Source organism: Methylosoma difficile, assembly GCF_054657615.1.
In genome coordinates this window covers 1-115,343 of sequence record NZ_BAAHYJ010000002.1, presented here as the reverse complement: position 1 = coordinate 115,343, position 115,343 = coordinate 1, and the positions used below count along the sequence as shown (strand labels likewise).

Annotated in this window: 102 protein-coding genes (1 of these 102 running past the window's edge); 62 read left to right on the top strand and 40 right to left on the bottom strand. The window is 48.3% G+C overall.

The window, feature by feature from the left end; genetic code table 11:
• The 4 genes in view from opgC to ACYQ1O_RS05980 are tightly spaced (at most 49 nt apart) and all read left to right on the top strand, a layout consistent with a single transcriptional unit that may run on beyond the window.
• Nucleotides 1-456, top strand: the 3' portion of a protein-coding gene (opgC, locus tag ACYQ1O_RS05995) for an OpgC domain-containing protein (RefSeq protein ID WP_459990745.1). The gene continues 753 nt to the left of window position 1, outside the view; 456 of the gene's 1,209 nt are visible here — the last part of the coding sequence; its start codon lies off the left edge, out of view; its stop codon occupies nucleotides 454-456.
• 49 nt (nucleotides 457-505) lie between these two features.
• On the top strand, nucleotides 506-1,030 hold the full coding sequence (locus tag ACYQ1O_RS05990) for a hypothetical protein (protein WP_459990744.1): 525 nt from the start codon (nucleotides 506-508) through the stop codon (nucleotides 1,028-1,030).
• Nucleotides 1,031-1,044: 14 nt separating this feature from the next.
• A complete protein-coding gene (locus tag ACYQ1O_RS05985; RefSeq protein ID WP_459990743.1) occupies nucleotides 1,045-2,613 on the top strand; it encodes a DUF3131 domain-containing protein in 1,569 nt (522 codons plus the stop codon).
• A gap of 15 nt (nucleotides 2,614-2,628) precedes the next feature.
• On the top strand, nucleotides 2,629-4,392 hold the full coding sequence (locus ACYQ1O_RS05980; protein ID WP_459990742.1) for a hypothetical protein: 1,764 nt from the start codon (nucleotides 2,629-2,631) through the stop codon (nucleotides 4,390-4,392).
• Nucleotides 4,393-4,474: 82 nt separating this feature from the next.
• Here ACYQ1O_RS05980 and ACYQ1O_RS05975 read toward each other — a convergent pair whose 3' ends face one another.
• The 5 genes from ACYQ1O_RS05975 to ACYQ1O_RS05955 all read right to left on the bottom strand — a co-directional run bounded on the left by ACYQ1O_RS05975 (nucleotide 4,475) and on the right by ACYQ1O_RS05955 (nucleotide 11,029).
• Nucleotides 4,475-7,615: an efflux RND transporter permease subunit gene (locus ACYQ1O_RS05975; RefSeq protein WP_459990741.1), complete on the bottom strand. Its 3,141-nt coding sequence runs from the start codon at nucleotides 7,613-7,615 to the stop codon at nucleotides 4,475-4,477.
• Between the two features lie 169 nt (nucleotides 7,616-7,784).
• Complete coding sequence (locus ACYQ1O_RS05970) at nucleotides 7,785-7,925, bottom strand: hypothetical protein (protein ID WP_459990740.1); 141 nt, start codon at nucleotides 7,923-7,925, stop codon at nucleotides 7,785-7,787.
• 39 nt (nucleotides 7,926-7,964) lie between these two features.
• A complete protein-coding gene (locus tag ACYQ1O_RS05965; protein ID WP_459990739.1) occupies nucleotides 7,965-8,357 on the bottom strand; it encodes a barstar family protein in 393 nt (130 codons plus the stop codon).
• Nucleotides 8,358-8,477: 120 nt separating this feature from the next.
• A complete protein-coding gene (locus ACYQ1O_RS05960) occupies nucleotides 8,478-9,659 on the bottom strand; it encodes an efflux RND transporter periplasmic adaptor subunit (protein ID WP_459990738.1) in 1,182 nt (393 codons plus the stop codon).
• A complete protein-coding gene (locus ACYQ1O_RS05955; RefSeq protein WP_459990737.1) occupies nucleotides 9,656-11,029 on the bottom strand; it encodes an efflux transporter outer membrane subunit in 1,374 nt (457 codons plus the stop codon). Before ACYQ1O_RS05955 ends, ACYQ1O_RS05960 begins: the two co-directional genes overlap by 4 nt.
• 251 nt (nucleotides 11,030-11,280) lie before the next feature.
• Between ACYQ1O_RS05955 and ACYQ1O_RS05950 the strand changes: the two genes are divergently transcribed.
• Genes ACYQ1O_RS05950 through ACYQ1O_RS05930 form a run of 5 tightly spaced genes read left to right on the top strand, consistent with a single transcriptional unit; the run spans nucleotide 11,281 to nucleotide 17,903 of the window.
• On the top strand, nucleotides 11,281-13,401 hold the full coding sequence (locus ACYQ1O_RS05950) for a two-component system response regulator (protein ID WP_459990736.1): 2,121 nt from the start codon (nucleotides 11,281-11,283) through the stop codon (nucleotides 13,399-13,401).
• Nucleotides 13,402-13,424: 23 nt separating this feature from the next.
• The gene (locus tag ACYQ1O_RS05945) at nucleotides 13,425-15,932 is read left to right on the top strand and encodes an ATP-binding protein (protein ID WP_459990735.1); all 2,508 of its coding nucleotides are present in this window, start codon (nucleotides 13,425-13,427) and stop codon (nucleotides 15,930-15,932) included.
• Between the two features lie 8 nt (nucleotides 15,933-15,940).
• A complete protein-coding gene (birA, locus tag ACYQ1O_RS05940; protein ID WP_459990734.1) occupies nucleotides 15,941-16,936 on the top strand; it encodes a bifunctional biotin--[acetyl-CoA-carboxylase] ligase/biotin operon repressor BirA in 996 nt (331 codons plus the stop codon).
• Nucleotides 16,933-17,661 (top strand): type III pantothenate kinase, encoded by a 729-nt coding sequence (locus tag ACYQ1O_RS05935; RefSeq protein WP_459990733.1) that lies wholly within the window; start codon nucleotides 16,933-16,935, stop codon nucleotides 17,659-17,661. Before birA ends, ACYQ1O_RS05935 begins: the two co-directional genes overlap by 4 nt.
• Nucleotides 17,658-17,903: a hypothetical protein gene (locus ACYQ1O_RS05930; RefSeq protein ID WP_459990732.1), complete on the top strand. Its 246-nt coding sequence runs from the start codon at nucleotides 17,658-17,660 to the stop codon at nucleotides 17,901-17,903. Before ACYQ1O_RS05935 ends, ACYQ1O_RS05930 begins: the two co-directional genes overlap by 4 nt.
• A gap of 61 nt (nucleotides 17,904-17,964) precedes the next feature.
• Here the strand turns inward: ACYQ1O_RS05930 and ACYQ1O_RS05925 are convergent, their stop codons facing one another.
• The 7 genes from ACYQ1O_RS05925 to ACYQ1O_RS05895 form a co-directional block, all read right to left on the bottom strand.
• Nucleotides 17,965-18,720, bottom strand: coding sequence for a proteasome-type protease (locus ACYQ1O_RS05925; RefSeq protein WP_459990731.1), 756 nt, complete (start codon nucleotides 18,718-18,720; stop codon nucleotides 17,965-17,967).
• A gap of 81 nt (nucleotides 18,721-18,801) precedes the next feature.
• Nucleotides 18,802-19,593, bottom strand: a complete 792-nt coding sequence (locus ACYQ1O_RS05920) for a transglutaminase-like domain-containing protein (RefSeq protein ID WP_459990730.1) — start codon at nucleotides 19,591-19,593, stop codon at nucleotides 18,802-18,804.
• A 24-nt stretch (nucleotides 19,594-19,617) separates the two neighbouring features.
• Nucleotides 19,618-20,313, bottom strand: a complete 696-nt coding sequence (locus ACYQ1O_RS05915; protein WP_459990729.1) for a P-loop NTPase family protein — start codon at nucleotides 20,311-20,313, stop codon at nucleotides 19,618-19,620.
• An 88-nt stretch (nucleotides 20,314-20,401) separates the two neighbouring features.
• Nucleotides 20,402-21,292, bottom strand: coding sequence for a transglutaminase family protein (locus tag ACYQ1O_RS05910; protein ID WP_459990728.1), 891 nt, complete (start codon nucleotides 21,290-21,292; stop codon nucleotides 20,402-20,404).
• Entirely contained in the window at nucleotides 21,289-23,874 is a 2,586-nt protein-coding gene (locus ACYQ1O_RS05905) for a circularly permuted type 2 ATP-grasp protein (RefSeq protein ID WP_459990727.1), read from the bottom strand. Before ACYQ1O_RS05905 ends, ACYQ1O_RS05910 begins: the two co-directional genes overlap by 4 nt.
• Nucleotides 23,875-24,053: 179 nt before the next feature.
• Entirely contained in the window at nucleotides 24,054-27,452 is a 3,399-nt protein-coding gene (locus ACYQ1O_RS05900; protein ID WP_459990726.1) for a transglutaminase family protein, read from the bottom strand.
• A 110-nt stretch (nucleotides 27,453-27,562) separates the two neighbouring features.
• On the bottom strand, nucleotides 27,563-28,816 hold the full coding sequence (locus ACYQ1O_RS05895) for a hypothetical protein (protein WP_459990725.1): 1,254 nt from the start codon (nucleotides 28,814-28,816) through the stop codon (nucleotides 27,563-27,565).
• 593 nt (nucleotides 28,817-29,409) lie between these two features.
• On the opposite strand from ACYQ1O_RS05895, the gene ACYQ1O_RS05890 reads away from it, so the two are divergent.
• The 11 genes from ACYQ1O_RS05890 to ACYQ1O_RS05840 all read left to right on the top strand — a co-directional run bounded on the left by ACYQ1O_RS05890 (nucleotide 29,410) and on the right by ACYQ1O_RS05840 (nucleotide 43,832).
• Nucleotides 29,410-30,777 carry a DegQ family serine endoprotease gene (locus ACYQ1O_RS05890; RefSeq protein ID WP_459990724.1) on the top strand — a complete coding sequence of 456 codons (1,368 nt, stop codon included), beginning with the start codon at nucleotides 29,410-29,412 and terminating at the stop codon, nucleotides 30,775-30,777.
• A gap of 75 nt (nucleotides 30,778-30,852) precedes the next feature.
• Entirely contained in the window at nucleotides 30,853-31,374 is a 522-nt protein-coding gene (gene moaB / locus ACYQ1O_RS05885) for a molybdenum cofactor biosynthesis protein B (protein WP_459990723.1), read from the top strand.
• Nucleotides 31,375-31,743, top strand: a complete 369-nt coding sequence (locus ACYQ1O_RS05880; protein WP_459990722.1) for a DUF423 domain-containing protein — start codon at nucleotides 31,375-31,377, stop codon at nucleotides 31,741-31,743.
• 13 nt (nucleotides 31,744-31,756) lie between these two features.
• Complete coding sequence (gene pepN, locus ACYQ1O_RS05875; protein WP_459990721.1) at nucleotides 31,757-34,405, top strand: aminopeptidase N; 2,649 nt, start codon at nucleotides 31,757-31,759, stop codon at nucleotides 34,403-34,405.
• Nucleotides 34,406-35,081: 676 nt separating this feature from the next.
• The gene (locus ACYQ1O_RS05870; protein WP_459990720.1) at nucleotides 35,082-37,532 is read left to right on the top strand and encodes a glycosyltransferase family protein; all 2,451 of its coding nucleotides are present in this window, start codon (nucleotides 35,082-35,084) and stop codon (nucleotides 37,530-37,532) included.
• A gap of 21 nt (nucleotides 37,533-37,553) precedes the next feature.
• Nucleotides 37,554-38,594 carry a glycosyltransferase family 4 protein gene (locus ACYQ1O_RS05865; protein WP_459990719.1) on the top strand — a complete coding sequence of 347 codons (1,041 nt, stop codon included), beginning with the start codon at nucleotides 37,554-37,556 and terminating at the stop codon, nucleotides 38,592-38,594.
• Complete coding sequence (locus tag ACYQ1O_RS05860) at nucleotides 38,591-39,457, top strand: sulfotransferase domain-containing protein (protein ID WP_459990718.1); 867 nt, start codon at nucleotides 38,591-38,593, stop codon at nucleotides 39,455-39,457. The genes ACYQ1O_RS05865 and ACYQ1O_RS05860 overlap by 4 nt, the downstream gene beginning before the upstream one ends.
• 36 nt (nucleotides 39,458-39,493) lie before the next feature.
• Nucleotides 39,494-40,444 (top strand): sulfotransferase domain-containing protein, encoded by a 951-nt coding sequence (locus tag ACYQ1O_RS05855; RefSeq protein ID WP_459990717.1) that lies wholly within the window; start codon nucleotides 39,494-39,496, stop codon nucleotides 40,442-40,444.
• Nucleotides 40,445-40,701: 257 nt separating this feature from the next.
• Nucleotides 40,702-42,753, top strand: a complete 2,052-nt coding sequence (locus tag ACYQ1O_RS05850; protein ID WP_459990716.1) for a hypothetical protein — start codon at nucleotides 40,702-40,704, stop codon at nucleotides 42,751-42,753.
• Nucleotides 42,754-43,079: 326 nt separating this feature from the next.
• Nucleotides 43,080-43,451, top strand: coding sequence for a hypothetical protein (locus ACYQ1O_RS05845; RefSeq protein WP_459990715.1), 372 nt, complete (start codon nucleotides 43,080-43,082; stop codon nucleotides 43,449-43,451).
• Between the two features lie 117 nt (nucleotides 43,452-43,568).
• Complete coding sequence (locus ACYQ1O_RS05840) at nucleotides 43,569-43,832, top strand: HU family DNA-binding protein (protein WP_459990714.1); 264 nt, start codon at nucleotides 43,569-43,571, stop codon at nucleotides 43,830-43,832.
• Nucleotides 43,833-43,946: 114 nt separating this feature from the next.
• Here ACYQ1O_RS05840 and cysS read toward each other — a convergent pair whose 3' ends face one another.
• Nucleotides 43,947-45,320, bottom strand: coding sequence for a cysteine--tRNA ligase (gene cysS / locus ACYQ1O_RS05835; RefSeq protein WP_459990713.1), 1,374 nt, complete (start codon nucleotides 45,318-45,320; stop codon nucleotides 43,947-43,949).
• A gap of 209 nt (nucleotides 45,321-45,529) precedes the next feature.
• Here cysS and ACYQ1O_RS05830 point away from each other — a divergent pair, with 209 nt between their 5' ends.
• From ACYQ1O_RS05830 to ACYQ1O_RS05765, 14 genes are all read left to right on the top strand, one after another.
• A complete protein-coding gene (locus tag ACYQ1O_RS05830; RefSeq protein WP_459990712.1) occupies nucleotides 45,530-46,042 on the top strand; it encodes a peptidylprolyl isomerase in 513 nt (170 codons plus the stop codon).
• Nucleotides 46,043-46,091: 49 nt separating this feature from the next.
• Nucleotides 46,092-46,817 (top strand): UDP-2,3-diacylglucosamine diphosphatase, encoded by a 726-nt coding sequence (gene lpxH, locus ACYQ1O_RS05825; protein ID WP_459990711.1) that lies wholly within the window; start codon nucleotides 46,092-46,094, stop codon nucleotides 46,815-46,817.
• A 226-nt stretch (nucleotides 46,818-47,043) separates the two neighbouring features.
• A complete protein-coding gene (locus ACYQ1O_RS05820) occupies nucleotides 47,044-48,897 on the top strand; it encodes a methanol/ethanol family PQQ-dependent dehydrogenase (RefSeq protein WP_459990710.1) in 1,854 nt (617 codons plus the stop codon).
• Nucleotides 48,898-48,999: 102 nt separating this feature from the next.
• Nucleotides 49,000-49,986, top strand: a complete 987-nt coding sequence (locus ACYQ1O_RS05815; RefSeq protein WP_459990709.1) for an efflux RND transporter periplasmic adaptor subunit — start codon at nucleotides 49,000-49,002, stop codon at nucleotides 49,984-49,986.
• 85 nt (nucleotides 49,987-50,071) lie between these two features.
• Complete coding sequence (polA, locus tag ACYQ1O_RS05810) at nucleotides 50,072-52,810, top strand: DNA polymerase I (RefSeq protein WP_459990708.1); 2,739 nt, start codon at nucleotides 50,072-50,074, stop codon at nucleotides 52,808-52,810.
• A 214-nt stretch (nucleotides 52,811-53,024) separates the two neighbouring features.
• Complete coding sequence (locus tag ACYQ1O_RS05805) at nucleotides 53,025-53,549, top strand: hypothetical protein (protein WP_459990707.1); 525 nt, start codon at nucleotides 53,025-53,027, stop codon at nucleotides 53,547-53,549.
• 418 nt (nucleotides 53,550-53,967) lie between these two features.
• A complete protein-coding gene (locus tag ACYQ1O_RS05800) occupies nucleotides 53,968-54,432 on the top strand; it encodes an REP-associated tyrosine transposase (protein ID WP_459990706.1) in 465 nt (154 codons plus the stop codon).
• A 444-nt stretch (nucleotides 54,433-54,876) separates the two neighbouring features.
• A protein-coding gene (locus ACYQ1O_RS05795; protein ID WP_459990705.1) for an IS3 family transposase occupies nucleotides 54,877-56,045 on the top strand; the annotation gives its coding sequence in 2 pieces (ribosomal slippage) (nucleotides 54,877-55,150 and nucleotides 55,150-56,045; 1,170 coding nt in all).
• Between the two features lie 16 nt (nucleotides 56,046-56,061).
• Nucleotides 56,062-56,481, top strand: coding sequence for an REP-associated tyrosine transposase (locus tag ACYQ1O_RS05790; protein ID WP_459990704.1), 420 nt, complete (start codon nucleotides 56,062-56,064; stop codon nucleotides 56,479-56,481).
• A gap of 219 nt (nucleotides 56,482-56,700) precedes the next feature.
• A complete protein-coding gene (locus ACYQ1O_RS05785) occupies nucleotides 56,701-57,207 on the top strand; it encodes a DUF4275 family protein (RefSeq protein WP_459990703.1) in 507 nt (168 codons plus the stop codon).
• 202 nt (nucleotides 57,208-57,409) lie between these two features.
• Entirely contained in the window at nucleotides 57,410-57,709 is a 300-nt protein-coding gene (locus tag ACYQ1O_RS05780) for a hypothetical protein (protein ID WP_459990702.1), read from the top strand.
• Between the two features lie 84 nt (nucleotides 57,710-57,793).
• Complete coding sequence (locus ACYQ1O_RS05775) at nucleotides 57,794-58,111, top strand: hypothetical protein (RefSeq protein ID WP_459990700.1); 318 nt, start codon at nucleotides 57,794-57,796, stop codon at nucleotides 58,109-58,111.
• Nucleotides 58,112-58,480: 369 nt separating this feature from the next.
• Nucleotides 58,481-58,804: an HvfA family oxazolone/thioamide-modified RiPP metallophore gene (locus tag ACYQ1O_RS05770; RefSeq protein ID WP_459990699.1), complete on the top strand. Its 324-nt coding sequence runs from the start codon at nucleotides 58,481-58,483 to the stop codon at nucleotides 58,802-58,804.
• A gap of 69 nt (nucleotides 58,805-58,873) precedes the next feature.
• A complete protein-coding gene (locus ACYQ1O_RS05765) occupies nucleotides 58,874-59,407 on the top strand; it encodes an HvfX family Cu-binding RiPP maturation protein (protein ID WP_459990698.1) in 534 nt (177 codons plus the stop codon).
• Nucleotides 59,408-59,462: 55 nt separating this feature from the next.
• Here ACYQ1O_RS05765 and ACYQ1O_RS05760 read toward each other — a convergent pair whose 3' ends face one another.
• From ACYQ1O_RS05760 to ACYQ1O_RS05745, 4 genes are all read right to left on the bottom strand, one after another.
• Complete coding sequence (locus ACYQ1O_RS05760) at nucleotides 59,463-59,837, bottom strand: lysozyme inhibitor LprI family protein (protein ID WP_459990697.1); 375 nt, start codon at nucleotides 59,835-59,837, stop codon at nucleotides 59,463-59,465.
• An 18-nt stretch (nucleotides 59,838-59,855) separates the two neighbouring features.
• Nucleotides 59,856-60,110, bottom strand: a complete 255-nt coding sequence (locus ACYQ1O_RS05755; RefSeq protein WP_459990696.1) for a zf-HC2 domain-containing protein — start codon at nucleotides 60,108-60,110, stop codon at nucleotides 59,856-59,858.
• Nucleotides 60,111-60,112: 2 nt separating this feature from the next.
• Nucleotides 60,113-60,685 (bottom strand): sigma-70 family RNA polymerase sigma factor, encoded by a 573-nt coding sequence (locus ACYQ1O_RS05750; RefSeq protein WP_459990695.1) that lies wholly within the window; start codon nucleotides 60,683-60,685, stop codon nucleotides 60,113-60,115.
• A 63-nt stretch (nucleotides 60,686-60,748) separates the two neighbouring features.
• Nucleotides 60,749-61,585 (bottom strand): MOSC domain-containing protein, encoded by an 837-nt coding sequence (locus tag ACYQ1O_RS05745; RefSeq protein WP_459990694.1) that lies wholly within the window; start codon nucleotides 61,583-61,585, stop codon nucleotides 60,749-60,751.
• A gap of 168 nt (nucleotides 61,586-61,753) precedes the next feature.
• Between ACYQ1O_RS05745 and ACYQ1O_RS05740 the strand changes: the two genes are divergently transcribed.
• From ACYQ1O_RS05740 to cobC, 8 genes are all read left to right on the top strand, one after another.
• Complete coding sequence (locus ACYQ1O_RS05740) at nucleotides 61,754-62,410, top strand: DUF1345 domain-containing protein (protein ID WP_459990693.1); 657 nt, start codon at nucleotides 61,754-61,756, stop codon at nucleotides 62,408-62,410.
• Nucleotides 62,411-62,664: 254 nt separating this feature from the next.
• Entirely contained in the window at nucleotides 62,665-63,390 is a 726-nt protein-coding gene (locus ACYQ1O_RS05735) for a phosphoadenosine phosphosulfate reductase domain-containing protein (protein ID WP_459990692.1), read from the top strand.
• Between the two features lie 106 nt (nucleotides 63,391-63,496).
• Nucleotides 63,497-65,227 (top strand): metallophosphoesterase family protein, encoded by a 1,731-nt coding sequence (locus ACYQ1O_RS05730; protein ID WP_459990691.1) that lies wholly within the window; start codon nucleotides 63,497-63,499, stop codon nucleotides 65,225-65,227.
• Nucleotides 65,187-67,760, top strand: a complete 2,574-nt coding sequence (locus tag ACYQ1O_RS05725) for a leucine-rich repeat domain-containing protein (protein ID WP_459991442.1) — start codon at nucleotides 65,187-65,189, stop codon at nucleotides 67,758-67,760. Before ACYQ1O_RS05730 ends, ACYQ1O_RS05725 begins: the two co-directional genes overlap by 41 nt.
• A gap of 114 nt (nucleotides 67,761-67,874) precedes the next feature.
• A complete protein-coding gene (locus tag ACYQ1O_RS05720; RefSeq protein ID WP_459990690.1) occupies nucleotides 67,875-69,062 on the top strand; it encodes an AAA family ATPase in 1,188 nt (395 codons plus the stop codon).
• Between the two features lie 4 nt (nucleotides 69,063-69,066).
• Nucleotides 69,067-69,957 carry a hypothetical protein gene (locus ACYQ1O_RS05715; RefSeq protein WP_459990689.1) on the top strand — a complete coding sequence of 297 codons (891 nt, stop codon included), beginning with the start codon at nucleotides 69,067-69,069 and terminating at the stop codon, nucleotides 69,955-69,957.
• Between the two features lie 15 nt (nucleotides 69,958-69,972).
• Nucleotides 69,973-70,719, top strand: coding sequence for an adenosylcobinamide-GDP ribazoletransferase (gene cobS, locus ACYQ1O_RS05710; RefSeq protein ID WP_459990688.1), 747 nt, complete (start codon nucleotides 69,973-69,975; stop codon nucleotides 70,717-70,719).
• Entirely contained in the window at nucleotides 70,704-71,267 is a 564-nt protein-coding gene (cobC, locus tag ACYQ1O_RS05705) for an alpha-ribazole phosphatase family protein (protein WP_459990687.1), read from the top strand. The genes cobS and cobC overlap by 16 nt, the downstream gene beginning before the upstream one ends.
• A gap of 164 nt (nucleotides 71,268-71,431) precedes the next feature.
• On the opposite strand, the gene ACYQ1O_RS05700 is transcribed toward cobC, so the two are convergent.
• Complete coding sequence (locus ACYQ1O_RS05700) at nucleotides 71,432-72,952, bottom strand: alkaline phosphatase PhoX (protein WP_459990686.1); 1,521 nt, start codon at nucleotides 72,950-72,952, stop codon at nucleotides 71,432-71,434.
• Between the two features lie 203 nt (nucleotides 72,953-73,155).
• Between ACYQ1O_RS05700 and ACYQ1O_RS05695 the strand changes: the two genes are divergently transcribed.
• From ACYQ1O_RS05695 to ACYQ1O_RS05670, 6 genes are all read left to right on the top strand, one after another.
• Entirely contained in the window at nucleotides 73,156-74,790 is a 1,635-nt protein-coding gene (locus ACYQ1O_RS05695) for a hypothetical protein (RefSeq protein ID WP_459990685.1), read from the top strand.
• Nucleotides 74,791-75,051: 261 nt separating this feature from the next.
• Nucleotides 75,052-76,449, top strand: coding sequence for a cobyric acid synthase (locus ACYQ1O_RS05690; protein WP_459990684.1), 1,398 nt, complete (start codon nucleotides 75,052-75,054; stop codon nucleotides 76,447-76,449).
• A 426-nt stretch (nucleotides 76,450-76,875) separates the two neighbouring features.
• A complete protein-coding gene (locus tag ACYQ1O_RS05685) occupies nucleotides 76,876-77,373 on the top strand; it encodes a bifunctional adenosylcobinamide kinase/adenosylcobinamide-phosphate guanylyltransferase (RefSeq protein WP_459990683.1) in 498 nt (165 codons plus the stop codon).
• Nucleotides 77,374-77,637: 264 nt separating this feature from the next.
• The gene (locus ACYQ1O_RS05680; RefSeq protein WP_459990682.1) at nucleotides 77,638-79,110 is read left to right on the top strand and encodes an ATP-binding protein; all 1,473 of its coding nucleotides are present in this window, start codon (nucleotides 77,638-77,640) and stop codon (nucleotides 79,108-79,110) included.
• Nucleotides 79,111-79,119: 9 nt separating this feature from the next.
• Entirely contained in the window at nucleotides 79,120-79,848 is a 729-nt protein-coding gene (locus tag ACYQ1O_RS05675) for a response regulator (RefSeq protein WP_459990681.1), read from the top strand.
• 106 nt (nucleotides 79,849-79,954) lie between these two features.
• Entirely contained in the window at nucleotides 79,955-80,290 is a 336-nt protein-coding gene (locus ACYQ1O_RS05670; protein WP_459990680.1) for a Spy/CpxP family protein refolding chaperone, read from the top strand.
• 66 nt (nucleotides 80,291-80,356) lie between these two features.
• Here ACYQ1O_RS05670 and ACYQ1O_RS05665 read toward each other — a convergent pair whose 3' ends face one another.
• The 6 genes from ACYQ1O_RS05665 to ACYQ1O_RS05640 all read right to left on the bottom strand — a co-directional run bounded on the left by ACYQ1O_RS05665 (nucleotide 80,357) and on the right by ACYQ1O_RS05640 (nucleotide 86,082).
• Complete coding sequence (locus ACYQ1O_RS05665; RefSeq protein WP_459990679.1) at nucleotides 80,357-81,004, bottom strand: glutathione S-transferase; 648 nt, start codon at nucleotides 81,002-81,004, stop codon at nucleotides 80,357-80,359.
• A gap of 109 nt (nucleotides 81,005-81,113) precedes the next feature.
• Entirely contained in the window at nucleotides 81,114-81,953 is an 840-nt protein-coding gene (locus ACYQ1O_RS05660) for an SHOCT domain-containing protein (RefSeq protein ID WP_459990678.1), read from the bottom strand.
• A 150-nt stretch (nucleotides 81,954-82,103) separates the two neighbouring features.
• Nucleotides 82,104-83,432, bottom strand: a complete 1,329-nt coding sequence (locus ACYQ1O_RS05655) for a cytochrome P450 (protein WP_459990677.1) — start codon at nucleotides 83,430-83,432, stop codon at nucleotides 82,104-82,106.
• A gap of 46 nt (nucleotides 83,433-83,478) precedes the next feature.
• Nucleotides 83,479-84,153 (bottom strand): metallophosphoesterase family protein, encoded by a 675-nt coding sequence (locus ACYQ1O_RS05650; RefSeq protein WP_459990676.1) that lies wholly within the window; start codon nucleotides 84,151-84,153, stop codon nucleotides 83,479-83,481.
• Between the two features lie 78 nt (nucleotides 84,154-84,231).
• Nucleotides 84,232-85,137, bottom strand: a complete 906-nt coding sequence (locus ACYQ1O_RS05645) for an NAD(P)-dependent methylenetetrahydromethanopterin dehydrogenase (RefSeq protein ID WP_459990675.1) — start codon at nucleotides 85,135-85,137, stop codon at nucleotides 84,232-84,234.
• A 36-nt stretch (nucleotides 85,138-85,173) separates the two neighbouring features.
• Nucleotides 85,174-86,082, bottom strand: coding sequence for an NAD(P)-dependent methylenetetrahydromethanopterin dehydrogenase (locus ACYQ1O_RS05640; protein ID WP_459990674.1), 909 nt, complete (start codon nucleotides 86,080-86,082; stop codon nucleotides 85,174-85,176).
• 183 nt (nucleotides 86,083-86,265) lie between these two features.
• Between ACYQ1O_RS05640 and ACYQ1O_RS05635 the strand changes: the two genes are divergently transcribed.
• Entirely contained in the window at nucleotides 86,266-86,745 is a 480-nt protein-coding gene (locus ACYQ1O_RS05635) for an FKBP-type peptidyl-prolyl cis-trans isomerase (RefSeq protein ID WP_459990673.1), read from the top strand.
• 48 nt (nucleotides 86,746-86,793) lie between these two features.
• Here the strand turns inward: ACYQ1O_RS05635 and acs are convergent, their stop codons facing one another.
• Genes acs through ACYQ1O_RS05620 form a run of 3 tightly spaced genes read right to left on the bottom strand, consistent with a single transcriptional unit; the run spans nucleotide 86,794 to nucleotide 89,391 of the window.
• On the bottom strand, nucleotides 86,794-88,728 hold the full coding sequence (gene acs / locus ACYQ1O_RS05630) for an acetate--CoA ligase (protein WP_459990672.1): 1,935 nt from the start codon (nucleotides 88,726-88,728) through the stop codon (nucleotides 86,794-86,796).
• Nucleotides 88,729-88,760: 32 nt separating this feature from the next.
• A complete protein-coding gene (locus ACYQ1O_RS05625) occupies nucleotides 88,761-89,048 on the bottom strand; it encodes a hypothetical protein (protein WP_459990671.1) in 288 nt (95 codons plus the stop codon).
• A 25-nt stretch (nucleotides 89,049-89,073) separates the two neighbouring features.
• Complete coding sequence (locus ACYQ1O_RS05620) at nucleotides 89,074-89,391, bottom strand: DUF3301 domain-containing protein (RefSeq protein ID WP_459990670.1); 318 nt, start codon at nucleotides 89,389-89,391, stop codon at nucleotides 89,074-89,076.
• A 135-nt stretch (nucleotides 89,392-89,526) separates the two neighbouring features.
• Between ACYQ1O_RS05620 and ACYQ1O_RS05615 the strand changes: the two genes are divergently transcribed.
• Nucleotides 89,527-90,201, top strand: a complete 675-nt coding sequence (locus ACYQ1O_RS05615; RefSeq protein WP_459990669.1) for an alpha/beta hydrolase — start codon at nucleotides 89,527-89,529, stop codon at nucleotides 90,199-90,201.
• 51 nt (nucleotides 90,202-90,252) lie between these two features.
• Here ACYQ1O_RS05615 and ACYQ1O_RS05610 read toward each other — a convergent pair whose 3' ends face one another.
• Together ACYQ1O_RS05610 and ACYQ1O_RS05605 are read right to left on the bottom strand one after the other, a co-directional pair.
• A complete protein-coding gene (locus ACYQ1O_RS05610; RefSeq protein ID WP_459990668.1) occupies nucleotides 90,253-90,579 on the bottom strand; it encodes a hypothetical protein in 327 nt (108 codons plus the stop codon).
• A 104-nt stretch (nucleotides 90,580-90,683) separates the two neighbouring features.
• Nucleotides 90,684-91,370: a rhomboid family intramembrane serine protease gene (locus tag ACYQ1O_RS05605; protein WP_459990667.1), complete on the bottom strand. Its 687-nt coding sequence runs from the start codon at nucleotides 91,368-91,370 to the stop codon at nucleotides 90,684-90,686.
• A 117-nt stretch (nucleotides 91,371-91,487) separates the two neighbouring features.
• Here ACYQ1O_RS05605 and ACYQ1O_RS05600 point away from each other — a divergent pair, with 117 nt between their 5' ends.
• Both ACYQ1O_RS05600 and ACYQ1O_RS05595 read left to right on the top strand, forming a co-directional pair.
• Entirely contained in the window at nucleotides 91,488-92,822 is a 1,335-nt protein-coding gene (locus tag ACYQ1O_RS05600; RefSeq protein ID WP_459990666.1) for a DEAD/DEAH box helicase, read from the top strand.
• A gap of 23 nt (nucleotides 92,823-92,845) precedes the next feature.
• The gene (locus tag ACYQ1O_RS05595) at nucleotides 92,846-93,073 is read left to right on the top strand and encodes a hypothetical protein (protein ID WP_459990665.1); all 228 of its coding nucleotides are present in this window, start codon (nucleotides 92,846-92,848) and stop codon (nucleotides 93,071-93,073) included.
• Between the two features lie 248 nt (nucleotides 93,074-93,321).
• Here ACYQ1O_RS05595 and ACYQ1O_RS05590 read toward each other — a convergent pair whose 3' ends face one another.
• The 5 genes from ACYQ1O_RS05590 to gap form a co-directional block, all read right to left on the bottom strand.
• Complete coding sequence (locus tag ACYQ1O_RS05590) at nucleotides 93,322-93,498, bottom strand: hypothetical protein (protein ID WP_459990664.1); 177 nt, start codon at nucleotides 93,496-93,498, stop codon at nucleotides 93,322-93,324.
• A gap of 151 nt (nucleotides 93,499-93,649) precedes the next feature.
• Nucleotides 93,650-94,744, bottom strand: coding sequence for a DegT/DnrJ/EryC1/StrS family aminotransferase (locus tag ACYQ1O_RS05585; protein WP_459990663.1), 1,095 nt, complete (start codon nucleotides 94,742-94,744; stop codon nucleotides 93,650-93,652).
• Nucleotides 94,745-94,970: 226 nt separating this feature from the next.
• On the bottom strand, nucleotides 94,971-95,906 hold the full coding sequence (locus ACYQ1O_RS05580) for a Gfo/Idh/MocA family oxidoreductase (RefSeq protein WP_459990662.1): 936 nt from the start codon (nucleotides 95,904-95,906) through the stop codon (nucleotides 94,971-94,973).
• Between the two features lie 232 nt (nucleotides 95,907-96,138).
• On the bottom strand, nucleotides 96,139-97,584 hold the full coding sequence (gene pyk / locus ACYQ1O_RS05575; protein WP_459990661.1) for a pyruvate kinase: 1,446 nt from the start codon (nucleotides 97,582-97,584) through the stop codon (nucleotides 96,139-96,141).
• A gap of 7 nt (nucleotides 97,585-97,591) precedes the next feature.
• On the bottom strand, nucleotides 97,592-98,605 hold the full coding sequence (gene gap, locus ACYQ1O_RS05570; RefSeq protein WP_459990660.1) for a type I glyceraldehyde-3-phosphate dehydrogenase: 1,014 nt from the start codon (nucleotides 98,603-98,605) through the stop codon (nucleotides 97,592-97,594).
• A gap of 476 nt (nucleotides 98,606-99,081) precedes the next feature.
• Between gap and ACYQ1O_RS05565 the strand changes: the two genes are divergently transcribed.
• From ACYQ1O_RS05565 to ACYQ1O_RS05555, 3 genes are all read left to right on the top strand, one after another.
• Nucleotides 99,082-99,324, top strand: a complete 243-nt coding sequence (locus ACYQ1O_RS05565) for a hypothetical protein (RefSeq protein ID WP_459990659.1) — start codon at nucleotides 99,082-99,084, stop codon at nucleotides 99,322-99,324.
• Nucleotides 99,325-99,409: 85 nt separating this feature from the next.
• Nucleotides 99,410-100,891: a lipopolysaccharide biosynthesis protein gene (locus ACYQ1O_RS05560; protein WP_459990658.1), complete on the top strand. Its 1,482-nt coding sequence runs from the start codon at nucleotides 99,410-99,412 to the stop codon at nucleotides 100,889-100,891.
• A 49-nt stretch (nucleotides 100,892-100,940) separates the two neighbouring features.
• On the top strand, nucleotides 100,941-101,993 hold the full coding sequence (locus ACYQ1O_RS05555; RefSeq protein ID WP_459990657.1) for an AI-2E family transporter: 1,053 nt from the start codon (nucleotides 100,941-100,943) through the stop codon (nucleotides 101,991-101,993).
• Nucleotides 101,994-102,349: 356 nt separating this feature from the next.
• On the opposite strand, the gene ACYQ1O_RS05550 is transcribed toward ACYQ1O_RS05555, so the two are convergent.
• Complete coding sequence (locus ACYQ1O_RS05550; protein ID WP_459990656.1) at nucleotides 102,350-103,426, bottom strand: PA0069 family radical SAM protein; 1,077 nt, start codon at nucleotides 103,424-103,426, stop codon at nucleotides 102,350-102,352.
• A gap of 159 nt (nucleotides 103,427-103,585) precedes the next feature.
• On the opposite strand from ACYQ1O_RS05550, the gene dmeF reads away from it, so the two are divergent.
• From dmeF to ACYQ1O_RS05535, 3 genes are all read left to right on the top strand, one after another.
• On the top strand, nucleotides 103,586-104,572 hold the full coding sequence (gene dmeF / locus ACYQ1O_RS05545) for a CDF family Co(II)/Ni(II) efflux transporter DmeF (protein WP_459990655.1): 987 nt from the start codon (nucleotides 103,586-103,588) through the stop codon (nucleotides 104,570-104,572).
• Nucleotides 104,565-105,608 (top strand): NAD(P)-dependent alcohol dehydrogenase, encoded by a 1,044-nt coding sequence (locus ACYQ1O_RS05540; RefSeq protein ID WP_459990654.1) that lies wholly within the window; start codon nucleotides 104,565-104,567, stop codon nucleotides 105,606-105,608. Before dmeF ends, ACYQ1O_RS05540 begins: the two co-directional genes overlap by 8 nt.
• Nucleotides 105,609-105,737: 129 nt before the next feature.
• The gene (locus tag ACYQ1O_RS05535; RefSeq protein ID WP_459990653.1) at nucleotides 105,738-106,043 is read left to right on the top strand and encodes a DUF3144 domain-containing protein; all 306 of its coding nucleotides are present in this window, start codon (nucleotides 105,738-105,740) and stop codon (nucleotides 106,041-106,043) included.
• Between the two features lie 717 nt (nucleotides 106,044-106,760).
• Here ACYQ1O_RS05535 and parC read toward each other — a convergent pair.
• The 3 genes from parC to parE form a co-directional block, all read right to left on the bottom strand.
• The gene (gene parC, locus ACYQ1O_RS05530) at nucleotides 106,761-109,007 is read right to left on the bottom strand and encodes a DNA topoisomerase IV subunit A (protein WP_459990652.1); all 2,247 of its coding nucleotides are present in this window, start codon (nucleotides 109,005-109,007) and stop codon (nucleotides 106,761-106,763) included.
• A complete protein-coding gene (locus ACYQ1O_RS05525) occupies nucleotides 109,007-109,507 on the bottom strand; it encodes an acyl-CoA thioesterase (protein WP_459990651.1) in 501 nt (166 codons plus the stop codon). The genes parC and ACYQ1O_RS05525 overlap by 1 nt, the downstream gene beginning before the upstream one ends.
• 67 nt (nucleotides 109,508-109,574) lie before the next feature.
• Entirely contained in the window at nucleotides 109,575-111,467 is a 1,893-nt protein-coding gene (parE, locus tag ACYQ1O_RS05520) for a DNA topoisomerase IV subunit B (protein ID WP_459990650.1), read from the bottom strand.
• 206 nt (nucleotides 111,468-111,673) lie between these two features.
• Between parE and ACYQ1O_RS05515 the strand changes: the two genes are divergently transcribed.
• The 4 genes from ACYQ1O_RS05515 to ACYQ1O_RS05500 are packed head-to-tail and all read left to right on the top strand — an operon-like array spanning nucleotide 111,674 to nucleotide 114,733.
• A complete protein-coding gene (locus tag ACYQ1O_RS05515; protein ID WP_459990649.1) occupies nucleotides 111,674-111,817 on the top strand; it encodes a hypothetical protein in 144 nt (47 codons plus the stop codon).
• A gap of 9 nt (nucleotides 111,818-111,826) precedes the next feature.
• Nucleotides 111,827-112,423 (top strand): cupredoxin domain-containing protein, encoded by a 597-nt coding sequence (locus ACYQ1O_RS05510; RefSeq protein ID WP_459990648.1) that lies wholly within the window; start codon nucleotides 111,827-111,829, stop codon nucleotides 112,421-112,423.
• Nucleotides 112,420-114,045, top strand: a complete 1,626-nt coding sequence (locus ACYQ1O_RS05505) for a b(o/a)3-type cytochrome-c oxidase subunit 1 (protein WP_459990647.1) — start codon at nucleotides 112,420-112,422, stop codon at nucleotides 114,043-114,045. The genes ACYQ1O_RS05510 and ACYQ1O_RS05505 overlap by 4 nt, the downstream gene beginning before the upstream one ends.
• Nucleotide 114,046: 1 nt before the next feature.
• On the top strand, nucleotides 114,047-114,733 hold the full coding sequence (locus ACYQ1O_RS05500; protein ID WP_459990646.1) for a c-type cytochrome: 687 nt from the start codon (nucleotides 114,047-114,049) through the stop codon (nucleotides 114,731-114,733).
• 100 nt (nucleotides 114,734-114,833) lie between these two features.
• Here ACYQ1O_RS05500 and ACYQ1O_RS05495 read toward each other — a convergent pair whose 3' ends face one another.
• Nucleotides 114,834-115,058: a hypothetical protein gene (locus tag ACYQ1O_RS05495; protein ID WP_459990645.1), complete on the bottom strand. Its 225-nt coding sequence runs from the start codon at nucleotides 115,056-115,058 to the stop codon at nucleotides 114,834-114,836.
• 19 nt (nucleotides 115,059-115,077) lie between these two features.
• On the bottom strand, nucleotides 115,078-115,343 hold a 266-nt coding region (locus ACYQ1O_RS05490), incomplete at its 5' end, for an InlB B-repeat-containing protein (protein WP_459990644.1).

Genomic DNA, 115,343 nt, shown 5'->3' with positions numbered 1-115,343 from the left:
AGCCTTGGCAAAAAACTCATTTATGCGTCGATAGGCTTGTCTTTGGCATTCATTGTCTTTACCTTGAACCATCCGATAAAAGATTTTGCCGAATGGGCGAAGCTTTCCTTCATCCCACCCAACCAATTCGAGCATCTGTATTTTAATTATTTCCAAAAATACAAATTGGGTGTGGGGCGGTTGCTCAACATCATCGTACTGTACATCAGTATTTACAGCTTGCTGACGGTTTATTGGCAGCCCTTGCAACGGGTCTTCGGATGGTTTTTGATTCCGCTGGGGCAAGCGTCTTTGTATGTGTTTTTTATCCATATTTTTTTATTGCTGGCAGTCAGTAACACGCCTTTTCCTGCCTACCATAATTTCTGGATCAATACCGCCATCCATACGGTGGTTTTGGCAACGGTTTGGATCATGGTCAAACAAGAATTTTTATTTAAGTGGATTCCTCGCTAACATCGGGCAAATGGAAGTTAACCGCTAACCCAAACAAAAGGCTCATTTTATGACCAGACTGTATCGAATCATGTGGGTGACAACCCTGGTATTGGCGGCAGACGCTGTCATTAGCCTGGAAAGGCATCTGCCTGCGATCTTACGCAGCACAACGGAATCGCAACAGGTATTGACGCCACTACAAGCCCAACTGGATAAACAACAAAAAACATTGGACGCCTTGCAAGCCGAGTTGACGGCTTTCCATAAGGAAGTCAATGAACGCATCGCCAAAGAAGAAAAGCAAAAGCTCGCAATAAAATCCGTGCAGGCGGCTTTGGCAAAAATAGACGAGGCCGAAGCCTTACGTAAAGCCGGTGATTTGTTTAAAGCACATACCACGTTGCTCAGCACCAAAGAACTTTTATGGAAAGCCGGTGATTTTTTTACTTCGGAACAAGCGCGTTTTCGTGGTTTGATGACACCTATCGATGCAGTCTTAGGAGCTTGGAAAAACGGCAACGGCAGCGTTGATGTGTCAAAAATCACCGTCATCCTCAAACCGCTGCTAGACTCAATCTCGCATGATAACTAAGCGCAGGCTCTCCCATGGCAAATAATCCCAATTCCGAACAAGACTCGCCATCGTCAACTGGCAAAAAGTTAGATGCTTATATCAAAAACCGTTACGCCACCTACAAAGGTGGCATGGCCTTGCTATTAAAACGGCGTTGGTTTTCGACAGCACTCACCTTACTGGCAGGCTTATTATTGGCGTTGCTGATTATTTTTGCTTCTGCACCGTCTAAGCAAACCATCGCCTACCAATCACCAAGCACTCAAACCAATGCTACAACCACCTTGTTGGCGTGTCCGGTCTATCAAAACCCGGCAAAAGCCTGTTTGGGCGCAGGCAACCCCTTGTGCGAACAAGATATGGATAAAGCACGGATTGCTTGGAAATACTTCGAAAACAATTACCAGAAAAAAACCGGGCTGGTCAATGCCGCCGACCGTTACCCGTCTACCACCATGTGGGATACTGGCTCGACCTTGGCCGCCACCATCGCGGCTTTCGACCTGGGCTTAATTAACCAAAAAGAATTCGATGATCGCGTGGTCATCATGCTGGGTACTTTGTCGGAAATAAAGCTGTTCAATAACGAAGCCCCCAACAAAGTGTACAACACCGAAAACGGCGACATGGTGAACTACAAAAACCAAGTCTCTGAAGAAGGCATCGGCGTTTCCACACTGGACTTGGCACGTCTCAGCTCATGGTTGAACATATTGGCCTGCACCCATCCTAAACATGCTTTAGCGGCGCGTAACGTCATTACCCGTTGGAAATTTTGCAACCTGATAAAAGATGGGCAAATGAATGGCTTGGCGCGTGATCCTGTCACTAAAAAAGTCATCATCTTGCAAGAAGGGCGTTTGGGTTACGAGCAATATGCGGGAAAAATGTTCCAGCAGTTTGGCTTTGACCAAAGCATTTCCGCTACCTACAAAAACCAATTCGCCACCAGCATCAATATTTACGATGTGCCGATTGCTTACGATATGCGCGACCCGCGCAAACTCGGCGCTTACAATTATGTCGTCACTGAATCGTATGTAATGGATGTGTTCGAACACGGCTTCGACGAGGAAAATACCCAACTCACCAACAATATTTTTGAAGTGCAAAAACGCCGCTGGCAACGCACCGGACAAGTGACCGCCGTTTCTGAAGATAACGTCGACCGCAAACCGTCATTCGTTTACAACACCATTTTTGCTGCCGGATCACCTTGGAACACTATTACCGACACCGGATTGGATATGGACAAGCTGAAAAGTGTCTCCACTAAAGCGGCCTTATCAATGGCTTTGTTGTATCCGCAAGATGAATACAGCGCGGTACTGGAAGACACTATTAGCAGCGCTTACGACCCAGAACGCGGTTGGTATTCGGGCATTTATGAAAAAGGCTTGGGCTATAACGACATTATTACCAGCAACACCAACGGCGTCATTCTGTCTGCCATGTTGTTTAAAAAATACGGCTCGCTAAACCGGCTTTGCCGCAACTGCAACCAAGGTCTGACTTTCCCTAAAGAAGTCTTGGAAGACCCTGCCAACAAAGATAAATGCCTGCCAGGCTCCAACACCTGCACCAAGCAATGTAAGCCATAAACGACAGTTAAACTTATGGAGAGGGGGAAAAGGCATGGGGTTCTTGGGTTAACAGTTGCGTTCGCCATTGCCGCCGGAACTTGCCAAGCCGACACCCAGCAATCAGCCTTGCTGACATTGGCGCAAAAATTGGAATGTGTACAAACCGAGCAAGAAGCGGCTGTTTTACTTAAGGAACTGACAGCCTTATCATCCCAACCCTTTGGCATTCCCAGCGAAAATCTAAAAGCCGAACAACATGCGTTACTGTATGCAGCATCGGTCGATATTCTCCTGCAAGTGCTTTACAACACCCTACAACGCTACCCGAGCTTACAGGAAGCGGCGGAAATCCCTGTTTTGCAATGGAACTATTGTCAAATGCTGGTGAATGGCAAAATCCATGACCTCATCCTTGATAGTGACGGACATGTCTCCCAATTAGAAGCAATAGACCCGTTTCCGCTCAAAAAACACGGGTTTGGTATTTGGGGATTTTTAAGTACCGACCCACACAACCGCTATATTCCAAAAACGCTACAAGACACTGCCATTTGGCCGCGTCTACAAGAAGAGCTGGTATTTAGGCTTTACCAGCAACAATGTTTTCCCCATCCTGACACCGGTAAATTGTACGAAGAGGACAACCGTTCAGGACTGCCCGCGTATGGCGAACTGCAAACACGCGACGAAGCAACGCCCTCCAGCCATCCTTACCCTTACCAATGGCAAGCAAAATGCCAACCAGATCAGCAAGCCAATCAAAGCCTGTCCAAAATTACCCGTGCGGAACAGACCGCCCGACTGAGTAAGGCCAAAAATCCCAGTGTGCCAACAAGACAGGCCGCCAAACCATCCTCAGCAAAAACAAATCTTAGTGGTATTGGCAGCGGCGGAAAAAAGCCGGCATCCGTAGCAAACCCCATCATTCTGCCAGCACCACCCTTACCTTCTTACAACCAACAAATCGCGCAAGCCCAAATACCTTCTACGCCAATCCCACCCAAAACCAGCAAGCCAGCATCGAAACCTAAGCCAGCCAAGGCAACCAAACCGGCAAAAATCACGCTTTTAAAAATTGCCTTGGATACTTACGAGCCGCCACCCAAGCAAGAAGCCGAAACAGTCTCGCCCGGCTTGGGTTCCGCCAATGCCAATGCTTCCGCCCCCCTGCCTTTACCTAGCAAAAATGGCTACGGTTTGGCGGGCAACTTTTATCATCGTGCCAAATTAACGGGGGCAATGGCGGTCGGTGGCAATATCAGCTGGCAACCGTTTTCACACTTTTCGGTACGTGGCGGTGCCAATTACGGTTACTACCCTGGCGATGGACAGTTTAGTTATGCGTGGGGAATTGGCTATGATGATTGGCATCCAGGTACCTTCTCATTACAGCTGAACAACTGGGGGCCTATCCTTCCTAAGGATGGCTTAGGCTTTGATAAAGCCAGCCTTAACTTAGGTTATAAATTTGTTGCCGACTTTTTAAAACCCTATCATCTCAACGGTTCGGCGGCAGTCACGCTCCCTATTAAAGGCGATCCTTCCATCTCCACCACTTGGGTTTGGTCGCCAGTAGAGCATTGGTTTATCCGCGCAGGTTTGCAAAAAAACCTGCTCAGCAGCGACGGTTTAAACTGGTCTTATGGTTTTGGATATGCCGACTCGCGTCCCTTTAAGTTCTCACTGACCTATGACAATTGGGGCGTCAACCCCATTATCGGCGGCGATAGCAAAAGCAATCTGTTTAACTTTCAGGAAAATGGCGCGATCACCTTGTCTTGGAGCTGGGTTTATTAATCGTCACCAAAATTTGCACATAGTATGATTAGGGTACTGTGTGCAAATTTTGGTGATGATTAATAATCCAATCAATAAGTTATTAAGCCCTGCGCATCTGCCAACGCTTAAACGCTTGACGGACATCATCCGCCACCACATACAAAGACGGAATCAGCACCAGTGTAATCAAGGTGGCGAAAATGCTGCCAAAGCCGATGGAAATTGCCATCGGGATCAGCGTTTTAGCTTGGCGCGAGGTTTCCATAATCATCGGCCCCAAGCCGCCAAAGGTAGTTAGCGTAGTGAGAACAATTTGCCGGAAACGCTGGGTGACAGCTGCGTGGATGATTTCTATTGCCGGTTTGTCGCTGGTGGCGCGCAGATAAATGGCGTGGTCGATCAAGATCAGCGCGTCATTCACCACCACGCCCGCCAAGGCGACAATGCCGAACAAGCTTAAGATGCTTAAATCGTAACCCATAATGAAATGCCCGATCACCGCGCCAATCACGCTAAACGGAATACTGACCATGACAATCAGCGGCAAGCTGTAACTTTTGAAAGGGATCGCCAGCAAGCCGTAAATCACCACCAAGGCCAGCAAGAAACTGCTGCCAAGCGTCGCCACACTTTTGCTCATATCGGCTTGACGGCCTTCAAAACTGTAATTCAGCCCTGGGTATTTCGCCGCCAAACGCGGCAGCGCATCCATTTCCAAATCGTTGCGGATGTCGCCCGCCTTGCTGCGCGGTGTGCTGTCGGCTTTGACCTGCACATTGCGCCGACCGTTACGGCGGTTGATTTCGGTATCGGCGTGGCTGCGGCTGATTTGCACGACTTCGCGCAGCGGGATTTCTTTGCCGGTCGGCGTCCAAATCAGCAAATCTTCGATATTATCTTCGGAAACCCGCTCTTCAGGCGGCAAACGCACCAGCACTTTCAATTCATTACGTCCGCGTTGTTGGCGCAACACTTCCGCGCCATAAAAGGCATTCCGCACTTGCCGCGCCACGCTTTGCGCCGTCAAGCCCAAGCTTTTGCCTTCCGGCAGCACGGTAAAATCCAATTGCTGCTTGCCCAAGCTGAAACCGTTATCAACATCTTTAACCATCGTGTACGAACGTAAAACATCCGCCAGTTCATTACTGGCCTGTTGCAAGGTTTGTAAATTGCGATGGTTCAATTCAACGGTGATCGCCGACCCCGAACCCGGGCCACCGGAATCGGATTCAAAAGTCAGCGAATCCACACCGACCACTTCGCCGGTGGCGTCACGCCAGCGGTTGGTAAATTCGTCGGTACTCATAATATCTTGGCGCACATCGGGCGGTGCCAGATACACACGCACTTCCGCCAAATGGCTGCCTTTTTTGGCAATTTCGGCAAAAATGCCTTTCACCAACTGATCACCCTCAGGCACAGCGGCTTGCACCGTGCGCGCCGCGCCCACCAAACGTTCAACCACGGCTTTGGTTTTGGCGATGGGCGTACCGTAAGGCAAGGTAACAGTGACATTGGCATAATCGGCTTCGGTTTTGGGGAACAACGTCATGCCCATGCGCCCGCTGATGAGATAGGAATACACACACATCAACAGCACCACCGCAGCAACAATGGTCAGATAACGGTGCTTAAGCACGTTATTGAGAAAACCGCCGTAACTGTGCCGCACCCAATGCACAAAGGCGCGGCTAAAGCGTTGCTGGTGTGTGTATACCCACAAATACACACCACGGCGTTCGACATCTTCCTGCAGATGCCCCAAATGGTTGGGCAAAATCAGCAAGCTTTCCACCAAGGACATTGCGAACACGCTGATAATCACCAGCGGAATTGCGTAAAAAATCTTGCCGATTTCGCCCGGCATAAACAATAGCGGTACAAAAGTGGCGATATTGATAAGGATACTGAAGGTCACCGGCGCAACCATCTCTTGCGCGCCTTTAATCGCAGCTTGCATAGGTGACATGCCTTGCTGGCGGTAATGGTAGACGTTCTCGCCAATGACGATGGCATCATCCACGACAATGCCCAACGCGATAATAAAGGCAAACAGCGACACCATGTTGATGGTCGCCCCCAGCATTGGCAAAATCAAGAACGAGCCAAAAAAGGCAATGGGAATACCCACCATCACCCACAAAGCCAAGCGGATTTCCAAGAAAATCGCCAGCATCACAATGACCAGCACCAAGCCTTGCAAACTGTCGTTCAGCAAAAAATCCAGACGCAATTGGTAATCGACCGAGCCGTCATAACGGATTTCCGCGTTGATGCCTTTAGGCAATTCCGGCTGCACGCGGGCAATCTGACGCTTCACGGCATCGGACACGCCAATCGGGGTTTGTTCGCCCACCCGATACACCTGCACCATTACCGCCGGTTGCCCGTTGTAAGTGGCGTGGTAATCGGTATCGTCATAACTATCGTCAAGGGTGGCGATGTCGCCCAACAGCACTTGGCTGCCATTGCTGGTGGTGATGATGGGCAGACGCGCAAATTGCTGACCGAAATCTTTGCGCTCTTTCATGCGGATGAGGATTTCACCGGTACTGGTCTTGACGCTGCCGCCCGGCAAGTCGAGGCTGGCGGCATTGATGCGCAGGGCAATGTCGTTCAGCGACAGTTTGTAGCGGCGCAGATTTTCTTGCGGCACATGAATGCTGATTTGCTGCGGTCGCACCCCTGCCAGCTCGACACGGGTCACGTCTTTATCTTGCAAAAGCTGGTCGCGGAATTGCTCCGCCAATTCTTGCAGCACCTTATCGGACACTTGCCCGTACAACACCATCGACACCACCAAACGCTTCAGCGCCATGATGGTCACTTTGGGTTGCTCGGCATCCTCAGGAAAGGTGCTGATACGGTTGACTTCGCTTTGGATGTCTTGCGCCAATTGCTGAATATCACTGCCGCTGACCACATCAACCAACACCTGGCCCTGGTTTTCTTTAGCAACGCTGTTGACCTCTTCAATACCATCCAAGCCGCTGATGGCGTTTTCTATCGGCAACAGCACACCGCTTTCAATTTCCGCAGGACTGGCACCGGGGTAAACCGTGGCAATGCTGATTTTGTCCAGCGAGTAATCGGGCATCACCTCTTGGCGGATGCGCGTGGCAAAGAGCAGACCGCCTAAAATGCACAGCAGCATCAATAAATTGGCCGCCACCGAATGGCGCGCCATCCAGCTGATAATGCCGCGTTTGGCGGAAGGGCTGAGTTTTTCTTCACTATTCACTGACTTAACACAACCCTTTCTGCGGTTTGCAAAACATATTGATGATTAATATAGATAATTTATTGGAAAATAATATTTACGTAGACGGGTAGGTTGGGTTAACAGCTTTACCGTTAACCCAACACCTCGAAGCCCTTGATGTTGGGTTGCGAAAAGCATGCAACCCAACCTACGATACTCGTACCCTACCCGGCTCGATGAAATAAATGCCGAACAATGCCCAGGAGCCATCTTGGTCAATCGCCGCCAAGGGGATTTCGCCCATCCAGACGCTTAATTCAATGGTGTTAGCCGCCACATGGGATTTCAAATTCGGCGCAATGCCCGTTGGTTATTGCGCCTTACGGTCTTACATCACAAACACTAAATGGAATGGTATTCGGTTTTCCGTCCAATACTCAGCTGCCGCTAACCAGCTAGTCACGAAACGCCCCAGCACATATGAACTTTGAGACCAGCCTTTAGCACCATTTCGCAGAACCAACAAATAACCACCCGATGGCAACCACCATTCCATATCAGTCAGACAATCGTTAAGAGCATCCCAGTTATTTCCAAAATAGTCTGGAAACTTCATGGCGGTTGCAACAACAGCAAACAACTCTAGGTTTGTCCTTACATCCGCTACCGATCCCTCCATTACTTCCAATCCTAGAGAGGCCAGACCAGTCGCGTTAACTTCCTCAGGAAGAACAAAGTGAATTGAAACTGCTGACGCTTTTTTTAAATCGATCAGACGCATCGTTATTACCTCCTCTTCGGATCAATCTGAGTCGAGTAGGTTGGGTTAACAGCTTTATCGTTAACCCAACACATCGAAGCCCTTGATGTTGGGTTGCAAACAACCCAACCTACGCCTGCCTCAATCATGTGCGGCTGCCGTCCGTAACGCCATGCCCTGCACCGGTGCGGACAAGTCGCTGATGATGACTTTAGCACCTTCAGGCAATTGGGCTTTGCTGAGGTAGATGTTGCCGTGGTCGTGCCAAAGGGGTTGGATGGGATGGATGTCCAAGGTTTGTTCGGGAGTGAGCAGCCATAAATATTGCCCGTCATGGACAATCGCATCGGGCAGTTCAATGGCGTCTTTTAGCACAGTACCCGGAATATCGACGCGCACATAAGTGCCCAGCATCAGTGGTGGCAACTTTTTATTGGCGGCTTTCAACACCAGCGGATCATCGATTTCGATAATCAATTTTGCCATGCGGCCTTCGGGTTCCAGTTCCGCTTGCAGGCGTTTGACCACACCATCGCGGTAGACATCTTTGCCCCAACCGGTTTCGTAGCTGATTTTAACGGGCGAGCCTTGCTGGCTGTTGATGCCAGGAATTTTAATCCAGCGCAATTTATCAACCGGCACGGATACATTCACCCAAAACGTGTCGGTACCCACCAATTTAGCCAACGGCGTACCGGTTGAAAACGCCGACATCCACGCGCCAAGGTTGGCGTTGCGGGTGGTGATGATGGCATTGAAAGGCGCGACCGGTTTGGTGCGTTCCAAATTCAGATGGGCTTGTTTAAGCGACGCTTCGGCAGCAGCAACCGCCGCTTGGGCGGCTTGCAGATGCGGTTTGCGCAGCACCAAATCCTGCTCTTGGGCTTTCAGGTCTTGGCCTAGCAGCTGAAACTCGCGCCGTACAATGGCTTGCTGGCCTTGTTCCACTTGCAAGTTGTAGCGCGCTTTGGCAAGGTCATTTTCGCTTTGCTTAATCGCCAATAGAAAATCGGTCGGGTCTAACTCGACCAGTTGTTCGCCTTCTTTCAGCAAGCCACCTTCAATAAAATTGGCGCCGATGCCAATTACCATCCCGCTAATGCGGGGCGTTAAATTGACGCTTTGCGAAGCAATAACGTTGCCCATAACCTCAATGGTGGTTTGGAAGTCTGCCGCTTTGGGTTGCAACACGTCCACCAACGGCAAGACCGCTTTGACAGGCGCACGTTCGGCACGGGGTTTGTGGCTTAGCCAATAGGCGGACACCGCGCCCGCCACGAGAATTATCAGCAATGCTGGCAGCAGTTTTAAAAGGTTCTTCATGCAGGATTTTGGTTGATCGGAAAGCCGCCCGATAAGGCGCGGTAGAGGGCAATTCGGTAGTCAAGCAGCTGCCGTTCGGCAGTAATCAGGCTGCGTTCCAAGCTTTGCTGGCTCAGCAAAGCCGATAGCCAGCGCAAATAATCGCTTGCGCCGTTGACATATCGCATATTGATTCGTTCACTGGCGAGTTTGGCGAACTCAACTTGCTTGCCTAGGTTCACCACCAGCAACTGTTGTTGGCGTTCTTGTACCAAGGCGTTTTCGACTTCCTGGACGGCGGTCAATAAAGTGTTGGCGTACAGATTCATGGCTTCGGCGGCAACAGCTTCATTGCGCTGGACTTCTGCAACCCGAAAACCACCATCAACCAAAGGCGTCAGCAAATTTCCGGCAATCGTTCCCAACCAATTGTTGAACAATGGCTGCAAATCCGTGCCATTGGTAGACACGCCAGCCGACAAACTCAGCTTGGGCAAGCGCTCGGCAATCGCAGAGGCAATCCGCTGGTCGGCAGCTTGCACTTGCAGAGTGGCTTTGCGGACATCCGGGCGGCGTTGCATCAAGTCGGCACTTAAGCCGGTGGCTGGTAACGCCGGCAAAGCAGGGAATTGTAAGGCTTCGGCAAATTCAATCGTGCCGGGGGCAACACCCAGCAAAACAGCCAGCTGGTTTTCCAAAACCTTAAGATTGGCAACCACCGTCAAGCGGCTACCTTTGACCGATTCCAACAATTGCTTTTGCTGGAAGACATCGGCAGCGGTGGCTTGTCCGCCCGCAAAACGAGCAGCCAACGATTTGACGTTGTTGTCGTTGACTTGAATTTGCCGATCCAACAAAGCCAATTGCTGGCGTTGTTCGATAATCTGAAACCAAGTGCTGCTAATGCTGGCGGTGATGGCAATGGCGGCGCTGGTGACATCTTGTTGCGAAGCTTGTGCATCCAGCGCAGCTGCATTGCGGGCGCTACGGATACGCCCCCATAAATCGAGTTCATAACTGGCTACCCAGCCGATGCTGGCATTATTGCCGCTGGGTTCGGTCAAGGTTTGGCTGTCGCTTTGCGAGGCGCTCAGCTGCGGCACCAAGCCAGACCCGCTTTTTTTGGCAATCGCCCGTGCCTGCTCCAGCCGGTTGAACGCTGCCAACAAAGAAAAATTGTGCGCCAACGCCTGTTCGCACAAATGGTTTAAGGCATCGTCGTGAAAGGCTTGCCACCATTTTTCAGCAACCACCACTGTGCCGGAAGCGGAAAAATGGGCTGGCACGACAACAGGGTTTGCAATAGGGGTGATCTGTGTGGAACACGCCAGCAAACTGCCGGCGACACTAAAGACAACGGAGGTAATGATCTTGGAAATAACACGAACCATGTGTGGCCTACTCAATTATGCGCTTGCAAAAACAGCTTCGGCTATATCCTTTGGTGGTTAGGGTTTAGGGCAACATTAACCGATGCACCCGCTTTCGCGGAACAACAACGGTAACGGTAAAGCTTGAATGAAATATACATGACAAGCCCAATGCCGACAAACAATAAATCCCTGCACCAATGGATAAAAAAGCTATATTTAGGTATTATCATTTTGTATAAAAGTTCACAATTTTATCGCTTAGAAGGATCATGACAGCCGAGTCATTGCTGGTGCTTGTTATTGATGACGACCAAACTCTGCATTTATGGGCAGAACGGCAATTGTCGTCAGATGGATTTAAGCTAATCTCCGCCTTTAACGGCCAGGAAGGCGTCGACGCGTTCAAAATCCATTTGCCCAGCATTGTATTGGTCGACATCGACATGCCCGATATGGACGGCTTCACCACCTGCTCAACCATCCGCAGCCTACCGGAAGGCAAAAGCATCCCCATTTTAATGGTCACCGGCAATGAAGATGCCGATAAAATTGCCTCATCCTACGAAGCCGGCGCCACCGATTTTGTTGTCAAACCCGTCAACTGGAAAGTACTGATCCACCGACTGCATTATATGGTGAAGGCCAACAGCGTCCTTAACCAATTAAAGCTCAGCCAAGCCCGCTTAAGCAAAGCCCAGCAAATGGCCAAGCTCGGCAATTGGGAATGGAACATGCACACCAACAGTTTGTATTGGTCGGATGAAGTCTTCGATATTTTCAAGCTTGAAGCCCATGACAACCACCCCGACTTGCTGACCTTTTTGGGCATGATCCACCCGGATGACCGGCAATTGGTCGAACAAGGCTTTGACTCAGCCATCAAGAAAAGACAAAACGTCAGCATTGAATACCGAATCATCACGGAACACAAGCGGCTCAGTTTCGTTGAACAACAAATTGAAATTGTCGTTAATCCGCAAGGCCAATTGACGGGGCTGACCGGTACTTTGCAAGATATTACCGACCGCAAACAGCACGAAAACCAAGTCCGCCAACTGGCCTATTACGACACTATCACCAACCTGCCAAACCGCAGCTATTTTTTGGAGCTGCTGGGTAAAACGCTTGAATCAGCCAGTCTTAAACAAAAGCAATTTGCCCTGCTTTTTTTGGACATGGACGGCTTTAAAAGCATCAATGATTGCTATGGACACAGCTTTGGCGACGCCTTCTTGCAAGCCTTTGCCAAACGCCTGACCGACGGCCTGCGCCGTGCCGATGTCAGCTCGCGCTATGTGCTGAATGTCACCTACGATGCCGAAGTGGCACGCTTGGGCGGTGATGAGTTTACCATTCTGCTCAATGACATCAACAAACCTGAAGATGCTGCAACCGTCACTGAAAACATCCAAAAATGGTTGCAAGAACCCTTTTTGGTCAATGGACAGTATATCTTTAGCGGTGCCAGTATCGGCATTGCCCTTTATCCGCGAGATGGCGAAAGCGCCAGCAGCTTACTTAAAAACGCTGACGTGGCAATGTATCACGCCAAAAAATCAGGCAAAGGCCATTACCAATTTTTCCATGAGTCCATGATTTCCAAAGCCCAGCTGCGGCAAACCATGGAAAATCTCATGCACAAAGCCGTCACCAATAATGAACTAAGCCTTTATTACGAACCGCTCATCAAAGCCAACAGCGGCGAAATCATCGGCATTGAAGCATTATTGCGTTGGGAAAACGCCGAATTGGGCTTTTTGCGTCCCGATAGTTTTATTCCCTTAGCCGAAGAAAACGGTCTGATCGTAAAATTTGGCGAATGGGTCATCCGTCAAGCATGTTTGCAATTGCAAGCGTTTGAGCAAGAAGGCTTAGGCCATCTGACCATCGCCGTCAACGTCAGCGCCCTGCAATTCAGCCATGCTGAGTTTATCCCCATGCTGGAAGGCATTTTTGCCGAATATACACCCTCCCCCGGACGTTTGGTGTTTGAATTGACCGAAAGCACCATTATGAGCCAAAGCGTCAAAATGATGGCGACTTTACTGGCGTTAAAAAACCTAGGTATCAAATTGTCTTTGGATGATTTTGGCACCGGCTATTCGTCATTAAGCTATTTAAAACAATTCCCTTTAGATAGCCTAAAAATCGACAAATCGTTTGTCCGCGAATTGCCCGGTAAAACCGAAGATATTGCTATCGTCAACGCCATTTTGGCCTTAGCGCATACCCTCAATCTTGAAGTGATTGCCGAAGGCGTAGAAACCGAAGCGCAACGGCAATTTTTTGAAATCAACGGCTGCCAAACCCTGCAAGGCTATTTTTTCGCCAAACCCATGAGTATGGAAGATTTTTACCGTTTCTGGCACAACCATTCTTCCAGATTGTGATTACCAGCTTCCGTGATGCCCCCATGCGTAGCAAGCTGATCGCCGTGATCAGCATCACCACGCTATTGACCTTAGTTTTTTTCGCTTCCGCCATCTCAGTCAACGAATACATTGTCCGCAAACAACAAGTCCAGCAAGACCTCGCCTCTCTGGGCGACATGGTGGCTTGGAACAGCAGCAGCACCCTGACTTTCTTAGACAGGCAAGCCGCCGTAGAAGCTTTGGAAATTTTAAGGACACAAAACACGGTTGACAGCGCCACGCTTTATGATGCCAACGGCAATGTTTTTGCCCAATACCATGCCCAAAGCCAAAACAAAGAAACCCAACGCCCGTTGCCTGGGCAGTTGGTTATTGAAGCCATTACCGTCAGCGACAATAACCTTATCCACCCATCCAATTGGCTGGAATACAAACTCAACAAAACCTTCCAAGAAATTTTAGGCTTTTACTCCAATACGCCGATTAACGGCAACTTTTACCAAAAAATCTATTTTGACAACAATGGCAACATGCACTTGTTGCGTCCAGTATTTAACGGTCAGGAATGGATTGGCTGCCTGCACATCAGTGAAAACTTAAGCCGGCTGGAGTCTTTCCTTAACAATTTCTATCTGATTGTTAAGCTGATTGTCCTGTTTACATTGTTGATGATCTTTTACGTATCGTACCGTCTACAAAAAATCTTCACCCTGCCCTTGCTAGGGCTGATGCGCGCCATGCAGACCGTCGCCAGCGAAAAAAACTTCTCGGCACGCGTTCCCATCATCAGCCAAGACGAAATCGGGCAGCTGGTTGATGTCTACAACGACATGTTGGCGGAAATTCAAGTTCGCGACCAAGAGCTGGACAAACAGCGCGAAAACCTGGAATGGCAAGTCCAGCAACGTACCGCCGAATTGACTTCAACCAATATTGAACTGAACCATGCCGTTACCGATGCCTTGACCGCCAAGGAAGAAGCCGAAGCCGCCAACCGCGCCAAATCGCTATTTTTGGCGAATATGAGCCACGAAATCAGAACTCCGATGAACGCGGTCTTAGGGATGGCGGAATATTTGGCGGACAGCGAACTGAACAGAGACCAACGTCAATCCTTGGACATTGTGAGGCAATCTGCCGCTTTATTACTGAGCGTCATTAATGACGTGCTGGATTTTTCCAAAATAGAATCGGGCAAACTTAGCTTGGATATCCATCCGTTCAGTTACCAAGAATTGGTCAAAGACAGTTTTGAATTATTAGCCTCTCAAGCCAAGCTTAAAGGGTTGGCATATCGGCTCGATGTTGAAGAAAGCGAATTGCTGTTATCGGGCGACCACATCCGCCTAAGCCAAATTTTAGTTAACTTACTGAGCAACGCCGTTAAGTTTACCGAACGCGGCGAAGTGGTTTTAACAGCTTCCCAGCAAAACTTAAGTAAAAAAAGGGTACGTTTGTATTTTGAAATTACCGATACCGGCATCGGCATCAGCAAAGAAAAACAAGCCGCCATTTTTGACTCCTTCTCGCAAGCCGACAATTCGATGACCCGTGCCTTTGGCGGTACTGGATTGGGCCTTGCCATCGCCAAGCAACTGGTCAGGCTGATGCAAGGTGAAATCGGCATCAAAAGCCAGCCCGGCAAAGGTTCAACGTTTTGGTTTTGGATAGATCTGGAACAATGCGACAGCAAACCACCCAAGGTCACCCTATTGCCTAATTGCCGATTTAGGGCGCAAATCTTAGTCGCCGAAGATTTCCCCGCCAACCAAGTGCTTGCCAAACGTTTTCTGGAAGGTTTTGGCTGTGAAGTGGATATTGCCAACAATGGTCAAGAAGCCATTGATGCCCTAAAACACAAAGCTTACGACTTGGTGTTCATGGATTGCCAAATGCCCGTGCTGGACGGCTATTCCGCCACCCGGCAAATCCGCTACTTTGAAGCCGATCTGCAAGTCAAAGACAAAACGCCGATTGTCGCCCTAACCGCCCATGCGCTGGTCGGTGACAAAGCCAAGTGCTTAGCCAGCGGCATGGATGATTGGGTTCCCAAACCTTTTACGCGCCAAGACATTAATCAAGTTTTGCAAAAATGGTTGCCGGAACACTTAATTATCACGCCGCTGCAAATTTCCGAAGCCCATCAATCCATGCCGGCGCATGAAGCGTATTCTTTCAGCATTCCAGCAATTGACATCAACTTTATTAAACAAAACTTCAATTTGGACAACCCTGAAGACCTGCAATTTATCGCGCGCTTAAAAGACCTGTTCCAAGCCAACGCTGAACAAACCCTGCACAGCCTGCACGAAGCCATTAAAATCAACGATGCTGAAAACATACGTAAATTGGCACACGGTTTAAAATCGATCAGCGGCAATGTCGGCGCAACCCAGTTGTCGGGTATTTGTAAAGTCATCGAAGAAGCCGGTAAAACTCAACAGTTACAAAACATCGAAGCACAACTGCTGGCGCTGGAAAGTGAATATGGCAAAGCCGTACAAAGTTTACAGGCTATTTGCGACCAACATTCCAGCAGCACAATCTAGCCTTGACTATGTCCATTTCTGAAAAACCACATCCCCTTTTAAGCTTATTGGCAGACGGCAATTTCCACTCCGGCAGCGAGCTTGCCGAGCAACTGGGCATCAGCCGTTCAGCCGTCTGGAAACAAATGGCGCTCTTGGAAGAGCTGGGCTTGCCATACGCTGCGGTGCGTGGCAAAGGTTATAAGCTGGATCGGCTCCTAGAATTTTTAGATGCCGAACTCATCCGCCCTGCCCTTAAACCTGACAACCAAGATCTGTTGCAAAACTTAACCATTTTCCAGCACATCCATTCGACCAACAGCTATTTGGCAGACATAGGCCAGCAATCGCCCGCCAGCGGTTGGGCGTGTTTTGCCGAACAACAAACCGCCGGCAAAGGTCGGCGCGGCAGGCAATGGGTTTCGCCTTTTGGCAGCAACATTTACTTATCCGTTTTATGGCGCTATGAACTGATCGGCCCGGCAGGCTTGTCGGGCTTAAGCTTGGCGGTAGGTGTGGCGGTGATCCGGGCATTAAAACAATGTGGTGTTGATGGCGTCGGCTTAAAATGGCCCAATGATTTAATCTGCCAAGGCAAAAAACTCGGTGGCATTTTGATTGAAGTCTCCGGCGAAAGCGCCGGTCCTTGCACAGCGGTGATTGGCCTTGGCTTAAATGTATTTTTAGCGCCCGCAGAAGCAGCGGTTATCGGGCAAGCATGGACAGACTTGGCGCAATTGTCCGCACACGTATCACGCAACCAATTGGCGGCGTGCTTATTGGATGAACTATTGCCAGTCATCGCCCATTTTGAAAACACCGGCCTGGATGCCTATTTGGCAGAATGGCGCAGCTACGATTGCCTTAAAGGCCAGTCCGCCCAATTATTTATTGGTAACCAACAATGGGCAGGCGAAGTCTTAGGCATCGACGACAATGGCTTGTTGTTATTCAAAAAAAGCGACGGCAGCCAGCAGGCTTATGCTTCTGGGGAAGTCAGTTTCAGCAGTGGAAATGTGGCATGAATTTGCTGATTGATATGGGCAATAGCCGCATCAAATGGGCTTACGAGCAACAGGGCAAATTAACCCGACAAGAGGCGTTAAGCAACGCACATCTTAACGAAGATGCGCTGATACAATGCTGGCAAACACTGCCAGCCCCCCAACAAGTTGCCATTGCCAGCGTTTCTTCACCGCAAGGTTTAGCCAGCGTACTGACCGTTGCCAAAATGCTTTGGCCTGCCAGCCAACTATCGTTCGCACAGGCACAAGCCCAAGGGTTTGGTGTTAAAAGCGGCTACTTACAACCCGAAAAACTCGGTGTCGACCGTTGGTTAGCACTCATCGCGGCAAGGCAAGGCAAGCAGGCCACCTGTGTGGTCGATTGCGGCACTGCCATCACAGTCGATTTGTTGGATGGCGAAGGCCAGCATCTGGGTGGGCTGATCTGCCCTGGCTTAACATTAATGAAACAAGCGTTAGCGGCTGGCACACAAGCACTGGGTTTTTATCAACAGGACTTTGCCTTACAACCCGCCCAATTTACCGAGGCGGCTATCGACAGCGGCACAGCATTTGCCGCCATCGGCTTAATAGAGGCGATCTTGGCAAGGCAATCTGGCAACTTTCATTTATTGCTAACCGGCGGTGATGCCGAACGAATTGCCGAAGGTTTACAAATTGACTATCAAATCGATGCCGACTTGGTTTTACGCGGACTCGCCCTGACTTTAAAAGGCCAAGAATGAAAGCGCTGTGCTTGCTGTTAATAACCGCCAATATCGGCTTTTTTATGTGGGAGCTAAACAACGGCAACGGGCGACCTAAAGCACTCAAACCTACCATTGAGATGGCTGGCGGCGAACCGATATTGCTGGTACGGGAAAAGGCAAGCAAGCGCACCATCAACACGATGCCCCCCCCCAAACCCATTACAATAGCACCCAGTTACCCCTATTTAAGCTTACCTACCACCAAACTTGACCCCTGAAAACAAAAAAGGGATGTCCCAGAAACAGGACATCCCTTTTGTTAATCAGCAGCCATTAAAATTAAAGATGTACTCTAATCGTACGCACCGTATCTTTGTTTAAGCTGGGCAAAGCGGCAATCGCTTCACGCAATTTACCTTCCCAACTACGGCGCAACTGCACCATGTAATCGTCGTCGTCATCAAAGCAGTAGTAATTTTCAAGACTAAAGCTGTCTTTGTGGTAAATCAGCATTTCTACTGGCGGCCCTACGCTGGCGTTACTGCGGATGGTGGAATCCATCGATACCAAACAGCAACGTGCTGCTTCATCGATAGACGTACCCAGCTTTAAGAAGCGGTCCAAAATGGGTTTGCCGTATTTGCTTTCGCCAATTTGCAAAAAGGGGGTATTGGCTGAACTGGTAATGCTGTTGCCCTCGGCATAAACCATGTATGCACCGTGCGGCTCATCACCGATTTGACCGGCAATAATAAACGTAGCGGACGGATTAAAAGCCGATTGACCTTTAGTGTTGACGTGTTGCTTTTGTTTTTCAACACTGATGTGGCCCAAATAGTCAGCCGCTTCGGACAAGCATTCGACGGTATTGAGATTGACCGGCGCATTTTTGATTTTATCGCGGTGCAATTGTTCCAACACGGCTTGGGTGGTCGCCAAATTACCTGCACACATCAAAATGATTTTACGGTCAGCCGTTGTCTCAAACGGATGCATCTTGCCGTGTGTGCTAACGTTATCAATGCCGGCATTGGTTCTGGAGTCAGAAACCAAGATAAGGCCTTCGTCAATAGAAGCTGCAATACAGTAAGTCATGGATTAGTTAAATATTTTACAAAAACGTCAGCCATTTTATCCTAGCTGCCAACTCTTATCCACCAATACACGGATGATTTGCTAATAGTTATCCAATAACTCAACCTTTACGTCCATCTTATTCAAAATGCAACCATAGCCAAATTGATGGAATACCGAGACATCCGCCGCATCGCGACCAAAAGCCACCACCACGCGACCACCTTGCAAGCTGTATTGGGTGGGGTCGAAGGTATACCAACGCCCACCGACATAGGCCTCAAACCAAGCGTGCAAATCCATGGGCTGCAAATCTTGCAAATAGCCCACGGCAATCCGCGCCGGAATGCTGATGCTACGGCATAAGGCAATGCCTAAATGCGCCAAATCGCGGCAAACACCGTAGCCTCTGCTATGGATTTCGGTAGCTGACAATGGAAAATCGCTTGAACCCGGCACATATTGCACGTTAAAGCGTATCCACTCGGCAATGCGGCTGACTTGATCGTAACCCGGCATGGCATCGGCAATAATATCCAAAGCCAATTCACTAAAACGGTCAGATTCGCAATAACGGCTGGGCAACAAAAACGGCAAGACATCGGCGGGCAAGTATTGGATTTCCACAAACATGGCACCCGGAGCAGCTTCGGCAAAACCATCCGTAATCACCTCCGCCGAACTATGTACCAAAAAATTACCTTTGGGCGCGACCAAGCGCTGGCAGGAGTTGCCATAGCTGTCGGTACTTTCCAGCACCGGAACAGCAGGCTTGATGACATAGGTTTCGCGGATAATCCACTGGCGAATGCCACGATAAGGGCGCAACATGAAAATCAACGCACTTTCGTCGTCGATAAAGAAACGTAAATTACAACTGACTCTAAATTTCATCGTTTGCCGGTTGCTGACAGAATTTTACACACCCACCATTGCCAGTTCTTCATAAGCGTGCTTCAGCCACATTTTTACACGTTGCCGTTCCAGCAAGCCTAAAGCGTTAGGATTGCCGATGTCTTTATTTTTTGCCGCCCAAAAACTGGCGCTGTTGCCGTCAATTTTAGTCATCACCGGGGTATGCAGACGTTTAAGTTTCATAACTTTAGCGTTCAAATCCAAAGCCCGTTCCTTAACGCCCGAAAACTCCAAGATTTTAAAATCGTCATCGCGCAATTGGTTTTGCACCAGCACATAATCCAAGCGTGACCCAAATTGATCGAGCAATTTGGCAAGCAAGTCCACGCAATCTTTGCCAGAATCCATCACATTCCAATAACACAAACCGATGCCCATTTCCTGTGCCAACTCCAATACGCCGGAATCCTCTATCCATTTCGCCAATGGATGATGGGTTTGTGCCGCCAAATCAACCAAAATGCGTTTGTCAGGATTTTCCACTGCCGTTTCAATAATGGTGTCGAGACTTTCATAATTGTCGATCACCGTGGGGGAGGCAAAATCATTATAAAAACGCAGCAAGTTGCCATGCGAACGATCCGTGTCAAAACCAATAAAAGGGATGTCGTGGTCTATCATGTATTGTGCCAGCAGGCGCGCCAATACCGACTTGCCTACGCCGCCCTTTTCGCCGCCAATAAAATGTACCGTTGTCATGAGTTTTCCTTTAAACAGAAGTTTGTTAGCCAAAGAAGATGTTAAGCCCACCGAAGTGGGGTTGCCTTTTAGCCCCAAAGCAGGCTTGTTATTCCAGTCGTAAGACATCGACTGATACCGATAAAGCATGTTGACCGCCACCAAAGGCAATACCTTTTAACGGCGTGACGTCGGCAAAATCGCGACCCCACGCCAAGGTAATGTGTTGGTCTAAAGGTAGTTTATTATTGGTTGGGTCAAATTCCAGCCAACCGCTGTCTGGAATATAAACCGCAAACCAAGCATGGGAAGCATCAGCCCCCACCAAACGCGGCTTACCGGGTGCGGGTAAGGTTTCGATATAACCGCTGATGTAACGCGCCGCCAGTCCAAAGCTACGCAAGCATCCAATTGCCAAATGGGCAAAATCTTGGCAAACACCGCGCCGGTGCGCCAAGACATCGGACAAAGGCGTGGCAATGGTGGTAAATGCCGGATCATACGTAAAATCGCTATGGATGCGCTGCATTAAATCTTGCACCACTTCAACCAGTGGACGATTGGGGACAAATGAAGCCTGTGCATAATCCGCCAATTCCACTTCCGCTGAAATCATCGGCGAGTCCAACAAATATTGGCGTGCCTCCAAAATTTCTTCAGGATTGTCTTGCAAAGAAGCATTTTGTAGCCACTCGCGCGCCTCCTCCCACGTGATTGGATTTTGCAAGCTGGCGTCATGGGATTTAGGCATGACCGACACATCACTAATCACCGAAACCACCAGGCGCTTGTGGGCTTGCTGTATAGCAAAATAAGCGACGCGGTTGCCAAAAAAATCAACGCGTTCTTTAATGTCCATGGGCGTTGGCTTAATCTCAAAACGGCTGCTTTCGCAATGCTGCCGCCAGAATTCACGCGGCTGCAAACGCGCTTCGTTTTGGCACAGGCCAACCGCTTGGCTGTAACTATATACCGTGGTGTGGGTGATGCGGTATTTCATAGCTCATCCTCAACCGGCGTGTTCGCCATCATCAGCTGCGACGTTTGCGAATGGCTAAAAAACGCTTCGGCGATCACATCGGCAAGCCGCCACAAATCATCGGTCAAGTCAGCCAACAACGTATCCAAGCCTTCATAAACGCCACAATCATCGGAACATTGCAATAAATCGGCAATTAGGCTTAAGCGTACATCCGTATAAGACTTTAATATCAAGCGTTCTTCTTGGCTCAACTGACTACCACGGTCTCTAGGAAAGGCGCTGATATGTGCCGACAATTGGGCAAGCTGGTAGGCAATCGAACGGGGATGGGTTTCATCCAACAAAAGCAAGGCCAAAACCATTGGCAATTGGATGCTGGAGCGGTAACGGCGCAGATAAATGCTTAAGCTATCGGTAGAAATTAATACCGATTCCAGCAATTGGATCATTAAGGCATCATCATGACGCAGCACCAGCGTTGCCCGCAGCAAGGCGATCAATACCAAAGCCCGTTCCAAACGGCGTCCGCTATCGAGCATTAACCAACCGGCTTCGCGGGTCAGGCTTTCGGTGATTAAGCCGCTGAATGCGACAATCCCGGTAATCAGTTCGTCCAAATGGCTTTGCAATTGTTCGGCACTGACCTCGGCGGCTATGACTTTTTGCTCCCAACGACGGTGAATACTATCAACGCTGCGCCAAGTATCTTGCGACCACAAATCGCGAATACTAAATGCCGACTGGAAGAATCCGTTGATATTTGCCGTTAGGGATCCCATGCGGTGGCTATCTTTTGCCAACGACAGCAACTCCGGCTGCGGCGCTTTTAATAGCTGCTCGTCTCCACCCACAAAACCTGGGTAAGTGCCGGTCACATGCGTGAGGGTCTTCAGCAACATCGCTAAACAATCGGCATCGAGTTCTTCTTTAAACTCAGAGACATCACGTAATTTCAGCAATATGGTACGCAATAAACGCGTTCCTGCTTCAGCGCGTTCCAAATAACGCCCGACCCAAAATAAATTATCCGCCGCACGGCTGGTCAGCGGTTCGACCACCACATCAGCCACCGGATTACGGTTGGATTGCGTCCAAATAATGGCAGGTTTATCCAGTTCCGGCGATTGCCCCAAAATCCAAGTATCTTTGCTGATGCCACCGGCTTGGTTGGAAACAACAAAATCGCCTTTGTCTTTGGCGATACGGGTCAGGCCGCCGGGCATGACCAAATAATCTTCACCATTGGCAACCACAAAATTACGTAATACCGAGTTGCGGTGTTCAATTTGTTTGTCGATAAAAGCGGGGGCAGTAGAAAAGCTGACTTGCTCTTGTCCGACAAACAAATGCGGCTTGGCTTTAATAAAACTGCGCAAAGCGGCTTTTTCTTCATTACACAAACTGTTACCGAAGATAACCCCGTGGCCTTTGCGGTTGACTTGCTTGATGACCAGATGCTCTAGGTTTTGCAGAACAAAGTCACGTTCCCTCGCCTGCCCGCACCACCAAGTGGCAACTGAATGGAGGATCAGTTCTTGGCCTAAAAAATGTTGCGCCAAGCGCGGCAAAAACGCCAACAAACCAGGATTTTCCAAGACACTGCTGCCTAAAGGGTTGGCAATGGCGACATTGCCTCGGCGCACCGCTTCCAAAAGACCCGCCACGCCTAAGCGCGAATTGCTTTTCAATTCCAATGGATCGCAATACGAATCGTCCAAGCGCCGTAAAATGACATCAACTGGCTGCAAGCCTTCTAAGGACTTTAACAATACGCGCCCATCGCGCACCGTCAAATCATCGCCCTGCACTAAGGTAAATCCCAGATACGAGGCCAAGTAAGCATGTTCAAAATAGGTTTCGTTAAAAGGTCCTGGCGTCAGCACCACAATACGTGGGTTGTCTTTGTTTTGCGGGGCAATGCTGGCAAGGCCTTTACTGAAGGTTTTAAAAAAACCGGAGAGGCGGCGCACCCGTGTTTCGCGGAAAATTTCCGGCAGGACGCGGGTAATGGCAGTGCGGTTTTCGAGCGCATAACCAAAACCAGAGGGTGCTTGGGTGCGGTCATCTAAAATCCACATTTGCCCGTCGGGGCCACGCGCCAAGTTGGCGGAATAAATGGTGAGATGGCGTTTGAGGTTTTGCAATGTGCCGACACAAGGGTGCAAGAAACCTTCGTGTCCGAATACCAGTTCAGCAGGCAGCAAGCCTTTTTTCAGCAGTGTCTGCGGACCGTAAATGTCTTTTAAAATCAGGTCGAGCAAAATGGCGCGTTGCTTTAGCCCAGCTTCTATCCTGCACCATTCTTCGCTCCCAATCAGTAACGGTACGGGGTCTAGTCGCCATGAACGCGTCAGTTTTTCTGAATCGCCGTAGACATTATAAGTGACACCGTTTTCGCGCAATAAACGTTGCGCCTCACGACGGCGGCGTTCCAACTCATCGCTACCCATCGCTTCCAGCGATTTGATAAAACGTTCCCAATACGGCAACACCTTATGCTCGGTGGCATACATTTCATCGTAAGTACCGAGTTGGGTGGCATAGAATTGTGTGCCAATATCGCTGGCGGCATTCTCAGGGGTTGACGCTAATTGATCCATAAGCAGCCATTTATGATTTTAAAGTGTTAAGGCACATACTTATTATATACGTCAGAAGCTAAAGAAGGACTGCTATAGAAATGCTAACCACACCACTGAAAGAACTGACAACAGGAGGCGCATCGCCCGCGTAGATCACGCAAACAATGCGCCTGTGCTTTCATACCATCAACCAACGATCAACGATTTTTACGTCGTAAATCTAAGGTAAATGGAAACTCCAAATCAATTTCTTCGGCGGGCGGCGCCATCGGCCTTGGCGCGTATTCGCTCACATTAAAGCGATTCATAAATGGCTTTTCTGAGGCCTCATCATAAGTACCGGATAGCGGTGGCCTGATGACCGCACCCGGTGTATGCCCATAATCCCAGAAGCGGGTAATGCGGCGGGCTTCGGCTTCAAAACTATTGACTGGGAAGCTGTCATAACTGCGCCCACCCGGATGGGCGACATGATAAGTACAACCACCAATCGCATGACCGTTCCAAGTGTCGATCACATCAAACACCAGCGGCACATGCGGGCTAATGGTCGGATGCAAAGCTGAGGGTGGTTGCCAAGCACGGTAACGCACACCCGCCGTATATTCGCCTTTGCGTCCGGTATTGCGCAGCGGCAAACGACGTCCGTTACAAGTCAACACATAGCGGCCTTCGGTAAAGCCCGTCACTTTTACTTGCAGACGTTCAACCGAGGAATCAACATACCGCGCCGTACCCGTGCTGCTTACTTCTTCACCTAACACATGCCAAGGCTCAATCGCAAAACGCAGCTCCAATTCCATGTCGTCGATCATGGTGGTGCCATAACGCGGGAAGCGGAATTCGATAAATGGCTCCAGCCACTCCAGTTCAAATTCATAACCCGCACGCTGCAAGTCTTTGACGATACTTTTCATATCTTCGCGGACGTAATGCGGCAACATAAAGCGGTCATGCAATTCCGTACCCCAACGCACCAATTCCTGCTTGTAAGGCTTGCGCCAGAACCACGCGATTAAGGAACGCAACAACAGCATTTGCACCAAAGACATCCGCGCGTGGGGCGGCATTTCGAAAGCGCGTAATTCCAAAATACCTAAACGTCCGGTTGAGCTATCGGGCGAATAAAGCTTGTCGATACAAAATTCGGAACGATGGGTATTGCCCGTAATGTCGGTCAGCAAATGCCGTAACAAACGGTCAACCAACCACGGCGCAGGCACTTCGCCTTCGGGCATTTGTTGGAAGGCGATTTCCAACTCGTACAGTTTTTCGTCACGACCTTCATCAACACGCGGTGCTTGGCTGGTCGGGCCGATAAACATACCGGAGAACAGATAAGACAAGCCCGGATGATGCTGCCAATAGGTCACTAAACTGCGCAGTAAATCAGGGCGGCGCAATAATGGACTATCGGTCGGCGTTGCCGCACCCATCGTGATGTGGTTACCACCGCCGGTACCGGTATGGCGACCATCGATCATAAATTTTTCAGTACCCAAGCGCACTTGGAACGCTTGTTCATACAAGATGTTGGTTTTTTCAACCAATTCTTTCCAGTCTTTAGACGGATGGATGTTGACTTCAATGACGCCAGGGTCAGGCGTAACCATCAAGCGTTCTATCCGGTAATCACGCGGCGGCTCGTAACCTTCGATAACCACGGGCAGAGACAACTTTTCAGCCGTGGCTTCAATCGCGGCAATCAAGTCCAGATAATGTTCCAGCAACGACAAAGGCGGCATGAAGATATGCAAGCGACCATCACGCGGTTCAATACACATTGCAGTATGCGGCACTTCAACATGAATGGTGGGAGCATCACCGACTTCTTGCTCAACAATTTCAGGATGTTCGTTCAGCTTTGGGTCAAAATGGCTGTAACGGCGACAGACTTGACCGTAATAATCGCCCAGTTCCGGCAAATCTTTAAACAAGCTTTGCGGTTCTTGGGTGTCGCGTTTGTCAGGGGCAACCCATGGCAAACTGTTCAGCGGCATCCGCATACCCATTGGCGAATTGCCCGGGATCAGGAACATATTGCCACGGCGGAAATCCCACGGGCCACTTTGCCAAGTCTGCGCGTACCAATTCCATTTCAGCGGCAAGGCAAAACCGACCGGAATACCCAAATCGGCATCCAATACTTTGGTAATTGTCTTACGTTCAATCGAATCTTTCAGATCGTATTTCAGCGGATTGACATTGGTCGGCAAATTGCCTTCTTGCCACAAATAATAAAAATTGTCTTCAAAGGCCGCCGAAATATAGCGATGCGGTACGCCCAAATGTTGGGTCAATGCACGGGTGAAACGCTCGGCATCTAAAGCCGTGTGTTTGTAATCTTTGTTGATGTCGGCAAGCAATTCGGGATTACGCCACATTGGCACTTCGTCTTTACGCCAGAAAATGCCGTATTGCCAGCGCGGAATCGGTTCGCCCGGATACCATTTGCCTTGTCCGTAATGCAGCAACGCGCCTTTCGCGAACACGTCGCGCAGGCGTTTGGTCAATTCCTGTGCGCGTTCGCGTTTATGCAAGCCATCGGCTTGGGTGTTCCATTCCGCACCTTCCATGTCATCTACAGAAACAAAAGTCGGCTCACCACCCATCGTCAGACGTACATCGTCAGCAGCCAATTGGCGATCCACTTTTTCGCCCAAGGCGTTGATGTAATGCCATTGTTCGTCGGTGTAAGGTTTGGTGACGCGAGGGTCTTCATGCAAGCGTTCAACACTGTTGCTGAACTCAAACTCGACTTCACATTTGTCAGTTGCACCCGTGACCGGCGCGGCACTGGCAGGGTTGGGTGTACACGCCAACGGGATATGACCTTCGCCTGCCAACAAACCGGATGTTGGATCAAGGCCAATCCAACCAGCGCCCGGCACATACACTTCAGTCCACGCATGCAAATCGGTGAAATCGGCTTCTGGGCCTGAGGGACCATCGAGGGATTTAATGTCAGCAGTCAACTGAATCAAGTAACCAGAAACAAAGCGCGCTGCCAGCCCCATGTGGCGTAAAATCATCACTAACAGCCATGCCGAATCACGGCACGAACCACTCAGCTTAGTGAGCGTTTCTTCGCAGGTTTGGATACCCACTTCCATGCGGATGTTGTAACTAATGTCGAGATAAACCTTGCGGTTAACATCCACTAAAAAGTCGTTGATATTTCGTTTGGTGAGATCGAATTCCTTCACCCATTTCGTCAACAGCGGACCTTTTTCCGTGACTTCCAAATAAGGCTGCAATTCTTTCAGCAATTGCTCTTCATATTTGAAAGGGAATTTTTCGGCATATTCTTCAACGAAAAAATCGAAGGGGTTGATGACCGTCATATCGGCGATCACTTCCACTTCCACACTCAAATGTCGGGTCTTGTTAGGGAACACCACCCGCGCCAAAATATTACCGAACGGGTCTTGCTGCCAATTGATGAAGTGGTCTTTCGGCTCGATATTTAAAGTGTAACCTTTGATGGGCGTACGGCTGTGTACCGCAGGACGCAAACGAAACACGTGCGGCGACAAGGAGACTGCGCGGTCAAAAAGGTATTTGGTTTTGTGGTTGATGGCCACTCGAATAGTCATAATTTTGCTTCCTATAGCCTGTTGAACTGGACGCTGTTGCCAGCGTTGACAATAACTTAGTTAACCAAGGTTGCCACCTACGCCCCCACCGGGGGAGCAACCTTTGCAAATCAATAATCTTGGCGGCCACCTTCAATTTGCATCGCCATCAACGCCTCTTCAATGCCCGCTGCATGCGTCAATTCGGCGACATTGTCGGCATGAAAATAGCCATGAAAACCACTAAACCTTTGCACATATTCAATAATTAGCGACGAATGTTCAGATGCGCTGGAAAAAATTTGTTTTAAGCCTTCTATCTTAGAACCGATGATGTCCAGCAAAAAACTTTTACCTTCTTCACGAATGGCATCAACCACATAGTCGATATTTTCAACGCCATGTTGATTGCCATCTTTAACCGCCAGTGCCAAATGATGCAGCCTTGGCCCGTAGTTTCGCACATAGTTCTCGGTGGGCGATGGAAATATCTTGAAGTGGTTGACGAAATACGGCGTGTTATTGGCAGTGAACACTTTCGCGGGGCTGCGCAATTCGTCTGGAAAATGGATGCTTTTGGTGACATTGGTCGAAGAGTTTTGGTCGACAATATCAAAAGAACCCCAATAGTAATAACTGGATAGCGACAACCACTCCAAAATAGCGACTTCGCGGTTTTGGCTATAAATGCGTGTCGCCAGATGATCGACCGGCAAAATCAAATCAGCAATGCCCAATTGCTGCTGACGAAGTTTGGCCTGCTGGCAAACTTCGTAGGCACCGGGATGGATACTGCTGACACCCAAATCATAACGCCTGTCTTCCCCTGCCGCGCGTTGGCAATAGGCAACGATGTTATGGGTGTATGGCGAAGGCTTGGTGATTGCCAAATTGCCGGGCAATTCCAATTTGCTCATTTCCTCCGGCGCGAAAAAGCTGATGTCACGCGCCTGCTGGATTTTGACCACTTCCGGCAAATCGGTCACCCGCAAAATTTCGCCGATGTAGCGGCTGTGCGGCTTGTTGGAGCCAATGGGATAAACTTCATTAAGGCTGCGGAAGATACCACGGATGCCGTCATGCTTGACTTCGCGCACGATCAAGTCGGGACTTTGCCCATCAACCCGCAATACATGCGTCCAATGCGACTCGCTTTCCAAGGTTTCCAGATATTGGTAAGGCGACATCAGGCACAGCTCGCCAATGTATTCGATGGCATTACCGGGTTCCACCGTCAGCATCATCGCGTCGATCTCTTGGATCATATCGCTTAAACCCAACTCGTCGCGTTCCTCCAGCAATTTACCCAAATATTCGTTAAAAAACGCTGAGTTTGATATACCGCCATGGGCAGCGAAAGCTAATGATTTTGAAACAGTCTTCATAAAAGTTGCTCGAGAAGGTATCCCCTACCCGAAAGCAATATTGATACCAACATATAAAATACTCCAATAAAAAAATAAGCACTTGTTATGCATCGGCTTATCAAACCAGTGACATCCATCCAATGTACCGCCATAACAAAACCTACCGCTCGAATAATTACAACGCACATAATTGGTGCATTTTTGCACAAAATAACACACAACCAAGCCGTCCAAAAATGCAGCTGTTAATTCCATTTTGCAACAAATTGCAGCTTGCAAAGGTAACAGCATCCCGACAAAGCCCTAAAACGAACCAATAACAAAAAACTAATAGATTGATTTAAAGAATAAAACAAAATAAAAAACACAAAAAAACAATAATTGGCATTAAATATGCTTTAAATATATTGCATATTATTGTTTCTCCTTCCTCGTCATACCACCTGCTTTCTTATAAGCACTAACGCGTTAACCATTCTCAAGTTAACGCGTTTTTTTGCCTAAAATCTGCATAACAAGTAAAAATCCTGTAGGTTTCTTGCCCTTGTAATAAACATTTTGTAACCCATATTGTCTACCAGCCGTGTTTAACAACTCCTGGAAAGCCGATAATGAAGAATCTATTTGTAAAACGCCTGCTAGCGACAGCCTTTTTGCCGGTATTTTTAAGCCTACCCCACTACGCCACCGCTTTAGGATTACCTTCTTTTACCGAAAGCCAGCCCCTGCCGTCTTTAGCGCCCATGCTGGAGCGCAGCATGCCGGCGGTGGTCAACATATCCACCACAACCATTACCAACGTACAAACCCCACTGTTGCAAGACCCGTTTTTCAGGCAATTCTATAACCAGCCTCAACAACGCCAGCAACAACAGCAACAGCACAATAGCTTGGGTTCAGGGGTGATTATCGACAGCAACGAAGGTTTGGTGCTGACCAACAACCACGTCATCGACAAAGCCGATAAGATCATGGTGACACTGACCGACGGCCGGCAATTGAATGCCCAATTGATCGGCACCGATCCTGAGGCCGATGTCGCGCTGATCCAAGTACCCGCCGACAACCTGACTGCACTGCCCATTGCCGATTCCAGCCAGCTTAAAGTGGGCGATTTCGTCGTCGCCATTGGCAACCCATTTGGCTTGGGGCAAACCGTCACCTCCGGCATTGTCAGTGCGCTAGGCCGTTCCGGATTAGGCATTGAAGGCTACGAAGACTTTATCCAAACCGATGCGTCCATCAACCCCGGCAATTCCGGCGGCGCCTTAGTCAATCTGCGTGGCGAACTGATTGGCATGAACACCGCCATTCTAGCCCCTAGCGGCGGTAATGTCGGCATTGGTTTTGCCATTCCTACCAACATGGCGATGACCATTAAAGAATCTTTGCTAAAACATGGCGAAATACGCCGTGGCTTGCTGGGCGTGGTCACACAAGATTTAACGCCCGATTTGGTGAACGCCTTTAACTTGGAAAACAAGCACGGAGCCGTCATCAGCAGCATTGAAAGCAACTCGCCTGCCGCCAAAGCGGGGTTGGAGCCTGGCGACATTATCGTGTCCGCCAATGACAAACCGGTGAAAACCAGCCATGACATCCGCAATATCATTGGTCTGATGCAAGTAGGCGATAACGTTAAAATCGGCTATTTCCACGGTAATGACAAAAAAGAAGTGATCGCCACCATCGCCAAACCGGAGCGCCCGCAACTGGTCGGTGATAAACTGCACCGCAGCTTGACCGGCACAATGCTCAGCACGTCCGCCAAAAACCAAGTGGAAGGTGTGCTGATCGAAAAAATCGACATGTCATCTTACGCTTGGCGTGTGGGTTTGCGCCCTGGTGACGTGATCGTGTCAGCCAACCGTTACCGTGTCCATGACATCAACGAATTGCGCCAAGTGGTCAACCCCAAAGGCGGTTTGCTGATTAACATCCAGCGCGGACAAGATGCGTTTTTTGTCATGCTGAAGTAAGCTTGCCCGCATCAGTACCCACAGGCTTTGCTACCCTAAGCAAAGCCTGTTTTTTTTCACCAGCCTAGCCCCGCCATGAACCCAGAAAAACATTTCATTCCGTTGAATATCGCCGTCTTGGTGGTTTCAGATACCCGTACCGAGGCCGATGACGTTTCCGGCAAAACCTTGTTGGAGCGCGCCATTGAGGGCGGGCATAGCGTGGTCTCGAAAAAAATTGTCCCCGACAACATTTACCAAATCCGCGCGGTGGTCTCGGACTGGATTGCTGACGACGCCGTCAATGTCATCATCAGCACTGGCGGCACTGGCGTAACCGGACGTGACGGCACGCCGGAAGCCATCGCGCCGTTATTGGACAAAACTCTCGATGGCTTTGGCGAAACTTTCCGCCTACTTTCTTACCAAGACATCAAATCCTCCACCATCCAATCACGCGCGCTGGCTGGCGTTGCCAATGGCACTTATGTGTTCTGCCTGCCCGGTTCGTCAGGCGCATGCCGCACAGCTTGGGATTTAATCATTAAAGATCAGCTTGATTACCGCACCAAACCTTGTAATCTGGCGCAACTGATCCCGCGTCTACTGGAAAAATAAATGCACAAATTCTTAAGCTTCGGCGCTGCCGCTGCTGGCCTTGCGGTCGGCTTCGGGGCATTTGGCACGCACGGCCTCAAAGCGGTATTAAGCGCGGAAATGCTCGCCGTTTGGCAAACCGCCGTGACTTACCAAATGTGGCACGCACTGGCCTTGATACTGGTGGCGCTACTACTGCAAAACCGTAACGACAAACTGTTGCATCGGGCCGGCTGGCTGTTTATTGCCGGCATTGCCCTATTTTCCGGTAGTTTATACGGGCTTGCCCTTTCCAATCTGAAATGGCTGGGTATGATTACCCCTATCGGCGGCGTTTGCTTTTTGGCGGCGTGGTCACTCATCACTTTTTCTAGTTTAAAAAAACACTAAACAGGTCAACATCATGTCAGTTGCAAACCCCAACACCATTTACCTTAAAGACTACACCGTACCACCGTACCTGATCCATGATGTCGATTTAAACTTTAATCTCGACGAAGAAAACACCCGCGTCATCGCGCGCCTGACCTTAAGCCGCAACCCCGCCAGCAACAGCAAGGACAATGCGCTGGTATTAAATGGCGAAAACCTCAGCTTAATCCGCGTGGTGTTAAATGAAGAACACGAACTGTCCAGCAGCGATTACCAAGTCTCTGCCGACAGCCTGACTGTGTTCAATGTGCCGCAACAACGCAGCTTCACCTTAACCATCGAAAACCTTATCAACCCCAAAGCCAACACTGCTTTGGAAGGTTTGTACCTGTCCAACGGCATGCTTTGCACCCAATGCGAAGCCGAAGGTTTCCGTAAAATCACTTATTTCCTTGACCGCCCCGATGTCATGTCGCGCTTTACCACCACCTTAACGGGCGACAAAGATAAATATCCGGTACTGCTCTCCAACGGCAACAAAATCGCCCACGGCGATTTGCCCAACAACAGGCATTGGGTCACCTGGCAAGACCCGTTCAACAAACCGTGCTACCTGTTTGCCTTAGTAGCGGGGCAACTGGACTGCTTGGAAGATAGCTTTATCACCCAATCCGGTCGCCCCATCAGCTTGCAGATTTTTGTGGAAGCGCACGACTTGGACAAATGCGGTCACGCCATGCAATCATTAAAAAATTCCATGCGTTGGGATGAAGAAGTATACGGACGCGAATACGATTTGGATTTGTACATGATCGTCGCTGTCGGACATTTCAATATGGGCGCGATGGAAAACAAAGGCCTGAACATATTCAATACCAAGTTCGTACTAGCGCGTCCTGACACCGCCACCGACGCCGATTATGAACACATCGAAGGCGTTATCGCCCACGAATATTTCCACAACTGGACCGGCAACCGCATCACTTGCCGCGATTGGTTCCAGCTGAGTTTAAAAGAAGGTTTTACGGTATTCCGCGATCAGGAATTTACCGGTGACCGCACCTCCAAAGCCGTCAAGCGCATCGAAGATGTCAACATGCTGCGCACCCGCCAATTCGCCGAGGACGCAGGCCCCTTGGCGCATCCGGTGCGGCCCGATGCCTACATTGAAATTAACAACTTCTACACCGTCACCGTTTATGAAAAAGGCGCGGAAGTGGTGCGGATGATCCGCACCTTGGTCGGCAACGAAGGCTTCCGCAAAGGCAGCGATTTGTATTTTGACCGCCATGATGGTCAAGCCGTAACGTGCGAAGATTTTGTCAACGCCATGGAAACCGCCAACGGCATCGACTTAAGCCAATTCCGCCGCTGGTATTCGCAAGCCGGAACACCGGTTTTAACCGTCAAGCACACGTACGATGCCGAACAAAAAACACTGACCCTCACCATCCGCCAACATTGCCCGCCAACACCGGGGCAAGCCAGCAAAGAACCTTTGCATATTCCTGTCAATGTTGGCTTGTTGTACCCCGACGGCTCGGCGGCACCTTGCCAATTGGCTGGCTCGGAAGCGCGCCCTGAAGTGACCTTGCACGTCACCGAAGCCGAGCAAGATTTTGTTTTTGAAAATTTAACCGCACAGCCCGTGGTCTCGCTATTGAGAGGTTTCTCAGCACCGGTCAAATTGGTCATGCCACACAGTTTGGAAGAGCTGGCTTTTTTGCTCAGCCACGATAGCGACACCTTCAACCGCTGGGAAGCAGGCCAGCAATTGGCAGCACAAGTCATTTTGAGTTTGGTCAGTGATTACCAACAAAACCGCCCGCTCGTGTTGCCCGGCATTTTAGTGGATGCGATAGCGCAAGTGTTGGCGCAAGACTGGCAAGACTTGTCGTATTTCGCTTTGTTACTAGGCTTGCCTTCGGAAACTTACTTGGCAGAAATGATGGAAGTGGTCGATGTCGAAGCCATCCACAAAGCACGCGAATTCGTCATCACCGGCCTTGCCAAAAAACTGGAAAACCCGCTGCGGTCACTGTATACGCAAAACCATCGCGACGAATCAGGGCAGTTTGATGCGGGCGCAATAGGCCGACGCCGTATCAAAAATATCTGCCTGAGTTATTTGGGCAGACTGAACGACATAGAGTCGCAACAATGGGCCAAGCAACAATTAAACAGCGCCAAAAATATGACCGACCAATTGGCAGCACTGGCGGTCATCGTCAATAACCAGCATCCGTTTAAACAAGGCTGCCTGACCGCGTTTTACCAGCAATGGGAAAATGAAGCCTTGGTGATCGACAAGTGGTTTGCCCTGCAAGCCAGCAGCCCCTCGCCTGATGCCTTCGCCACCGTCAAAACGCTTTTGGCGCATCCAGCATTCTCGCTGACTACGCCCAATCGCGTACGCTCATTGATCGGTGCATTTAGCCAAGGTAACCCTTTGCATTTCCATGCTGCTGACGGACAAGGCTACGCTTTTCTTGCTGAGCAAATCATTGCCCTGAACACGCTCAACCCGCAAGTTGCTTCGCGCATGGTGAGCGCCTTAACAAGCTGGCGACGTCACGACACTAACCGGCAACTATTGATGAAAAAACAACTGGAACGGATTATGGCAACGGAAAATATTTCTAAAGATGTTTATGAAGTCGCCAGTAAAAGCTTGGTGTAACCCAACCACTTTTAACAAAAACTAATCCCTATCAAAGAGCATCCCTTAGGGCGGCAATACCAAAAAAAACAAATAAATGCCTACCGTTGCCGCCTAAGAAGATGCTTAAACAACAATAAAACTCATTGATTTTATTACATAAATAGTAGAATTAAGGACTTTGGCTATCAGCAAGAAATTGACAATCCTTAATAATTCCGTGCTATTATCCAACCCAAGTTCACAAGTAGTTCCGGCTTAACATTCCGGTTTCTTTTTAAGAAATAGTACGTCGCCCGTAAATGGGCTTAGAACTTCAATATTGTCATATTAGTGTGATTTAATCAGAAGCTTGTACAACAAAACCCATTATGCAAATAAGCCATTTTGTCGCAACCTAATGCCGACAAGACATCGCTAAGTCAGCCAGATAAAAACGGGCATCTGCCCACCCCTAGCTCTGCAAACAAAACGATTAATCCAAACTTAGGCTCCCTTTTATAGTTTTTTGTGCGCCAAGTTTGATTTTATTTGCTTACACATCAATTTTTTTTTATAGAATTAAATATCCTACATTTAAGCTAATTGGCAAAACCATGCTTTGGAACAACGCATTTCAAAAGCGCCAGACAAAAGTTTCCATCCTAAAATTTTCATTTTCTTCAAGTCATCTAGTTGTTAAGGAATTTAAGTAGCAATGGCAAGTTCAAAGTCCCCACTACCCAAACCAACCCCTCCAAGTTCAAGCGGCCAAGAATCTAATGGCGAAGAAAATCTGGACATGCAGTTTTATAAAACATTCTATGCTGATCTAAAAAAACTGGATGATGAAGGCTTAATAGCACACTGGCTTAGCCTAGGCAAAACAGAAAAACGCTTCCCTAATTTCTCGGAATTATTATTAAGCAAAAAAATTGACCCAATGGATGCCGAGAATGTTGACGTTGATGTTGACTTTTATACGTTCTACTATCCAAATCTTGCCAAGTCGGGAATTAACAACAAATACAAAGCCAAATTGCATTACCTGCAAAACGGCAAAAGGGAGGGAAGATTCCCCAACCTATTAGAACTACTAAAAAGCAACAATACCCATTTAATTGAATTTATTGACACGTTTGTTGATTATGATTTTTATGCCAGCGAATACGATGACCTAGTTTCTGCCAACATCAAAAATCATATCCAAGCGAAAGTCCACTATCTAATCTATGGTCGCCAAGAAGACAGATTGCCGAACCTAAAAGCTTGGATGGATAAAAAACTCTTCCCGAGCAACCTTATTCCCATTGATTTTAGCTTTAGCACCATTCTCGATTTGAACAAAGAAAATGGTGTTGAAATTAAATTAAAAACCTTCCAAGAATTGCTATCTGGGCGTTCAGCTTACCCCGTAAAAATAAGCCCGTCAGCTTCCGTTAACGCCAATTTCTACTTCGAAATGGCCAAACACTATCTGACCAACCATCACCGGGAACCCGCTAAAAATTTACTAAAAACTAGCTTGGCATTTGAAAAGCGTGGTGAGTTTTTAGAACTGCTCGGCAACATCTATTTAGAAGAAAACGACCACGAAACTGCTTCATCACATTATGAAGAAGCAATTGAAATAGAAGGTATCAGCAAATGGCTATTCACAAACTTGGCCAATTGCAAAAAGATGCTCTCGAAACCTAGACAAGCCATTGAAACATTAGTTACCGGTATTGAACGCAATCCAGAGTTTAGCTTTGCCTATGACCGGCTAGAAGAATTCGTCCATGAATACTGGTTAAAACAGCAAGGTGGCATGGAGGCTTTCGGCGTTGTTAATGACAGGCACGCGTTGACCATAAAAACCAATGATGTCGCATCGTTTATCTACAAAACATATTTACGGGTCTATGGCGTTGTAAAAGTTCCAGAATTTGTTGGAAGCTGTAATTTGGACCGCGTATTAATTGTCGGCGATTTCCATATCAAACAGTGCGTCCGATACCGTATCGACCAAAAAATAGAGCAATTGGAAGCCGCAGGCAAAACAGTGACAGCCATTTCATGGACTGATCTGGAACGCGAACAAAACGCCCTCGCCATGCATGACGTGGTTATTTTTTATCGTGTGTCGGCACAACCACAAGTCATTAAAGCCATTGCGCAAGTGAACGCTACCGGCAAATTGTCTATCTACGAGATCGACGATCTGCTGTTCGAAAACATTTATCCGCCACCAATAGAAACTTACGGCGGGTATGTCGACATGAATACCTACATCGGCTTAACCAAAGGCATGGCCTTATTTAATGCCGCCGCCCGTTTATGCCGAATTGGCTTGGCATCAACCGAATTGCTCGCGGAAAAACTGCAGCCTCTCGTGTTTGGCAAAAAATGTCTTGTCCACCGCAACGGCTTGGACAAACTCAATACCTTCAAACAACCTAAGTTATCGCAAAAACCAGTCGTCAATATTTTCTATGGCAGCGGCACGATGGCACATAACAGTGACTTCAGCGATTTAGTCCTGCCTTCTATCACCCAAATATTGATGGAATTTGAATCGGTTCGCCTAGTCGTTGCAGGCTACCTGAACTTACCCAGTGAGTTTTTGGCTAAGTTTGGCAACCGTATCAGACAAATTCCTATGATTACCAATATGCAAGCCTATTGGTCTCTGCTCGAACAAGCTGATATCAATTTAGCTGTCTTGCACGACGACGTCATCAATGGTTGTAAAAGCGAATTAAAATGGTTTGAGGCGTCAACGCTTGGCATCCCCACTGTTATGAGCACCACTGCCAACTACCGCGATGTTATTAATAATGGTGTTGATGGGTTGATTGCCACCACCCCAGAAGATTGGTATAACCATCTGAAAACATTAGTAGAAAGCCCCGAAAAAAGGTTTGCTATGGCTCAAAAGGCGCAAGATCGGGCAATGTCTGATTACAGTGTCAAAACGCTATCAAACAACATCAAAAAAGTACTGGAAGACGCCTATAAACATTCACAACCTGCAACGCCTGCAAAACGCAAAAAGATTGCCTTAGTTAATGTGTTCTTCCCGCCGCAATCACACGGCGGAGCGACCCGCGTCATTGCAGATAACTTTGATTTATTGTTACGTGACTACGGCAATAAATTCGAGCTTTGTGTCTTTACGACCGATTAAGAATGCAAAGCGCCATACCAAATGTCAATTTACAGCCACCAAGGCGTTAGGGTTTACCGGTCAACTATTTTGTGGCGGGAAAATATGGATTGGCATCCAAAAGATGACAAAATTTTGGACATCTTCAATGAGTTTTTAGAAGTCGAAAAACCAGACTTAGTCCACTTCCATTGCGTACAGCGCTTAACGGCATCTTCGGTTGAGGCTACCCGTAAAGCAAAAATCCCCTACATCATCACATTGCATGACGCTTGGTGGATTTCCGACTACCAATTCTTGGTTGACCAAGAAGGTAAAATATACCCAGAAGGCCACCCAGACCCTTACGAAGAACATGCTTTGCCTAACAACGTCAGCATGATCGAATCGATTGAGAGGTCATTGTATTTAAAAGGTTTGCTACGGGATGCCGAAGCTGCCTTATCCGTTTCTGAATGTTTTGCCGAAATTTACCGTAAAAATGAAATCCCATTAGTGGACGTCAATAAAAATGGTATTTCTGAAAGCGTACAATGGCGTCCAAAAGACACCTCTTATGCAGAAAAAGTGGTTTGCGCACATATTGGCGGCATGGCAGAGCATAAAGGCTACTTCCTGTTACAAGACACCATCATGCAACTGCAACCTAAAAACATCGAAATGCTGGTCGTTGACCACTCAAAATCGCCCGGCGATGTAGTAAAAGCGTTCTGGGGGAAAGTGCCAGTCACATTCATTGGCCCCATCAAACAAAATAAAGTCGTCGATTTATACAATAAAATAGACGTACTTTGTGCCCCCTCCAAATGGCCGGAAAGTTATGGCTTGGTGACTAGAGAAGCCAGTGCATGTGGCTGCTGGGTTGTCACCAGCAACAAAGGTGGCATTGGTGAGGACGTCATAGAAGGAGAATCGGGGTTTGTCTTAGAACCCAACCTGCCTTCACTGGTCGCCTGTTTGGGTAAAATTGACAATGATCCCAAGACATATAAAGACCTTGCCAAAGCGAAAAAGCCTCGACTTGCCTCCGAACAAGTCAAAGAGCTCACGAAATTTTATGCAAACAAAGGACAGAAGAAATGACACAATTTGTAATCGGAATAGGCTCACAAAGAGCCGGATCAACCTTATTACATAGAATTTTAGAGGAATGCACCACCATTTACATGAATCCTGTCAAAGAACTGCATTACTTTGACACGCTTTACAAAGTGCGTAGCGAACAAACTTTACGTACTTTTTCGCTGCGCCAGCTTGAACGCGAAATATCAAATATTTCAGCAGCTACTGACTTTTCATTTATCGATAAACGCTATAAGAATTTTTTACGGACCAATATGTTATTGGCTGTAAAAAAGGTTAACACGATTGATTACATAGATCTTTTTAGACCCTGCGTGATAGACCATAACATTTTGGGCGAAATTACGCCTGAATATATGGTTCTACCAGAAAAAGGCATTAACAAAATGCGTGAAACCGTCGGAAAAGATACAAAGATAATTTTATTGGCAAGAAACCCGGTAAAACGTTTTATTTCAGCATTTAAACTCATGATGATTAATCTGCCGGGTGCTGACATGAGCCAATTTGAAAGCAATCTTCTGTCTATATTAAAAGATGAAAACGAATGGCTCGATATACAAGATTTATTTAACGACTATGAGCTGTCATTAAGCAAATTCCAAAAACATTTTTCGAACGTATTATTTTTAAGCTACGACGATTTATTTGGAAATGTTGAAAAAACCGCCGATAGTTTGTCAGATTTTCTGGGTATATCCGTATCGCTACCGCAATACTATAAACTTATAAATACAAAAGTGAATGCTTTGGACGAAACAAAAGACCTCAGCAGAGAAACTGTAGCTCTATTAGAAAACCGTTATTCGAAACAACAAGCCTATCTTGACAAGGTTTTTGGCGATGGCGGATGCTCTAAATAGCTAACATTTATAAATTCTGAATACTTCTTAAAACTTATGACTACTCCTAAACTAGAAAAACTTCTTGTCTGCGTCGGCGCACAAAAAGCCGGGACAAGTTGGCTACATTCAGTATTAAGTGAAGACAATCGCCTTGCAAAATGCCCTTTTGTCAAAGAAATCCACTATTTTGATTATATTTACAACAATCTTAATCATATAAACAGTTGGCGCGCCTCAAATATCGTTAAACTGTGCAAAAGCCAAGACGTAATCACGACATTTATGTTTGAAGCTTGGTTTTCGGGGAAACGTGAAAGTACATTCATAGACTTCTGCATCCAACATGACATATCACCCATGTTAGCAAGAAGATTCACCTTATTAATGGGTGATCTTAATGATGAATGGTATACCGAATTGCTGAGTTTGCGTAAAAACCAGCTGTGTTCTATAGACATCACACCAGACTATGCGGTCATCGGTTCTGAAGGTTTTAGCCATATGGCAAATATAGCCAATGAAACGTACCTTCTTTTTATTTTAAGGAACCCCGTAGAACGCGCGTGGTCTGGATTACTACAAGGCAAAAAAAGAACCCCTGGAGGGGTTGAAGGCTTTTTTGATAAATACGGCAATAATATCGACCTGTTATTTGAACGTTGCACTGAGCAACTTGACGTAAAAAAGAGAAATAACTATCTAAAATCGCTACAAGATATTCATGAAGCAGGCCTAAAGGACAAATTGCTCATCAAATTCTACGACGACATTAAAGAAGACCCCGCCAAGTTGATCGGCGATATTTATGCGTTTATCGATGTTCCTGCACCCGACATGGAAATTTTTTCAAACACATTGGGCGCAAGAGTTTACGAAACCAAAAAAGCACCTATGCCTGAAGAGCTTGAATTAAGGCTAAAAGCTCATTTTAAAGAGATGGTAGCAACCATTAATGGCAAATTTATTAACGTACCGAATGCATGGCTGGAATATTTCGAACTTTAGCCAAAAGTATTTATTGTTACTAAATACAATATTAATTTAAACAACTAGGAATTCTTTTACCGTAACACCATAAACCTCTTACAAAAAACTCGGTTGTAGATGTATAAGTATGCCAGTGAATACGCCCTATAAGCGAGTTTCTTACATGATGACTTATTGCTAAGCGTTTATCATTATTAAATAACCTAACCGACAACCCAAAGGCTCGTCGCATTTTAACCTAAGCCGAAATAAAATAGCCTGATGAGCCAATTAAAATGCCAAAACTTCAATTAGCGCGCTACGTTTTTCCGTTTATTGGACTATTAATGCCCATCAATGGAAAAACCGTTTTAGCCGCACCTCCAAAGACTCCAGAAACCTTCCCAGCGGCGATGACTTTTCGTGCCTTTGATAACACAAAATACGGCAGCATAGCGTTTGAACAACGACTAGAAAATCAAGCACCCTTTTCTTTTATCCATGCTCCAGGCAATGAAAAAAAAGCCAAAGCGGTACACGATAGATGGCCCGATAAAATCGTGACTGTTCAAGATGCTTATGGCGGCATTAATGAACATGATTTTTCCGAAGTATGGCCTGGGCATTTGCTTTACAAACAAGGCACGCTGCTCAGCCAAAACATATCCCCAGAAGATACTGTCTTCACCGTAACGGCCCCCAATCTTATCGCCAATAACCAACAAATAATAAAACGCACTAACAAAAGCTTTCCGTATGCATTGGTTATTTACGCGCTGAACCCATCCGGAAAACCAGACTGGTCAAAAGCTGAACACGTTGCTCTCACAGGTATGGACGGCAATAAAATCAGGGTAGAGCGAGGCCAATGGAACAGCCGCCGCCTAGCCTTTAAAGCCGGACAAACCGTTGTTGCCGCACACATGATGTTCTGGACACAACAATGGCAACTCAACTTCAGCCTACACTGCCCCCGTGGTGGTCCGCAAAACCTAACGGCAGCCGAATGGTTTGCCCAAAAAGCAGCCCAAAAAGTCATCAATTCAAAAGCAGATGGGGTAGAGTTTGATGTCGCGCGCTGGACATGGGGCTTTCCTTTAGCCAATCCTATGGATGTCAATAACGATTTGATAGCGGATTATGGCTATATTGATGGAGTAAACAGTTTTGGACTGGGCGGACAAGTTTTTTTCCGTGAATTACGAAAACAACTTGGAACTGAAAAAATCATCCAAGCTGACAGCAACGACGCACAAACAGGTATGCGCGGCTGGCAATTTTTAAATGGCGTGCAAATGGAATCTTTCCCTGCCGCTAATGACTTCAACCGTTTCTCACAAGCATTCGGTCATTTGCGTTTATGGGTTGAAAACGCCGGCATGGCCCCACATCTAAGCTACCCCTTTACAAAAACCCCAACAACCCTATTCGCCAACGACCATACCGGCAACAGTGGGAATGCCGATTACCGCTTCCGAATAGGCTTGGCATCAGCATGCCTATTAGGAATGCCACACCCTTTTGCAAACCTAAAAGACATCGGTTTTGATCCAGCCAATGCCAAACATGGCGGCGGGCGCAACGAAGAGTTTGGAGTCTTTAAATGGGACGAATACCATGGTGGTAACTTACAAAATTGGCATTGGCTAGGCCGCCCGATAGAAAACGAACAACAGCATTTGAGCGATTTAGACAAAACGGACTTGCTGTCCGAACAAGATTGGCAATGGTCTAACCAAGAAGGCTTTAAGGCCGAATTCAGTCAGAACAAAACGCTACATTCCGCCAAGGTCACCTACATTCCAGACAATATATTGCCCGAAAAAAGATTTTTTGGAACCCTACTTTCAACCCAAAACGGGGTTAAAAACTTAACACCAGGGCAAGAGTACACACTAGAATTCGATGCCCGTGGCGATGACACTTGGCAGTATGCAGGACAAGTTTTTGAAAAAGTACCCCGCATGTTGACCATTAGCGGCGCCGAACCATCGGGCAAAAACCAACACCCTCTGTCGGTATTAGTTGATTCAAGACCAAGGCATTACCGCGTAAGCTTTGTTGCCGATGGCTCACCTGCCGCTAAATTTGGTATCTCAGAGCAAATCGGAAGCACGGAAATAAGCAACATCAAACTTTATAAAGGCAGTGCGGAGAGATGGTCACGCGAGTTTGAAAACGGCATGGTGCTACTCAACATGACCAAAAACCCTTGGATATTCAAGTTAAAAAAAGACACCTTTCAACATCTAAAAGGTGATCAAAATATCAATATAAACAATGGCAAACCCATTGAAGATGAAGTCATTGTCCCCGCCCAGGATGCTGTTTTTCTGGCAAAACACTAATATTTCACAAACAGGCTTTGCATTTTCAGCCCCCCTTTATTTCCAAATCAAACCCTTTCAAATCTTTCAAATAACGTCCGAAAAAAATTAAACTCCTGTAAAAACAAGCCCCATTTTGGCATCGGCAACCATAAAGCCGGACGGCAGCTGCATTCCCCTCCCATAGCAAACTAAGCACCGCCTTTCCTTAAACGAATAAAGCATGCTTGCCAAAAAACCCAACACTACTACAACTCGCTATTGGCTAGACATAAGATTTGAAAAAGTTAATCTTTGCTTTTTATTAAAAAATAAGGCAATATATTGCCCGAAAACAAGGAAAAATTATGCATTTTCGTATTAGAAAAAATGTCATCCAACTCATACGAGTAACGTATGACAAAAGCAAAAAAAAAGGCAGCAATGCCATTATTGGAACCGTGCCATTGGCGGAAACCACGCTTTCGGAAGATTTGCAAAAACTGCTTAGCCAAGACGAAATTGCCGCTTACGAAAGCTGGGTACGCAAGCACAATCGGCTCGATATATTAAGGGCGGAGTTTGCGGCATTAACGTTAGCTGAAAATTTGGCAACCGCAGAAAAATGGTTTGAACGTGAAGGCAACTCAAACCCCATTGCCAAAACGACTGCCACCGAAATTGTCCAACAATGGCATTCCATGAGAAAAATATTTGTAAAAATGGGACTACTTGACTAATTGCCCGTATTCAAGAGCATTCTTCAATTTACCGAAGAACGATGAAAAACCGCAAAGACAACAAGCGTAAAAACCAGAAACCAAAAACCACCAGCAATACCAACCAAAGGACACAAAATGAAACCTATCGAAATCGTAGAACTTATCAAAGCCGAAAACCCAGAATTGCTTGGCAAAATGACCGACAAAAAAGCAGCAAGCATTGTTCGCGCAACATTGGCACAACTGAAACAGCAAATTAATGAAGTTGAAGAAGGCCCGTTAAAAGTGGGTGGCTTTGGAAGATTCCAAGTTCGTAACAAAGAAAAAGAGAAAGACGGCGAAATGGTTAAAATCAAAACAGTAACCTTTATTGCCAGCAAACCCAAAGCTGCCGAGTAATCCCTCTCTTTTAAAAAGCCATATCAAACAGGTAGTGCCGATTTTCTTAATCCAACACTACCTGTTCCCACCCTCAAAAAAAGAAGCTTCCGCCAACGCTTGGCAGCTTTACTGCTAGACCTCACGCCGCCAAGTGGTTGTACCATTTGGCGCATCCTCCAAAATAATGCCTTGCGCTTTCAATTCATCGCGGATTTGATCTGCCAACGCCCAATTCTTCGCTTTTTTAGCATCAATACGCGCTTGGATTTGTTGACTGATGGCTTCATCGGCATCACCTTGCAGGAAACTATCGGCATCTGTTTGCAAAATACCTAGCAAACCGCCCAGCTTGCGCAAAGTTGCCGCCAGTCCGGCGCATTTTTCGGTTTCATTGGCTTGTTTGGCGGTATTCAGTTCACGCGCCAAATCAAACAGCACGGATAAGGCGACGGGGGTGTTGAAATCGTCGTCCATCGCTTGTTCGAAGCGGCTTAAATAATCGGCATTCATCGGCGCATCATCTGTTTCCAATCCACGCAACGCTGTGTACAAGCGTGTCAATGCCACACCAGCTTCATTCAATTGTTCGTCCGAATAATTAAGCGGGCTGCGGTAATGGCTTAATAAAATAAAAAAGCGGATGACTTCCGGTTTGTATATTTTCAGCACTTCGCGCACGGTGAAAAAATTACCCAAGGATTTGGACATTTTTTCTTCGTTGACGCGGACAAAGCCGTTATGCATCCAGACGTTTACAAACTTTTCACCCGTCGCGCCTTCGGATTGGGCGATTTCATTTTCATGGTGCGGGAATTGCAAATCCATACCGCCACCGTGGATGTCGAAATGATTGCCCAAACAGCAAGTGGACATCGCCGAACATTCGATATGCCAGCCAGGACGACCCAAGCCCCAAGGTGATTGCCAGGCCGGTTCATCGGGTTTTGCCATTTTCCACAAGACAAAATCCAACGGGTCTTGTTTGGCGTGGTCAATATCGACGCGCTCACCAGCTTGCAGGTCTTCCAAATTTTTACCGGACAATTGCCCGTAATTGGCAAATTTGCTGACCGAATAAAATACGTCACCATTGCCGCCTACATAAGCCAAACCATTACCAATTAAGGTTTCGATCATGGCAATAATGTCGGGGATGGATTGCGTGGCTTTGGGTTCGTGGTCAGGCGGCAGCACCGACAAGGCGCGCTCGTCTTCGTGCATGGCATCGATAAAACGCTCGGTTAAGGCGGTAAATTCTTCGCCGTTTTCATTAGCACGATGGATAATTTTGTCGTCAATATCGGTGATATTGCGGACGTAGGTCAGCGCATAGCCGGAATGGCGCAAATAACGCGCCACCGTGTCAAACACGACCATGACGCGGGCGTGTCCGATATGGCAATAATCATAAACCGTCATGCCGCAGACATACATGCCGACTTGTCCCGCTACGCGTGGCTGGAACGGTTCTTTTTTGCGGGTCAGGGTGTTATAAATTTTCAACATAAAGGCAATAATCGAAAGGGCTGTCGTTAAACCGCACAGGGATAGCGGCAAATGGCAGCCAATTTACCAAGCGTATACTTCTCTTTCAAGCTAAAAACACCTAAAATCTTGGGTCTTTCATTAAAGTGCAAGGATCATTTATGCGCGCTCCCATTTTGGGCCTGCTGCTCGTCTTTACATCAACCCTCTCTTTTGCAACGGAAAACAAAATGTCACAAACAAACACACAAGTTAAATTGACCACCACATTAGGCACAATCGTCATCCAATTGGATACCGAAAAAGCGCCTGTGTCATCGGCAAACTTCTTAACTTATGTCAACGAAGGCTTTTATAACGGTACGATTTTCCATCGCATCATCCCAGGCTTTATGGCGCAAGGCGGCGGCTTTGATAACAGCTTTAAACAAAAAGCCACCCACACCACCATTAAAAACGAAGCGGATAACGGTTTGACCAACAAACGCGGCACTATCGCAATGGCGCGCACATCGGATCCGCACTCCGCCACCGCACAATTCTTTATCAACTACAAAGACAACGGCTTTTTAAACTTTACCAGCCCAAGCGGCAACGGCTGGGGCTATGCTGTATTTGGTGAAGTGGTTGAAGGCATGGATGTAGTTGATGCCATGGCCAAAGAACCCACCGGCAACCGTGGCGGCCACCAAGACGTACCCAAAACGGACATCGTGATCGAAAAAGCCGAAGTCGTCGAGTAAGCTCCTCTAAGGCGTGCAGCCACTGCGCGCCTTTTATCCCCTATCCTTTATGAATCAAGACATCCTGTTCATTTCCGATTTACACTTGTCGCTGGACAAGCCCGACATCACCCGCCGCTTCCTTAATTTTCTGCAAACCCGCGCCACACAGGCCAAAGCCGTCTACATTTTGGGCGATTTGTTCGATGCTTGGGTTGGCGATGACGATTTCACGCCACCGAACGGAAAAATCCGCAAGCAGCTAAAAAAGTTGACCGGCGCCGGTATTTTTGTCGGCCTGCAATTGGGCAATCGAGATTTCTTATTAGGCCAACGCTTTTGCCAAGCAACGGGAGTAACGCTTTTGGATGATGAGGTGGTTATCGATCTGTTTGGCACGCCCACCTTGCTGATGCACGGCGATTTGCTCTGTACCGATGACCTGCCCTACCAAGCATTTCGGGAAAAATCCCATACGCCGGCGTGGCAAGCAGACGTTTTGTCGAAACCGCTGCTGGTCCGGCTATTGTTTGCACGCTGGTACCGGCTAAGAAGCTTTTTCCATAAACGCAACAAAAGCCAAGACATTATGGACGTCAACCCGCAAACCGTCGTTGCCACGATGCAAAAACACCAGGTACTACGCTTGATTCATGGGCACACGCATCGCCCGAATGTCCACGACATCAAGATAGGCCCGCAAGACGCGCAACGGTTTGTACTGGCAGCGTGGCGCAAAGAGGCCGGAGAAATTCTATGCTGGTCTGCTGACGGGTATAAAATTGAGGTTATTTAGCAGCTTAACAAATCGACCCGAACAGGCAAAAGGGCTGCAAACAGATTCAGCTTGGATTAACACTTATTAAATATTGACATTTTAGGCAAAATCATTAAATCTAGGCACTTGGCATGAAAAATTCCTGTATACGAGGAATGTTAAAAATCAGCCAAAAAACTAATATTAGTCTAAAAAACATAAATCAGTATTTTGTTAAACGACAAAGTACCAGGAGAAAAAAAATATGAAGAAGCCTTTACAAAGTTGGTTGCTTGCTTCTAGTGTAGCTGCTTTATTGGCCGCGCCAGCAATTTCAACCGCTAACAGTGGTGTTGAAAAATTAACCCAAAACCCAGCAAACTGGGCAACTTGGGGCGGTAACTACGCAGGTACCCGTTACAGCGAATTGAAAGAAATCAACGCCAGCAACGTAAAAACCCTGCAACCAGCTTGGTCTTTCTCCACTGGTGTATTGCGTGGTCATGAAGGCGGCCCATTGGTTGTTGACGATGTACTTTATATCCACACACCATTCCCTAACACTGTTTACGCTATCGATCAAAGCACCCAATCTGTTATCTGGGAATTCACTCCACAACAAGACGCTGACGTAACCATCCCTGTGATGTGCTGCGACACCGTTAACCGTGGTTTGGCTTACGGCGACGGCAAAATCTTCGTACAACAATCCAACACCGTATTGACAGCTTTAGATGCTAAAACTGGCAAACGCGTATGGAGCGTACAAAACGGCGACCCAAAATTGGGTATGACCAATACTAACGCCCCTTTAGTTGTTAAAGACAAAGTCTTAACCGGTATTTCCGGTGGTGAGTTTGGTGTTCGCGGCTTCTTGGCTGCTTACGACATCAAAACCGGCAAATTGGCTTGGAAAGGCTATAGCATCGGTCCAGATAAAGACACTTTAATCGACCCTAAAAAAACCACTACTTGGGAAGACGGTAAAGTCACTCCAGTTGGCGCAAATTCTTCTACCAGCACTTGGGAAGGCGACCAATGGAAAATCGGTGGCGGTACAACTTGGGGCTGGTACAGCTACGACCCTAAATTGAACTTGGTTTACTACGGATCAGGCAACCCATCGACTTGGAACCCAGTACAACGTCCTGGCGACAACAAATGGTCTATGTCATTGTGGGCACGTGATGCTGACACAGGCGCCGTAAAATGGGTTTACCAAATGACTCCACACGATGAGTGGGATTTTGACGGTATCAACGAAACCGTTTTGGTTGACCAAGAAGTAAAAGGCAAAATGCACAAAACTATCGTGCATTTCGACCGTAACGGCTTTGGCTACACTTTGGACCGTGAAAATGGCGAATTGTTAGTTGCTGAAAAATTCGACAAATCTGTTAACTGGGCAACTCACGTTGACATGAAAACAGGCCGTCCACAAGTCGTATCTAAATACAGTACTGAACAAAACGGTGAAGACGTCAACACCACTGGCGCTTGCCCAGCGGCGTTAGGTTCTAAAAACCAACAACCTGTTTCTTACTCTCCACAAACTGGCTTGTTCTATATCTCAGGCAACCACCTGTGTATGGACTACGAACCATTCGAAGTGTCTTACACTGCTGGTCAACCTTACGTAGGTGCTACGCTGAGCATGATGCCAGCCGGTGCTGACGCAATAACAGGCAAACCAGACGACACTACCAACTTGGGCCAATTCACTGCGTATGACGCTAAAACAGGCAAAATTGCTTGGTCAAACAAAGAGCAATTCTCAGTTTGGTCGGGTTCTGTTGCTACTGCCGGCGGCGTTGTATTCTACGGCACACTGGAAGGCTACTTGAAAGCAGTTGATGCAAAAACCGGCAAAGAATTGTACAAATTCAAAACCCCATCAGGCATCATCGGCAACGTCAATACTTGGTCTTACAACGGCAAACAATATGTTGGCGTATTGTCAGGTATTGGTGGCTGGGCAGGTATCGGTATCGCGGCTGGTTTGGACGACGGTACAGATGCATCTGGTTCAGAAGGTCTGGGTGCCGTTGGTGCATACAGAAGCTTGAACTCTTACACCAAATTGGGCGGTACTTTAACCGTATTCGCTCTGCCTAACTAATCACAACTGATTAATTAAGCTTTGGTCAAAAAGCCCCGGTTGAGCATTCAACCGGGGCTTTTTTTTGGCAAGCATTTGCAGTTAACAAACGCATCATCGACTATGAAACTTCCACTGACCCTTTTATTGCTAATCTGTGGACTCAACCACCCCACACAAGCCGACACCGACGAGCAAACACCGTCAACACCCGAAAACCAAGCGGTTACCATCAACAGCGCAGCACAACAACTCTCCGGCATCACCACCCTCACCTTAAAAGCCACCCAGCATCAGCAGGAAGTGAATGGTTATGGCAAAGCCATCAGCCTGCAACCCTTGCTGAATTTACGTAACCGTTACCGTAGCGCACTAGCTGCGGCAAATTTCGCCAATGCCCACCTGAAACAAGCCGAACAATTCCTTAACCGGCAACAAGAACTCTACAAAAACGGCATATCCGCACAACGGCAGCTACAAGACCAACAATTACAATGGCAAAATGCCCATGCCGAAAGCATTACCGCCAGCCAGCAAATGCAAGCCATCAAAGAAGAAGCCCTTATCGGCTGGGGCAAGGTTTTGACCGAGTGGGCGTTAGCCGATACATCAGCACACTTGGATGACTTCATTACAGGTAAACGCAGCCTGCTGCAAATCAGCTTGCCCGCCAACACCTTGCTGAACAATGACCCCACCACCATCGCCATTGGCGTAACCGGTGAACGCAACCAAGCGCAAACCGCCACGCTCATTGCCAAAGCCCCGCAAAGCCTGGGCAACGAACAAGGCAACAACTATTTTTACCAAACGAATGGCGATAACATCCGCATCGGCATGAAAATCAGCGCCTGGCTACCCACGGCACAGTATCAGACCGGCGTTGTCATTCCCCAATCATCCTTAGTGTGGTCGCAATCACAAGCCTTGGTCTATATCAAAAACGACCAACAACAATTTAGCCCGCGACCTATCAACCAATATACCGCCAGCAAAGACGGCTATTTTGTCAGCGACAACCTGGCTGCGGACGAGGAAATCGTCGTCACCGGCGCACAAATGCTTTTGTCCGCCCAGCAAAAACAAGCGCCAACAGGCGATGACGACTAAAACCTAAGCAAATCCCGACAAGCAATTGCCACTCAAATTGCCAAAAATGCTACCCTAGCCTTTTCCCTTTTTTAGCTGACCGACTATGCCCCAAGACACCACTAAACGCCTCATCCTGGTTGATGGCTCATCGTTCCTGTTCCGCGCCTACCACGCCATTCCGCCACTGACCGGCCCCAGCGGCATTCCCACCAACGCCATTCACGGTGTGACCAACATGCTGCGGAAACTGATTGCCGATTACCACAGCGATTACATCACCGTGGTGTTCGACGCGCCGGGCAAAACCTTCCGCAACGACTTATACGACCAATACAAAGCCAACCGTCCACCGATGCCAGATGATTTGCGCGTGCAAATCGAGCCGTTGCACCACATCATCCGCGCCATGGGTTTGCCGTTGATTATCGAAAAAGGCATCGAAGCCGACGACGTGCTGGGCATCTTGGCCTGCCACGCGGTTGAGCTGGGTTACAGTGTCATCATCTCCACAGGCGATAAGGACATGGCGCAATTGGTCAACGAGCAGATCATCCTAGAAAACACCATGACCAACACCCGCCTAGACGTGCAAGGCGTGATCGACAAATTCGGTGTCAGGCCGGATCAGATCATTGACTACTTGGCCCTGATTGGCGATACCGTTGATAACATCCCCGGCGTACCCAAAGTCGGCCCGAAAACCGCTGCGAAATGGTTGGAAGAGTATCAAACCCTAGAAAACCTCATCGCCCATGCCGATGACATCAAAGGCAAAATTGGCGAAAACCTCCGCAACAGCTTGCCGCAACTGCCGCTCTCCAAACAACTGACCACTATCCGTTGCGATTTAGCATTGTCGTACCACATGGACGATCTAAAACAACAACCGATGGACAAGCCGGAGCTGAAACATCTGCTCAGCGATTTAGGTTTTTCCTCGTGGATCAAACAACTCGACAGCACACCTGCCTACAACCCGAAACCCGTACCCGCTCAAGCCGACTTGCTCGACGAACCCGAACAACCGGAAACCCTCGTCAGCGATTACCAAACCATCCTCACCGAAGCACACTTCAACGACTGGCTGGATAAACTGTCACACGCCGACTTGTTCGCTTTTGATACCGAAACCACCAGCCTCGACTACAGCAAAGCCCGCATCGTCGGCGTATCGTTTGCGGTAACACCGGGCGAAGCCGCCTACCTGCCCTTGGCGCACGACTACCCCGGCGCACCCGACCAGCTCGACCGCGACCAGTGCCTAGAAAAATTGCGCCCGCTGTTGGAAAACCCCGCCCAAGCCAAACTAGGGCAAAATCTGAAATACGACAGCCATGTCCTCGCCAACCACGGCATTGCCCTGCGCGGCATCGCCCAAGATACCATGCTGGAATCCTATGTGGTCAACAGCACTGGCAGGCACAACATGGACGATCTGGCGAAAAAATATTTAGGCGTTGACACCATCCACTACGAAGACGTGGCGGGCAAAGGCGCGAAACAAATCGGCTTTTCCGAAGTGTCCATCGAACAAGCCACACCTTACGCCGCCGAAGATGCCGACATCACCTTGCGCCTGCATCAGGTTTTGCACAGCCAACTGCAACAACAACCACGTTTGCTAAGCCTATACACCGACATGGAAATGCCGCTGCTCAGCGTCTTGGCGCGCATTGAACGCAACGGCGTATTGATCGACACCGACATGCTCGCCCAACAAAGCCTCGAACTCGCCAGCCAATTGATTAGCATCGAACAACACGCCCACCACTTGGCGGGGCGGGTGTTTAACCTTGGCTCGCCCAAGCAAATCCAAGAAATTCTCTACGACGAACAAAAACTGCCGATACTGAAAAAAACCCCCAAAGGCCAGCCGTCCACCGACGAATCGGTGCTGCAAGAATTGGCACTGGATTACCCTTTGCCCAAGCAGATTTTGGAATACCGCAGCTTAAGCAAACTGAAATCCACCTACATCGACAAACTGCCGCAGCAGGTCGATAACCAAACCGGACGCGTGCATACCTCGTACCACCAAGCCGTTGCCGCCACCGGACGCTTGTCGTCATCCGACCCCAACCTGCAAAACATCCCCATCCGCAGTGAAGAAGGCCGCAAAATCCGCCAAGCCTTTATCGCGCCTGCGGGCTATAAAATCGTCGCCGCCGACTATTCGCAAATTGAACTGCGCATCATGGCGCATCTATCCGCCGATGCTGGCTTGCTGAAAGCCTTTTCCGACGGTGAAGACGTGCATCGCGCCACCGCCGCCGAAGTGTTTGGCGTTGCCCCCGACCAAGTCACCAACGACTTGCGCCGCTCCGCCAAAGCCATCAACTTCGGGCTGATTTACGGCATGTCCTCGTTCGGCCTCGCCGGACAACTCGGCATCACCCGCAGCCAAGCGCAAGCCTACATCGACCTGTATTTCGCCCGTTATCCCGGCGTAAAAAACTACATGGACACCATCCGCGTCCTCGCCCGCGAACAAGGCTATGTCGAAACCCTGTTCGGTCGCCGCCTGTACCTGCCGGAAATCAACGCCCGCAACGCCGCCCTGCGCCAATACGCCGAACGCACCGCCATCAACGCCCCCATGCAAGGCACCGCCGCCGACATCATCAAACGCGCCATGATCGCCACCGACCATTGGCTACAAACCGACCAACCCCACGCCAAAATGATTATGCAAGTGCATGACGAACTGGTGTTTGAAATTGCCGAGGACTGTTTGGAGGAGTGTATTGCTAAGATACGCGGGCTAATGTGCGCTGCGGCAGAATTGGCTGTGCCGTTGGTGGTTGATGTGGGAGTTGGCGGGAATTGGGATGAGGCGCATTGAGTTTTTGGGGTTTTTGATTGACTTGTTAGTATGGGGAGTTTTGGTTTGTATAAAACAGGCTAATATAATTATTGATTGTGTCGAATTATTTTGCTATTTTCTTGATTCGAAAACTAGCGGAATAAGTTATACACCGATTTTTGAATTTTCATACGCATCTTAAGGTGTCTCTTTAACGTTAGGCAATAATAGCAATCTTTTTCTATAAAAAATAATGCTCTTAACCAAATCAATTAAAAAAAATATCGTTCTGTATTTGTTAGTGGTAACTTCAGGGTCAGCATTTGCCATCACTGAACAAAAGCACGGTGTTCGTTATCTTGAATTCATTCAGAAACCATGTGCGGAATTAAGTAAATTATTGGGTGATATTAATCTAACAACAGATTTTGATGCTAACGGTAATATCTTGCCTGATGATAATTCCTTTCGGCAGTGTTTCATTTCTTCAATCGACCTAAATGAAGATGGTATTGATGAAATTATTCTTAATTTCGTTCATGGCTGTGGTTCTCATGGCTGTCTTATTAGCGTCCTTCAGAAAAGTAAAAACTTTGGTTTTCATAACATCATTGATGGAGATTCAAGCGGAATTATATCTAACAGCAATATTCAAATTTCTTGTAACAAATCGGAAGGCTACCATGATTTACTTTTCTACGATGCAAACAAAAAATCACGTTCGATTTGGCAATGGAACGGTAAATCATATGAGTATTCCAAATCAATTAGAAAATAGGAGAAAAAAATATGTCAAAAACATATCAAAATTTGTTAGATGCCATTGGAGATAGGGAGTCCGCTGGAAGAGGTGGCTACCAAGATCAAAACAGTTATGGATTCATAGGAAGATACCAGTTCGGTGAATCTGTTCTTAAAGATATAGGGTTTTATATAGAAAATACAAACCCAAACTATAATAATAATGATTGGTCTGGATCATGGACTACAGCATCAGGAGTCAGCAGTAAAGCTCGTAGGGTGTATAAGCGAAGCGTCATACACCACATCGGGATTACCAACCAATCACTGCAAACGGATTTACCGCTCCCCGTTATTCATTCCTGCCATAAATTGACCCTACATGGCGCGTTATCTATTCACAATTCGGTGTATGGCGCTTCGCTTATACACCCTACTTTGTTCTTTGGGGATTTATGTCTAACTATGTCCGCTACCGCGTTCCGGGTGGATGTTATTTTTTCACTGTTAATTTGCTGGATCGAAAAAAACATCTGTTAACTGAACACATCGACCTATTGCGCGATTCCTTCCGCACGGTTAAACAACAACGCCCCTTTCATATTGATGCCATTGTGGTATTGCCCGAACATTTACATTGCATATTGACTTTACCTGAAGGCGATGATGATTTTTCAGGCCGTTGGCGGGCGATTAAAAAAACCTTTTCCAAGCAATTGCCGATTACTGAGCATCGTTCTGATGTGCGTCTAAAACGTCATGAGCGCGGAATCTGGCAACGCCGTTTTTGGGAACATGCCCTGCGCGATGAATTGGATTATGCCAGACATGTTGATTACATCCATTACAATCCCGTAAAGCATGGTTGGGTGGAACGGGCAGCCGATTGGCAATATTCCAGCTTTCACCGCTTCGTTTAGCGGGGCATTTATCCGCCGGACTGGGGGTTATCTATTGATTTGGATTATGATTTTGATAAATCCTAGTGCGTAGGGTGTATAAGCGAAGCGCCATACACCGCATCGAAATCACCAATCACGGCAAACGGATTTACCACTCCTCTTCATTCATTCCTGCCATGAATTGACCCTACATGGCGTGTTGTCTATTCACAACTTGGTGTATGGCGCTTCGCTTATACACCCTACTTTGTTCTTTGAGGATTTATGTCTAACTATGTCCGCTACCGCGTTCCGGGTGGATGTTATTTTTTCACTGTTAATTTGCTGGATCGAAAAAAACATCTGTTAACTGAACACATCGACCTATTGCGCGATTCCTTCCGCACGGTTAAATATGATACTCCCCATATTTTAGACCAGCAGTTAAGATAGAAAGCCTTACCCAAAAAGGCAAACTAAACTATGGCCAATGTACGCAAGAACCACACAATGGAATTTAAAACCCAAGTGGCCGTCGAGGCGATCCGCCAACAAAAAACGGTTAACGAACTGACCAGCGAATACGGTGTCCACGCGACCCAGATCAACCTCTGGAAAAAGCAGGCGTTGGCGGTGATCCCGGAAGCCTTCAGCGGGAAAAAGGAAAAGGCACGGGACAATCAGCAACAGGACATTGACGAGCTGCACCGCCAGATAGGCCAGCTCATCGCCGAACGGGACTGGCTCAAAAAAAAGTCCTCGGCCAGCCATTAGCGACAAGGCAACTAGGGATTGACCCGCAAGACCCACAGTTCAGTGTTCGGCAACAATGCGGCCTGCTGGGGCTGAACCGTTCATCCCTGTACTACCAGCCTGCGGGTGAAAGCGAGGAAAACCTAGCCCTGATGCGGCTTCTGGACGAACAATACACGCGGACACCCTGTTATGGGGTATTGAAAATGGTGGCGCATTTGCGCAACCTGGGGCATGAGGTGAACGCCAAGCGGGTCAGGCGTTTGCTGCGGAAGATGGGGCTGGAGGCGGTGTACCAGAAACCCAACACCAGCCAGCGGAATCCGGAACATCAGGTCTACCCCTACCTGTTGCGCGGGCTGGTGATTGACCGTTGCGACCAAGTGTGGAGCACCGACATCACCTATATCCGGCTGGCATCAGGCTTTGTCTACCTGATGGCGGTGATTGACTGGTACAGCCGATACATTCTGGGCTGGGCGTTGAGCACCACCTTGGATGCGGATTTCTGCATTGAAGCCATCGGCACTATAACCGAACGCCAGCAATGCGAAATCTTCAACACCGACCAGGGTTCGCAGTTCACCACGCCCCGCTTTACCCAGCCGCTGCTGGACAAAGGCATCAAAATCAGTATGGACGGGCGTGGCCGGGCATTGGACAATATTTTTGTTGAGCGGTTGTGGCGCACAGTCAAGTATGAGCATGTGTACTTGCAGGATAGGCACACCGTCCAGGAAACCTGGCTAGGATTGAAGGATTTCTTTCATTTCTACAACCATCATCGTCTACACCAATCGTTGGGCTATCGGACACCCGCCGACGTGTATTTAGGGAAGTGTTATGAGAAGGATGAAACAACCCATTTTTATCAACCGGCTTCTATCTTAATTTTATGAGATTTTGGTCTAGACAATGGGGAGTACCTTAAAACAACAACGCCCCTTTCATATTGATGCCATTGTGGTATTGCCCGAACATTTACATTGCATATTGACTTTACCTGAAGGCGATGATGATTTTTCAGGCCGTTGGCGGGCGATTAAAAAAACCTTTTCCAAGCAATTGCCGATTACTGAGCATCGTTCTGATGTGCGTCTAAATCGTCATGAGCGCGGAATCTGGCAACGCCGTTTTTGGGAACATGCCCTGCGCGATGAATTGGATTATGCCAGACATGTTGATTACATCCATTACAATCCCGTAAAGCATGGTTGGGTGGAACGGGCAGCCGATTGGCAATATTCCAGCTTTCACAGCTTCGTTGAGCGGGGCATTTATCCGCCGGACTGGGCTGTATCTACTGATTTAGCTTATGATTTTGATAAATCCTAGTGCGTAGGGTGTATAAGCGAAGCGTCATACACCACATCGGAATTGCCAATCACTGCAAACGGATTTACCGATCCCCGTCATTCATTCCTGCCATAAATTGATCCTACATGGAGTGTTGTCTATTCGCAATTCGGTGTATGGCGCTTCGCTTATACACCCTACTTTTCATCGTTCCCACGCTCCAGCGTGGTAACGCATCTAGCAACGCTCCTGCGTTGCATGAAAATTTTTAATTACGTTAGGCGGCAGATTGTGACTCGCAAAAAAATACTCACTGTTACTCCAGGAAATGTGGTTCGGCTGTTCTCCGAAGAAGAATCTGCACAGTTGGTAAATCTTTGGATATCGACGTTTGGCAAAGATCACAAGGGACTGAAGGATGAGCAATTCCTCTGGCACATTTTCAGTTACAACCACTACCCAAGTACTGAGGGAGACGAGGCGCTCAAGCAATACAGTGCACAGTTCGGAACTGAGTTCATCGTTCTGTCGAACGATCGCAAGATAGCATTCCTCACCGACCAACTGCCTGACTCGACTTCTCTGTACGACTACTATGTATTTCCACCAAATTTTGCATGGACCATGGCATTCACTCATGAAGCTGGCTGGCTTGGCCCGTACTTTGCCCGTCACCCTGATCCTAATGCGTTGGACAGAGCCAATGAGGTAGCTGTTGGCAAAGCCATGGAAGCAGAGTTGGCGCGCAAGAATGGCTGGGCATAGCTCGTAGGTTTTCATCACTCCCACGCTCCGGTGTGGGAACGATATAATTTTCAAGTGTTTACGATAAATAAAATCACCAAAAGGTACGCAATGCGTACCCTACAACACTTCAATTTATTGCTCGTAAGTTAGGGTTCATATTCACACCAACCTGCAAAATCAGACTAAAATTTTGTTGGAGCTACCACACTCAGGAACACCAATGGCCTCACCCGCAGAAAAAGAAGAATACACACGACTTCTTCGCTATCTTGAATACACATTGCACGAACTCCCTGCCGGTGTCCTTTATGATGCCAATGCTGCAAATGAAAAGAAATGTGCAGAGCTGATGAAAGACACTTATCGGCTAGAAGCGCTTGCCGTAGCGATAGGGGTTGATTTATCTGAGTTTATCGCCACTTGCCGTTGGCACTACGAACGATACCCGCATTATCTGGGGCGGCAAAAGCATTTTGGCTGTTACGCCAACTACATGGAAAAGCACCATGCCCCCCGTTAAGGAACAACGTCATAAACCATTCTATCCCGCTGTTCAAAACGCGATCGGATAGCCCTTTACCATCACCTTAAACGGAGAGGACACATGGCATTCGATTTGACAGTGGGCAAGCCCAGCAAAACCAAAGGTACATCTGAAACGGTGGGCTGTATTGACTACAATGAATTGCCAGCACTTTCGGGGCTGCTTGAACACACCAATTCCTTCTTCTTGCATCGGGTGTCAAACTTGTTTGTAGACCAGGCGTTCTCCGAGGAAGAAGTGGCCCAAGCGCTCACCCATCTGCTGCCTTTGCTGACCCAACCACTCAAAGCCGACGAGCGTGCCTTGCTGCACAAACTCATCGCGGCGCTCTCCTACGCACAAGAAAAGCAGCTTGGTCTTTACGGGGTTGCGGACTGATACTAGCGGCGTCTGATTTTTGGAAGCAAAAATAAAGTTAGCCGGAACTCCCCAACAATCAATGAACCTACCAACCTTACCCTGCCCGTTCAACCGATAAATCAGACAGAATAATCCGCATAAAAACTTGCTTGCAGCACGGTAACCAACGGCTTTGCGCCGAATTTGAAATCCCATACGACACATTACCCTAATGCAATTGCGCCATACGCGATTAAGTTTCAATTGGGCAGCAAAAAAATAATCAAAAAAAATTTCAAACACGTTGTAAGAAATCCGCTTTTGCTGCGACTCATCATACAGGAAGGCGATTTAACCAAAACGCTGCTCCTAAACCTTATTTTTTAAATTATTTTTGAGATCAAAACCATGAACAAAAAATCTTTGACATTCACTATTGGCAGCATTTTCGCAACCGCTTTAACCACTGCCAGCATTGCCCATGCCGACAGCAATCCCTTTGGTATGAAAGAAATCAGCCAAGCGACGGTGGTTGCCGAAGCCGATAAAGCCAAAGAAGGCAAATGTGGTGAAGGTAAATGCGGTGCGGAAAAAGCCAAAGCCGCCACCGAAAAAGCAGCCGAAGGCAAATGCGGCGCGAAAGGCGAAGAAAAAATGAAAGAAGCCAGTTGTGGTGCCAGCAAAGGCGCGGATAAAATGAAAGAAGGCAGCTGCGGCGGCGACAAAAAATAAGCCGCCGATAAACTTGCAAGCCCATGCTTCCGGGCTTAAGTCCGGAAGCTTTCATTTTAAGGAGAAAAGATGTCCGATGCCCAATGCGCTTGCGTCATTTCGCAAGTTAAAAAATTAACCGCACAAACCGAAACGTGGTTTAACCAACAAACCGGCGGCTATGCGCCCATCTTCTTAAGGATTTTGCTGGCTTACGAATTTGGCGAAGCGGGCTACGAAAAGCTGGTCGGCGACAATTGGTTTTCCGGTTTGGCCTTCCCAATTCCGTTTAACCTGTTATCCGCCGATGTAAACTGGCAATTGGCAATGTGCTTTGAAATTATCGGCCCCATTGCCTTGGTGCTAGGCTTGGCAACCCGTTTTTTCAGCGTTGTGCTGATGTTGCTGACCGTTATAGCCATTGCCGTCGTACACTGGCCTGCCGAATGGCATAGCTTGGCGGAATTATGGCAAGGCTACGCCATTACCGACAAAGGCTTTGGCAACTACAAATTGCCCTTGATGTATTTGCTGATGTTGGCCTCGCTGTTCTGCAGCGGTGCGGGAAGTTTGAGCTTGGATGCGTGGTGGGTGAAGCGTGGTCAGGAAAACTGTGGCGTATAAAAGGAAGCCAGCATTAACCCCCAACGACAAGACAAGTTTTACACAGTTTATCGCTTTATTTTTTCCATTGTTTCAGCTGTTCAATGCGGGCTTTTGTAGAAGTTGCACGGCAACTTTCAAATAACAAAGGCCACATTGAACCACCCTCGGCTTCTTCATTGGCTTCTTTCTTACAGTTGGGATCACGTTCTTTTAGCCAAGCGCGTTGTTCTTCCAAAAGAACCCCCTGTTTTTGTCGCGTTAAAGAATGCTTCAACCCTTTATAGACCCGATTTAATTCCGCATCCTCAGTTTCAAAGTCTTGCATGGCACAAATGTTCATTTGGGTTTGGGTTCCAGAATAGTCACACGCATCATGGTTTTGTGACCAAGCAGAATAACTGGCAAGCATGGATACCACCATAGCCGCTAGAGAAAAACGAAATTCCACAGTTTTGATTCCTAATTTTTATTGGTCATCCACCTGCTTAACCTTTGCCAATTGTTCTTTAATACGTTGCTTAACGTTGTCGGGCAATTTTGCTGCGGGGTTTTGTTGGTCGATTTGCAATAAAGCTTGTTGCATAAAAGACAGGTGTTGGCGGTAGCGACGGCAACCTTGGCATATGAACAAATGCAGTTGCATTTGCAGGCGCGTCAGCCTGGGCAGGGGGGATTCGAGGCTGGCGGAAAGCAGCTCGGTCATGTTTTTACAATGGGGCATGGTCAATCCTTATCAAACCAGTGGACTTCCAGACATTGTCTGAGTTTAAAGCGCGTCCGTGACAAAGCGACGTTCAGCTGGTTAGTCGTTTCCATTGCCAAAAGCTTACAACATTCTTCGGCGGCAAGGCCGTCAACCGCTCTGAGCATAAACAAATCTGACATCGCTTTGGGCAGACGCGCCAAGCAGCGGTGGAAGACTTGCCAAAATTGGTTGTCGGAAAAGGCGCTGTCCGGCGTTCCCCAACTGATGAGCTTGATTTTCCAATGCCCGTGGTCATCAAAAGCATGTGCCATCAGTGCATCGTCATCGGCGAATTCGTCTAAAGAATCCGATTCGCGATAATTTTTGCGGTAGTGGTCGATGATTTTGTGTTTCATGATGCCAATCAACCAAGTGCGTTCGGAAGATTGACCGGTAAATTTGTCAAACGCTTGCCAAGCTGCCAAGAGCGTTTCTTGCACCATGTCTTCGGCAAGCTCTTCTGAATGCAAGCGGTTAAGGGCAAAGCGGTACATGGCATCGCCGTGTTCGTCTAGCCAAGTTGAAGGGTCGGATACGAAAGCATTTGCCATGGGGTTTGCCTGGATAATGAACAGATAAAGGAGTACACAAGGCGTGTACTCCCAAACATCAGCTTATTCGATAATAATTTCGGCACCGCGACGGATAACGCCCGGAGTCAGCACTTTGGCGTAAACGCCAATACTGGGCAGGGCTTTACCGGCAAAAGGAACCAGCACTTTATTGTGCATGATGCCGTTTTTAAAGATGGCAGGGTCGTTCGGCAAGTCGCCTTGCGCCAAGGTTGGCATCACGCAACGTGGGCATGGGTCGGTGATTTGCAGACGCACATCGCCGATACGGATGGTTTTGCCCACCCAGTCGTTTTCAACAAAACCGCTTTGGCCTTGGGTATCGACAACAATGTTGGGGCGGAAACGGCGCATTTCAAAACGGCCTTCGGGGTACAACGACTGCAGTTTTTCGATGGAACTGGTGGTGATGATGTGCAAGGCCGCGTAATCAAAGAAAGTGCCGGAAGGCGCGTCGCCTGCAATGGCTTCGTTGCTGATTTCGTTGCTGTCGCCTTCGTATTCGGGCCAGTATTGTTCCAGATTGGGTTTTTCCGGCGCCAAATTTTTTAAACTGACTGAACGCGCCAAAGCAGCGGATAAAACTTCATTAATATTGGCATCATCACTACGGACAACCGTGCCATCCGCCAAGGTGATCCAAACCGGCGGCAAACTGCCGGCTTGAGGCGCTTCACAAAACGCCGCGCGGTATGCAAAAAAATCAGGCCATTTTTTGGGATTTTTGGCACTGACAACATTGCCGTTTTCATTGTCGATACAAGCGAAAACGCGGTCACCCAAAACACCGTTAATGGTGATTTCAGAGGCGTTAAGTTCTTCGCCCATCATGGATTTTACGGGGTAACGCCAAAGGGTGGCGATGGTAGAGTCGGTCACGGACAATCTCCTGGTAGTTATTATTGTGGTTTGTTACACCGCCCGATTTTAGACGCTGCCTGCTGGGTTTACAATCAGGCGATGGACATTAAGCGCCATCCTGCTGAATTTAAACGTATCCGGCAATGGCTATGCTAAGCTAATCACCCCGTTTGACAGCACCCATTTATGCCCAATCTTTTCAATTTTTTCCAAAACCATCCCCATCCGCGCTTATTGAGCGCCTTAGTATTGGCTTTTGTATCAGCCTTTTGGCTGCCCGATACTTGGCGAATGACGACCAAAATCTTGGTTGTTTGGAACTGCATGGTTTGGTCGTATTTATTCTTAATGGCTTGGCTGATGCTGCGCGCCGATCCGGCACGAGTCATCAAAATTGCCAATCAAGAAGATGAACACGGCGCAACCATCGTGGCGTTGTTTTCTACCGCAACCGTTGCCAGCCTAGTCGCCATTGCCTTCGAACTATCCAGCTCGGCTTTGGCAGGCCCAGACAAAACCCTGCACTATTTATTGACCATCGCCACTATTTTTGGCTCATGGCTGTTCATTGGCGTGCTGTTTACCTTCCACTACTCGCGCCTGTACTACGCGTCGCCCAAATCTCAACGGGCGTTGAAATTTCCTGATGGCGAACAACAACCCGATTATTGGGATTTCCTCTATTTTGCCTTCACCATCGCCGTTGCCGCCCAAACAGCCGACATCTCGGTCATGAACCGCAACTTGCGCAAAATGGTGCTGGCGCAGTCGATGCTAAGCTTCTTGTTCAACGCCGCCATCATTGGCTTATCCATCAACGTCACCGCCAGCTTGATCCACTGACGCACCATTTGGAAAACTATTTCCAAGCACAGAGCTAAACCGTCGTTTTTTTTGAATGGCATGGCTTTGTTTGTTGGGGCTGGGGAAGCAGGCAGCAACTAGAGCCAAAAAAGATATAATTTTTCGTAAGTTATGAACAGAACGCCACCAATATCCAATTGGACGTTTCAAATCATAGTTTTAACGACTAAACTAACTCAGATATTAATTTATTAAATAGAAATAGCACTTCGCTACCAATCAAAGAAAACCTTATGCCGCTTAGCCAATTAGCCACCGCCAGCAAACAACTATCACAAGTTGAAATATCCAAAGAATTATTGCTGAGCAATTACTTAGCAGATAACCGCCCTTGGGTAGTGGCCTATTCCGGTGGTAAAGACTCCACATTAGTTCTGCAATTGGTTTATGAATTAATCAATTCACTCTCGCCAGAACAGCGTAAACCTGTTTATGTGCTTGCTTCAGACACGCGCGTTGAAGCACCAAATGTTGAAGACTATCTGTCGCGCCGCATTACCGAAATCAGTGCCCACGCGTTAGCCAATGGTTTACCGATACATGCCGAATTGGCGCAACCCACCATGGAACAAAGTTTTTGGGTAAACCTGATTGGCAAAGGATATCCACCGCCGACGCGCTGGTTTCGCTGGTGTACCTCCAAGATGAAAATCAAACCCATGCAAACCGCTATCGAAAATGTCATCAAACAGTACGGTAGCGTCATTTTGCTCTTGGGTACACGCATGGGCGAAAGTATTCAACGCTCACAAACCATGAGCAAACGCGAATTGAGCAGCCGAAAATTGAATCCGCACACGGAAATGGCAAACGCCTTGGTGATGTCACCTATTGCTGACTGGAGCAGTGATGAAGTATGGGAATACCTTTTCACCAACAACCCACCACCTTGGGGTGGCAGCCATGATTTTATGCTCAACTTGTATCGGCAAGTGAATGTCCGGTGGCAATCGATTTGAACACGACCTCATGTGGCATAATCATCTCGGCGACTATGCCATACCTTTTTATATCTAATATTATTGATTGAAAGACAGTTTTCTCTGATAGCGACAATGGATTCCTATGTCCCGAACAATCACTTGGCTCCACCTCTCCGATTTCCACGCTCGCAAACGCGATAACTGGGATGCCCGTCAGATTACCGATGCTCTTGTTCGTGATCTAAAACTCATGCAGAAAGACCATGGCCTTCGTCCAGATTTCATTTTCTTTACGGGCGATTTAGCTTATGGAGCTGTTAATGGCGAGAGTTTGACTGACCAATATCAATTGGTTCGTAATTTCTTAGAGGCTGTTCGAAAAGCATTTGATCCAGAAATTCCTATTCGTGATATGTATCTGGTTCCTGGAAATCATGATATAGATCGCGGCGAAATTACTCCAGATCAAACGTCATGGCTCAGACATCCTGACCGCCAACTTCCCGAAATTCTTGAAGCAATGCGGGATGAGAAAAAGCAATGGCGAACCTGGATGGAAAGATTACTCAGCTACCGTAACTTTCTTCACAGTTACGGACTTCTTCATCTTACTCCAGAAGATTCTCGGCTTATCTGGGCAGACTCCCGCGAAATACATGGTATTCGAATTGGGATTGCAGGGTTAAATTCCGCTTGGTCTTGTGCTGATAAGGAAGATAAAGCAAAACTCTGGTTGGGAGCTGAATGGCAGATTGCAGAAGTACAAAAACGCATGGGGCCGGTAGATTTTTCGTTAATCCTTATCCATCATCCGGGCAATTGGTTTACAGCGCATGAAGATCCTTCAGTCATGCGTCGATTAAAACAAGAGTTCCAGGTTGTATTACATGGTCATGAACATCAAGAATGGGTAGAACCAAATTATGATGGAAAGTTGGTTATATCAGCAGGTGCCTGCTACGAATGTTCATGGATGCAAAATGGTTATAGCTTTGGGTTTGTTGACCTTAATAACCAACACGGGGGAATTTATCTACGCCAATGGGATTCCGTTGGTCGTGGATGGGTGCCGCGAAATATTGCGGGTAAAACTAAAGATGGTTACTGGCATCTAAAGAATCTGCCTTGGCTCCAGTTTCCAAACAGCATAAACACAGAAAACTTACTTGAGCCAACCATTACTGGGAATCACACCCTACCCATACAAGAGTCGGTAGAAGCACACTACACCCAACAATATTGTGAATTTGTCATCAAAGAATATGACGTGTTGGAGCTTTTTGGTTGCGACATTCCTCGTGAGCTTAAAAGCCACCAGCTTTCCGTTGCTTATGTGTCACTGAATCTTGCCGCTGAAGATGAGAATCGGTCTTCGGATAATCGTCCACAATTGAAGCGCCAACAAGAATCGACGTTTAGTCAAATGGAATTAGAGGGTAAAGAACTGCAAAAAATCTCAAAGGTTATTGATGACTCTAGTGGCTCGCTTGAAATTATTCTTGACAAAATTTCAGTAGAAACAGGACGTCTTCTGATCAGCAGGGAGTCGCTATTTTTGCGAAAGATTGCTTCGGCCTCCGTGCCGGTCAATCAGCAAAAATCACGCGACCGCTCTTGCCTTCGGCTGCCCCAGCCGTCCTGCTTCTCTCGTCTGCCTACCCAACAAGGGGATAGGCGACATCGTTACCGCAATGACTCGACGCGATTTCGGACAGCCTGCATTTTCACTACGCAAAAAACGCTTCGTGAAAACACAAGCACTATCGCTTCTGGGGACTACTCGACTCCTGTCTCGCAGCGATGGCCCGGCTGGTGCAGGAAAAAGCACACTAATGCGTTGGTGCGCCATACAAGCCGCACAATATATTCTTGACAACCCTTTAGCCCAACTACAGCCATTTGCAGCACCCAATGCACCCTTTGGCCTCGCTTCTATAAATTTATCAGACAGCTCCAGTTCCTCTTGTAATGCAGGTAATTGGCGGAAAAAAATTCCGTTTCTAATTCGCTTACGTGATTGTCCGAATGGAAAGCTACCGGCAGCAAATCAGCTATCAAGCTTTCTAGCCAAACATTTGCCTTCTGCACCAAGCAACTGGGTGACAAATATTCTAGGCTCTGGGCAAGCATTGGTTTTGTTTGATGGGGTGGATGAAATTCACCGCGACAAACGTCGTCAGTTGTCAGCAGAAATCGGCGAATTGATACGCACTTATCCAGATTGTACTTATGTGGTTACGACACGGCCAGGAGCTGTTGAATCTGGTTGGCTATCCAGGTTGAGTTTTACTGAAGCCCGTGTGGAGCCTATGAGTCGTCAAGATCGGGAGGAATTTATCGACAAGTGGTATCGATCCGCTGCTTTAGAATTGAAGCAACGGCCACGATTCGGGGAAGACCTATTACAAACAGCAACCAAACTAAAAGAAGAATTGGTAGAACAACCAGAGCTTGGTTTGTTGGCTACTAACCCATTACTTTGTGCAATGATTTGCGCCCTGTACCGGGAAAGGCAGGAAAAATTGCCCGAAACCCCAGCGGAATTATCAGAAGCACTCTGCCACATGTTATTACACCGTCGAGAACGTGAAACAGTCGGATTAGAAGATAAACACTTCTTGCCTAGTTGGCGGGCTTTGCAATATTCGCAAAAAAAAGGATTACTAGCTGAACTTGCTTGGCGCATGGTCAGTAAAGGTAGTTCTTCCATCGAAAGTAGTGATGCGAAAGTGCTAGTTGCTAAAACGCTGCACTCGATTCCTGGACGTGCCCCAGAAGAAGCGGATGATGTCGTACAAGCATTAGTCGAAAGGAGCGGTATGCTGAGGCCTGCCGGGATTGATCGTATCGATTTTATCCACAATACCCTCAAAGAATATTTGGCAGCGGGTTGTGTGGTAGAAAACGGTGATTGGAATGTCTTGACTAAAAATGCGGATGATTCTGCTTGGCAGCCTGTTATTTTATTTGCCCTAGCTTTAGCACCCGAAGCATTCAGTTCAGGATTAGTTAGAGAGTTGCTGGATCGCTTGGAAACAATTAAAAATCCAGGCAATAAAACCAGCGCTCTAACAAAATCGGAGCGTAAAGCTTTGGCTACTATCAAAGCCCGCCAATTTTTTCTGGTTCGTTGCCGATCAGCGGCAAAACGCTTGGCCGCTGATTTATCGGAAATCATTGACGATTACTTTTTAGATTTGTTGCCACCTTCCTCTATGAACGACGCCGAAGCACTTGCTCAACTTGGTCCCCGAATTTTGAATTATGCTTCATCGACTTTGGAAAATGGTGTTTGGTGGGCGAATCAAAATAGCTATATGGCTATTCGCTGCTTGCGCTTGCTGCGTCTTGTTGGCGGACAGAAAGCCAAAGCTGCTTTACAGATAATTTATAATCTTCCTTCGACTTCGACACAGCTTAGTAACGAATGGGTCCTTGCTTGTAATGAGTTGAGTTCTGACAAGATTCTAAAATGGCCTTTTCTTGGAACTGACGTTTATCTGTCATCTCACAGGATCACTGGCTTAAGTCCATTGGGGGAGTTAACAAATCTGAGAAAACTTTTCTTGAATAGAACTCGTGTGACTTCTCTAAATCCACTGATTAAAATGACTTCTCTTGAAAGACTAAGCATATGGGACTCATCAGTTAACGATCTAACGCCTTTGGCCGAGTTAACGACTCTCAAAAGCTTGGGAATCTTTTTGACTAATGTGAGCGATCTCAGTCCACTATCCGAGCTAAAACAAATAATAAATCTTGATTGTAGTCTAACTAAAGTGTGTGAGTTATCCCCGATTGGCAGCCTGATAAACCTTGAATATTTAGAGTTGGATAGGACTTTGGTTAAGGATATTGGGCCATTGAAGGGATTGATTAAACTCAAGCTGCTTAACTTAAATAAAACTCAAGTAGTTGATTTAGAACCATTAGAAAATCTGTGTACCCTACAAGCTCTTTACTTGGCAAGCACCAAAATTACCAATCTCAAACCAATAATTAGTATGGATTCGCTCAAATCCTTAATATTAGCCAATAATGTTGATATGGAGGATTTTTCTGATTTGGCAAAGTTAAGTTCGCTGCAATATCTTGATTTATCCGGTACGAAAATTACCGATTTAACACCATTATCTAATTTAAGTTCTTTAAGGTCTCTCAATTTACAGCACGTTTTAATTAATGATCTTGCTCCACTTGCAGGCCTACAGTCACTAGAAGAACTACATCTTTTTCAGATAAACGTGACAGACCTCAGTCCATTAATTGAAATAAAGTCACTCAAGATACTTAATTTAGGAAAGACAGGAGTACTGGATCGTGACTTGGAAGCTTTTAAAACCTTAAGACCTGATATACGGACAAAGTCAATTTCCTATCCGAGTTCGTTAGGTAGATATAGCTAAATTTATGCTGCGATAAATAGTTGGATATGCTGAGGGCCTTGTATTCCGATAGCAGCCGGTTGTTTGGTACCCCAATATTGCCCACTATAACTTTGTAAATCTCAGGAGCATGCAATGGATAACCTTTTTATCTATGAATTCAAACCGCTGTTTTTAACGCTGGATAAAATCGCATTTTTTCAGAACATTTATTCCGTCGATTTCACTGATGACAATAATCGCCCCAGCAATTTTTTTATGATAGCGTCGCCCAATGGCTTGGGTAAAACCACCGCCTTGGAAATTTTTTCATCACTGATGGCGTTGTTGGATAAGAAAACCATCGACAGCTATGGGCATGAAGATTTAGATAAACGCTATGGACGGGCGCAATTGGATTTTTGGGTTAGGTTACATTGGCAAGGCCGTAATATCAGTATCGTATTGTCGGTGTTGGCGGGAACTATAGGCGCGGAAACTTTTTTGAACCCTTGGTCGCCGGAACAACTGGAAACCTATAATGCTGTAAGTTGGCATCAAGCCGGATTCCGCAGCCCTGTTTTAGGCCGTTATGAAAACATTGCACGTAGGGACGATGACTTGCTGCAAGATTTGCTGGCAACCATCCGTGTTGCGGCGGACACGTCGCCAGAAGATAGTTTTTTACAACCCTCTTTCCATTTACCTACGGTGCTGTATTTTTCGGCTTATCGGGACATTCCATATCCGAACAATGATAACCATGATTGCATCCCGCATTCAAATACAGGTATTAGTGAACGCAGCATTTCCACACCTAACCACTGGAATTATCTGCCTTTACATGCTTTTGAAGCCCACAGTGCTTATTGGAAAAACTCCTTAGATAACTTGTTGGTATGGCTCAAATGGCTGGAAAATGGTTCTTTTGAAAAAGCTCAAGAATTGATAAACGAACAATTGTTTGTGGAAACGCCCAAATTATTAAAAGGCGTGCGTAAAAATCCGCCAGAAGCCATTATTGATACTGGCAATGACCAAACCCATCGGCTGGATAGATTAAGTAGCGGCGAAAAAAGTCTGGCTTATTTATTCTTGCGTATCGGTGCCCACGCTACCCGCAACACCATCATTTTAATTGATGAAATGGACATTCATTTACATATCCGCTGGCAACATCGCCTGTATAACGCGCTTGAGCAAATGGTTAAAGACAACCCAGGATTTACCATCATGATGACGACCCATTCTTTGGAAATATTACAACGGTTTACGGCAACAATGCCCCAAGAGCGAGAAGGTATTTATATGGCAGGTGAATTGATTGAAACGGATTTGAGTTAAGGTTATGGCGAGTTTTAAACAAGCAAAATCACCCGTAGATGCAAAATATGATCGTCGCACCAGAGTGTTTTTGGAATCCGCTGAAGATGTGCGGATATTTAACGACCATTGGTTTAGCAATAAGCAAGATAAGTTGAAATTTGTCAGTGCCGAAGGCGATAAGTCTGGCGGCGGTGGCTGTCGGGTGGTGATCGCCAAAGTGGAAGAAGAAGCCAGTCAAAATATTAAGGTTCATGGCATTGTTGATAGGGATGTGCTGTTATCGGATGCTGATGCGTCGAATAACGACTTATTTTGGGAAACAGACGATGCCATTTTTCATGCCGCCAAACCTTATGGCGACAATATTCACGTCTTGCGCCGTTGGGAATTAGAAAATTATCTGTTAAAACCACACGCGTTTGCTGAGGAAGTCGCCAGGAGAATCGCCCGATCACCTGCTCCTCCGGTTTCTGCTGACATGTTTTTAGAGCAAGCTGAGGATATTATTCAGGTGACTGCATTAACGACCTATTCCGTTTCTAAAGGCAAATCATCACCAAAACCAGCGTTTGGAACGAACATCCCTTCCGGTTCAGATTTGTCACAAGAAATTGATAAATTCCTGAAAACTCAATTTCCAAGCCAAGCCAGCGACATTTCGGTACACATAGAAAAAATTAAAACTTTCGCGAGAGATGGTGTCGATTTTGAAGAAAAATGGGATAGTCTGTCGCGTATTTTGGACGGTAAAAAGAGCTTGGTTAGGCTATGTAAACATCTTTCTAATTATTCAGGGCTAAATAGCATCAGTCATTGGGAAGAAATGCGAGGTTGCCTTGCAAACATTATTGCCTCAAAGAAAAAAATAGACGTTGAACTATTAGAGCTTATTGACAAAATCTCAGTGTCTTAAATGTTCCCAAGCTCGATGTATCATTTAAAACTTCTCCAACTCGCCCTCAGCTTCTACACCCGCCTCCCCACACCCCAAAACCTCGACTACCAAAAACTCCCGCAAGCCAGCACTTACCTGCCCTTGGCTGGCTGGCTGGTTGGCGGCGGTTGCGCGTTGGTGTTTTATCTGGCGGCGTTGTTGTGGTCGCCGTTTACAGCGGCGATACTCGCCACCATCGCGGGCATTTTCATCACGGGCGCGTTCCACGAAGACGGTTTTGCCGATGTCTGCGACGGCTTCGGTGGCGGTTGGGGTAAATCGCGGATTTTGGAGATTATGAAAGACTCGCGCGTGGGTGCGTATGGCGCGATTGGCATTGGTTTGTTGCTGCTTTTAAAAATCAGTGTGTTGGCGGATTTGCCGATTGCCGCCACGCCGTTGGCGTTATTGGCGGGGCATAGCGTCAGCCGTTTGCCGCCGTTGCTGTTGATGTGGCGATACGATTACGCGCGGCTAGAAGACAGCAAAGGCGCGGCGGCGGTGTTTAAACCCAGCGCGAAAGATTTGGCGTTTGCGGCGACTTGCGCGGTATTGCCGATGTTGCTGTTGCCTGCCGTTTGTTGGTGGGCGATAGCACCTGTGTTGTTGGTCAACTTAGGCTTAGGCCAGTATTTTCATCGCCATATCGGCGGTTACACGGGCGATTGTTTGGGCGCAAGCCAGCAAGTCGCGGAAGTGGTGTTTTATTTGGGCGTGGCGGGATTATGGACATTTATCTGATCCGCCACAGCAAAACCGTCGCCACACCGGGCTTGTGTTACGGTCGCACCGACATTGCCCTCGATGATAATTTTGCCGACGAACTGACGAAAATTCGCACCAAACTGCCAGAACTGCACGCCGATTGCCGCGTGTTTTCCAGCCCGTTAAACCGTTGCACCCAACTTGCCGAACAGCTCAGCGAACGCGTCGAAACCGACGACCGCTTGTTGGAAATCAATTTCGGTGACTGGGAAAATATCCCGTTCGATGCGCTGGATAGCGACGCGCTGCACCATTGGACAGACAACTTCGTCACCAGCCGCGCGCCCAATGGCGAAAGCTTTACCGATTTGTTTCTGCGTGCTGGCGAATTTTGGCAGGATTTAGTCCAGCAAGACGCACCACAAGCGTTGGTCATTACCCATGCTGGAACGATTCGGGCGTTGCTGGCGCACATCCTCAAGCTGCCGCTCGCCAACGCCTTCCAATTCCGCGTGGCCTTAAGTTCGGTGCATAAACTGCACTACACGCCTGATTACACTTACATCGATTATTTAAATCACTGAGGTTTCTTATTTGTCCACGAAAAACCGAAAAGCTTAAGTCTGTTGACAATTAAGCCAAGGAAATGAAGGGGAAGCCGGGGCAGAATGCCTAAAAAAAACCCCGTACAGCCTTGCACTGCACGGGGTCGGTGTAGCTTTGCTAACGTTGCGTTAACGATGGGGGATTACTTGGTTGCGCGTAACGCGTTGATGAAAGATTTTGGGTTGCCGCTGCAAACGCCAGTTTTGATGTATTGCTTCAATTCGTCTTTATTACAGACAGGTGGCACAACATTAGTCAGGTCAAATTGCCATACTGCATCGCCGAAACCGTTTGGCACCGAGGTCAAGCTGGTGCTGGTTGGATGCTGTACAGAAATCACGAACTGGGTTGGTCTGATTGGGTTGAAGATCATACCGGTGGCTTCTGAACCGTTGACTTGCAAGCTCAAGAAGTGATCCAACGACTCGGCCACGCCGTCGTTGTTGGTGTCACGGACGAACCAAACGTCACCGCCGACGTTGCCACTGTTAGGGGAATCTTCGATGATGTAAATATTGCCCAAGGCATCTTGCGCCAAATTGTCAGGCGAGTTCATCACGCCAGTAGTGGCAGGGTAGCCCAAGTTTTTTGGGGTGGCGGCTTCAGTGGCGAACTCGCCAACTTTGACTTGGCTGTCGCTCAACACTTCAAACGAATAGATGATGTTTTCAGAAGTCATGGCAATGTAGAAGACTTCGTTGCCGTTGGCCAAGGTGGCCACTTCCATGTCTTCAGGGCGACCATAAGGCGTGCCACCGACTTCATCAGCTGCGGCGCGGCCACCTAGTGAAGCAGAACCGGCGCTGCCGTTTTCAAATGGCGAGGCACTGGTCAACGGATTGCCGTCAACATCGGTCAAAGCTATCCAAGTCGCCATGCCAGTGCGTGGTTGACCAACGTTGCTGGCATCGTTGTAGTTGGCGGCAGGGTTGCCGGCAAAGGCATCTACTTTCAACACGAAAGTCTGGCCTTTGGTGTAGTCGCCAGGGGTGGCCATAACGAATTTATAGATGGAGCCGGAGTTCCATTCGTCAATGTAGTAAATGGTGTTGTTGAATTTTTCGCTGAAGTTGATGCCTTCGTGTGAAACGTTGGCAATGCTGTTCAATTCACGAATGTTGATATTCTCAGGGTCAGCCAGCGGGTTCAACACCTCAATGACACGGCCTTGGCCTGACCATTCTTCGGCAACGATGACTGTGTTGTTGGGAGTCCAGCGGGCAGGGTCAAACGCGCCGTAATCATTGGCCCAGTTGCCGCTCGCACCTTGTTGGTCACCGGCAAACAACACCTGAGTGTTGCCGTTTAACATATTGTAGCGAGTCAGACCAGCACCGAATGGTGTCTCATGTGGCAGGAACAAAAAACGACCGTTTGGACTGAATGCGCTCATGTCGATCATAGAAGCAGATGTACCGGTGCCAGGAACGCGGACGATCGATTTGTTAACATCGGCTTCAACAGATGAAAGGCTCAACAAGTTTTCTGAAGCGATACCCGCCGGCGCTTGCCAAGGTGATTTCAATTCGTTGATGTGGTTGCCAACGGAAGCCACAGCTGCAGATTGGGTCAATGGGTTGAAGAACAGGTCAGTGCCGGCACTGGCTGCTTGTGACAAAACGGCTGCAACGGCTGCAGCCAATATTTTGCTGGTCATTTTCATTTGGTTATTTCCCTTGTGATAATAATTTGAATTTAACTAAAAGCAAAACCTCCGCAGTCAGCAACTGGGCGGTCTTTAAAATTATCAATTGCCAACGTTAAAATTTAACGACAAGAATTGGCTTGTTCATCAAATGGTCATGGCGACACGTTAAAATCGCCATCGCAAATGAGATTGATTTTTATTTAAAAAGGATTCGAATTATGTTAAAATGCCGCTATTTTTTAGTTTTTGGCTTTTTGGCCTATGGGGCGGCCGGTGCCGAAGAAGCCAAACCGCCGCTTTACCAGCAAGTGCTGGACGGGTTGCGCGACAAACCATTTGTGTTGCCGGCCATGCCGTACGATGTCCACCCCGTACACACTGTCTACAATCCCGAAGCAATCATCCCGCCGCAGTGCTACACCCGCACCGAGCAAAAACACAACCCTTGCTATGCCTGCCACCAGGAAACCATCCCGGGCCGTGAAAACGCCATGAACGACGGCATCCAGCAGCGCGCATACTTGTTCAGCGAAGTGGGTGTGACCAACCATTGGCAAAACCTGTTTGAAGACCGCAGCGCCCGCGTGGCGGCGATCAGCGACGCCGCCATCTTGGCGTGGGTGGCGCAGGACAACTACTCGGAACTGGCACCGCGCCTTAAGGGCGTGAAATTTCAAGGCTGGATACCCGATTTGCAAAACTTGCAACAAGGCCGCGCCGCCTTCGACGAACACGGCTTTGCCAAGGACGGCAGCCACTGGGTAGCCTTCAACTACAAGCCGCTGCCCAGCACCTTCTGGCCCACCAACGGCTCGACCGACGACGTGATGATCCGCCTGGCAGAACCATTCCGCACCGATGCCAAAGGCCAGTATTCGGCTGACATTTATAAGGCCAACCTAGCGATTGTCGAAGCCAAAATCAAAAACCTCGACGCCATCAGCACATTGCCGATTGATGAGAACGCCGTGGGCATTGATCTCGACGGCGATGGCAAGCTAGGAGCCATTGACCACATCACTGTGCTCGACCACTACGTCGGCGCCGCGCAAAAGGAGTTCATCGACACCTTCATGTACCCGAAAGACACGGAATTCTTGCACACCGTGCGTTATTTGGCGGTCGATGATGGAGGCGGAATCATGCCTTCCACGCGCATGAAGGAAGTCCGCTATATGCGTAAATGGCAGGTCTACAGCAAGACCATGTACCGCCGCTATTACGAAGAAGAGTCTTTCGAGAAGGATGCCGGTGCCTTACCCCGTTACACCGATTTGGGCCAGCATGGGCTGGACAACGGCACCGGTTGGTCGGTGCAGGGCTTCATCGAGGACAAAAATGGTCGCCTACGCGCCAGTACCTTCGAGGAAAACATGTTCTGCATGGGCTGCCACGCCTCCATCGGTTCGACCATCGACCAAACCTTCGGCTTCCCCCGCAAAGTGGACGGCGCCAAGGGCTGGGGCTACATCAACCTGAAAGGCATGGTCGACGCCCCCAATTACGGTGAGCTGAAAGGCGAAATACTCACCTATCTGGAGCGGGTCGGCGGCGGTGACGAATTCCGTAACAATGGGGAAATGTTGCAGCGCTGGTTCAAGGCAGACGGAGCGGTTGACCACGAAAAAGTCAAGCAGGCCAAGGACGTGTACACACTGGTGACACCTTCCAAAGAACGCGCCCTGCTGCTCGACAAGGCGTATAAAAGCATCGTTGAAGACCAAGACTTTATTTTTGGACGTGATGCCACCGTCACCCCGGTGCGTAATGTTTACGACAAAATAGACCCGAAGACCGCACCGACCTTGCCCGATGACAAAACTTACCGTTGGGACATCCGCCTGAAATGGTGAGGCGGACTTCTGCATCATTTTGTTTAGGTTTGACCCTGTCGTGCCCACGCTCCGCATCACCGCCATTAAATAGATAATCATCAATGGGATAGGCCAGTAGTAGCAGAATTGTTCCGTTCGCTCTCTTACAATCAAGCTATCCTTTTGATGAGTCATACAAATTTTTAAATTAAGGCTGTGGTGTTCCAGCGTGGGCACTACAATTCCTGTCTTTTCGTGCCGTTCGTGGACAATATCCATGTAGCCAACCCCAACCAATCAATGAAATCACTCGCCGTTTTTGGCACCAGCTCCGATGCGGGCAAAACCACTATCACCATGGCTTTGTGCCGGATTTTTGCTGACCGTGGCATCAAAGTCGCGCCGTTTAAGGCACAAAATTGCTCGAACAATTCTGCCGTTACCCAAGAAAATCTGGAAATCTCCCGCGCCCAATGTCTGCAAGCCGAAGCGGCGCGGGTTGAACCTAGCGTGTTATTTAATCCGGTGTTGCTGAAAGGCCACGGCGGCAACGGTGTGCAAGTTATCGTTAATGGCAAAGTCTATCAAAACCAATCGGTTGCTGAATATTACGACCATATCGGTAACTTGGAAAACGCGGTCAGCTCGGCGTTTACCCAGTTGCAGCGCGATTACGATTTGGTGATTGCTGAAGGCGCAGGTTCGCCTGTCGAACTCAATCTGCTGGATAAAGATTTATCCAACACCTTCATCGCCAAAACCTTTAACACCCAAAACATTCTGGTCGCCGATATTGAACGCGGTGGCGTGTTTGCGTCGATTTACGGCACGTTGGCGCTGATGGATCCGGTCATGCGCGGCAATTTGGTCGGCGTAATCGTCAACAAATTCCGTGGCGACCGCCGCTTTTTTGCCGATGGCGAAACCATCATCCGCGAACGCTTTGGCGTCCCCGTGCTGGGCGTGATTCCCTACCAGCCGCTGAACATCGACATGGAAGACTCGCAATCGCTGGGCAATTACCAACAACGTTTGGGCGCGGTGAAAATCCGCATTGCCGTCATCGCCTACCCTGGCCTAAGCAATTACAACGACTTGGACGTGCTAATGGCAGACGAAGAAATCGAAGTGGTGCTGGTGCAAGCCTTCCGCCCGCTGGACGATTTCGACACGGTGCTATTGCCCGGCAGCAAAACCGTCATCCGCGATTTGCATTGGCTGAAAGCGCAAGGTTTGTTTGCTGCTTTGCAACAATTTAAGAAACCAATTTTTGGCCTGTGCGGCGGTTATCAGCTGCTCTGCGAAACCCTGCACGACCCCGATGCCTTGGAATATCACCAAGCCAGCACAGCAACAGGCTTGTGCTTAATTGCCGATAACGTCAGCTACCAAAACCCGAAAATCTTGGCGCGTGGCACGTATCCGCTGTTTGGCTACTCGGCAATTCAAGGCTATGAAATCCATTGCGGACGCATGGCAAACTACCCGCTGTACTACCAACAAGGCCGCATTGCTGGCACGCATGTGCATGGCGTGTTTGATGATGACGCGTTCCGAGGAGATTATTTTCGGGCGATTAATCCGGCGTATGGTGGTTATCAATATGGCGAATATCGCAATGCGGAGATTCAGGGGTTTGCTGATATGGTGAGGGAAAATTTGGATATGGAGAGGATTTTGCGGGCTGTATTAATTTAATCGTAATACATTGGGGCTGATGTTACGCAGTAACGTAATGTGTTCCCGTTTGCCGCGTCGAGCACCGCAGTATTTATCGGGATTAGCCCGAAGCACCCAAGGGCATAAAGGGTGCGGCATGGATGCCGCACGGGGGCAGATTACCCACAGGGCATAAAGGGCAGGAAGGCCCTTTTGCCATCCCCCAGACAAATGCGAGGAGCGCAAGACATGAGCGGCAACCGGGCCGCCTTTTCTTTGGATACTTTCTTTTGGCGGCGCAAAAGAAAGTAGCTCGCCTTCGGGTGCGAGAACCCGATTAGAAAAACTGTCGCGGTAGCGACACATCATTGTTTATTAGCAATCCTTAGCAATCATCTGCGTAACATCTGATTGGAGTACAAATCATGTTTTGTACTCCACACCAGAAAAATTAGGAACTTCATCATGAAAACCCTCTTTATCGGCGGCGTAAAAAGCGGCAAATCGCGTTTAGCTGAAGCCTATATCTTGCAGCATTATCCCAATCAAAAACCGATTTATCTGGCGACCACCGAATGGTTGGATGACGAAATGCGCCAACGCATTGCCATACACCAAGCGCGGCGGCAAGAACAATTTATCACCGTTGAAGAACCTGTAAATTTATTGGCAGCCATCCAAAACGCCGACTGCCCTGTGCTGATTGAATGTGTAACGATGTGGCTGAACAACCAGCTTTATCACGGCAAAACCGAAGCGGAAATCTTAGCCGAGCTGGAAGCAGTGTTGCAGTGGTCTGGCGATGTGGTGCTGGTGCATAACGAAGTGGGCTTTGGCATTATTCCTGATAATGCTTTGGCGCGGCAGTTTGTGGATTTGTCCGGTAAGGCGGCGCAGTTGATGGGGCAGTATTGTGACCGGGTGTATTTTTGCAGTGCGGGCTTGATGTTAGCGATGAAATAATGATGCCCTTTTAGGATGTGCTGAACGAAGGGAAGCGCATCTTAATTGTTCACGTTGATGGGCTTCCTGTCGTCAGCCCATCCTACGAATAATCAGCAGCATCAATATATTGGAATGAAAAAACATGTTTTTCACTCCCAAAAGCCTAGCGCCGCGCTACCAGTTACTGGCATTTCCACACTCAAGCTCCCAAGGTTTTATCTAAAAATTGCATATTTCTTACACAATTGTTCCCCATAATGTCTTAAACCACGGAGAAAGCTTGTGTTCAAATCCATACGGGTCAAGTTATTTTTGACGTTGCTGCTGGCGGCTTTGCTGGTGGTGACAGGCATGTATGGCTTTATGCGCTTTTCGTTTGAACGGGGCTTTATGGCGTTTGTGGAATCGCGCCAAGAAAAACATCTGGAACGAATTGTTAGCGCCTTAACAGAGTATTACGATGCCCACGGCACTTGGCAAAGCCTCGCTGACGACAAGCAAAAATGGCTGGAAATCATCTGGCAACAAGAAGGCCACAAACACCCACCACCGCCTTGGCTGCACGAAACCTTAAGCAACAAAGACACCCGCTGGCCGCCGGATCTATTAGACAAGCAACCCAAGCACCCCGCACATCATCCAGATAACGACTTCAAACCCCGCTTAATCCCCTTTGAAATGCGCGTAATGTTGTTGGCTGCCGATAAAAGTCTGGTGTTTGGTCGCAGCGAATTGGTCAGTGAATTGACCTTGCACCCTATCCGCAGCGCCGGAACGATTGTCGGCTATGTGGGCGTATTGCCCGGCAAACCCTTCAATCAATTGGGTGACATCCAGTTCATGGAAAAACAAGGTCGCGAGCTGATCGGCATTGCCTTGTTAATGGTTTTGTTTTCGGCGGGTTTGGCGTTGTTGATTGCCTATATTTTGGGCAGGCCGCTCAAACGTATTACCGCCGCGTCCAAGGCTTTAGCCATTGGCTGTTACGACACGCGCCTGCCGGTGGATAGCCATGACGAACTGGGGCAATTGTCGCATGACTTTAATGCCTTGGCGGCGGCATTGGCGCAAGCCGAACAGACACGGCGGCGTTGGGTTGCCGATATTTCCCATGAATTGCGCACGCCGCTGGCGGTCTTGCGTGGCGAATTGGAGGCGTTACAAGACGGTGTGCGCCCGCTGACGCCAATGGCGGTCGATTCTTTGTACAGTGACGTGATGCGCCTGACGCGCCTTACAGAAGATTTATACCAATTGTCGTTAACCGACCAAGGTACTTTGAGTTACCGCAAAAGCCCTCTCGACCCGGTGCTGGTTTTACAACAAGACTTGGCAGCGTTAGCGGACGAATTCCGCCGCAAAGCTTTGACGGTAACACTCGACAACGCACTTGGCAAAACCATTTTAGTGTACGCCGACGCCGACCGCTTATCGCAACTGTTCCGAAATTTGCTCACCAACACGCTGCGCTACACCGACAACGGCGGTGAGTTGCAAATCACTATCAGCAAAAGCAAAGAACACCTCTTAATGGTATTTTCTGACAGTGCACCTAGCGTTGCCGATGCTGCCTTGCCCCAACTGTTTGACCGCTTCTTCCGCGCCGACCATTCTCGCAACCGCAACTCCGGCGGTGCGGGTTTAGGCTTGGCGATTTGCCACAATATTGTCGAAGCCCATAACGGCAGCATCACCGCCAGCCATTCGAACTTGGGTGGCCTGACCATGACTCTCTCGTTCCCCATTTCTTCCTGATTCTTGGTTATGAAAGCAGAAAAACACATTTTGATCGTCGAAGACGAAGAAAAATTAGCGTATGTGCTGGAAGATTATCTCCATGCCGCCAATTTCACCACGCACTGGCTGGCGGATGGCGCAAAAGTGACCGATTGGTTTAATACCCATCCGGTCGATTTGATTTTGTTGGATTTGATGTTGCCGAATGTGGATGGCTTGGAAATTGCCAAAACGATCCGTAAAACCAGCAAGGTACCCATCATTATGATAACCGCACGCATTGAGGAAATTGACCGGCTGCTGGGTTTGGAATTAGGCGCGGACGATTACATTTGCAAACCTTTCAGCCCACGTGAAGTGGTCGCCCGCATCAAAGCCGTCTTGCGCCGCACCTACAACGAAGACGTGGACGCGCAAACGCCGACAACTTTATCTGCGCCCTTGCTCTTGGACGGACACAGCTTTTGTATATCGGCGAATGGGCGGCAAATAATGCTCACCCACGTTGAATTTCAGCTTTTTCAGGTTTTGTACCAACAGCCCAACCGGATTTTTTCGCGCGTGCAATTGATTGACAAAATCTACCAAGACCACCGCATTGTTTCGGACCGCACGGTCGATAGCCACATCAAAAAACTGCGCAAAAAATTGGCGGGCTTGTTGCCAGAAATTGAGTTGATCCATTCGGTGTACGGCGCAGGCTACCGCTATGCCCCGCAAGCCAAAAGCGCAGAAACCGCTTTGCAAGATTCATAATGTTTGCACAATGCCGCCGTAATGCTTACCCATTCGGTGTTTATAGTATTCTTCAAGAAAGGCGATACGCGTTTCTTTATCCCTCTTAACTTAACAAGGAAACACCATGAAAAAGATCGTTATCAGTTTGTTATTGGCGGCGTGTTTGCCATTGGTTGGATTTGCCGGTGCAGCACCCGATGGTCAACCACCCGAAGGCGCACCTGATTTTAAAAAGCATCATGCCCATAAAATGGAAATGATGGTGAAGGAATTAGGCTTGTCGGCAGAACAAAAAACCAAAGTCGATGGCATTTTTGAAGACCAAAAAACCAAATTTAAAGCGATACACGAAGAAACCAAAAACCGCTTAAAAACGGTGCTGACACCTGAACAATTGAAAAAGTTTGAAGCCATGCGCCCGCCGCACGACAAAATGCCGGAACCACCCAAACCTGAATAAAGCCGCCTAAATCCCCTTTGCTTCTGGCGAACAAGACTTAACTTGTCCGCCAGAACGCCCCTCCCCTTAAGCAAATCCCCTCATCGCCGCCATACCTTCTACCCAAGCTGGGTATTTGTCCATAACGGCTGCAAACAACGCCGAATCCAACCATTTTTGTAGCCACTGCTGTACGGCGGGATAATCCGCCGCCGCAAACCATTGCTCATCAACGGCGGCAAATTGGCGGATGAAGGGGAAGATTGCCGCATCGGCTAATGTGCAGTGGTCGCCCAATAACCAAGGCGTAACCTGCAAACGGCTTTCGAGTTCTGCCAAAAAAAATTCACCTTGGCGGCGGTAATGGTCTGCGGAGTATTCGGGATGGCGGTCGGCGTATTTGTAGCGGTCTAAATAGTATTTAAAATCGCCGTCGTTCCAAGTGATTAAGGTTTTGGCGCTCTGAATATCCGCCAACCAGTGGGCAGGGTCGTGTTGCGCTAAGGCCCAGTGCATGATGTCGAGGCTTTCTTCCAATACCTTGCCGTCGGGCAACTGCAACACAGGGACAGTGGCTTTAGGGGAAAGGTCGCGCAGGGCTTGGGGTTTGTTTTTTAATTCAATTTCGCGGATTTCGACGCTGATGCCTGCATAGGCGAGCGCCAATCTGGCCCGCATCGCATAAGGGCAGCGGCGGAAGGTGTAGAGGATGGGGAGCTTGGGGAGCTTGTTCATGCGTTGGCTGGTCGTGCAAAGCCAAGTTTCTGGCGATTGTTTTGAGTGTTTGGATTGGATCGGTTTTGCGGAATCCAAAACTTTGGACTCCGCAGTTGTTTTCTGAAATTTACAAGCGGCTTAACAATTCTGCTTTTTTGCTGCTGTATTCGGCATCGGTCAGTAAACCTTGATTCCACAGCACCGCCAATTTTTCTATCGCGGTAAAAATATCGCCACTTGGGCTGCTGGTGTTATGGGTTGATACGGTGGGCTGGAACGCCGGTGGTATTGGCTTTTGAACAGGCACATTATCAACCGAAATAACCGGTAAATTGCTGACATCAACCACGCCGTATTGGCTGGTAAAAGTAATGGAACCGCCCACCGATTGTTGCTGCGAAAAGCCGCCAATGTGGTGATCAAGCGTGTCATACAAGGTGACATGACCATTGGCATCAATCGCCAAACGGTTAATGGTGGCAAAATAGGCGTAACGGACATTGTTTTGCGCGCCCGTACTATTCGGGAATTGCAAGCCCGCAGGCCACCAATTGCCGGAACTGCCTGCGGGTGGCGGAACAAACAAACTGACCGGCGCGTTGCCGCTGACGCCATTTTGTTGCTGCTGATTGCCACTAAAATGGGCCTGTTGTTGCGAACCTTGGTTTTGCGATTGGAAACTGCCGGTTTGGATGAGATTGGGCTGGCTGGCAATCAAGTTGGAAAGTTCTTGGCACAAACCGCCCACGGAATTTTTCAAGCCGTTGTTAAACATATCGCCCAGCATAATCATGCCGCCGCGCATCCATTGCCCAGAACCACCGAATTCGGGGTGGCTGAATTGTGCCATTGAACCGTTGCCATTAATAACGGATTGCAACATGCTACATACCGCATCAAAACTAAAGTGGTAACGTTGGGCAATGTTGTTGATTGTTTGCTGGCCTTCGGGCGTAAACTGCATCATGGTAAAACCTACTAAGAATATTAAATAACAGACGACGGCATGTATCAGCCCAATCGCCTGAACGAATCACCTAGACAGTTTACCCGATTAGAAGATTTAACGCTTTGATTATTTTAAAAAAACAGCAAGCTCTCGTGTTTTTGACTGTCTTTATCGGGCTAGAATTTGCAGGGTCAAATCGCTTTGCGGGCGCAATGTGATGCGGCATTCGTGACCCACTTTTTCGCCTTTGGGCAACTGCAATCGGAACTGGCTGGACAAAGCCGACAGACAGATCGCTGTCACCGAGCCGCCAAAAAACTGCGCCAGCGGCTCGCGCGCGCCGGCGTTGAACGGCAAATAACTAAAGGCCAGAATGGCAGGCGCATTGGGCAAAAACCGCTCCGGCATGAAATGGTCGGGATTTTGCCAATACAGTTTATGCCGGTGCAACAACCAAGGCACAACCAGCATGATGGAACCGGTGGGGATGTCACGCTTGCCAATTTTGTCATCCACTTTAGCTTCCCTTAACAAGATGGGCATGGGCGGATACAAGCGCAAGGTTTCTTTGATGATGGCATGGCTAAAAGGCAGATTGTCGGCATCGGTCACACGGGCAGATGGGTCTGCCATTAAGCTTGCGGCTTCCTGATACAGTTTTTGTTCCGTTTCGGTACACTGCGAAACCAGATACCACGCCCAAGATAGGGTGTTGGCGATGATTTCATAAGCTGCCATAAACAACAGGATCAGTTCATTGCGGATTTGTCCGGCACTTAAGGTTTCGCCTTGGCGGGCAAGCAACAAAGCCATTATGCAGGAAGGGTCGCTGTTGTTACGGCCTTCGGCAAGCAACACATCCAACAGGCGGTGGATACGTTGGGCGGATTGTTGGACTTTACTGGCACCAAAACTAGGCAACCAATTGGCAACGCCTAAAAAGGAAACGATGCCCATTTGTTCGATGGCGGCTTGGTATGCAGAAAAACTTTCGACCAATTCGTTGACCTGTTTGTCGGTGATGCCTTTGCCAAATAAGCAACGGCTGATAATGCCCGCACCCAGCTGGCGCATTTCAGGCAGCACCTTTATTTTTGCCCCTGGTTTTAATGCCGACCATTGCTGTATTTGGGCTTGGGTAGCGGCATAGACAATATCGTCAAAATACTGTGCCTGTTGCGGGTCTAACCATAAGCTTTGCCAAATTGAGCCATCGCAAACATTGATGCCCTCACCCAATAATGGCTCCAACGCCTTACGCAGTAAGGTGCTTTTGGCTTCGTATTTGGCACTTTGGGTGTCCAGGACATGCTTGACCCTTTCCGGACTGTTGGCGATAAACACCCAAAGGTTAATGATTTTAGTGGAGCTAAATTGCTGTGAAAAAATGGTTTCAGGCCAGATTGACAACAAATCCCGACGGGCATATTTAACGGTATCAAGCGGCCCTAAATCTTTAGCAGGCCGGTGCGGATAAGGAGGAATGAAGTTTGCCATAGGGTTTAGAGGAGCCTTTAATGGAAAGTTTGGCTAGATGGGGCCATTAAGAACAAAGATTGCCTAGCAAGTCAGAAACAGCATGATTGGCAACGCCATGAACCTTGATATTGTGTTTGATGATGCGGCTGTAATTTTCATGGAGATGCCCATGGAACAACTGCTTGACGCCCATAGCCACTGCCAATTCGGTGATTGCCTGAAACCCGTGCCGATGCGAACCCGGTGCTTCGTGGGTCACTAAAATATCGGCGTTCAGGGCTTTGAGTTGCTGAAATTCATCAGGCCAGATGGCGGACAAATACTTTAAGGTCATCCCCCCGTTTTTTAAGCCTTGCGGTTGGTTGACCAAAAAATGCTGCTTGTCTGTCCATTTGGGTTCTTTGGGCGGATACCAAACCCTACCCAGAAAAATGCCTCCTAAACCGGCAATTTTTAATCCGGCAATTTCGGTCACTTTTAAATGCAAACTATTGTCTTTGAAGGCCGACTGGAACAAGTTGCGGTGCTTGCAGGGTGATTGGAAATCGTGGTTGCCAGCAATCCACCAAATTTGCGTCATTTCGGCAATTTCGCCCAGATAATCCTCAAGCGGTTTATCCAAGTCGTAATCACCTAATAAGATGACGGCCTCAGGTTGGTGTTTATGGACGGCATTAATGAGGGGCTGGAAATTACCATGAGGGTCGCCCGCAAATAAAATTCTGTCATGTCGAGTCATTGTTTGGCTGTGTGTAATTATTTTTGCCTCATGACAGTGGAAAACCTGAAAACAGGTTTTCCTTCTTATCTGCTGGTTTTAAACGATGCTTCTAGCTTGCGTAAAGGCTTGCCTGAAATCTAAATACAAAGGCGTTTCAGTTGTTAACATCAAAGCCAACATGTTGTTTTGCAATTGATATTTGACATTACCGACCGCCAAGGCACCGACGCCGACCGCATTTTCGCATTGGCTGGCATAAATTAAAGGCTGGCCCAAATCGTTGCGTTTAATGCCTTCAATGCCCATTGGTGGCACAGCGTTGACATCGCCAGCCACTTTTAACTGCTTGGCTGCCGCCAATACTTTCGCGCTGAGCACTTGGATACCGGCTTTGGCCGTACAGAAAACAATATCGGCATCGGCAAGCAATTGGGCTTTTTCGTCATCGTTGCTGCCCACCGCACCTTTTAATGTGCAAGCAAAACGGCGGTTGTAGGCATTGGCGACATCTTGCGCGGTATCGGCTGACAAATGGTCAACCAACGCGGTGTCTGCACCCGCCAAAGAGGCAATGACACCGGTAGCAATGCCCACCGGCCCCGTTCCGCCAAACACCAAGGCTTTACAGTCTTTCAGTTCTTTCCCATGCACCGTTTGCAATTGCTTTTCCACACAGGCGACCAGCGCAGCAGCCGTCGTGAAAGCACCACTGGGGTCTGCAAATACCGACACTTCGAACGGTGGCACCATGGCTTGGCGGCTGGCATCCAGCATATCCATCGCCAAACCTAAATCGCGACCGCCAATAAAAATGCCCGTACGCTTAACACCCGCAGGGCCACGGGAGAAAATGGCATCTTGGGTCAGGCCGTTGACTTTATCCAATTTGACATTGCTATAAGGCATCAATACGTCAAAGCCCGCATCCAATGCCATGTTGACATCAAATGGACTGTTATGGGGCATCGGGTCAAACATATGCAAGATACTGCGTTTCTCCATTTGGAAACCTCAAGTTAGGCGGAAAATTAAAGATGCTTAAGCATTAGCCTTAACATACTCTCTAGCCACTTCGAACGCATGTTCAAAATGCAGGTATTCGGGTTTTTCAGCCGTAATCATTCTTTTCAGCAACATGTTTTGCGCTTGGTATTTCACGTTGCCAATCGCCAATGCGCCAATACCCACTGCACCGCTGATCGAACCTTCAATTGGCGTGCCGTTGTGGAAAGCATCGACACCGGCGATACCGGCAGGTGGTACCGCATTCACATCAGCAGCCACTTTTAATTGGGGTGCTGAGGCAATCAATTCCGCGCTAAGCAATTCAATACCTGCTGCGCCGGTAGCAAAAACCACGTCAGCTGTTTTAATGTATTCAGCTTTGTCGGCATCGGCGCCGGCGGTGACGGTAATTTTGCCATCGCCAAATTCGTTGCTGCACAAATCGGCAATCAGCTGGGCTTTTTCCAATTGTCTGCCGATAATACGCACATTAGCGCCCGCTTGGGCTGCGATAACCGCCGCCGCTTGGCCTACAGGGCCTGTACCGCCCAATGCCAAAATATTTTTACCTTCCAAAGTGGTGTTAAATTTTGCTGCCAATTCACGTTCAACCGCAGCAACCATGCCGGCGGCAGTAGTAAATGCACCGCTAGGATCAGCAAACACGGACACTTCAAACGGTGGCACCATTGAGCGTTTGGCCATTTTCAGCATGTCCATGGCTTGTTTGGTATCACGTCCACCAATGAAGATGCCCGTCCGTTTTAAATTTTTAACGCTACGGGAAAAAATCGCGTCTTGCACCAAGCCTTGCACTTCGCTGGCTTCAACATTGGTGTAAGCCAACGCAGAAACCCAACCGGCGTCCAATGCCATGTTGACATCAAACGGGCTTAAGTTTTTGGCAGTGGTCAGCATGTGTAAAATGAATTGTTTTTCCATGATTGCTCCTTATTAGTGTTATCGGGCAAGTATAAAAGAATTCAACTGAGATTAATACCGTCCAACCCAAGCCAAGGCTCGCATTTATAAAACTTTAATGGTCGCATCGAGCTATTTTTACGGACAAATCAATGCTAAAGATTTATGATAAGCAATTTATTAATTTAACCAGAAGGTTTTTAAATGCAAGTTGCTGACAATACGGCTGTTTCCATCCACTACACGCTTACCAACGATGACGGCGACGTTATTGACAGCTCAATCGGTGGTGCTGCATTGGTTTATTTACAAGGTGCCGGCAATATCATTTCCGGTTTAGAAAAAGCCTTGCATGGCAAAACCGCTGGCGAAAAACTGAACGTCCGTATTGATGCGGAAGACGCTTACGGCGAATTTATGGAAGAACGCGTACAGGTGATCCCGCGCGCCATGTTTGAAGGCATTGACACCGTTGAAGTGGGCATGCAATTCCATGCCGATGTCAGCGACGGCCCAGGCGTTGTCACCGTAATTGGCGTTGAAGGCGACGACATCACTATCGACGGCAACCACCCGTTAGCGGGCATGGCGTTAACTTTCGATGTCGAAATCGTCGATGTCAGACCTGCCACGAAAGATGAAATGGCGCACGGACACGTCCATGGCGAAGGCTGCCATCATTAATTAAAACGGAAACTCGTTTGCCAAGGATGGCGGATTTTTCCCTAAAAACTACCGGTTTTTCCGGTTAGCAATAATATCCTTCACCACCGACGGGTCTGCCAAGGTGGAAATATCCCCTAAATTTTCCAACTCATTTGCCGCCACTTTGCGCAAAATACGCCGCATAATTTTACCGGAGCGGGTCTTGGGTAAAGCAGGCGCCCACTGGATCACATCAACGCCCGCGATAGCGCCAATTTCTTGCCTGACTAACACGACCAACTCTTTTTTCATTGTCTCGCTAGGTTCAAAACCTGCGCACAACGTCACATAAGCATAAATGCCCTGCCCTTTGATGGCGTGCGGATAACCCACCACTGCCGATTCGGCAACCGCTTCATGCAAATCCAAGGCGGCCTCAATTTCCGCTGTCCCCAATCGGTGGCCTGAGACGTTAATCACATCGTCAATGCGCCCTGTAATCCAATAATAGCCATCGGCATCGCGACGTGCGCCATCGCCCGCCATGTAATAACCCGGATAGCTTTTAAAATAAGTGTCGATAAAGCGCGGATGATCGCCATAAACTGTACGGGCTTGCCCAGGCCACGGATGGCTGAAAACCAAAATGCCTTCAGCCTCACCTTCAAGGCGGTTGCCTTGGTTATCGATGATGTGGGGTTGCACGCCAAAGAATGGCAAGCTTGCCGAACCCGGCTTCAAATCGGTCGCACCTGGCAAGGGGGTAATCAAGATACCGCCCGTTTCGGTTTGCCACCACGTATCGACAACCGGACAACGGCCTTTGCCGACGCGGTGGTAATACCACTCCCACGCTTCCGAATTGATGGGTTCGCCGACGCTGCCCAATATCCTTAAACTGTTGCGCACGCTGCTGTCGAGGTAATGGTTGCCTTGCGCCATCAATGCACGGATGGCGGTGGGCGCCGTATAAAAAATATTGACCTGATGCTTATCAATCACTTGCCAGAACCGGTCTGCCGACGGATAGGTCGGCACGCCTTCAAACATCAAGGTAGTGGCACCATTGCATAGCGGCCCGTAAACCACATAGGAATGACCGGTAATCCAACCGACATCGGCGGTACACCAATAAACATCGCCGTCGTGGTAATCAAACACATATTTGTGTGTCATTGCCGCATAGAGCAGATAACCGCCGGTGGTGTGCAAGACCCCCTTAGGTTTGCCGGTTGAGCCGGAGGTGTAGAGAATAAACAGCGGGTCTTCGGCTGCCATCGCTTCCGGCTCACATTCGGCAGCGGCTTGCGCCATCGCCTCGTGATACCAAACATCGCGGGGTTCATGCCAATCAACGGGATTGCCGCTGTGCCTGACCACCACTACTTTTGCCAGCTTCGGACAATGCTTGGCAGCGTTGTCGACCGTGTGTTTTATAGGGATGCTTTTACCGCCGCGAAAGCCTTCGTCGGCACAAACCAAAAAACGGCAATCGGCATCCAATAAGCGGTCTTTTAAAGACTCTGCCGAAAAGCCGCCAAATACAATCGAATGAACCGCGCCTATGCGCGTACAGGCAAGCATGGCAACTGCCGCTTCGACAAGCATCGGCAAGTAAATACAAACACGGTCGCCTTTTTTAACGCCCAAATCTTTTAGCACATTAGCAAATTTACAGACTTGTGCGTGCAATTGCCGGTAAGTAAGGCGCCTATCGTTGTCAGGTTCGTCACCTTCCCAAATAATTGCCGTTTGCTCGCCACGTTCTGGCAAGTGCCGGTCTAAGCAATTGACGCTGACATTCAGCTTGCCGCCTTCAAACCAACGGATATGGGCTTGTTGGTAATCAAATTCCAAAACTTGCTGCCAAGGCTGCATCCACATTAAGAACTGCTCGGCCTGCTCCGCCCAGAATTGTTCCGGTTGTTCGATGGATTGCTGATAAAGACAGCGGTATTGCTCGGCGTTTATGTGCGCATGGGCAGCCACTTCGGGTTTGACAGGATAGACGGTCTGGGACATAAGCAGATTGATCTTTACGGTGGGTTGACGGGCTACAACACGCTGAGGACCAGCGCGAACACAAAGGCAAAAATGACATATAAGGCAAACTTGGCCTGTGGCGTTAAGCTTTCTTTAAACGCATGCCATTCTGCCGACAGCCCTTTTTTAATGCTGCCAGAAGACAAGATGCGCTTAAGCCGTCCTTGGAAGGTTTGCAATTCTTCTTCAGTGGCTTCCTGGTCGATCAGCTCCAGCACTTTCGAATAAAAACCGCCGCATTCGGGGCAGCGCATTTCATTATTGGCATTGACAAAGCCGCAAGATGGGCAAGTAGGCATAATGGCTCCTGATGTCTGATGGTAGTCAATCGGTATTGATGCGGTAAGGTTCCATGTAGATGGAATCAACACGCGCCCCCAACATGGTAATGCGTCCGTTATAGCGGTCATCGCCGGTTGAGGTAAATTCAAAACTGTAGTCGCGTCTCAGCTGCCTTTTGCCGTTTCTGCCGCGTTTAAAAGAAAAGCATTTGAAAGCAATGTAATCATCCAGCATCAGCACTTGCATGGCATGGCAATGGTCGCGGGTTGCCTTTATGGCAATTTCTTTAATTTTTTCAGCTTTGTTCCAATGGATTGCCGCCAAAAAAATGACTAACGTTAACAGTAAAGGAATAGACATCGCTTGCACAGAAAAAAGGTGAATTTGAGTATTGTACCTATATTTACAACAATTCCTTACTTGTCAAAACAGTTCCGGCATTGCATAGTAACTGCAAACCCAATTCACCCAAATACCCAGCCCTTGGAATCCGCAATGCAAACGGCATTAACGACTGTAGAAATACCACCACGCTCAACCCATCTTTATTCGGTCATCTGGCTGCACGGGCTAGGTGCCGATGGTCATGATTTTGAAGGCATCGTCAGTGAGCTGAACCTGCAGGCGGCTGACAACATCCAGTTTATTTTTCCCAATGCGCCTATCCAGCCCGTCACCATTAACGGCGGCATGGAAATGCGCTCTTGGTACGATATTATTGAATTACACCAAGACGGTCCGGTTGATTTACCGGGCATTGAGCAATCTTGCCAAGCCATTGGCAAACTCATCCAGCGGGAGATGGACAAAGGCATTGCCTCGGAAAATATTTTGCTGGCAGGTTTTTCACAGGGCGGGATGATCGCCTTGCATACAGGCTTATGCTTTCCAAAGCGTTTAGCAGGCATTTTGGCGTTATCGACTTATTTGCCGACCTTAAAGCAAGTGGCAAAAACAGGCAGCGAAGCCAACCAATCCTTACCCATTTTAATGGCACACGGAATTTTAGATGCGGTTATTGCCATTGAGGTTGCCAAAAACGCCTACCACGGACTTACCGGTTTAGGTTATAGCGTGCAATGGCACGATTATTTGATGGGTCACTCGGTATGCGTTGAAGAACTGGAACATATCTCCGCCTTTATCAACGGCATTTTTAAGCAGGCATAAAAAAAGGCGTATCGTCGGATACGCCTTTTTTAACTAAATAAGTATGGGCAATTAAGCTTTTAGCGATTCTGCAATGGCATTGAAAGCTTCTACTTTTGTTTTGCCAGTTTTTACCAATTCAACACCGGTCTCAACCACCATTTTGCACAAATCGGGTGTTTTGTAGACCATCATGCACAAATACCCCACCACAGGGATGGCAACTAAAGCACCGATAAAACCATGCAAGCCAACGAAGCCCATCAGTTTTATCAATAAGGCAATGGCATCCAAAGGCAACAACACCATCGCACCGAAATAGGCGATTACCATAAAAGTGAAAAGTACAAAGACAACAAACTGGAGCAGCCTTACCAACGCAACGTTAACTTTTTTCATATTATTTTAATGTCCTGAATAACTGAGGTAGCTTTTTGTGGATATTTTTGTAGAAAGCCCCACTTTTTGAAGCGCAGATTATACCTGAAAGCCTTTAAAAAACTTTAATTTTCTGCTGGGTTTTTGCGCAGAAAAAACGGATATAAACCCGATCCGGCAATAAATCCCCCAAGATGCGCCCACCACGCCACGCTAGCCATACCCGACTCAAACAACAAGGCTGTCGTGGCGTTATGCAATTGGAACAACACCCACAAACCCAAGAATGCGATAGCCGGCACATGGATCACAATCGGCAAAAACAGGATCGGCACCCAAACGATCACCCGCGCTAACGGATAAAGGAAAAAATACGCCGCCAACACACCGGCAATGGCACCCGAAGCCCCCACCACCGGAATGGTCAAGGTGGGATCAAAGCGCCACTGCAAAAAAGTGGCTATTGACCCGCACAACAAATAAAAAACCAAAAACCGCAGCCTGCCCATGCGGTCTTCGACGTTATCGGCAAAAATCCACAAAAACCACATATTGGTGATTAAATGCAGCCACGTGCTATGCAAAAACAAATTGCTGAAAAATGAAAAATAATAGTCAAACGGCAAGCCCTGCAAACCTTTCCAACCGTTGGAATAGCGTATGGGGATCATGCCGTACAATTGGATCAACCGGTTGCTTTCTTCTTGGGGCATAAAATACATCACCACAAAGACCAGCACACAAACCGCTATAATTGACCACGTGACAATCGGTTTTGAATTGCAGGGGGCTGTATCTCTAATGGGTATCATAGTCCTACCTTTGTTACTTTTAGGGTTTACACGAGTTAATCATAGCTGGGTTTGCAAACAGTTTATAATAAACGCCATCATCCCTTACCATTATCTGCAAGACGCTCTTAAATATTCATGCCTACCACTTCAAACGAAAACCCCATTAGCTTTGCCGACCTTTTACTGGCTGACGAACTGCTCAAAGCCATCAGCCAAATGGGGTTTAACCAACCTACGCCGGTACAAGAACAAGCCATCCCTGCCGTCATCGCCGGTAAAGATTTATTGGTCAGCGCCGAAACCGGCAGCGGCAAAACCGCCGCCTTTGTATTGCCCGCCCTGCAATTTTTGCTGGACCACCCAACCAGCCTTTTCGGCACACGGGTATTGATCCTAACCCCAACACGCGAATTGGCCAGCCAGATTTTGGGCCAATGCCACGCTTTGGCTGAATTCACCGACATCAAAGCCAGCTTAGTCATCGGCGGTGAAGATTTTAAACAACAAAAAAGCAGCATCCGCCGCAATGTCGAAATATTGATCGCCACGCCCGGACGTTTACTGGAATTGCTTGAACAAGAATCCCCCGATTTTCTGCATTTGCAAATGCTGATTTTGGATGAAGCAGACCGCATGTTGGACATGGGTTTTAGCGATGCCGTCATGAGCATAGCCAGCCATTGCAACCCAAAACGCCAAACCTTGTTGTTTTCCGCCACCTTAACGCATTATGGCGTGATAAAAATGGCGGACAAACTCTTAAACAACCATCAAACCATTGCTTTAAATAGCCTGCATGATGGTCACAGCAACATTCAGCAATCGCTGATGCTTGCAGATGATTTCGAACACAAACAAAAGCTGCTTGCGTGGTTGCTGCAGAATGAAGATTACGAAAAAGCCTTAGTATTCACCAACACCCGCATAAAAACAGAAGAACTGGAAAATCCTTTGCGTGCATTAGGGCTGCGCGTCGCAGTGTTGCATGGTGAAATGGAGCAAAGGGACCGCAAACGCACGATGGGCTTGCTGCACAATGGCACGGTTGCCATCATCGTCGCCACCGACTTGGCGGCACGGGGTTTGGACGTAAAAGGCATCAACTTGGTCATCAATTTTGACGTGCCCAGAAACGGTATCGACTATATACACCGCATAGGCCGTACAGGGCGCGCCGACGCGACCGGACAAGCCATTACATTGGTCAACCACAGCGAATGGAACGTGATTTCAGGCATCCAACGCTTCTTAAAACAACAATTTGCCACCCGCTTAATCAAGGAATTGGCAGGCAGCTACAAAGGCCCCAAAAAAGTGAAAGCATCTGGCAAAGCCGCCGGTGTTAAAAGCAAGGTCGAGCCGAAAAAAGCACCGGTAAAAAAAGTTAAAATTCGCGAACGCGACAGGAAAAACATTGGCAAACGCAGAACACCGGTAAGCAAAACTTCATCAGAACCGAGTTCAGACTGACCTCTTTTGGCTTACACCCTTGTTTGGGCATTAACAAATCTGCAGCTTACCCAGCGTTTTTCGGGGCATGGTTATCCACAGTTTCTGTGGATAAAGCTGTTGATTGTGATCTTGAAAAGCAGGTGGGTTCTAGGCTTTGCTTAGAATGGCTAAAAATTACCCTGAAAGAAATCAAGGTTATATTTATTTGTCATTTGTATATCAACAACCTGCAATCAGCAATTGGATTGGCATTCAATGAAATGGGATAAACGACCTAACCATCTAATTAAAAAGATAAATTTTAATTGACGGCGATAATTGCCAGAAAGGCCAGACCCAATGGATAAACAGCTAAAAACGTAATCGCCATCAATAATGGCTAGTTTGAAAAAGCGGGAAATACGCGGCTAAACAACGCCGGTAAATTGTGGATATGTCTAAAATGAAAAACGTCCAAGGCGAATGCTTTGCCTTGGACGTTTTTAGTTGGATGGCTTAAAAGCCCAGTGGAAAACTGTTATTGTTCGCATGCTACATGACCGTCATCATCCTGTTTACGGTTCATGTTGACATTGCTGGCAATCGCAGCTGTCGCAAATAAAGTTGAAGAAATGATGAACTCACCGGAAATGAAGCCGAATAGCCCCAGTAAAAATACTGCGCCGGTTAAAATGTCTTTGTAATAGTTGTTCATGGTTGAATCCTTATAAATAAATTTAATGGTGTAGCTCAAACTACGGTTAAACTATACATAAGGTTTTATTGATTAACAATAATCATAAAAATAGACTTATTGTTTCTTAATAATACTCAAAAAATTCATGAACTATTAAGCCACTAAACAATCACGCAACAACTTGTGCAATAACCGCAACAATCTCCTTAACCGACTCCTCTTTCAGGAACGGGCAAATCGGCAATGAAAAACATTGCGACGCAACCGATTCCGTCGCAGGCAACGTCAAACCGGCGCATTCTTCCTTAAAAGCATTTTGTTGGTGGAGCGGCACGGGGTAATACACCGCACAAGCAATTTGTTTAGCTTGCAAGGCTTGCATGATGTCGTCGCGACGTTCTGACAACAAGGTATATTGATGGTAGACATGCACGCCCAAACCATCTTCAAACGGTGTGGCAATCGGCAAATCAGCCATCAGCTCAGAATACCAATGCGCAACGCGGCGGCGGCCTTCATTATATTGGTGAATCCGCTTTAGCTTCGCACGCAAAATAACCGCCTGCATTTCATCCAAACGGCTGTTATAACCAATGATGTCGTGATAATAACGGATATTCGAACCATGATTTCTCAATTGCTTAAGCATGGCTGCGGTCTCATCAGAATCCGTCACGACCAAGCCGCCATCGCCAAATGCCCCCAAGTTTTTGCTAGGGAAAAAACTGAAACCTGCGGAATGACCAATTGACCCAGTCTGCTTACCGTTGACGCTCGCACCGAACGACTGGCAGCAGTCTTCTATCAATTTCAGGTTATGTTCCTTGCAAAGGGCGGCAATGCTGTCCATATCGGCAGGTTGCCCAAACAAATGCACCGGCATAACCGCTTTCGTTTTCGGTGTAATGGCTTTAACAATGGCCTCGGGTGAAATATTGAAACTGCGCGGATCAATATCGACAAACACCGGCACAGCACCCACATATTTAATGGCTTCGGCGGTGGCAATAAACGTAAACGGCGTGGTGATAACCTCATCACCCGCACCAATGCCTTCGGCAATCAGAGCCAAATGCAACGCATCGGTACCCGAAGCCACGCCAAAGGCGTGCTTAACACCCAAATACGCAGCGCATTCCTGCTCAAACGCCTGTACGTTCGGCCCTAAAATAAATGAGCAATTTTCAATTGTTTGCGCCAAGCCCTGTTCCACTTCATCTTTAATTTCAGCGTATTGGGCTTTCAGGTTTACCATTGGGATCATGTATTTTCCTTGTTTACAGGGTTTTGAGGAGTGTTATTAATTTGTGGTTGGTAGATGTAGGGCAAGAAAACTGATGCCCAATAAGCATTTCGCTATTTGTCACTTAGCCCATTAATACCTTTTGAAATCACCCAACGGCTCAATGGCATCATCGGGAATCGCTTACTTTTTTCGGTGATGATAAAAATCAAGGTGATGTTGTTTTTCAAAGATGGCATCAAAAAACTCACTTGTCGCCCAACAACTCCGTAATCCGAATCGCCGTCGCCAACGCCCTGCGACCCGCTTCACCAGACACCAAGGGCTTATTGCCCGTCTGGATACAATCGACAAAATGCTGGATTTCCGCCAACAAGGCATCGCCGCTTTCAAACACCGATTCTTCGGTTTCTATCTCAGGAATGCCTGGGAACATTTCTTTGCTGCCAGTGCGGTGTTTGGTGAGGGTTTTGTTTTGGAAATCGACGGCAATGTAAGAGCTGGGGCGGAACAGGCGCATTTTGCGCTCTAGCTTCATGCTGATGCGACTGGCGGTCACGTTGGCGACACAACCATTTTTGAACAACAAACGCGCATTGGCGATGTCCGTGCCTTGCGTCAATACCGCTGTGCCGCTAGCGTCGATGCGTTCCACTTCGGAATCGACCAAAGCCAAAATGATGTCGATGTCGTGGATCATCAAATCCAACACCACGCTGACATCGTTGGCGCGGGGGTTAAACGGCGATAAACGGTGCGATTCAATGAATAGCGGTTTTTCGTCTTTATCCAAACCCAGCACCGCCGGATTAAAACGTTCCAAATGCCCGACTTGCAACAGCACATGATTGGCACTGGCGATGGCGATCAATTCGTCGGCTTCAGCAACTGTCACGGTAATGGGTTTTTCCACCAACACATGGCTGCCCGCTTCAAGAAACGCTTTTGCCACTTGATGATGCAAGGTGGTGGGGACGACGATACTGACGGCATCGACAGTACCCAATAGGCTTTGGTAATCGGTTAAAGCTTGTGCGCCGTATTGGTCAGCAACGGCTTGGGCGGCGGCTAAATTAATATCGACCACAGCTACCAGTTCGCAATCCGGCAATCCGGCGTATTTTTGGGCGTGGAATTTGCCAAGATAACCGGTGCCGATGACAGCGCATTTTAATTTTTTCATGAATAATCAGATAACTTGAGGAGTGACCGTATAAAAGGGGAAAAGCGTGGAGGGTTATTGTAATCGATTGGCCAGCAGACATAAAACCCAGCAACAGCTAGGTTTATTCACTTGCTTTAAATGAAGGCAGTGTCCAGTCGCTTATAAACAAAAAAGCCCCTAAGTTGACTAACAAAGGGGCTTTTTTGACGGATTCAGGCTTGTGTTTGCACAAACCCGAACAGTGTACCTGCTAAGGTGTCAGTCCTTGTCCAACTACGATGACTTTAAGGGCGTTGGTGCCGCCTTTAATGCCTGTCAAATCGCCTTTGGTGATGATGAACTTATCACCGTCTTTGGCAAGATTCCATTTTCTTAACTGCTTAACGATGTCACGGTTGACTTCAGCATGGTCTTTTTCGATATTTTTAAATTCAATCGGGAAAACACCACGGTATAAAGTCACCCTGCCCAACGCTTCTTCTTCGCCGGTAAAAGCAAAAATCGGAATTGCAGAACTGATTCTGGACATCCATAAAGCCGTTGAACCCGATTCTGTCAGCGTCACAATACCTTTAATTTTGGTATGGTTAGCCATATACATAGCAGACATCGCAATGGCTTCGTCAACACGATCAAACTGATGGTCGACACGATGGTCTGAAGTACGAACCGCAGACTGTTTTTCGGCTTCAATACAAATGCGGTGCATAGCTTCAACGGTTTTGATCGGATATTTGCCCGAAGCCGTTTCTGCCGACAACATAATCACATCAGTACCGTCATAAACCGCGTTGGCAACGTCACAAACTTCCGCACGGGTTGGAATCGGGTTTTCAATCATCGATTCCATCATTTGTGTGGCGGTAATTGCCACACGGTTTAATTCGCGCGTACGTTTAATGAGTTTTTTCTGCACAGCCGGCAAGTTGGCATCACCAATTTCCACACCCAAATCGCCGCGCGCAACCATCACGGCATCCGATGCCAGAATGATTTCGTCCATGACAGGGTCAACAATGGCTTCAGCACGTTCCACTTTAGAAACAATACCGGCATGGCAACCTTCTGCTTGCAACAAACGACGGGCTTCATGCAAATCTTCTGCGCAACGCGGGAAAGAAACCGCCACATAATCGCATTTGATTTTGCCGATAGTGATGATGTCTTCTTTGTCTTTTTCCGTCAAAGCGGCAGCCGAAAGGCCGCCGCCCAACAAGTTGATGCCTTTGTTGTTCGATAACGCGCCACCCACCGCAACAGTACAGTTAACACGCATGTTTTCAACGTTAACCACATCCAAAACAATACGGCCGTCGTCCAACAACAAACGGCTGCCTGGCTTTACTTCTAAGGCCAGAGGCTCATAAGTGATGCCGACTTGGGTATTGTCGCCTGCTAAAGGATCAAAATTGATGTCCAGCGCAAAAGCTTGGCCTTCTTCCAAAATAACTTTGGTATCCTTAAAGCGGGCGATACGGATTTTAGGGCCTTGCAAATCCGCCAGGATACCAACGCGACGACCGGTTTTTTTGCTTAACTCACGGACGGCGTTGGCTCTGGCGATGTGGTCTTCAGCAGAACCATGAGAGAAGTTCAAGCGTACAACATCAATTCCTGCCTCAAACAATCCCTCAAGCACACCAGGTTGATCTGAAGCAGGACCTAATGTGGCTAAAATTTTGGTTCTTCTTAACATGACGGGATTACTCGGCGTTAACTAAAGCGATTGACGTGTCCAACATACGGTTTGAGAAGCCCCACTCGTTGTCATACCAAGACAAGACTTTGACGAAGTTGCCGTCGAGAACTTTTGTCAATGGCGCTTCGTAGATAGAAGACGCTGGATTGTGGTTGTAGTCAGAAGACACTAATGGTTTTTCGTTGATTTCCAAAATGCCTTTTAATGGGCCAGCCGCAGCGGCTTTCAAGATTTCATCAATCTCTGCTTTGCTGGTGCTTCTTGCGGCAGTGAACGTCAAATCGACAACCGATACGTTAATGGTCGGTACGCGCATGGCGAAACCGTCCAACTTGCCTGACAATTCTGGCAATACCAAACCAACCGCTGCCGCAGCGCCGGTTTTGGTTGGGATCATTGATTGGGTGGCAGAACGTGCACGGCGTAAGTCGCTGTGGTAAACGTCGGTCAACACTTGGTCGTTAGTGTAAGAATGGATGGTGGTCATCAAACCATGAACCACGCCAATGGCATCGTGCAAAGGTTTGACCAAAGGCGCCAAACAGTTGGTGGTGCAAGAAGCGTTAGAGATAACGGTGTCAGTTGATTTTAAGGTGAGGTGGTTGACACCGTAAACGATGGTCGCATCAACATCATCGCCGCCTGGTGCAGAAATGATGACTTTTTTAGCGCCTGCACCAATGTGGGCAGAAGCTTTGGCTTTGCTGGTGAAGAAACCGGTACATTCAAAGACAACGTCAACATCCAAATCGCCCCAAGGCAATTTTGATGGGTCGCGTTCTGAAAAAACTTTGATGCTGTCGCCGTTGATTACGATGCAATCATCATCAACTGCCACTTCAAAAGGAAATTTGCCATGCACGGTGTCGTATTGTGTTAAGTGTGCGTTGGTGTTCGCATCACCTAAGTCATTGATTGCAACGATTTGGATTTCGTTAGTACGACCTGCTTCGTACAAGGCGCGGACGATGTTACGCCCGATACGGCCATAACCATTGATTGCAACTTTAATTGGCATAGAGATTCTCCAGTTTGACGAGTGGTAAAATGATTAGAAAGGGCTGATGCAATAGCCATAAAGCCTGCGACTATACCAAAATAGTGGGCATTTAGTCTATCCAACTTAACTGTAAACGCTGCCTTGTTGTTTTTTAAGGACAAAGCGAGCCAAAAACCATGCAAGTTTTAAACCTTTATAGTTTTCAGGGAAAACCGGCAGGCGTTTTTCGCCTAACACCGCACAAATTGGGCAATTTAACGCTATTGGCGGGGCGAAACTTGGCATCACAGTTGATGCCGACGCATCAAATTTGTTCATTTTTTATTGGAACGGCGTTGCTTTGCACTGGTTTTGCCCAAACCAACATTTTCATCGGCTAGCCTTTACATTCTGTAGCCACCCTCGCAAAACTGCTAGACTATAAGGCCGTTAAATACGCATTGCCGCTTTAGGTAGGCGTTAACCTGTTATCCTGTTTTTTGTACAAATTCCGCATGGCTATTGACGACCACAATCTCAGAAGACAAATTGCATGGGCTTGTTTTGAGCCTCATCTCACCGAAACCCAGCTGATTGGTGCCATTGACCTTTTGGAAAACCACTTCAAAGGCGACAGCATCAGCCACATCATCCACTATGTTTCTGCCGTTTGTGCAGAATTTGGCATTGATGACACAACCCGCAAGGCGCTTTACAACCAATTTCACCAAATGTTGTTCGATCATCAGCGCCAATAAGCAACAACCCGCTTGATAGGCTCGCCCTGTAAGCGCTTCATGTATAATCCCGCCCCACAACAGTGGACACTTGGGCAATCCGGACATGGGCATTATCAGCAAACTTGCGTCACAAACCGCCATTTACGGGCTAAGCAGCATCTTTGGACGGTTTATTAATTACCTGTTGGTGCCACTTTATACCTATCATTTTTCGGCGGCTGAATACGGCGTAGTATCGGAGTTTTACGCGTATGCCGGATTTTTGTCGGTATTTTTACTGCTGGGTTTTGAAACTGGCTACTTCCGTTTTCGCGATAAAGACTGCAAAGGCCCTGATACTAGCTATTCCACCGCCTTGATTTTTGTGCTGCTGCTCAACCTGCTGTTTTTGGCAGGCATTGTTGCCGTCAACCCGCAATTGTCCGCAGCGCTCCATTACCCGCAACACCCCGAATACGCGCTCTGGTTTACTGTGATCTTAACGCTCGATGCCATCGCCGCCATTCCCTTCGCCCGTTTGCGGGCAGAAAACCGCGCATTCCGCTTTGCCGGCATTAAGCTTGCCGAAATTCTTATCACCGTTTTGCTCAGCCTGCTGTTTATCGTGGTTTGCCCAAAATTGTCCGTCCCGCAACCACAAAGCTGGCAAGAACAGGCTGCCGCCTGGTTTTATCAACCGGCGGTTGGTGTCGGCTATATTTTCATTGCCAACCTTATTGCCAGCAGCATTAAGTTTTTATTGCTGATCCCGCAACTGATGGGCATCGTTTGGGGTTTCGACCGCCATTTATTTACCAGAATGTTCAGTTATTCTTGGCCGATGGCTGTCATCGGCTTTGCCGGCATTATCAATGAAATGCTCGACCGCGCACTGCTCAAACACCTGTTGCCGGGTGATCCGCAGACCAATTTGGCTCAGCTTGGCATCTATAGCGCCTGTTACAAGCTGTCCATTTTAATGTCTTTGTTCATCCAAGCTTTCCGCTACGCCGCCGAACCCTTTTTCTTTGCCTATGCCGACAAATCCGACGCTAAACGGGTTTATGCCTTGGTGTTGCGCTATTTTGTCATTTTCTGCGTGTTCATCTTTTTGTTGGTGACGCTGTACCTAGATTACTTCAAGTATTTTTTGGGCGAAAACTTCCGCAGCGGCTTGCCAGTGGTACCCATTTTGCTGTTTGCCAACTTATTTTTGGGGATTTATGTCAACTTATCGGTTTGGTACAAACTCACCGACCGCACCTCTATGGGGGCATGGGTTTCGATAGCGGGCGCGGTGTTGACGGTTGCGCTGAATATTTGGTGGATTCCGCAATGGGGTTATGTTGGCTCGGCGTGGGCCACGTTGGTCTGTTATGCGTTCATGGCTTTGTTGTCGTATTGCCTTGGGCAAATTTATTACCCCGTGGCTTACGATATAAGGCGGATTGTCGGCTATATTGCCTGGGGGGTCACGTTGTATGGCCTACACCTACAAGCGCAGGCAGCGGGTTCGGCACCGGTTTTGGTCAATGCCAGCGGCTTAATGCTGGCCTATCTTTTAAGTGTTTGGTTATTTGAGGGACGACGAAAACTAAAAAATTAACACGCGTCATTTCTGCTATTTTTTGCAACCTATAACGATAACGACAACGATGACAAAAAATCCTGAAGACAAAGCGCGGCTAATTGGCGGCTTAATCCTATTTTTATTGGGCAGCTGGATTCTGCACAGTTTCTTCCCGTTGCTGGCTTGGGTGGTCATCCTCGCCATCACCACCTGGCCTCTCTACCAGATGCTGCTCGTCAGAATGAAAGAGCAACACGGTAAGATGACCTTCAGCGCTTTGCTGATGACCTTACTCATCGCCACCATTATCATCACGCCATTGGGTTATGGTCTCAGCCGCTTTAGCCAAGATGCCCAAGCCTTGGGGCAAGTGCTTAACCAAGCGCAAAACACGGGCATACCCGCACCCGTTTGGTTGGAAACGGTTCCGGCTGTCGGTGGTTGGTTAAAAGAAAGCTGGCTAAATGCCCTAGGCAGCCCCGATGCCGCCAAAGAATCCCTGCATTGGCTGGGAACCGGCAGCGCCATCGGCTACACCAAAAACTTTGCCGGTGAACTGCTACACCATATATTTACCTTCTTAATCATATTGTTGGTCTTACCATTTGTATACCAACACGGTGATTCATTAAGCAAACAGATATTAGCCAGCTGCAAAAAACTATTCGGCGAAGTCGGCTCCCGCTATGCCAGCCATGCCGCCTCGGCGGTGCGCGCCACCGTGAACGGCATGTTGCTGATTGGTATCGCCAAAGGCTTGTTGTTGGGCTTTGCCTATGCGGCGGCGGGCTTAAGCCACCCTGCCCTGCTCGGCGCGTTGACCGGCACCTTTGCGCTGATTCCGTTCGCCGCCAAAATTATCTTTGGTGGCTGTTCGCTGGTGCTGATTGCACAAGGCCATATTGCCGAAGCCATCGGCCTGTTCACCTACGGCATGGTCTTTACGCTGATTGCCGACAATTACGTGCGCCCTTGGTTAATCGGCAACGCCGTCAAGCTTCCGTTTATTTGGACATTGCTGGGCATTTTTGGCGGTATGGAAGCCATTGGCTTATTAGGACTGTTTTTAGGCCCGACTATTTTGGCGGTACTGATGTCGATTTGGCGGGATTGGATTCGCGATATTGATAAGGTTTAGGTAACTAATGTTACGCAGTCACTTTTTCATGATAAGTCGCTATCGCGACGGTTTTTTTGATCGGGTTCTCGCACCCGAAGGCGAAATACTTTCTTTTGCTCCGCAAGCCACAAGGATGTGGCGAATGCCGAAAATGCAGGAGCATTTTTCGGTCAAAAGAAAGTATTCAAAGAAAAGGCGGCCCGGTCGCCGCTTTTGTCTTGCGCTCCTCGCATTTGTCGGGGGGAGGCAGAATGGGCTTCCTGCCCATCTGCCCCCGTACGGCATCCATGCCGTACCCCTTCGGGCTATTCCCGACAAATACTGCGGTGCTCGACGCGGCAAACGGGAGAAAATACGTTACTGCGTAACGTCAGTTAAGTAAAAAAATCAAAACCCATTTGCCCGCCTGCTTCAGGCTTGCGGAACAAGTCCGTCCTTGGCGCAGGCAAGCCAGTGTCCAATTGCAGGCGTTTGGCAATCAACCGAAAACGTTGGGCGATCAGATCGGCGTAGTTACCCGTGCCGGTCATGCGTTGTGAATACGCGGGGTTATAAACTTTACCGCCGCGCGCTTCTTTGACCAGATTTAGCACATGCTGAGCTTTCAGCGGGTAATGTTGGTTCAGCCATTCTTCAAACAAATCGGCCACTTCCAAAGGCAAGCGTAAGAAAATGTACTCGGCACTTTGTGCGCCCGCCAAGTGGGCAGCTTTGGCAATCGCTTCCAACTCATAATCGTTTAAGGCCGGGATGACCGGCGCAATCAGCACGCCCGCCGGAATACCTGCCGCCCGCAGCGCCGCCAAGGCCTGCAAACGCCGTTGCGGGGCGGCGGCACGTGGCTCTAAAGTGCGCGCCAATTGCCGGTCCAGTGTGGTGATGGACAGATAAACCGACACCAATCCTTGTTGCGCCATGGCGGAAAGCAGATCAATATCACGCTCAACCAAGGCTGATTTGGTGACAATGCTGACCGGATGGCGGGTTTCCGCCAACACTTCCAGAATTGACCGCATGATTTTGTGCTGGCGCTCCAGCGGTTGGTAAGGATCGGTATTGGTTCCTAACGCCAAGGTCGCGCATTGGTAACTGCGTTTGCCCAATTCTTGGCGCAACAACTGCGCCGCATTGGGTTTGACTAAAATGCGGCTTTCAAAATCCAAGCCTGGCGACAAGCCCAAATAAGCATGGCTAGGCCGCGCGAAACAGTAAATGCAGCCATGTTCGCAACCACGATAGGGATTGATGGAGCGGTCAAACGGCACATCGGGCGAATCGTTGTAAGTTATCACCGATTTGCTGCTATCAACCAACACTTCTGTTTTCAACGGAGGCAATTCGGCATCCAAACTGCCCCAACCGTCGTCGATGGCAACGCTGTCTTGTTTTTCGAAACGGCCTGCAGTATTGCTGATACTGCCCCGACCTTTATAAACGAGGGGTTTGTCCATTGCTTAAAGCCTCTGGTGACATGGCGCGTACGCCCAAACAACACATTGTAGATAGCCATTTTAATATTTTGGCTTATACACTTCATTCAGGAAAAATAGCTGCCAAACGGTCAGCAGATACTTTACGATACAGGGTAATCATCAGCAGGAGCATCCGCCATGCACGCGCAAGCCATGCAACAACTTAAGCACGACCATGATTTCCAAGCCCACCACACCAAAGGCGAAAGCCGGACCCGATGGGTATTGGCTATCTCATTTCTGACCATGCTGGTGGAAATTGCCGCCGGTGTCTATTTTGGCTCGATGGCCTTACTCGCCGACGGTTGGCATATGGCAACCCATGTGGCGGCTTTTATGATTACCTTATTTGCCTACCGTTATTCACGCATCCATGCCGATGACCAAACCTTTGCCTTCAGTTCCGGCAAAGTCGGCGTGTTAGGCGGCTTTACCAGCTCCATTACTTTGGGTATGGTTGCCGTGATAATGCTTGTAGAATCCGCCAGCCGCTTTTTCAATCCCCACAACATCCATTTTGACGAAGCCATTATGGTCGCCTGCTTGGGTTTGTTTATCAATGTAGTTTGCGCGGTATTGCTGAAAGAACATGACCATCACGGACACGATCACGATCACGATGACCATCATGCACACGGACATCACGACCACAATTTGAAAGCCGCTTACTTTCACGTCTTAGCCGATGCGCTCACCTCCGTTTTAGCCATTGCCGCGCTGCTGGCAGGCAAATATTTCGCGCTCAACTGGCTAGACCCAACGATGGGCATCGTCGGCGCACTCATCATTAGCCATTGGGCGTATGGGCTTATCAAAGAAACCAGCCCGTTGTTGATCGACGCAAGCGCACCCTTAGCCTACAAAACCGCCATCCAACAACTGATAGAAGATGATGCCGACAACCGTGTTGCCGATTTGCACATCTGGCGCATTGGCCCCGGGCATTTTGCCGCCATCGTTTCTGTGGTCTCGCACCAACCGAACACGCCTGATTATTACAAAAACCTGTTGCACAGCGCCCGCCACCTGGGCAAAGGCAACCAGCTTTCGCACATAACGATTGAAGTTAACCGCTGTCCTGGCGACAGTTGCCCCAACACAACCCAAGGAGCCACTCATGATTAACACCATCGGCTATGCCGCGCACAGCCATAACACCTCACTGGTGCCTTTCACGTTTACCCGCCGCGATCTGAACACCAACGATGTGCAAATCGACATCCTTTACTGCGGCGTTTGCCATTCCGACATCCATCAAACCCGCGACGAATGGGGCAACGCCACTTTCCCAATGGTTCCAGGGCATGAGATTGTCGGCAAAGTCACCGCCATTGGCAGCGCGGTCAGCCGATTTAAAGTGGGTGATAGCGTAGGCGTTGGCTGCATGGTCGGCTCCTGCGGACACTGCCCCGAATGCGACGACCACCAAGAACAATACTGCAACCAAGCCGAATTCACCTACAACAGCCCTGACCGCATCAGTGGCGGCAGCAACTATGGCGGTTATTCCAAGCATATTGTCGTCAAAGAAGATTTTGTCCTGCGCATTGCCGGCAACTTAGACCTAGCCGCCGCAGCGCCCTTGTTATGCGCAGGCATCACCACCTATTCACCGCTGATGCATTGGCATGTCGGCGCGGGCGACAAAGTCGGCGTAGTGGGATTAGGCGGGCTAGGCCACATGGCGGTCAAGTTTGCCCACGCCCTAGGCGCGCACGTCGTACTGTTCACCACTTCGCCCAGCAAAAGCGAAGATGCCAAACGTTTGGGGGCAGACGAAGTGGTCATCTCTAAAAATCCTGAAGAAATGCAAGCGCATCTGGGCAGTTTCGATTTCATCCTAAACACCGTTGCCGCGCCGCATAATTTGGATGCTTATACTTCGCTACTTAAACGCGACGGTACCTTGTGTTTAGTCGGTGTGCCCGACCAACCGCATCCATCACCATCGGTCGGCAACTTGATCTTTAAACGCCGCAACTTGGCGGGTTCACTGATTGGCGGCATTCAGGAAACCCAAGAAATGCTCGATTTTTGTGCCGAACATAATATTGTTTCCGATATTGAAACCATCCCTATGCAACAGATCAACGAAGCTTACGAACGGGTTTTGAAAAGCGATGTGAAATACCGCTTTGTGATTGATTTGGCAAGCTTATAAAAAAATAAACGGCATCAAGTTTGGGCTTGCCGCCCGCGATAAAGCCCAAACTTATCAATGGCTGGCTATCCTAGACGCCGCAGACAACCTACAATCCACCTTTTTTTAACCACCTAAGGCAACCATCCCATGGCAGAAGCAGAAAACGTCAACGAACAATTTTTACACCGTGCAGATGCACATATCGCATTAGCTAACGAACAACTTAAAACCGTCGCTAGGGAAAGTGTCTGCGCATCCTTTATGTTCGGCGTGGCACGTTTTAACATTTGGACACACGCTTGCGATATGCAATCCAGTGAAAAATTGGCAGCCACCCGCAACGAAGCTATCGCCTTTTTCGCCGACCAATACCGTGCCATGCTGGAACAGCATATGGAAGATTATGTCATCAACTTTGATAAGTATATGAACGGGGAAAGCACAGGGGAATAATCCCTATTTTGCTATATTTATATTGCACGCATCAATAAAACCAAAGTGCGCCAGACGTGCTGTCGGATAACTGAAGAGGCCAGCCAGAAGCCTTTCTGGCAAGGCCTCTTCTTCCATCACCCTTACAAACTGTCACCGGCAATCCGCAATTGCATTCCTGTTTGCAGGCTTGGCTTCCAGTAGTGAAGGGACATCAAGACCCCAAAAAATGGCGGGCAATCTATTTTTTTTGCGGTATTTGACGCAAATAGCCAATCGCTTGGCTTTATCAAGCCAGCAACCCATCAAACAAAAACAAAATAAACCCATAAAAAACAATTGCCTATAAAAAACCGGCATCGACATTAGTTTTTTAGTAAATATTTCACAGCGATTATGTGAACCAGTTAATTGCAATGTGACGGCAAAGTTGCTTACTATAAAGCCGTCCGTCAGGGTAAGCCGTCGAAAATTCTCAATTCGATTGTTTACCTTGCAGACCCTACGCAGATACTCCCCTGCTGGAAGTATTTTTGCAATCTTCCTCTCTTGATGAGCAATTCATCTTTCTGTCACTCGGCATTAGCCAGTCAGCAGACTATGGATGGAACGCCGGTGGTGATTGTTGATGGTTCCTCGTCCGTCAATGTCTTTAACCGAAGAAAAGGACATTAGGATTGCAGAAATACGGATACTGTCTGGGGCGGCTCTATACCGCCCCAGACTTTTTTCCCAGCCCTACTCGCCCGATACCGCCTCAATAGCCTCGACGCGCTGGAATCCTCTCGGTAGAAAAGTGCCGCGATTGGCACGGCTTCCGGAATAATGTTCAATATCCGCGCCTTTCAACGTCAATTGGCGCTTGCCTGAGCTAATTCTTAACAAACCTTTTCCAGATAAGGCGGCAGCCGCCAACAGGCTGTCTTTGCCGGAAGAGAAATCAGAACCCGTGATTTGGATCAGCTTATTGCCCTTGCCTTTTGCCAAAGCCGGTAACTCGCTGACCGGAAATATCAGCAAACGGCCTTGTAAGGTAATCACCGCCAATAAATCCGTATCGCTACCCATAGCCACCGGCTTCAGCACTTTCGCGCCTTCCGACAAACTCAGCAAAGCCTTCCCTGCCTTGTTTTTGCTGGACAATTCGCCCAATTGCACCTTAAACCCATAACCTGCGCTGCTGGCGACAATAATCCAATCCTCCGCGTTACCGGATAACAAATGCTTAAACACTGCGCCAGCTGGCGGGTTTAAACGTCCCGTCAGCGGCTCGCCCTGGGTACGGGCAGAAGGTAGATCGTGCGCCGATGTGCTGTAGGCGCGGCCTGTCGAATCGAGGATATAAACTGGTTGCGTAGAACGGCATTTGACGGCATCCAAGAAGGCATCGCCGGAGCGGTAGCTTAAGCTGGCGACATCAATATCATGGCCTTTGGCGGCGCGTATCCAGCCTTTTTCGGACAATATCACCGTCAGCGGTTCGTTGCTGATGAGCGCAGTGGTGTCTAAAGCTTGCGAAGCTTCCCGGGCGACAATTGGCGAACGGCGGTCATCGCCAAACTTGTCGGCATCTTGTTGCAGTTCTTTTTTTATCAATTGCTTAAGCAACTTTTCAGAACCCAACGTTTTTTCCAATGCTGCCCGCTCTTGCTCCAATTCCGCTTGTTCGCCACGAATTTTCATTTCTTCCAGCTGTGCCAAATGACGCAACTTCAATTCCAAAATGGCTTCGGCTTGTGTGTCAGAAATGCTGAAACGCGCCATCAAGACCGGTTTAGGTTTGTCTTCGCTGCGGATAATGGCAATCACTTCGTCGATATTCAGATAAGCAATCAGTAAGCCATCCAAAATATGTAAACGGGCGATGACTTTATCAAGCCGGTATTGCAAGCGCCGACGCACAGTTTCGGTACGGAAAGCCAGCCATTCCACCAAAATTTCGCGCAAGCCTTTGACTTTCGGGCGACCGTCCAGACCGATCATGTTCATGTTGATGCGGTAGCTTTTTTCCAAATCGGTGGTCGCGAACAAATGCGACATCACGGCATCGACATCCAGACCGCGTTTAGTCTTGGGGATAATCAGCAAGCGGGTCGGATTTTCGTGGTCGGATTCGTCACGCAAGTCTTCGATCATCGGCAGTTTTTTCGCCAACATTTGGGCGGCAATCTGCTCCATCAGCTTGTTGCCTGACACTTGGTGCGGCAAGGCGGTGACGACGATCACGCCTTCTTCCAATTCGTATTTGGCGCGCATTTTTACCGAACCGCCGCCCGTCGCATACATTTTTTGGATGTCTTCGGCAGAAGTGACAATTTCGGCATCGGTCGGGTAATCGGGGCCTTTGACGTGTTGGAAAAGGCTTTCCAGCGGGCTTTCCGGCTCGTCCAACAATTGGATGCAAGCGTCGGCGACTTCGCGCAGATTATGCGGCGGAATATCGGTCGCCATGCCGACAGCGATACCCATCGTGCCATTGAGCAAGACATTGGGCAGGCGGGCGGGCAATAGTTCCGGTTCTTCTAAAGTACCGTCGAAGTTGTCCGTCCAATTGACCGTGCCTTGGCCTAATTCGCTGAGCAAAGTTTGCGCGTAAGCGGTCAGGCGCGATTCGGTGTAACGCATGGCGGCGAAGGATTTCGGATCATCCGGTGATCCCCAGTTGCCCTGCCCGTCAATCAGCGGATAACGGTAGGAAAAACTCTGCGCCATCAACACCATCGCTTCGTAGCAGGCAGAATCACCGTGCGGATGGTATTTACCCAACACGTCACCAACAGTCCGCGCTGATTTTTTGTATTTGGCAACTGCCGTCAAACCCAGCTCGGACATGGCAAAGACAATGCGCCGTTGTACCGGTTTTAGGCCATCGGCAAGATGCGGCAAAGCGCGGTCGAGGATGACGTACATGGAGTAATCCAAGTACGCCTTTTCGGCAAAATCCTTAAGCGGCAATTGCTCAAAATTATCTTGTACCGCAGCCATTAAAGTTCGTCCTCTTCGTCCAAATCCGCTTCCAGTGCCAGGCTTTTTGCCAAACTTTCCTGACGCATTTGCTTGCGTTGTTCGGCAGCGGCGTAATGTTTCCTTTCCAATTCGGTTTCCAATTGCAAGCGCGGCACTTCCACCGACTTGCCTTGCTCATCAACCGCCACCATTGTAAAAAAACACGAGGTCGTGTGGCGTTTGGCATGGGTGCGTAAATTTTCGGCAAACACCCGGATGCCAATCTCCATTGACGAGCGCCCGACGTGGTTGACGCGGGCGGAAAAAGTCACCAACTCGCCAACGTTAACGTTTTGCTTGAAGAAGACCTGGTCAAGCGCAGCGGTCACTACATAATTTTTGCAGTATTTTGCCGCGCAGGCATACGCCACTTGATCCAGCAACTTAAGCAAAGATCCACCGTGGACATTGCCGGAAAAATTCGCCATGTCCGGTGTCATCAACACGGTCATGTTTAGGGTTTTATCTTGTTTGTTCATTAGAATTATTTATCAATCCGATACATGCTTCGTTAGGCCACTACGTTAAGATTTGGCTTGTGCTTAATTAAACAATATCCGCCAAATTGCCCTTCGTTTCTAGCCACGTTTTTCGGTCACCTGAGCGTTTTTTCGCCAGCAGCAAATCCAATTGGTTGCGGGTTTCGTCGGCTTCTTCAATGGTCAGCTGTACCAAGCGGCGGGTGTCAGGGTTCATGGTGGTTTCGCGCAATTGCGAAGGGTTCATCTCACCCAAGCCTTTAAAGCGTTGCACGTTGATTTCGCCTTTTAAGTTTTCGGCTTTGATGCGGTCAATCACGCCTTGGCGTTCCGATTCATCCAGTGCATAAAAGACTTTTTTGCCGACATCAATCCGGTACAGCGGCGGCATCGCAACAAACACATGCCCTGCCCTGACCAGCGCATTAAAATGCTGGTAAAACAAGGCGCAAATCAAGGTGGCGATGTGGTTACCGTCGGAGTCGGCATCGGCAAGGATGCACACTTTGCCGTAGCGCAAATGCTGCAAATCGTCTGAACCGGGCTCGATACCCAAGGCGACGGCAATATCATGCACCTCTTGCGAGGCCATCACCTGACCGGATTCCACTTCCCACGTGTTCAAGATTTTGCCGCGCAAGGGCATGATGGCTTGGAAATCGCGTTCGCGCGCCTGTTTGGCAGAACCGCCCGCCGAATCACCTTCGACCAAAAACAATTCGGTGCGGTTAATGTCTTGTGCCGAACAATCCGCCAATTTGCCGGGCAAGGCCGGACCTTGGGTAATTTTTTTGCGGATGATTTTTTTGTTGGAACGCAGGCGTTTTTGCGCGCTGTCGATAATAATTTCGGCGATTTTTTCGCCTTCCGCCGGATGCTGGTTCAGCCATAAACTGAACGTATCTTTCGCCACGCCCGAGACAAAAGCCACGCATTCGCGCGAGCTGAGCCGCTCTTTGGTTTGCCCTGAAAATTGCGGGTCTTGCAATTTCACCGACAAGACAAAATGGCAGTTTTCCCAAACATCTTCCGGCGCGACTTTCACACCGCGCGGCAAGATATTACGGATGTCGCAAAACTCGCGCATGGCTTCAGTAAATCCGGCGCGTAAGCCGTTAACATGGGTACCGCCTTGTGCGGTCGGGATCAAGTTAACGTAGCTTTCGTTCAAGATTTCTGGCGGATTTTCCACTGCCCAGACCACGCCCCAATCGACTGCTTCATGATTAGCCGATTGGCTGCCCATAAACGGTTGTTCGGGGTAATAATCAATATCGCCAACGCGATCCAGCAAATAGTCTTTTAAGCCGTTTTGGTAACACCAGACGATTTCTTCTTCCGGCTGTTCGACTTTCAAGGTGATTTTTAAGCCCGGACACAACACCGCTTTGGCGCGCAGATTGTGTTTAAGCCGCGATACCGACACCTTGTTGGAATCGAAGTATTTTTCATTGGGCCAAAACGTCACCGTGGTGCCGGTATTGTTTTTACCGACGCTGCCAATTTCGGTCAAATCACTTTGCTTTTCGCCATCGGCAAAAACCATTTGGTAGATTTTGCCGTTGCGTTTGACATCCACCACCAAGCGCGCCGACAAGGCATTGACCACCGACACGCCCACGCCATGCAAGCCGCCGGAAAATTGGTAGTTTTTGTTGGAAAACTTACCGCCAGCGTGCAGCTGTGTCAGGATCACCTCAACGCCGGGCATGCCTTGTTCGGGATGAATGTCCACCGGCATACCGCGCCCGTTATCGGTCACTTGTACACTGCCATCTTTAAAAATCACCACGTCGATACTGGTGGCATGGCCTGCCATCGCCTCGTCAACGCTGTTATCCACCACTTCTTGCACCAAATGGTTGGGGCGGGTGGTGTCGGTGTACATGCCCGGACGTTTCCGTACGGGTTCCAGGCCGCTTAAGACCTCAATGGCGGCGGCGTTATAGTCGTTACTCATGTTTCACTAAATTCAAGCAAGTTTTGTACACAATGTGCTAATGCCTCACATCGTAACATTAATTTATTCTGATTTTATAGGCTATCCATTAAATGCTTGGCAGATAAGCATTTTATTTACCGCGTAAATTGTAAGTTAATTGTTTTGCAAAGCTATTAACTTACAATTAGAATGGAAATAGAATCCATCCATTTGAGGGTTAGGCAATGCAACCATTATCAGAAGAAGAACGGCAACAGATTCTCGAAAGCTCACCCGTCGGCACTTTTGCGCTCATGGCCTTTGTAATCGGCGGCATGGTCGTCGCTTGGTTATTTTTGTATTACGGCGTGTTTTTGCCGCGCGGCTAGGAGCGAACCATGCAGACCGATTCAACAAAACCCAAAGCCTATTTAGCCTTGGTAAAAACTTTTTGCGCGCAGCTAGGCGCGATTCATGTTGATAAACTGGAACAAAAATGGATTGCCATTTCGTTGGCGGTAGTCGCTTTGTTCGTTGGCATTATCACCCTCGACGCGCTTTTCCACGGCATTAACCCGCCCAGTAAAGTGGAAACCATTAATTCCGCCAGCCTGCATTTAAGCAAGGAATTTGCCGAAGACAACTTGGGCGTCCATTTAGAAGACGGCAAAGTGGTGGTTAGAATGGTCGCCGGACGCTACTCGTTTTTCCCCAAACACATTGATGTACCGGCAGAAACGCCGCTGACTTTCCGCTGGGTCAGTATGGATGTGCTGCACGGGGTGCATATCCCGATGACCAACATGAGCACCATGATTGTGCCGGGCTATGTGGCGGAAATCACCACCATCTTCCCCAAACCGGGCGAATACCCGCTACTGTGCAATGAATATTGCGGCTTAGGCCATAACCATATGTGGAGCAATATTTCCGTGATCGCCAAAGAAGATTGGCAAGCTCCCGGCAAACTGACCGCGACAGGAGAGCAACAATGAACGATGCCGCCGAAAAAAAATTAGCTTTATTTCACTTGTGGGTGGCGTTTATCGCCTTTGTGATCGCCTGTTTGTTGGGCGAATACCAAGTGCTGGAGCGCAGCGGTTTTATCCCCGCGCTCGATTCCGCCAGCGTTTATTTTGCCTCGGTCAGCACCCACGGCGTGTTGATGGCTTTTGTGCTGACGACTTTTTTCATCATGGGTACGGGCTATTACTTTGCCGTCACCAGCTTAAAGCAACCCATCTGGAACAAACCACTGGCTTGGGCAGGCTTTTGGATTGCCTTGACCGGTACGGTGATGGCGGCTTTGCCGTTACTGACCGGTAAAGCCTCAGTGTTGTACACCTTTTATCCGCCCATTGTCGCCCACGTGGCCTTTTACATGGGCGCGACTTTATTGGTGATTGGCTCGTGGCTATGGTGCGTCATCATGCTGATGAGCTTTGGCACCTGGAAAAAAGCCAACCCCGGTCAACCGGTACCATTAGCCATGTTCGCCACCACCGCCAATGCGGTGTTATGGTTGTGGACCAGCGCGGGCGTGGCGATCGAAGTATTGTTCCAACTTATCCCGCTGTCCTTGGGCTGGATTGACACCATTGACCCTGGCCTAGCCCGAACCTTATTTGCCTGGACCTTGCACCCCATCGTCTATTTCTGGCTGATCCCCACCTATACCGCTTTTTATGTGTTTGTACCCAAACAAGCGGGCGGCTATTTGTTCAGCGATGAAATGGCGCGCTTGGCGTTTATCGTTTTGGTGGTGTTTGCCTTGCCGATTGGCTTCCATCATTTGTACATGGATCCCGAACAAGGCCAAGGCTGGAAACTGCTGCATGGTGTTGGCACCTTTGTCGTGGCGTTACCGACTTTAGTAACAGGTTTCACAGTCATTGCCTCCTTAGAAATAGCCGGACGCTTACGCGGCGGCAAAGGTTTGTTTGGCTGGATTTTAACGCTGCCGTGGACCAACCCAATGATTTTGGCGGTGATTCTGTCCTTGCTGATGCTGATCTTCGGCGGCTTTGGCGGCATCGTCAACGCCAGCTACGCCATGAACGCGATGGTACACAACACCGCTTGGGTGCCCGGTCATTTCCACCTGATTTTTGGCGGCACCACCGTCATCATGTATATCGCGATAGCTTATTACCTATGGCCCATTTTGGTCGGCAAACCCTTGTTTTCCAAAAATATGGCCTTAATCCAGCTATGGACATGGTTCATCGGCATGAGCATCCTCACCACACCGTGGCATGTTTTAGGTTTGTTGGGGCAACCCCGGCGCATCTCCACCGTGGTCTACAACAACTTGCTGACCTTGGCGTGGAAACCTTATGAATTCATGATGATTTTTGGCGGCTTGATCTTATTAGGCTCGGCCTGTTTGTTCATCTATAACTTAGCGAAAACCCAGCTTGCACCGGCAACCGAAGGCTTCAGCGCAGACATCGAATACGCCGAACCCATTCACGCCGTCACCACGCTGCCGGAATTCCTCAACGGCTTTACGCTATGGAACAAAGTCATCGCCGTCTTAATGGCGATCAGCTTTGGTTTTCCCATCCTGCAATTCTTCTTTATGGACACCTTTGGTTCCAGTGCCTGGGGGTACTAACATGGCGATATTAACGATAAAACGGCTATTGATCTTAATGGCCCTAAGCACGTCAATGCTGGCACACGCACAACCCGCTTCGCACGTGGCGTGGACACCGGAAACGCTTAACTTGGTGAAACAAGGCAATGCCGAGAAAGGCAAACAACTGGCTACAACCTGCCAAAGCTGCCACGGTGACAAAGGCCAAGGCTTAAAAGCCGAGGTGCAAGACGACGAAACCATCCCCGCCGTACCCGCCTTGGCAGGCCAACTGGCTACCTATACCTTCAAGCAATTGCGCGACTACGCCGTTGGCGACCGTGCCAATGACACAATGACGAATATTGCCAAAAACCTCAGCGAGCAAGACACCGCTGATTTGGCGGCATGGTTTAGCACCCTGCCCCGAGCAGCCAGCACTACAAGTAAAACTAACTTGGATCGCGCCGAAAAAATGGTCAACCTAGGCGACGGCAAACGCATCTTGCCGCCTTGCTTCACCTGCCACGGCAACAACGGTCAAGGCGAAAAAATGGACATCCCCGCCTTAGCAGGCCAACAAGCCGATTATTTCGCCAGCACCTTGTTAGCCTATAAAAAAGGCGAACGCCATAACGACATCTACAGCCGTATGCGCTTGATTGCCCAGCAATTGAGTGAAGCGGAAATTAGGGAATTGGCGGATTATTATCAGCAATACAAGTGATAACATTTGAAAAAATGAGGCCGGAGCCCAACACACGTTTTGGACTCCACATGAAGCACTGTAGGGCGCAATGCCCTTTGGTTATTTTGCCCTACCTTACTTATCCGGCCAGTTGGCGGGCAAACAAACTCGCCAATGAAACGGTGTTTTGGTTGTCGGCGGCAATATCCGAGCCTAACATGAGGACACAATTGCCTGTTTCGATGTTTTTGACCAGTTTTTTTAGGTCTTGGTCGTTGAGTCCGTTTATAGCACAGTAGGGCGGAATAGCGTAGCGTATTCCGCCGGATGATAAGTCTCTACCATGCGGCGCAATACGCCCCACGGATTGCGCCTTTCCGCATTTATGGATTAAAAGCCGCCGTCACGCTTTTAGCAACATCCATCATCACCGTACAACTCGCAAATGTTCCAGAACACGCGCCACCCCAACCAGTGAATTTTGAGCCGATGACGGGTTTTGCGGTGAGCTTGACCAGCGTACCAACCTTATAGCTACCGCTACAAAGCGCTCCGCAGCTGATGCCTAAACCAGTGACATTGCCATTGCCAGTCTTGCTTATATCCAAGCTAACTTTAGGAATGAAATTGGCGCTGACCGCTTTAGCTG

What these genes read in the sequence shown, in the direction of transcription:
- ACYQ1O_RS05990 (WP_459990744.1), top strand. Translation starts at nt 506, where the DNA reads ATGACCAGACTGTATCGAATCATGTGGGTGACAACCCTGGTATTGGCG.
- ACYQ1O_RS05985 (WP_459990743.1), top strand. Translation starts at nt 1,045, where the DNA reads ATGGCAAATAATCCCAATTCCGAACAAGACTCGCCATCGTCAACTGGC.
- ACYQ1O_RS05980 (WP_459990742.1), top strand. Translation starts at nt 2,629, where the DNA reads ATGGAGAGGGGGAAAAGGCATGGGGTTCTTGGGTTAACAGTTGCGTTC.
- ACYQ1O_RS05965 (WP_459990739.1), bottom strand. Translation starts at nt 8,357, where the DNA reads ATGCGTCTGATCGATTTAAAAAAAGCGTCAGCAGTTTCAATTCACTTT.
- ACYQ1O_RS05960 (WP_459990738.1), bottom strand. Translation starts at nt 9,659, where the DNA reads ATGAAGAACCTTTTAAAACTGCTGCCAGCATTGCTGATAATTCTCGTG.
- ACYQ1O_RS05955 (WP_459990737.1), bottom strand. Translation starts at nt 11,029, where the DNA reads ATGGTTCGTGTTATTTCCAAGATCATTACCTCCGTTGTCTTTAGTGTC.
- ACYQ1O_RS05950 (WP_459990736.1), top strand. Translation starts at nt 11,281, where the DNA reads ATGACAGCCGAGTCATTGCTGGTGCTTGTTATTGATGACGACCAAACT.
- ACYQ1O_RS05945 (WP_459990735.1), top strand. Translation starts at nt 13,425, where the DNA reads ATGCGTAGCAAGCTGATCGCCGTGATCAGCATCACCACGCTATTGACC.
- birA (WP_459990734.1), top strand. Translation starts at nt 15,941, where the DNA reads ATGTCCATTTCTGAAAAACCACATCCCCTTTTAAGCTTATTGGCAGAC.
- ACYQ1O_RS05935 (WP_459990733.1), top strand. Translation starts at nt 16,933, where the DNA reads ATGAATTTGCTGATTGATATGGGCAATAGCCGCATCAAATGGGCTTAC.
- ACYQ1O_RS05930 (WP_459990732.1), top strand. Translation starts at nt 17,658, where the DNA reads ATGAAAGCGCTGTGCTTGCTGTTAATAACCGCCAATATCGGCTTTTTT.
- ACYQ1O_RS05925 (WP_459990731.1), bottom strand. Translation starts at nt 18,720, where the DNA reads ATGACTTACTGTATTGCAGCTTCTATTGACGAAGGCCTTATCTTGGTT.
- ACYQ1O_RS05920 (WP_459990730.1), bottom strand. Translation starts at nt 19,593, where the DNA reads ATGAAATTTAGAGTCAGTTGTAATTTACGTTTCTTTATCGACGACGAA.
- ACYQ1O_RS05915 (WP_459990729.1), bottom strand. Translation starts at nt 20,313, where the DNA reads ATGACAACGGTACATTTTATTGGCGGCGAAAAGGGCGGCGTAGGCAAG.
- ACYQ1O_RS05910 (WP_459990728.1), bottom strand. Translation starts at nt 21,292, where the DNA reads ATGAAATACCGCATCACCCACACCACGGTATATAGTTACAGCCAAGCG.
- ACYQ1O_RS05905 (WP_459990727.1), bottom strand. Translation starts at nt 23,874, where the DNA reads ATGGATCAATTAGCGTCAACCCCTGAGAATGCCGCCAGCGATATTGGC.
- ACYQ1O_RS05900 (WP_459990726.1), bottom strand. Translation starts at nt 27,452, where the DNA reads ATGACTATTCGAGTGGCCATCAACCACAAAACCAAATACCTTTTTGAC.
- ACYQ1O_RS05895 (WP_459990725.1), bottom strand. Translation starts at nt 28,816, where the DNA reads ATGAAGACTGTTTCAAAATCATTAGCTTTCGCTGCCCATGGCGGTATA.
- ACYQ1O_RS05890 (WP_459990724.1), top strand. Translation starts at nt 29,410, where the DNA reads ATGAAGAATCTATTTGTAAAACGCCTGCTAGCGACAGCCTTTTTGCCG.
- moaB (WP_459990723.1), top strand. Translation starts at nt 30,853, where the DNA reads ATGAACCCAGAAAAACATTTCATTCCGTTGAATATCGCCGTCTTGGTG.
- ACYQ1O_RS05880 (WP_459990722.1), top strand. Translation starts at nt 31,375, where the DNA reads ATGCACAAATTCTTAAGCTTCGGCGCTGCCGCTGCTGGCCTTGCGGTC.
- pepN (WP_459990721.1), top strand. Translation starts at nt 31,757, where the DNA reads ATGTCAGTTGCAAACCCCAACACCATTTACCTTAAAGACTACACCGTA.
- ACYQ1O_RS05870 (WP_459990720.1), top strand. Translation starts at nt 35,082, where the DNA reads ATGGCAAGTTCAAAGTCCCCACTACCCAAACCAACCCCTCCAAGTTCA.
- ACYQ1O_RS05865 (WP_459990719.1), top strand. Translation starts at nt 37,554, where the DNA reads ATGTCAATTTACAGCCACCAAGGCGTTAGGGTTTACCGGTCAACTATT.
- ACYQ1O_RS05860 (WP_459990718.1), top strand. Translation starts at nt 38,591, where the DNA reads ATGACACAATTTGTAATCGGAATAGGCTCACAAAGAGCCGGATCAACC.
- ACYQ1O_RS05855 (WP_459990717.1), top strand. Translation starts at nt 39,494, where the DNA reads ATGACTACTCCTAAACTAGAAAAACTTCTTGTCTGCGTCGGCGCACAA.
- ACYQ1O_RS05850 (WP_459990716.1), top strand. Translation starts at nt 40,702, where the DNA reads ATGCCAAAACTTCAATTAGCGCGCTACGTTTTTCCGTTTATTGGACTA.
- ACYQ1O_RS05845 (WP_459990715.1), top strand. Translation starts at nt 43,080, where the DNA reads ATGCATTTTCGTATTAGAAAAAATGTCATCCAACTCATACGAGTAACG.
- ACYQ1O_RS05840 (WP_459990714.1), top strand. Translation starts at nt 43,569, where the DNA reads ATGAAACCTATCGAAATCGTAGAACTTATCAAAGCCGAAAACCCAGAA.
- cysS (WP_459990713.1), bottom strand. Translation starts at nt 45,320, where the DNA reads ATGTTGAAAATTTATAACACCCTGACCCGCAAAAAAGAACCGTTCCAG.
- ACYQ1O_RS05830 (WP_459990712.1), top strand. Translation starts at nt 45,530, where the DNA reads ATGTCACAAACAAACACACAAGTTAAATTGACCACCACATTAGGCACA.
- lpxH (WP_459990711.1), top strand. Translation starts at nt 46,092, where the DNA reads ATGAATCAAGACATCCTGTTCATTTCCGATTTACACTTGTCGCTGGAC.
- ACYQ1O_RS05820 (WP_459990710.1), top strand. Translation starts at nt 47,044, where the DNA reads ATGAAGAAGCCTTTACAAAGTTGGTTGCTTGCTTCTAGTGTAGCTGCT.
- ACYQ1O_RS05815 (WP_459990709.1), top strand. Translation starts at nt 49,000, where the DNA reads ATGAAACTTCCACTGACCCTTTTATTGCTAATCTGTGGACTCAACCAC.
- polA (WP_459990708.1), top strand. Translation starts at nt 50,072, where the DNA reads ATGCCCCAAGACACCACTAAACGCCTCATCCTGGTTGATGGCTCATCG.
- ACYQ1O_RS05805 (WP_459990707.1), top strand. Translation starts at nt 53,025, where the DNA reads ATGCTCTTAACCAAATCAATTAAAAAAAATATCGTTCTGTATTTGTTA.
- ACYQ1O_RS05800 (WP_459990706.1), top strand. Translation starts at nt 53,968, where the DNA reads ATGTCTAACTATGTCCGCTACCGCGTTCCGGGTGGATGTTATTTTTTC.
- ACYQ1O_RS05790 (WP_459990704.1), top strand. Translation starts at nt 56,062, where the DNA reads ATGGGGAGTACCTTAAAACAACAACGCCCCTTTCATATTGATGCCATT.
- ACYQ1O_RS05785 (WP_459990703.1), top strand. Translation starts at nt 56,701, where the DNA reads ATGAAAATTTTTAATTACGTTAGGCGGCAGATTGTGACTCGCAAAAAA.
- ACYQ1O_RS05780 (WP_459990702.1), top strand. Translation starts at nt 57,410, where the DNA reads ATGGCCTCACCCGCAGAAAAAGAAGAATACACACGACTTCTTCGCTAT.
- ACYQ1O_RS05775 (WP_459990700.1), top strand. Translation starts at nt 57,794, where the DNA reads ATGGCATTCGATTTGACAGTGGGCAAGCCCAGCAAAACCAAAGGTACA.
- ACYQ1O_RS05770 (WP_459990699.1), top strand. Translation starts at nt 58,481, where the DNA reads ATGAACAAAAAATCTTTGACATTCACTATTGGCAGCATTTTCGCAACC.
- ACYQ1O_RS05765 (WP_459990698.1), top strand. Translation starts at nt 58,874, where the DNA reads ATGTCCGATGCCCAATGCGCTTGCGTCATTTCGCAAGTTAAAAAATTA.
- ACYQ1O_RS05755 (WP_459990696.1), bottom strand. Translation starts at nt 60,110, where the DNA reads ATGCCCCATTGTAAAAACATGACCGAGCTGCTTTCCGCCAGCCTCGAA.
- ACYQ1O_RS05750 (WP_459990695.1), bottom strand. Translation starts at nt 60,685, where the DNA reads ATGGCAAATGCTTTCGTATCCGACCCTTCAACTTGGCTAGACGAACAC.
- ACYQ1O_RS05740 (WP_459990693.1), top strand. Translation starts at nt 61,754, where the DNA reads ATGCCCAATCTTTTCAATTTTTTCCAAAACCATCCCCATCCGCGCTTA.
- ACYQ1O_RS05735 (WP_459990692.1), top strand. Translation starts at nt 62,665, where the DNA reads ATGCCGCTTAGCCAATTAGCCACCGCCAGCAAACAACTATCACAAGTT.
- ACYQ1O_RS05730 (WP_459990691.1), top strand. Translation starts at nt 63,497, where the DNA reads ATGTCCCGAACAATCACTTGGCTCCACCTCTCCGATTTCCACGCTCGC.
- ACYQ1O_RS05725 (WP_459991442.1), top strand. Translation starts at nt 65,187, where the DNA reads ATGCGTTGGTGCGCCATACAAGCCGCACAATATATTCTTGACAACCCT.
- ACYQ1O_RS05720 (WP_459990690.1), top strand. Translation starts at nt 67,875, where the DNA reads ATGGATAACCTTTTTATCTATGAATTCAAACCGCTGTTTTTAACGCTG.
- ACYQ1O_RS05715 (WP_459990689.1), top strand. Translation starts at nt 69,067, where the DNA reads ATGGCGAGTTTTAAACAAGCAAAATCACCCGTAGATGCAAAATATGAT.
- cobS (WP_459990688.1), top strand. Translation starts at nt 69,973, where the DNA reads ATGTATCATTTAAAACTTCTCCAACTCGCCCTCAGCTTCTACACCCGC.
- cobC (WP_459990687.1), top strand. Translation starts at nt 70,704, where the DNA reads ATGGACATTTATCTGATCCGCCACAGCAAAACCGTCGCCACACCGGGC.
- ACYQ1O_RS05700 (WP_459990686.1), bottom strand. Translation starts at nt 72,952, where the DNA reads ATGAAAATGACCAGCAAAATATTGGCTGCAGCCGTTGCAGCCGTTTTG.
- ACYQ1O_RS05695 (WP_459990685.1), top strand. Translation starts at nt 73,156, where the DNA reads ATGTTAAAATGCCGCTATTTTTTAGTTTTTGGCTTTTTGGCCTATGGG.
- ACYQ1O_RS05690 (WP_459990684.1), top strand. Translation starts at nt 75,052, where the DNA reads ATGAAATCACTCGCCGTTTTTGGCACCAGCTCCGATGCGGGCAAAACC.
- ACYQ1O_RS05685 (WP_459990683.1), top strand. Translation starts at nt 76,876, where the DNA reads ATGAAAACCCTCTTTATCGGCGGCGTAAAAAGCGGCAAATCGCGTTTA.
- ACYQ1O_RS05675 (WP_459990681.1), top strand. Translation starts at nt 79,120, where the DNA reads ATGAAAGCAGAAAAACACATTTTGATCGTCGAAGACGAAGAAAAATTA.
- ACYQ1O_RS05670 (WP_459990680.1), top strand. Translation starts at nt 79,955, where the DNA reads ATGAAAAAGATCGTTATCAGTTTGTTATTGGCGGCGTGTTTGCCATTG.
- ACYQ1O_RS05665 (WP_459990679.1), bottom strand. Translation starts at nt 81,004, where the DNA reads ATGAACAAGCTCCCCAAGCTCCCCATCCTCTACACCTTCCGCCGCTGC.
- ACYQ1O_RS05660 (WP_459990678.1), bottom strand. Translation starts at nt 81,953, where the DNA reads ATGATGCAGTTTACGCCCGAAGGCCAGCAAACAATCAACAACATTGCC.
- ACYQ1O_RS05655 (WP_459990677.1), bottom strand. Translation starts at nt 83,432, where the DNA reads ATGGCAAACTTCATTCCTCCTTATCCGCACCGGCCTGCTAAAGATTTA.
- ACYQ1O_RS05650 (WP_459990676.1), bottom strand. Translation starts at nt 84,153, where the DNA reads ATGACTCGACATGACAGAATTTTATTTGCGGGCGACCCTCATGGTAAT.
- ACYQ1O_RS05645 (WP_459990675.1), bottom strand. Translation starts at nt 85,137, where the DNA reads ATGGAGAAACGCAGTATCTTGCATATGTTTGACCCGATGCCCCATAAC.
- ACYQ1O_RS05640 (WP_459990674.1), bottom strand. Translation starts at nt 86,082, where the DNA reads ATGGAAAAACAATTCATTTTACACATGCTGACCACTGCCAAAAACTTA.
- ACYQ1O_RS05635 (WP_459990673.1), top strand. Translation starts at nt 86,266, where the DNA reads ATGCAAGTTGCTGACAATACGGCTGTTTCCATCCACTACACGCTTACC.
- acs (WP_459990672.1), bottom strand. Translation starts at nt 88,728, where the DNA reads ATGTCCCAGACCGTCTATCCTGTCAAACCCGAAGTGGCTGCCCATGCG.
- ACYQ1O_RS05625 (WP_459990671.1), bottom strand. Translation starts at nt 89,048, where the DNA reads ATGCCTACTTGCCCATCTTGCGGCTTTGTCAATGCCAATAATGAAATG.
- ACYQ1O_RS05620 (WP_459990670.1), bottom strand. Translation starts at nt 89,391, where the DNA reads ATGTCTATTCCTTTACTGTTAACGTTAGTCATTTTTTTGGCGGCAATC.
- ACYQ1O_RS05615 (WP_459990669.1), top strand. Translation starts at nt 89,527, where the DNA reads ATGCAAACGGCATTAACGACTGTAGAAATACCACCACGCTCAACCCAT.
- ACYQ1O_RS05610 (WP_459990668.1), bottom strand. Translation starts at nt 90,579, where the DNA reads ATGAAAAAAGTTAACGTTGCGTTGGTAAGGCTGCTCCAGTTTGTTGTC.
- ACYQ1O_RS05605 (WP_459990667.1), bottom strand. Translation starts at nt 91,370, where the DNA reads ATGATACCCATTAGAGATACAGCCCCCTGCAATTCAAAACCGATTGTC.
- ACYQ1O_RS05600 (WP_459990666.1), top strand. Translation starts at nt 91,488, where the DNA reads ATGCCTACCACTTCAAACGAAAACCCCATTAGCTTTGCCGACCTTTTA.
- ACYQ1O_RS05590 (WP_459990664.1), bottom strand. Translation starts at nt 93,498, where the DNA reads ATGAACAACTATTACAAAGACATTTTAACCGGCGCAGTATTTTTACTG.
- ACYQ1O_RS05585 (WP_459990663.1), bottom strand. Translation starts at nt 94,744, where the DNA reads ATGATCCCAATGGTAAACCTGAAAGCCCAATACGCTGAAATTAAAGAT.
- ACYQ1O_RS05580 (WP_459990662.1), bottom strand. Translation starts at nt 95,906, where the DNA reads ATGAAAAAATTAAAATGCGCTGTCATCGGCACCGGTTATCTTGGCAAA.
- pyk (WP_459990661.1), bottom strand. Translation starts at nt 97,584, where the DNA reads ATGTTAAGAAGAACCAAAATTTTAGCCACATTAGGTCCTGCTTCAGAT.
- gap (WP_459990660.1), bottom strand. Translation starts at nt 98,605, where the DNA reads ATGCCAATTAAAGTTGCAATCAATGGTTATGGCCGTATCGGGCGTAAC.
- ACYQ1O_RS05565 (WP_459990659.1), top strand. Translation starts at nt 99,082, where the DNA reads ATGGCTATTGACGACCACAATCTCAGAAGACAAATTGCATGGGCTTGT.
- ACYQ1O_RS05560 (WP_459990658.1), top strand. Translation starts at nt 99,410, where the DNA reads ATGGGCATTATCAGCAAACTTGCGTCACAAACCGCCATTTACGGGCTA.
- ACYQ1O_RS05555 (WP_459990657.1), top strand. Translation starts at nt 100,941, where the DNA reads ATGACAAAAAATCCTGAAGACAAAGCGCGGCTAATTGGCGGCTTAATC.
- ACYQ1O_RS05550 (WP_459990656.1), bottom strand. Translation starts at nt 103,426, where the DNA reads ATGGACAAACCCCTCGTTTATAAAGGTCGGGGCAGTATCAGCAATACT.
- dmeF (WP_459990655.1), top strand. Translation starts at nt 103,586, where the DNA reads ATGCACGCGCAAGCCATGCAACAACTTAAGCACGACCATGATTTCCAA.
- ACYQ1O_RS05540 (WP_459990654.1), top strand. Translation starts at nt 104,565, where the DNA reads ATGATTAACACCATCGGCTATGCCGCGCACAGCCATAACACCTCACTG.
- ACYQ1O_RS05535 (WP_459990653.1), top strand. Translation starts at nt 105,738, where the DNA reads ATGGCAGAAGCAGAAAACGTCAACGAACAATTTTTACACCGTGCAGAT.
- parC (WP_459990652.1), bottom strand. Translation starts at nt 109,007, where the DNA reads ATGGCTGCGGTACAAGATAATTTTGAGCAATTGCCGCTTAAGGATTTT.
- ACYQ1O_RS05525 (WP_459990651.1), bottom strand. Translation starts at nt 109,507, where the DNA reads ATGAACAAACAAGATAAAACCCTAAACATGACCGTGTTGATGACACCG.
- parE (WP_459990650.1), bottom strand. Translation starts at nt 111,467, where the DNA reads ATGAGTAACGACTATAACGCCGCCGCCATTGAGGTCTTAAGCGGCCTG.
- ACYQ1O_RS05515 (WP_459990649.1), top strand. Translation starts at nt 111,674, where the DNA reads ATGCAACCATTATCAGAAGAAGAACGGCAACAGATTCTCGAAAGCTCA.
- ACYQ1O_RS05510 (WP_459990648.1), top strand. Translation starts at nt 111,827, where the DNA reads ATGCAGACCGATTCAACAAAACCCAAAGCCTATTTAGCCTTGGTAAAA.
- ACYQ1O_RS05505 (WP_459990647.1), top strand. Translation starts at nt 112,420, where the DNA reads ATGAACGATGCCGCCGAAAAAAAATTAGCTTTATTTCACTTGTGGGTG.
- ACYQ1O_RS05500 (WP_459990646.1), top strand. Translation starts at nt 114,047, where the DNA reads ATGGCGATATTAACGATAAAACGGCTATTGATCTTAATGGCCCTAAGC.